Source organism: Jiangella rhizosphaerae, from assembly GCF_003579925.1.
GTDB classification, from domain to species: domain Bacteria; phylum Actinomycetota; class Actinomycetes; order Jiangellales; family Jiangellaceae; genus Jiangella; species Jiangella rhizosphaerae.
The window spans coordinates 1-82,695 of record NZ_QUAL01000152.1; the positions used below are offsets into that span (position 1 = coordinate 1).

At 71.5% G+C, this 82,695-nt stretch carries 85 protein-coding genes; 37 read left to right on the forward strand and 48 right to left on the reverse strand.

The annotated features are described in order from the left end of the window. Positions 1-415: 415 nt before the first annotated feature. Positions 416-835, reverse strand: coding sequence for a DUF6113 family protein (locus tag DY240_RS15410; protein WP_119660737.1), 420 nt, complete (start codon positions 833-835; stop codon positions 416-418). Next, positions 832-1,755 (reverse strand): N-acetyl-1-D-myo-inositol-2-amino-2-deoxy-alpha-D-glucopyranoside deacetylase, encoded by a 924-nt coding sequence (mshB, locus tag DY240_RS15415; protein WP_119660738.1) that lies wholly within the window; start codon positions 1,753-1,755, stop codon positions 832-834. The genes DY240_RS15410 and mshB overlap by 4 nt, the downstream gene beginning before the upstream one ends. A gap of 118 nt (positions 1,756-1,873) precedes the next feature. On the opposite strand from mshB, the gene DY240_RS15420 reads away from it, so the two are divergent. Next, complete coding sequence (locus DY240_RS15420) at positions 1,874-3,145, forward strand: GAF domain-containing protein (RefSeq protein ID WP_158602867.1); 1,272 nt, start codon at positions 1,874-1,876, stop codon at positions 3,143-3,145. A 626-nt stretch (positions 3,146-3,771) separates the two neighbouring features. Here the strand turns inward: DY240_RS15420 and DY240_RS15425 are convergent. The 9 genes from DY240_RS15425 to typA all read right to left on the reverse strand — a co-directional run bounded on the left by DY240_RS15425 (position 3,772) and on the right by typA (position 15,552). Beyond that, positions 3,772-4,800: an ABC transporter ATP-binding protein gene (locus tag DY240_RS15425; protein WP_119660740.1), complete on the reverse strand. Its 1,029-nt coding sequence runs from the start codon at positions 4,798-4,800 to the stop codon at positions 3,772-3,774. Then, positions 4,775-5,824, reverse strand: coding sequence for an ABC transporter ATP-binding protein (locus tag DY240_RS15430; protein ID WP_233552755.1), 1,050 nt, complete (start codon positions 5,822-5,824; stop codon positions 4,775-4,777). The genes DY240_RS15425 and DY240_RS15430 overlap by 26 nt, the downstream gene beginning before the upstream one ends. A 26-nt stretch (positions 5,825-5,850) precedes the next feature. After that, positions 5,851-6,777, reverse strand: a complete 927-nt coding sequence (locus DY240_RS15435; RefSeq protein ID WP_119660741.1) for an ABC transporter permease — start codon at positions 6,775-6,777, stop codon at positions 5,851-5,853. Continuing rightward, the gene (locus DY240_RS15440; RefSeq protein WP_119660742.1) at positions 6,770-7,696 is read right to left on the reverse strand and encodes an ABC transporter permease; all 927 of its coding nucleotides are present in this window, start codon (positions 7,694-7,696) and stop codon (positions 6,770-6,772) included. Before DY240_RS15440 ends, DY240_RS15435 begins: the two co-directional genes overlap by 8 nt. Before the next feature lie 109 nt (positions 7,697-7,805). Then, positions 7,806-9,467 (reverse strand): peptide ABC transporter substrate-binding protein, encoded by a 1,662-nt coding sequence (locus DY240_RS15445; RefSeq protein ID WP_147375339.1) that lies wholly within the window; start codon positions 9,465-9,467, stop codon positions 7,806-7,808. A 329-nt stretch (positions 9,468-9,796) separates the two neighbouring features. Beyond that, a complete protein-coding gene (locus DY240_RS15450; protein WP_119660744.1) occupies positions 9,797-10,783 on the reverse strand; it encodes an ABC transporter permease in 987 nt (328 codons plus the stop codon). Beyond that, positions 10,776-11,696 (reverse strand): ABC transporter permease, encoded by a 921-nt coding sequence (locus DY240_RS15455; RefSeq protein ID WP_119660745.1) that lies wholly within the window; start codon positions 11,694-11,696, stop codon positions 10,776-10,778. Before DY240_RS15455 ends, DY240_RS15450 begins: the two co-directional genes overlap by 8 nt. Positions 11,697-11,811: 115 nt before the next feature. Further along, positions 11,812-13,458, reverse strand: coding sequence for a peptide ABC transporter substrate-binding protein (locus tag DY240_RS15460; protein ID WP_119660746.1), 1,647 nt, complete (start codon positions 13,456-13,458; stop codon positions 11,812-11,814). A 228-nt stretch (positions 13,459-13,686) separates the two neighbouring features. After that, positions 13,687-15,552, reverse strand: a complete 1,866-nt coding sequence (gene typA / locus DY240_RS15465) for a translational GTPase TypA (RefSeq protein ID WP_119660747.1) — start codon at positions 15,550-15,552, stop codon at positions 13,687-13,689. Between the two features lie 278 nt (positions 15,553-15,830). Here typA and DY240_RS15470 point away from each other — a divergent pair, with 278 nt between their 5' ends. Continuing rightward, positions 15,831-16,649, forward strand: a complete 819-nt coding sequence (locus DY240_RS15470; RefSeq protein ID WP_147375340.1) for a hypothetical protein — start codon at positions 15,831-15,833, stop codon at positions 16,647-16,649. A 76-nt stretch (positions 16,650-16,725) separates the two neighbouring features. On the opposite strand, the gene DY240_RS15475 is transcribed toward DY240_RS15470, so the two are convergent. The 7 genes from DY240_RS15475 to DY240_RS15505 all read right to left on the reverse strand — a co-directional run bounded on the left by DY240_RS15475 (position 16,726) and on the right by DY240_RS15505 (position 25,426). Further along, positions 16,726-17,766, reverse strand: coding sequence for an ABC transporter ATP-binding protein (locus DY240_RS15475; protein ID WP_119660749.1), 1,041 nt, complete (start codon positions 17,764-17,766; stop codon positions 16,726-16,728). Between the two features lies 1 nt (position 17,767). Beyond that, positions 17,768-18,931, reverse strand: coding sequence for an ABC transporter ATP-binding protein (locus DY240_RS15480; protein ID WP_119660750.1), 1,164 nt, complete (start codon positions 18,929-18,931; stop codon positions 17,768-17,770). Further along, the gene (locus DY240_RS15485) at positions 18,931-19,932 is read right to left on the reverse strand and encodes an ABC transporter permease (RefSeq protein ID WP_119660751.1); all 1,002 of its coding nucleotides are present in this window, start codon (positions 19,930-19,932) and stop codon (positions 18,931-18,933) included. Before DY240_RS15485 ends, DY240_RS15480 begins: the two co-directional genes overlap by 1 nt. 13 nt (positions 19,933-19,945) lie before the next feature. Further along, positions 19,946-21,478 (reverse strand): ABC transporter permease, encoded by a 1,533-nt coding sequence (locus DY240_RS15490; RefSeq protein WP_119660752.1) that lies wholly within the window; start codon positions 21,476-21,478, stop codon positions 19,946-19,948. A gap of 178 nt (positions 21,479-21,656) precedes the next feature. Further along, positions 21,657-23,414 (reverse strand): ABC transporter family substrate-binding protein, encoded by a 1,758-nt coding sequence (locus tag DY240_RS15495; protein WP_199701562.1) that lies wholly within the window; start codon positions 23,412-23,414, stop codon positions 21,657-21,659. 183 nt (positions 23,415-23,597) lie between these two features. Next, on the reverse strand, positions 23,598-24,827 hold the full coding sequence (locus DY240_RS15500) for an MFS transporter (RefSeq protein WP_158602868.1): 1,230 nt from the start codon (positions 24,825-24,827) through the stop codon (positions 23,598-23,600). Next, on the reverse strand, positions 24,824-25,426 hold the full coding sequence (locus DY240_RS15505; RefSeq protein ID WP_119660755.1) for an ArsR/SmtB family transcription factor: 603 nt from the start codon (positions 25,424-25,426) through the stop codon (positions 24,824-24,826). The genes DY240_RS15500 and DY240_RS15505 overlap by 4 nt, the downstream gene beginning before the upstream one ends. A 201-nt stretch (positions 25,427-25,627) precedes the next feature. On the opposite strand from DY240_RS15505, the gene DY240_RS15510 reads away from it, so the two are divergent. The 5 genes from DY240_RS15510 (at position 25,628) to DY240_RS15530 (ending at position 29,731) form a co-directional block, all read left to right on the forward strand. Continuing rightward, the gene (locus DY240_RS15510; protein WP_119660756.1) at positions 25,628-25,915 is read left to right on the forward strand and encodes a hypothetical protein; all 288 of its coding nucleotides are present in this window, start codon (positions 25,628-25,630) and stop codon (positions 25,913-25,915) included. Positions 25,916-25,989: 74 nt separating this feature from the next. Then, positions 25,990-26,787 carry a hypothetical protein gene (locus DY240_RS15515; RefSeq protein ID WP_119660757.1) on the forward strand — a complete coding sequence of 266 codons (798 nt, stop codon included), beginning with the start codon at positions 25,990-25,992 and terminating at the stop codon, positions 26,785-26,787. 16 nt (positions 26,788-26,803) lie between these two features. After that, positions 26,804-28,591, forward strand: a complete 1,788-nt coding sequence (locus tag DY240_RS15520; RefSeq protein WP_119660758.1) for a fumarate reductase/succinate dehydrogenase flavoprotein subunit — start codon at positions 26,804-26,806, stop codon at positions 28,589-28,591. Between the two features lie 12 nt (positions 28,592-28,603). Further along, positions 28,604-29,392, forward strand: coding sequence for a succinate dehydrogenase/fumarate reductase iron-sulfur subunit (locus tag DY240_RS15525; RefSeq protein WP_119660814.1), 789 nt, complete (start codon positions 28,604-28,606; stop codon positions 29,390-29,392). Between the two features lie 42 nt (positions 29,393-29,434). Then, a complete protein-coding gene (locus DY240_RS15530; protein ID WP_119660759.1) occupies positions 29,435-29,731 on the forward strand; it encodes a 4a-hydroxytetrahydrobiopterin dehydratase in 297 nt (98 codons plus the stop codon). A 152-nt stretch (positions 29,732-29,883) separates the two neighbouring features. On the opposite strand, the gene DY240_RS15535 is transcribed toward DY240_RS15530, so the two are convergent. From DY240_RS15535 to DY240_RS15585, 11 genes are read right to left on the reverse strand one after another with little or no spacing between them, the layout of a single operon-like run. Next, positions 29,884-30,468, reverse strand: a complete 585-nt coding sequence (locus DY240_RS15535; protein WP_119660760.1) for a class I SAM-dependent methyltransferase — start codon at positions 30,466-30,468, stop codon at positions 29,884-29,886. Positions 30,469-30,476: 8 nt separating this feature from the next. After that, positions 30,477-32,126: a sialidase family protein gene (locus tag DY240_RS15540; RefSeq protein WP_119660761.1), complete on the reverse strand. Its 1,650-nt coding sequence runs from the start codon at positions 32,124-32,126 to the stop codon at positions 30,477-30,479. Positions 32,127-32,148: 22 nt separating this feature from the next. Continuing rightward, positions 32,149-33,075 (reverse strand): dihydrodipicolinate synthase family protein, encoded by a 927-nt coding sequence (locus DY240_RS15545; protein WP_119660762.1) that lies wholly within the window; start codon positions 33,073-33,075, stop codon positions 32,149-32,151. Then, positions 33,075-34,688 carry an FAD-dependent oxidoreductase gene (locus tag DY240_RS15550; protein WP_119660763.1) on the reverse strand — a complete coding sequence of 538 codons (1,614 nt, stop codon included), beginning with the start codon at positions 34,686-34,688 and terminating at the stop codon, positions 33,075-33,077. The genes DY240_RS15545 and DY240_RS15550 overlap by 1 nt, the downstream gene beginning before the upstream one ends. Beyond that, entirely contained in the window at positions 34,685-36,670 is a 1,986-nt protein-coding gene (locus DY240_RS15555; RefSeq protein WP_119660764.1) for an MGH1-like glycoside hydrolase domain-containing protein, read from the reverse strand. Before DY240_RS15555 ends, DY240_RS15550 begins: the two co-directional genes overlap by 4 nt. Continuing rightward, positions 36,667-37,452 carry an ABC transporter ATP-binding protein gene (locus DY240_RS15560; protein WP_233552756.1) on the reverse strand — a complete coding sequence of 262 codons (786 nt, stop codon included), beginning with the start codon at positions 37,450-37,452 and terminating at the stop codon, positions 36,667-36,669. The genes DY240_RS15555 and DY240_RS15560 overlap by 4 nt, the downstream gene beginning before the upstream one ends. Then, positions 37,449-38,468 (reverse strand): ABC transporter ATP-binding protein, encoded by a 1,020-nt coding sequence (locus tag DY240_RS15565; RefSeq protein WP_199701566.1) that lies wholly within the window; start codon positions 38,466-38,468, stop codon positions 37,449-37,451. Before DY240_RS15565 ends, DY240_RS15560 begins: the two co-directional genes overlap by 4 nt. After that, positions 38,465-40,009: an ABC transporter substrate-binding protein gene (locus DY240_RS15570; RefSeq protein WP_119660766.1), complete on the reverse strand. Its 1,545-nt coding sequence runs from the start codon at positions 40,007-40,009 to the stop codon at positions 38,465-38,467. The genes DY240_RS15565 and DY240_RS15570 overlap by 4 nt, the downstream gene beginning before the upstream one ends. Positions 40,010-40,026: 17 nt before the next feature. Then, positions 40,027-40,905: an ABC transporter permease gene (locus tag DY240_RS15575; RefSeq protein WP_119660767.1), complete on the reverse strand. Its 879-nt coding sequence runs from the start codon at positions 40,903-40,905 to the stop codon at positions 40,027-40,029. After that, positions 40,902-41,831 carry an ABC transporter permease gene (locus DY240_RS15580; RefSeq protein WP_119660768.1) on the reverse strand — a complete coding sequence of 310 codons (930 nt, stop codon included), beginning with the start codon at positions 41,829-41,831 and terminating at the stop codon, positions 40,902-40,904. The genes DY240_RS15575 and DY240_RS15580 overlap by 4 nt, the downstream gene beginning before the upstream one ends. Continuing rightward, positions 41,828-42,904 (reverse strand): LacI family DNA-binding transcriptional regulator, encoded by a 1,077-nt coding sequence (locus tag DY240_RS15585; protein ID WP_199701568.1) that lies wholly within the window; start codon positions 42,902-42,904, stop codon positions 41,828-41,830. The genes DY240_RS15580 and DY240_RS15585 overlap by 4 nt, the downstream gene beginning before the upstream one ends. Positions 42,905-43,329: 425 nt before the next feature. Here DY240_RS15585 and DY240_RS15590 point away from each other — a divergent pair, with 425 nt between their 5' ends. The 4 genes from DY240_RS15590 to DY240_RS15605 all read left to right on the forward strand — a co-directional run bounded on the left by DY240_RS15590 (position 43,330) and on the right by DY240_RS15605 (position 49,372). Continuing rightward, complete coding sequence (locus DY240_RS15590; RefSeq protein ID WP_147375341.1) at positions 43,330-45,930, forward strand: FG-GAP-like repeat-containing protein; 2,601 nt, start codon at positions 43,330-43,332, stop codon at positions 45,928-45,930. Continuing rightward, positions 45,927-47,444: an MGH1-like glycoside hydrolase domain-containing protein gene (locus DY240_RS15595; RefSeq protein WP_119660771.1), complete on the forward strand. Its 1,518-nt coding sequence runs from the start codon at positions 45,927-45,929 to the stop codon at positions 47,442-47,444. The genes DY240_RS15590 and DY240_RS15595 overlap by 4 nt, the downstream gene beginning before the upstream one ends. Positions 47,445-47,586: 142 nt before the next feature. Then, positions 47,587-48,486 carry a phytanoyl-CoA dioxygenase family protein gene (locus DY240_RS15600; RefSeq protein ID WP_119660772.1) on the forward strand — a complete coding sequence of 300 codons (900 nt, stop codon included), beginning with the start codon at positions 47,587-47,589 and terminating at the stop codon, positions 48,484-48,486. A 37-nt stretch (positions 48,487-48,523) separates the two neighbouring features. Further along, entirely contained in the window at positions 48,524-49,372 is an 849-nt protein-coding gene (locus DY240_RS15605) for a helix-turn-helix transcriptional regulator (protein WP_147375342.1), read from the forward strand. Positions 49,373-49,382: 10 nt separating this feature from the next. Here DY240_RS15605 and DY240_RS15610 read toward each other — a convergent pair whose 3' ends face one another. Next, positions 49,383-49,607 carry a KTSC domain-containing protein gene (locus tag DY240_RS15610; RefSeq protein WP_199701569.1) on the reverse strand — a complete coding sequence of 75 codons (225 nt, stop codon included), beginning with the start codon at positions 49,605-49,607 and terminating at the stop codon, positions 49,383-49,385. Between the two features lie 95 nt (positions 49,608-49,702). On the opposite strand from DY240_RS15610, the gene DY240_RS15615 reads away from it, so the two are divergent. Both DY240_RS15615 and DY240_RS15620 read left to right on the forward strand, forming a co-directional pair. Continuing rightward, positions 49,703-51,409, forward strand: a complete 1,707-nt coding sequence (locus tag DY240_RS15615; RefSeq protein ID WP_119660774.1) for an ABC transporter ATP-binding protein — start codon at positions 49,703-49,705, stop codon at positions 51,407-51,409. Continuing rightward, entirely contained in the window at positions 51,406-53,163 is a 1,758-nt protein-coding gene (locus DY240_RS15620; RefSeq protein ID WP_119660775.1) for an ABC transporter ATP-binding protein, read from the forward strand. The genes DY240_RS15615 and DY240_RS15620 overlap by 4 nt, the downstream gene beginning before the upstream one ends. Here the strand turns inward: DY240_RS15620 and DY240_RS15625 are convergent. Together DY240_RS15625 and DY240_RS15630 are read right to left on the reverse strand one after the other, a co-directional pair. Then, a complete protein-coding gene (locus DY240_RS15625) occupies positions 53,160-53,735 on the reverse strand; it encodes a DinB family protein (RefSeq protein WP_119660776.1) in 576 nt (191 codons plus the stop codon). The two genes, DY240_RS15620 and DY240_RS15625, sit on opposite strands and share 4 nt — an antisense overlap. Before the next feature lie 10 nt (positions 53,736-53,745). Beyond that, positions 53,746-54,159, reverse strand: a complete 414-nt coding sequence (locus tag DY240_RS15630; RefSeq protein WP_199701570.1) for a RidA family protein — start codon at positions 54,157-54,159, stop codon at positions 53,746-53,748. Between the two features lie 21 nt (positions 54,160-54,180). Here DY240_RS15630 and DY240_RS15635 point away from each other — a divergent pair, with 21 nt between their 5' ends. The 5 genes from DY240_RS15635 (at position 54,181) to DY240_RS15660 (ending at position 57,001) form a co-directional block, all read left to right on the forward strand. Continuing rightward, positions 54,181-54,753: a CGNR zinc finger domain-containing protein gene (locus DY240_RS15635; protein ID WP_119660778.1), complete on the forward strand. Its 573-nt coding sequence runs from the start codon at positions 54,181-54,183 to the stop codon at positions 54,751-54,753. Between the two features lie 198 nt (positions 54,754-54,951). Beyond that, positions 54,952-55,251, forward strand: a complete 300-nt coding sequence (locus DY240_RS15640) for an HNH endonuclease (RefSeq protein WP_119660779.1) — start codon at positions 54,952-54,954, stop codon at positions 55,249-55,251. Positions 55,252-55,386: 135 nt separating this feature from the next. Continuing rightward, complete coding sequence (locus DY240_RS15645; protein ID WP_119660780.1) at positions 55,387-55,590, forward strand: hypothetical protein; 204 nt, start codon at positions 55,387-55,389, stop codon at positions 55,588-55,590. A gap of 156 nt (positions 55,591-55,746) precedes the next feature. Beyond that, a complete protein-coding gene (locus DY240_RS15650; RefSeq protein ID WP_199701571.1) occupies positions 55,747-56,193 on the forward strand; it encodes a hypothetical protein in 447 nt (148 codons plus the stop codon). A 265-nt stretch (positions 56,194-56,458) separates the two neighbouring features. Next, positions 56,459-57,001: a hypothetical protein gene (locus tag DY240_RS15660; protein WP_119660781.1), complete on the forward strand. Its 543-nt coding sequence runs from the start codon at positions 56,459-56,461 to the stop codon at positions 56,999-57,001. 21 nt (positions 57,002-57,022) lie between these two features. Here DY240_RS15660 and DY240_RS15665 read toward each other — a convergent pair whose 3' ends face one another. Then, on the reverse strand, positions 57,023-57,316 hold the full coding sequence (locus tag DY240_RS15665) for a hypothetical protein (RefSeq protein ID WP_119660782.1): 294 nt from the start codon (positions 57,314-57,316) through the stop codon (positions 57,023-57,025). A gap of 175 nt (positions 57,317-57,491) precedes the next feature. On the opposite strand from DY240_RS15665, the gene DY240_RS15670 reads away from it, so the two are divergent. From DY240_RS15670 to DY240_RS15740, 15 genes are all read left to right on the forward strand, one after another. Continuing rightward, complete coding sequence (locus DY240_RS15670; protein ID WP_119660783.1) at positions 57,492-58,868, forward strand: recombinase family protein; 1,377 nt, start codon at positions 57,492-57,494, stop codon at positions 58,866-58,868. Then, positions 58,865-59,209 (forward strand): hypothetical protein, encoded by a 345-nt coding sequence (locus DY240_RS15675; protein ID WP_147375343.1) that lies wholly within the window; start codon positions 58,865-58,867, stop codon positions 59,207-59,209. The genes DY240_RS15670 and DY240_RS15675 overlap by 4 nt, the downstream gene beginning before the upstream one ends. A 100-nt stretch (positions 59,210-59,309) precedes the next feature. Next, positions 59,310-59,558 (forward strand): hypothetical protein, encoded by a 249-nt coding sequence (locus DY240_RS15680; protein WP_119660785.1) that lies wholly within the window; start codon positions 59,310-59,312, stop codon positions 59,556-59,558. A gap of 231 nt (positions 59,559-59,789) precedes the next feature. Continuing rightward, positions 59,790-59,942, forward strand: a complete 153-nt coding sequence (locus DY240_RS32035) for a hypothetical protein (RefSeq protein ID WP_158602869.1) — start codon at positions 59,790-59,792, stop codon at positions 59,940-59,942. Further along, positions 59,935-61,161 (forward strand): AAA family ATPase, encoded by a 1,227-nt coding sequence (locus DY240_RS15690; RefSeq protein ID WP_147375344.1) that lies wholly within the window; start codon positions 59,935-59,937, stop codon positions 61,159-61,161. Before DY240_RS32035 ends, DY240_RS15690 begins: the two co-directional genes overlap by 8 nt. Positions 61,162-61,285: 124 nt before the next feature. Beyond that, positions 61,286-61,477, forward strand: coding sequence for a hypothetical protein (locus DY240_RS15695; protein WP_119660788.1), 192 nt, complete (start codon positions 61,286-61,288; stop codon positions 61,475-61,477). A 166-nt stretch (positions 61,478-61,643) separates the two neighbouring features. Further along, entirely contained in the window at positions 61,644-62,033 is a 390-nt protein-coding gene (locus tag DY240_RS15700) for a hypothetical protein (RefSeq protein WP_119660789.1), read from the forward strand. A 29-nt stretch (positions 62,034-62,062) separates the two neighbouring features. Then, positions 62,063-62,557, forward strand: a complete 495-nt coding sequence (locus tag DY240_RS15705) for a helix-turn-helix domain-containing protein (protein WP_147375345.1) — start codon at positions 62,063-62,065, stop codon at positions 62,555-62,557. Beyond that, entirely contained in the window at positions 62,557-62,754 is a 198-nt protein-coding gene (locus tag DY240_RS15710; protein WP_119660791.1) for a hypothetical protein, read from the forward strand. Before DY240_RS15705 ends, DY240_RS15710 begins: the two co-directional genes overlap by 1 nt. 30 nt (positions 62,755-62,784) lie before the next feature. Further along, on the forward strand, positions 62,785-63,051 hold the full coding sequence (locus tag DY240_RS15715) for a hypothetical protein (RefSeq protein ID WP_119660792.1): 267 nt from the start codon (positions 62,785-62,787) through the stop codon (positions 63,049-63,051). Further along, positions 63,048-63,395: a helix-turn-helix domain-containing protein gene (locus DY240_RS15720; protein ID WP_119660793.1), complete on the forward strand. Its 348-nt coding sequence runs from the start codon at positions 63,048-63,050 to the stop codon at positions 63,393-63,395. The genes DY240_RS15715 and DY240_RS15720 overlap by 4 nt, the downstream gene beginning before the upstream one ends. Beyond that, positions 63,392-63,607: a hypothetical protein gene (locus DY240_RS15725; protein ID WP_119660794.1), complete on the forward strand. Its 216-nt coding sequence runs from the start codon at positions 63,392-63,394 to the stop codon at positions 63,605-63,607. Before DY240_RS15720 ends, DY240_RS15725 begins: the two co-directional genes overlap by 4 nt. Next, on the forward strand, positions 63,604-64,302 hold the full coding sequence (locus tag DY240_RS15730; RefSeq protein ID WP_119660795.1) for a hypothetical protein: 699 nt from the start codon (positions 63,604-63,606) through the stop codon (positions 64,300-64,302). Before DY240_RS15725 ends, DY240_RS15730 begins: the two co-directional genes overlap by 4 nt. 361 nt (positions 64,303-64,663) lie before the next feature. Next, on the forward strand, positions 64,664-65,113 hold the full coding sequence (locus DY240_RS15735) for a Panacea domain-containing protein (protein WP_119660796.1): 450 nt from the start codon (positions 64,664-64,666) through the stop codon (positions 65,111-65,113). 13 nt (positions 65,114-65,126) lie between these two features. After that, complete coding sequence (locus DY240_RS15740; RefSeq protein WP_147375346.1) at positions 65,127-65,603, forward strand: hypothetical protein; 477 nt, start codon at positions 65,127-65,129, stop codon at positions 65,601-65,603. Positions 65,604-65,740: 137 nt separating this feature from the next. Here DY240_RS15740 and DY240_RS15745 read toward each other — a convergent pair whose 3' ends face one another. The 6 genes from DY240_RS15745 to ychF all read right to left on the reverse strand — a co-directional run bounded on the left by DY240_RS15745 (position 65,741) and on the right by ychF (position 69,133). Beyond that, entirely contained in the window at positions 65,741-66,352 is a 612-nt protein-coding gene (locus DY240_RS15745; RefSeq protein ID WP_147375347.1) for a hypothetical protein, read from the reverse strand. 183 nt (positions 66,353-66,535) lie between these two features. Then, positions 66,536-67,042: a hypothetical protein gene (locus DY240_RS31390; RefSeq protein WP_147375348.1), complete on the reverse strand. Its 507-nt coding sequence runs from the start codon at positions 67,040-67,042 to the stop codon at positions 66,536-66,538. Beyond that, entirely contained in the window at positions 67,039-67,437 is a 399-nt protein-coding gene (locus DY240_RS15755) for a hypothetical protein (protein WP_119660800.1), read from the reverse strand. The genes DY240_RS31390 and DY240_RS15755 overlap by 4 nt, the downstream gene beginning before the upstream one ends. Beyond that, positions 67,434-67,637 (reverse strand): hypothetical protein, encoded by a 204-nt coding sequence (locus DY240_RS15760; protein WP_119660801.1) that lies wholly within the window; start codon positions 67,635-67,637, stop codon positions 67,434-67,436. Before DY240_RS15760 ends, DY240_RS15755 begins: the two co-directional genes overlap by 4 nt. Continuing rightward, on the reverse strand, positions 67,638-67,958 hold the full coding sequence (locus tag DY240_RS15765) for a hypothetical protein (protein ID WP_147375349.1): 321 nt from the start codon (positions 67,956-67,958) through the stop codon (positions 67,638-67,640). A gap of 92 nt (positions 67,959-68,050) precedes the next feature. Beyond that, complete coding sequence (gene ychF, locus DY240_RS15770; protein ID WP_119660803.1) at positions 68,051-69,133, reverse strand: redox-regulated ATPase YchF; 1,083 nt, start codon at positions 69,131-69,133, stop codon at positions 68,051-68,053. A gap of 130 nt (positions 69,134-69,263) precedes the next feature. Between ychF and rmuC the strand changes: the two genes are divergently transcribed. After that, positions 69,264-70,742 (forward strand): DNA recombination protein RmuC, encoded by a 1,479-nt coding sequence (gene rmuC / locus DY240_RS15775; protein ID WP_119660804.1) that lies wholly within the window; start codon positions 69,264-69,266, stop codon positions 70,740-70,742. A gap of 432 nt (positions 70,743-71,174) precedes the next feature. On the opposite strand, the gene DY240_RS32040 is transcribed toward rmuC, so the two are convergent. The 3 genes from DY240_RS32040 to DY240_RS15795 all read right to left on the reverse strand — a co-directional run bounded on the left by DY240_RS32040 (position 71,175) and on the right by DY240_RS15795 (position 75,761). Continuing rightward, positions 71,175-73,877 carry a glycosyl hydrolase family 18 protein gene (locus tag DY240_RS32040; protein WP_158602870.1) on the reverse strand — a complete coding sequence of 901 codons (2,703 nt, stop codon included), beginning with the start codon at positions 73,875-73,877 and terminating at the stop codon, positions 71,175-71,177. A 738-nt stretch (positions 73,878-74,615) separates the two neighbouring features. After that, entirely contained in the window at positions 74,616-75,197 is a 582-nt protein-coding gene (locus DY240_RS15790) for a DoxX family protein (protein ID WP_119660805.1), read from the reverse strand. A 132-nt stretch (positions 75,198-75,329) separates the two neighbouring features. Continuing rightward, the gene (locus DY240_RS15795; RefSeq protein WP_119660806.1) at positions 75,330-75,761 is read right to left on the reverse strand and encodes a pyridoxamine 5'-phosphate oxidase family protein; all 432 of its coding nucleotides are present in this window, start codon (positions 75,759-75,761) and stop codon (positions 75,330-75,332) included. A gap of 134 nt (positions 75,762-75,895) precedes the next feature. On the opposite strand from DY240_RS15795, the gene DY240_RS15800 reads away from it, so the two are divergent. Continuing rightward, entirely contained in the window at positions 75,896-76,354 is a 459-nt protein-coding gene (locus tag DY240_RS15800; protein ID WP_119660807.1) for a DUF1707 SHOCT-like domain-containing protein, read from the forward strand. 7 nt (positions 76,355-76,361) lie between these two features. Here DY240_RS15800 and DY240_RS15805 read toward each other — a convergent pair whose 3' ends face one another. Beyond that, on the reverse strand, positions 76,362-77,336 hold the full coding sequence (locus DY240_RS15805) for a 4-hydroxy-3-methylbut-2-enyl diphosphate reductase (protein WP_119660808.1): 975 nt from the start codon (positions 77,334-77,336) through the stop codon (positions 76,362-76,364). Positions 77,337-77,380: 44 nt separating this feature from the next. Here DY240_RS15805 and xseA point away from each other — a divergent pair, with 44 nt between their 5' ends. Next, positions 77,381-78,622, forward strand: coding sequence for an exodeoxyribonuclease VII large subunit (gene xseA, locus DY240_RS15810; RefSeq protein ID WP_119660818.1), 1,242 nt, complete (start codon positions 77,381-77,383; stop codon positions 78,620-78,622). 20 nt (positions 78,623-78,642) lie between these two features. Then, positions 78,643-78,855, forward strand: coding sequence for an exodeoxyribonuclease VII small subunit (locus DY240_RS15815; protein ID WP_119660809.1), 213 nt, complete (start codon positions 78,643-78,645; stop codon positions 78,853-78,855). Positions 78,856-78,871: 16 nt separating this feature from the next. Here DY240_RS15815 and DY240_RS15820 read toward each other — a convergent pair whose 3' ends face one another. The 5 genes from DY240_RS15820 to DY240_RS15840 are packed head-to-tail and all read right to left on the reverse strand — an operon-like array spanning position 78,872 to position 82,489. Beyond that, on the reverse strand, positions 78,872-79,402 hold the full coding sequence (locus DY240_RS15820) for a DUF4245 domain-containing protein (RefSeq protein ID WP_158602871.1): 531 nt from the start codon (positions 79,400-79,402) through the stop codon (positions 78,872-78,874). A 33-nt stretch (positions 79,403-79,435) separates the two neighbouring features. After that, positions 79,436-80,488, reverse strand: a complete 1,053-nt coding sequence (locus DY240_RS15825) for an ABC transporter ATP-binding protein (protein ID WP_119660811.1) — start codon at positions 80,486-80,488, stop codon at positions 79,436-79,438. Then, positions 80,485-81,285, reverse strand: coding sequence for an ABC transporter permease (locus tag DY240_RS15830; RefSeq protein WP_199701580.1), 801 nt, complete (start codon positions 81,283-81,285; stop codon positions 80,485-80,487). Before DY240_RS15830 ends, DY240_RS15825 begins: the two co-directional genes overlap by 4 nt. Continuing rightward, positions 81,282-82,076, reverse strand: a complete 795-nt coding sequence (modA, locus tag DY240_RS15835) for a molybdate ABC transporter substrate-binding protein (protein WP_119660812.1) — start codon at positions 82,074-82,076, stop codon at positions 81,282-81,284. Before modA ends, DY240_RS15830 begins: the two co-directional genes overlap by 4 nt. Continuing rightward, positions 82,073-82,489, reverse strand: coding sequence for a TOBE domain-containing protein (locus DY240_RS15840; RefSeq protein ID WP_407659329.1), 417 nt, complete (start codon positions 82,487-82,489; stop codon positions 82,073-82,075). The genes modA and DY240_RS15840 overlap by 4 nt, the downstream gene beginning before the upstream one ends. Positions 82,490-82,695 lie beyond the last annotated feature (206 nt).

An 82,695-nucleotide genomic window follows, 5' to 3' on the forward strand; every position in this document is an offset into this window, starting at 1 on the left:
CTCCGCCGCGGCCTGTGCCTCCGCCGCCGCGCGGGCCCTGGCCGCCCGCTTGGCGGCGAGCGTGGCCGCGGAGGCCGCGATGGTGGTGCGCCGCACCGGCGCGCTTCCGGCGCCAGGGGCGGCCCCGGCGCTCAGGTCGGAACGCCCGCCGTCCGCGAAGGCCGGTCGGCCGGGTGTGCCGTACGTCTCAGTGGCGGGGTCGGCGGATGCGTTTCCGGCCGGCCCGGTAGGGTCAGCGGAAGACGTCACCGCCGGGCCGTCGGCGGGTCGGCCGGGCTCGACGCCGACCGCGTCGCCACGGTCAGTGGAACCGGCCGCGGCATCGCCTCGGCCAGATGGATTGTCGGTCACGCTAGGGCACCTATCGGTTTGAATATGCGCAATTCGTCAGCAGTCAGGTCTTGCCCCGCGCATCTTACGTCACTCGTCGAGTTGACCTCGCCTCGACGCCGAGACCCAGAACGACGGCCAGGCCGGTGGTGCCGCCGAAGAGAAAGACCAGGCCGGCTTCGTCGCCGAGGATGACGCGGTCCTCGCCCGGCGGCTCCTGGCCCAGCCAGAGGACCGGCACCAACCACAGCACCGCCACCACCGCGATGCCCGCCCGGCTGCGCGCGCAGGACCGCGCGAGCACACCCAGCGCGACGGCGCCGCCGACGGCCAGCATGATGCCGGCCGGGTTGTTCCAGCGGTGCACGAAGGCCCCCGCGACCGCCACCACGACAGCCACGACCCCGAGGCCGGCGACCGCCAGCGCGGACAGGACCCGACCCCGCCGCGACGGCTCAGGCGCCGGTCCGGGCCGCGCCGGCGCCGCCCCGGGCGCGACGGTCACGGCGCGACGCCGGCGAACAGGTCGGTCTCGACGCCGGTCGCGGGATCGGCCGGCCCGCGGCGACCGTGCGCCAGCCGGAAGTACTCCTGCGCCCAGATGGGCTGCCCGACGTTGTCGGACAGCGTGAAATAGGGCCATTGGACGTCGATCTGCGTGGCGTGCGCCCGCATGGCCGCCAGCTTGGCGTCGAGGTGGTCCGAACCGTCGACGACGGCGTCGACGTCGGCGAGGTCGACGACGTAGCCGAAGTCGTCGGCCGAGGCGATGTTCTCGAATCCGGTGCCGCCGCGCTCGCGCAGTGCCGTCAGCGCCTCCTGCAGCACCTGCCGCGGCGTCGCGGTCCAGTACACCTTGGCGACGTCCCACGCGGGGCCGAGGTCGGTGCGGTAGGAGCGGACGGCGGCGAGGTCGCGCGCATAGGTGGCGACGCGGTGCGCCTGGATGTGGTCGGGATGCCCGTAGCCGCCGTGCTCGTCGTAGGTGACCAGCACCTGCGGCCGGACCTCGCGGATGACGGCGACCAGGTGGTCGGCGGCCTCGCGGAGGTCGGCGGCCCAGAACGACCGCGGGTCGAGCTGTTCGGGCGCCGCCGCGCGGCGGCCGTCGGGCCCCCACACCATGCCGGAGTCGCGGTACCGGCCCGGACCGCCGAGGAACCGGTGGTCGGTGACCTTCAGCTGCGCCATGGCGTCGGCCAGCTCACCGGCCCGGTGCGGCCCGAGGGCGTCGTCGTGCTCGGGCGCGAGGTGCGCCAGCTCGGGCAGCACGATCTCGCCCTGCTCGCCCTGCGTGCAGGTGACGAGCGTGACGTGGGCGCCCTCGGCGGCGTAGCGGGCCATGGTGGCACCGGTGCCGATGGACTCGTCGTCGGGGTGGGCGTGCACCAGCAGCAGCCGGCGTTCGGGAAGGTCGACGGGCATGAGTCCAGCCTATGCAGCGGGTCCGACAGCCGGCCGATCGCGGAGGTTCGGCCGTCCGGACGTCCCAGGACGCCCTACTCTAGGCGTGTCCGCGGACCACCTCCCGAGGAGGAGTGACGTGCCCAGCCTCTCGCTCGCCCTCCCGAACGGCGTCGACCCGGTCAGCCGCTGGCGCGTCACCGCCCGCGCCCACGAGAACTTCCTGCGGTCCGACTCCCGCGGCCACGCCGAGGTCCGGCCGGTCGTGCTGGAGTCGTGGCGGCGGTCGGCCGCCCTGCGCGTCGATCCCGACCGGCGCGACTCCCCGATGACGCTGGTCGACGACGCGCTCGAGGAGGCCCGCGCCACCCACCCGCTGCGGTACGCGATGCCGGTGATCCGGCGGCTGCTGATCGACGACGCCGCCGACGCCGGCGTGCTGGTCATCGTCGGCGACGCCCGCGGCCGCATCCTCTGGGCGGAGGGCGACGAGATCCTGAGCCGCCGGGCCGAGCGACTGCACCTGCAGGCCGGCGCCGACTGGTGTGAGGACGCCATGGGGACCAACGCCATCGGCACCGCTCTGGCGGTCGGCGACACCGTGCAGGTCTTCGGCAGCGAGCATTACGCGCGCAGCGTCCAGCCGTGGAGCTGCACCGCGGCCCCGATCCGCGACCCGCGTACCGGTCACGTCATCGGCGTGCTCGACATCACCGGCGGTGCGTCCGTCGTCACCCCGCAGTCGGCGTTCCTGGTCCGGTCCGCCGTCGCGGCCGTCGAGGCGGAGCTGCGGCTGCTCGGCGGCGCCGTCGCGGCCACGGCCGGCAGCCGGCTGGAGGTCCTCGGCCGCGCCCGCGGGCTGCTGGTGCACCTCGGCCGGAGCATCGAGCTCAGCCTCCGTCACACCGAACTGCTGCTCCTGCTCGCCGAGCACCCCGACGGCCTGTCGGCCAGCGAGCTGGCGTGGGAGCTGTACGAGCACGACGCCGCCGAGGTCACCGTCCGCGCGGAGATGTCGCGGCTGCGCAAGGCCGTGCCCGACCTCGTGTCGCCGGCGGGCCAGTACCGCCTGCGTACCGAGCTGCGCACCGACGCCATGGACGTCGCCGACCGGCTCACCCGCGGCGACCACCGCGGCGCCGTCGAGCTGTACCGGGGCGACCTGCTGCCGCGGTCGGCGGCGCCCGGGGTCGTCACGCTGCGCTACCGGCTGCACGGCTGGCTGCGCAACGTGCTGCTGCAGTCGGGCGACGGCGAGGCGCTGCGGCGCTACGCGATGTCGCCGTCCGGACGCGACGACGCGCAGATCTGGCGGGCCTGCCTCGATCGCCTGGAGCCGGGTTCGCCGCAACGTGCCGAGGCCGCGGCCGTCCTGGCCGGCCTGGACGGCGAGCTCGGCCACACCGGCTGAGCGGGTTCCAGGATCACCTACATCACGAGGATTCCGCGAGCTTCACCATGCCTGTAGGGGTGTTGACGCTGGGGCAATCCTCGTGATGGCCCCCGAATCACGGTGAAATCTCACCAAGTGGACGCTCCACGACACCAACGCCACACAGAAGCCGGCCAGACGCCCCAGGCAGCCGTCACCACACTCCCCCGTNGACGCCCCAGGCAGCCGTCACCACACTCCCCCGTCCCCCTGATAGCTGCCCGTTCTGAGCCGCGGGCGCGCGGGTCAAGTCCAAGCGCCCCAACCACAGCAGAGCCGAACCACAACCCGCGCGGACTTGAGGCGCGCGCCCACGGCCAAGACAATCAGGCAGCAGGGGGACGGCCCACGCGGCGAACACCGTTCGACCGGGCGGGCGCCATGAGACCAGCCGGGCTCGTCCGGGACGTGGAGGAAGTTCGACCGGGCGGGCGCCATGAGACCAGCCGGGCTCGTCCGGGACGAGCGGATGGAGTTCGACCGGGCGGGCGATGGGCGGGCTGGGTTTATGGGCGGCCCGCCCGGTCGTGAGACGAGGGTAGGCGACGACACGTTGCAGACGCGTTGCGAGCGCGTCCGCGCAGGTCAAACCCTCAGAGCAGCCCTCAGTGCTGGACGACGACGTCCTCGCGGACGGCGGCGTAGTGGCACGCGGACTCGTGGTTGCTGCCCGGCCGGACGATCAGCGCGGGGTCCTCTTCGGCGCACTTGTCCGTGGCCTTCCAGCATCGGGTCCGGAACCGGCAGCCACTGGGCGGGTTGGCCGGGCTGGGGACGTCGCCGGAGAGGATGATCTGCTGCCGCTGCCCGCGGACGGACGGGTCGGGGACGGGGACGGCGGAGAGCAGCGCCTGGGTGTAGGGGTGCGTCGGCTGCTCGTAGATCTCGGCGTCGGTGCCGGTCTCGACGATGCGGCCGAGGTACATGACGGCGACGCGGTCGGAGATGTGCCGGACCACCGAGAGGTCGTGCGCGATGAAGATGTAGGACAACCCGAACTCGTCCTGCAGCTGCTCGAGCAGGTTGACCACCTGCGCCTGCACCGACACGTCGAGCGCCGACACCGGCTCGTCGCAGATGATGATCTCGGGACGCAGCGCCAGCCCGCGGGCGATGCCGATGCGCTGCCGCTGCCCGCCGGAGAACTGGTGGGGGTAGCGGTTGATGTGCTCGGGGTTGAGGCCGACGACCTCGAGCAGCTCCTGGACCCGCTTGCGTCGCTGGCCGCGCGGCGCCACCTCGGGGTGGATGTCGAACGGCTCGCCGACGATGTCGCCGACGGTCATGCGCGGGTTCAGCGACGAGTAAGGGTCCTGGAACACGATCTGGATGTTCCGGCGCAGCTCGCGCAGCGCCTTGCCCTGCAGGTCGTAGATGTTCTGGCCCTTGAAGTACGCCTTGCCGCTGGTCGGCTCTTCCAGCCGCATGAGCAGCTTGGCCAGCGTCGACTTGCCGCAGCCGGACTCGCCCACGACGCCGAGGGTCTCGCCCCGGCGCAGCTGCAGCGACACACCGTCGACCGCCTTGACGGCGCCGACCTGCCGCTTGACCAGGACGCCGGTGGTCAGCGGGAAGTGCTTGACGAGGTTGTCGACGTCGAGGACGACCTCACTGCTGGACGGGTTCGATGTCACCCTCGAGCACCTCCTGTGCGAAGTGGCACGCGCTGAACCGGCCGGGAACGACCTCGGCCAACGGCGGCCGCTGCTCCTTGCAGATCTCGCGTGCGTAGGGGCAGCGCGGCCGGAACTCGCATCCGGCCGGGATGTTCGTGAGGTTCGGCGGCAGCCCCTTGATCGCCGAGAGCTCCTGGCCCTTGAGGTCGACCCGCGGGATCGACTCGAGCAGCCCCTTGGTGTACGGGTGGGCCGGCGCCGCGTAGATGTCGTGCACCGGCGCCTGCTCCATGATGCGCCCGGAGTACATGACCTCGATCTTGTCCGCGACGTCGGCGACGACGCCGAGGTCGTGGGCGATGAGGATGAGGCCCATGTTGCGGTCGCGCTGGAGGTCGGCCAGCAGCTGCATGATCTGCGCCTGGACGGTGACGTCGAGCGCCGTCGTGGGCTCGTCGGCGATGAGGACGTCGGGGTCGAGCGCGATGGCCATGGCGATCATGATGCGCTGGCGCATGCCGCCGGAGAACTGGTGCGGGTAGTCGCCGACGCGCTCCCTGGCGGCCGGGATGCGCACCTGCTCCATCAGCTCGATGGCACGCTTGCGGGCGTCCTTCTTCGACAGGCCCTCGTGGACGCGGAACATCTCGGCGATCTGCCAGCCGACCGGGAACACCGGGTTCAGCGCCGACAGCGCGTCCTGGAAGATCATCGAGATGCTGCGGCCGCGGTAGGCGCGCCGCTCGTCGTCGGGCAGCGCCAGCAGGTCCTGGCCGCGGAAGCGCACCGCGCCGCCCGTGACGAACCCGGGCGGGCTGTCGAGGATGCCCATGATGGCCTGAGCCGTGACGCTCTTGCCCGAGCCGGACTCACCCAGCACGGCCAGGGTCTCGCCCTCGTGCAGCGTGTAGGACACGCCGTTGACCGCCTTGGCCACACCGTCGCGCGTGCGGAACTCCACGTGGAGGTCCTCGACCTCCAGCAGCGGAGTCACCCCCGCCTGGTCGGGCCGCGGCACGATGCCGGCTTGCGTGGTCGCCACTCGTCACCCTCCTCCTGTGATGTCGCTCAACGCAGCTTCGGATCGAGCGCGTCACGTATGGCATCACCGAGCATGATGAAGGCCAGCACGCACAACGACAGCGCTGACGCTGGGAACAACAGCATATGCGGCGACGTGCGGACGTAGTCCTGCGCCCGGCTGATGGCCAGCCCCCACGAGACCACGGGCGGCTGCAGACCGACGCCGAGGAACGACAGCGTGGCCTCGGCCGCGATGTACCCGCCGATGGCGATCGTCGCGACGACGATGACCGGCGCGATCGAGTTCGGCACGATGTGCTTGAGGATCATCCTGACGCCGCCGGCGCCGAGCGCGCGAGCCGCCTGGACGTAGTCGGCCGAGCGCACCTGCAGCACGGACGAGCGGGTGATGCGCATGATCTGCGGCCAGCCCAGCGCGGCCAGCGCCAGCACCACCTTCGAGATGGTGACCAGCTCCGGCGTGTCGGCGCCGCCCGGGAACGAGACCAGCACGATCAGCGCGCCGAGCAGGAGCGGGATGCCGAAGAAGATGTCGCCGAGGCGCGACACGACGGTGTCCGTCGCGCGGCCGTAGAAGCCGGCGATCGTGCCGGTGATACCGCCGATCAGCAGCACGCCGATGGCCGTCAGCACGCCCACCATGATCGAGGCGCGGGCGCCGTAGATGGTGTGCGTGTAGACGTCGCAGCCGTTGTTGTCGTAGCCGAACCAGGCGGCGCTGCTGGGGCCCTGACGGCTCAGAGCCAGGTCGCAGTCGGTCGGGCTCAGCGACGTGAACAGGCCCGGTGCGATGGCGATGGTCACGAAGAACACGAACAGCACGGCCGAGACGACGAACGTCGGCTTGCGGACCAGATCGTGCCAGGCGTCGCGGCCCAGCGTCCGGACGGTCGTCTCCGTCGTCTCGGGCGCCTCGGCCTGGGCGACGACGGGCGGTGTGGGGTCAGCCATGACTGATCCTCGGGTCGAGCCAGCCGTACACGAGGTCGACCAGCAGGTTCACCAGCAGGAAGACGAGCACGAGCACGGTCACCGCGCCGGTGACCATGACGCCGTCCCTGGCGGTGATGGAGCGGAAGATGAGATTGCCCACGCCGGGGACGTTGAAGATGCCCTCGGTGACGATGGCGCCACCGAGCAGGGCGCCGAAGTCGGCGCCGATGAACGTGATGACCGGGATCAGCGAGTTGCGCATCGCATGGATGCCGATGACCCGGCGCTGCGGCATGCCCTTCGCGACGGCGGTGCGGACGTAGTCGGCCCGGCGGTTCTCCGCCAGGCTGGTCCGCGTCAGTCGTGCGACGTAGGCCAGCGAGAGTGCGGCGAGCACGAAGCCCGGCAGGATCAGGTTGTACAGGCTGGCGTCGCCGCCGACGGTCGCCGGGAAGATCCCCCACCGCATGCCGAGGAACAGCTGCAGCACCGACCCGATGACGAACACCGGGATCGAGACGACGACCAGTGTGGAGACCAGCACCAGGTTGTCGAGGAAGCTGCCGCGCCGCAGGCCGGCCAGGATGCCGGCGCCGATGCCGATGAGGATCTCGAAGGCGATCGCGACCAGCGCGAGCCGCACCGTCGTCGGGTAGGCCCGCAGCAGTTCCTCGCCGACCGAGAGACCCTGGAACGTCTCGCCGAAGTCGCCGGTCAGCAGGTTGCCGAAGTACTGGAGGTAGGCGATGGGCAGCGGGTCGTCGAGGTTGTACTTGTCCGTCATCTCCGCGACGTACGCGGCCGGACACGGCCGGGCGCCACAGCGGCCCGCGAACGGATCGCCCGGCAGCGCCCAGACCAAGGCATAGATGATGAACGTCGTGCCGATGACCACCGGGATCATCTGGAGCAGGCGGCGCGCGACGTACCGACCCATGGGTCAACCTTTCCGCAACGGTTTACGCCAGCGTGCGGGGCGTCCATCTCGCACGTGACGAGATGAACGCCCCGCAACCGACCGCTGCGACTCTAGCTCTCCGATGTCGTCAGCTCTTCACCGAGATCGACAGCGGGTCGACGTAGCCCTTCCAGGTGAACTGCGGCTCGTTGACGTTCTCGGACCATCCGCGCTGGCCGTTGTCGTACCAGAGCGGGATGATCGCCATGTCCTCGGCGAGCAGTTCCTCGGCCTGGTTGTACAGGTCGAGCGCCTCCTGGCCCTCCAGGCCGGCGGCCTGCTGGATCAGCTCGTCGAACTGCGGGTTGGAGTACCCGCCGTCGTTGGCCGAGCCGTTCGTGGTGTAGAGCGGCGCCAGGAAGTTCTGGATCGACGGGTAGTCGGCGACCCAGCCGGTGCGGAACGGGTTGGTGATCTCGTTCGCGTTGACCCGGGCCCGGAACGAGCCGAAGTCGGGGTTGAAGTCGCCCTGGCAGTCGATGCCCAGGGTGTCGCGGATCGAGGTGCAGGCCGCCTCGACCCACTCCCGGTGACCGCCGTCGGCGTTGCTGGAGATCAGCAGCGTGCCCTGGACGCCGGGCGACTGCGCGTACAGCTCCTGCGCCCGCTCGGGGTTGTACTCGCACCATTCGCCGCAGGTGCCCTCGACGTAGCCGTCGTTGCCCGGCGGGACCCAGCTGTTGGCCGGGACGTAGTTGCCCGGGCCGTAGGCGGCGGCGATGACGGCCTCACGGTCGATGGCCAGCGAGATGGCCTTGCGCAGGTTCGGGTCGGCCCACGCCTGCGTGTTCGTCAGCGGGAACGTGAGGCTGGTGAACCGCGTGGTCAGCGGCTCCGACGCGGAGCGGCCCTCGAGGTCGGTCTTCCAGACGTCGCCGGCCAGACCCACCGGCGGGATCTTGTCGAGGATGTCGAGCTGGTTGGCCACGACGTCGGCGTAGGCGGCGTCGAGGTCGGCGTAGATGCGGTACTCGATGTTCTCGACCTGCGGCTTCGGGTCGCCGGGGTAGTCCTCCCAGGCCCGCAGGTTGATCGAGGTGTTCGGGACCTCCTCGACGAACTCGAACGGGCCGTTGCCGATCGGGTGCTCGATGAACGCGGCCTGGTCGGTGAAGAAGCTCTCCGGCATCGGGTAGAACGCCGAGTAGCCGATGATCGTCTCGAACAGCGAGTTCGGCGAGCCGAGCGTCACGGTGAACGTGCGCTCGTCGACGACCTCGAGGCCGCTCATGGTCTCGGACGTGGCCGAGCCCTCGATGAAGGCGCCGGTGTCGTCGGTCTGGCCGGCCACCGCGTCGTACCCGGCGATGTTGGCGCCGTCGGGCCCGAAGAAGTACTGGTTCAGCTGCGCGTTGGGACCGTACGCACCGAAGTTCCAGGCGTCGACGAAGCTCTGCGCCGTGACCGGCGTGTCGTCGTGGAACGTCCAGCCGTCCTTGATCGTGATGGTGAACTGGGTGAAGTCCTCGTTCGGCTCGATCGACTCGGCCATGGCGAGCTGGGGCTCACCGGTCTCGGAGTCGTACGAGACCAGACCGGTCCACATGGCGTCGACGATGTTGCCGCCGCCGACCTCGTTGGTGGTGGTCGGGATGAGCGGGTTCTCGGGCTGCGTGCTGTTGATCGACACCGAGCCGGTGGGGCCTTCGGCGGAGCCGCCGTCGCCGCCGCCGCCCGAGCCGTTGTCGCCGCCGTCGTCGTCGCCGCCGCACGCGGCGAGCACGAGCGCCAGGCCGACGGCTGTCGCCACCACGGCTCCTCTGCGAGCAGAGCCTCGCATGGAATCCTCCTCAAACGGGCCTGCGCCCGGTGGTTTAACGGGCGTGGCCGATCGGCCTCGCCACCAAATGGCGCGGATCTGCGCACAGCCGGGTACGGTCGCGACCCGATCCGCGCCCTCATTTCTAAACCCGCGTATCCCTGCGGGCAAGTCCGACCGGACTGCCGTCACACAACGCAACCGGACTGTGACCATACCGGCTGATTGCTGTGATCCAGCCGCATGAGCTGCGAATTCTTCGGCGGAATCGGCCCGAAGGCGCCGCGTTTGCGGCACTTCGCGTGGTGACGATCACACCCTCAGCGCAGCCTGGGGTCGAAGGCGTCGCGCACGGCGTCGCCCAGCATGATGAAGGCGAGCACCGTCACCGACAGGAAAGCGCCGGGAAAGAGCAGCATGTGCGGCGACTGGCGAATGTAGGAGCGCGCCTCACTGATGGCGATGCCCCAGGAGATGACCGGCGCCTGCAGGCCGATGCCGAGGAACGACAGCGTCGCCTCGAGGACGACGAACACGCCGAGAATGATCGTGGAGTACACGACGACCGGGGCGAGGGCGTTCGGCAGGACGTGCCGCAGCAGGATGCGCCTGGTGCCGGCGCCCAGACCGCGGGCGGCCTGTACGTAGTCGGCCTGCTTGACCTGGATCACCGTCGACCGCATCAGGCGGGCCACCGTCGTCCAGCCCAGTACACCGAGCGCCAGGACGACCTTGCCGATGGTCTGCCAGGCGGGGGTGTCGACCCTCGACGGGAACGTCGCCAGCACGATGATCGCGCCCAGCAGCATCGGGACGGCGAAGAACATGTCGGTGAGCCGCGACAGCAGCGCGTCGACGCGGCCGCCGTGGTAGCCGGCGACCATCCCGACCACGCTGCCGACGACCGCGATGCCGAGCGTTGTCAGCACCCCCACCAGGATCGACGCGCGCGCGCCGTGGATGGTCCGCGCATACATGTCGCAGCCCTGCAGGTCGTAGCCGAACCAGGCGCTGCCGCTGGGCGGCAGCCGGGAGTTGGCGAGGTCGCACGCGCGCGGGTCGGCGTCGGTGAACAGGCCCGGAACGGCGGCCATCGCGACCAGCACGACGATGATCGCGGCCGAGATCAGGAAGAGCGGGTTGCGGCGCAGGTCGCGCCAGGCGTCGCCGGCCAGCGAACGCGGGACGGCCGCCGCGTGACCTCCGCCGCGCCGGCGGCCGCGCCGTCTGCCGTTCCGCCCGGCCGGTCGCTCGGGCACCCGCGCCGGCGGCGGCGCGAGCTGGTCGGGAGCCACACTGCTAGACATGGCGGATCCTCGGGTCGATCACCGCGTACAACAGGTCGACGAGCAGGTTCACGATCAGGAAGACGAGGACGAGCACGGTGACGGCGGCCGTCACGGTGGCGCCCTCGTGCGCGTTGATGCCGCGGAAGATCATGTTCCCCACGCCCGGGATGTTGAAGATGCCCTCGACGACGACGGCGCCGCCGAGCAGGCCGCCGAAGTCCGCACCGACGAACGTCACGACCGGAATCAGCGAGTTGCGCAGCGCGTGCACCCCGATGACCCGCTGCCGCGTCAGTCCCTTGGCGATCGCGGTGCGGACGTAGTCGGTGCGGAGGTTCTCGACCAGGTTGGCCCGCACCAGCCGGGCGACGAACGCCAGCGACAGGCTGCCGAGCACGATCGCCGGGAGTACCAGCGAGTAGAGCGTGCCGTCGGACGTCACCGGGAACCAGCCGAGCCGCACGCCGAAGAAGGTCTGTGCCAGCAGCCCGAGGACGAACACCGGGATCGACACGACCACCAGCGTGCTGACCAGCACGAGGTTGTCGAGGAAGCCGCCGCGGCGGATTCCGGCCAGCACACCGGCGGCGATGCCGATGACCACCTCGACGACGATCGCGAGCACCGTCAGCTGCAGCGTGATCGGGTACCGCTGCAGCAGCTCGCCGGCCACCGACGCGCCGCTGAACGTCTGCCCGAAGTCGCCGGTGACCAGGTTGCCCATGTACTGCAGGTAGGCGAGCGGCAGCGGGTCGTCGAGGTTGTACTCGGCCGTCATGCGGTCGACGTAGGCCTGCGGGCACGGGCGGTCGCCGCACTTGGCCGCGAACGGATCGCCGGGCAGCGCCCAGACCAGGGCGTAGATGAGGAACGTGGTCCCGATGACCACGGGCACCATCTGGCCGAGGCGCTGGACGACGTACCGACCCATAACCTTCCCTCAGCGATCAGCGGCGCTCCGGTGCGCGCCGTCGTCAGACTGTACGGCGCGCGCCCCGGCCCGCCGCACCCGAGGTGCGCGGCGGCGGGCCGGACCGGCGCCGGCCTCAGCCGGTCGTGGTGACGCTGAGCAGGTCGACGGTCTGGAACACGGTGAGCTGGACGTTCTCGACGTGGCTGGAGTAGCCGGCGATGTTCACGCGGTGCCACAGCGGAATGGCCGGCATGTCGTTGCGCAACAGCGCCTCGGCCTGACGGTAGAGCTCGGCACCCGCCTCGCCCTCGGTCCTTGCCGCCTCCTCGACCAGCTGGTCGAACTCGGCGTTGCTGTAGTCGCCGTCGTTCGCCGAGGCGCCGGTGGCGAAGATCGGCACCAGGAAGTTCTCCAGCGACGGGTAGTCCATCTGCCAGCCGGTGCGGAACATGCCGGTCAACTCGCGGTTGGTGATCTCGTTGCGGAAGGTGGCGAGGTCGACGAACGGCGTGGGCACGCAGTCGACCGGGAGCGTCGCGTCGATCTGGTTGCAGACGGCCTCGACCCACGCCTTGTGGTCGGAGTCGGCGTTGTACGAGAGGGGGAACGGGCCGTCGATGCCGTCGGTCTGGGCGTACAGGTCCTGCGCGGCCCCGGGGTCGTACGTGCAGAACTCGCCGCACGCGCCCTCGACGTAGCCGTTGACCACCACGGGCGAGACCCAGCCGGTGGCCGGGGTCCGGGCCCCGGAGAAGATCTGCTCGACGATCTCCTCGCGGTTGATCGCCATCGAGATGGCCTGCCGGATGCGCGGGTCGGCGAACCGTTCGTCGACGCTCGCCGGCGCGAACGTGATGGTCTCGAAGACGCCGGTCTCGCGCGAGATGAACCGGTCGCCGAGGTCGATGCGGTAGGTGTCGCCCGCCAGCGCCGACGTCGGCAGCAGCGGCATGATGTCGAGCTGGTCGGCTTGGAGGTCGTTGTAGGCGGCGTCGTCGTTCTCGTAGATGCGGTAGATCGCACCGTCGATGCTGGGCTTGACGTCGCCGTTGTAGTCCGGGTAGGCGGTGAGCCGGACGTCGATGTTCGGCTCCCACGACTCGAACTGGAACGGGCCGGTGCCGATGGGGTGCTGACCGAACGCCTCCGGGTCCTCGTAGAACGACTCCGGCAGCGGCGCGAACGCGGTGTAGCCCAGGCGCATCGGGAACTGCGACTCGGCCTGGGTGAGCGTGACGTTGAACGTCAGGTCGTCGACGACCTCCAGGCCGGACATCGTCTCGGCCTGCGCGGTCCCCTCGATCGGGTTGCCGTCGGCGTCGACCTGGTTCTGCACCTCCGCGTAGCCCTGGATCGGCTCGAAGAAGTAGCTGTTCAGCGTGGCGTTGTCGCCGTATGCGGCCCAGTTCCAGGCGTCGACGAAGCTCTGCGCGGTGACCGGGGAGCCGTCGTGGAACGTCCACCCGTCCTCGAGCGTGATGGTCCAGGTCAGCCCGTTGTCGGGGGTGGTGATGTCGGCCGCGATCTCGTTCGTGGGCTCCCCGGTCTCGGCGTCGTACCGGATGAGGAACGAGAAGACCTGGTCGAGGATGTCACCGCTGCACACCTCGTTGCTGTTGGCGGGGACGAACGCGGACTGCGGGTTGCAGCCGCGGACCGTGACGACATTGTCGCCCTCGCCGGCCGCTTCGCCGCCGTCGTCACCCCCGCCGCAGGCGCCCAGCGCGAGCGCGATCGCGACGGTCCCCAGCACCACCGACCTGCGTGGCGAGACGGGCATCGGATTCCTCCTGGGTTCTGCCTGAGGCGAGGCTGCGGAGTTCCGTCGCCAGCGCCACCCACGGCCGTTTGAGCCGATTTGGGCACAAACGTGCCCGTCACTTTCTATGTGCCGACCTCGTCCCGGGGCAAGTCCTGCTCGTCGTCGCCCTCGTACTCGCAACAAGAATGTGACCTCCCCCGGACGAGCGACATCATCGCTCACCTGCGCCGACGACGCCAGGGTCGGCTACTGGGCGGCGTGTTTGCGACGGGCGGCCGCGCGGCCGCGGGTGGCGGCGTCGAGCACGACCTTGCGCAGCCGGACGGCCTTGGGCGTCACCTCGACGCACTCGTCGTCGCGGCAGAACTCCAGCGCCTGCTCGAGCGAGAGCTTGCGCGGCGGGATGAGCCGCTCGAGCTCGTCGGCCGTGGAGGAGCGCACGTTCGTGAGCTTCTTCTCCTTGGTGATGTTGACGTCCATGTCGTCGGCGCGCGAGTTCTCGCCGACGATCATGCCCTCGTACACCTCGGTGGCCGGCTCGACGAAGAGCGTGCCGCGTTCCTGCAGGTTGAACATGGCATACGAGGTGGCGACGCCGGCGCGGTCGGCGACCAGCGAGCCCGTCGGGCGGGTGCGGAGGTCGCCGGCCCAGGGCTCGTAGCTCTCGAACACGTGGTGGGCGAGGCCGGTGCCGCGGGTCTCGGTGAGGAAGTCGGTGCGGAACCCGATGAGCCCGCGGGCCGGCACGACGAACTCCATGCGGATCCAGCCGGTGCCGTGGTTGGTCATCTGTTCCATGCGGCCCTTGCGGACGGCGAGCAGCTGGGTGACGGCGCCGAGGTACTCCTCGGGGCAGTCGACGGTGAGCCGCTCGAACGGCTCCTGCACCTTGCCGTCGACCTCGCGGGTGACCACCTGCGGCTTGCCGACGGTGAGCTCGTAGCCCTCGCGGCGCATGGTCTCGACGAGGACGGCGAGGGCCAGCTCGCCGCGGCCCTGCACCTCCCACGCGTCGGGCCGCTCGGTGGGCAGCACCCGCAGCGAGACGTTGCCGATCAGCTCGGACTCGAGGCGGTCCTTGACCAGCCGCGCCGTCACCTTCGACCCGCCGGACCGGCCGGCCAGCGGCGACGTGTTCGCGCCGATGGTCATCGACAGCGCCGGCTCGTCGACGGTGATCAGCGGCAGCGGCCGCGGGTCGTCGACGTCGGCCAGCGTCTCGCCGATGGTGATCTCGGGGATGCCGGCGACGGCGATGATGTCACCCGGACCGGCCTTCTCGGCCGGCACCCGCTCGAGCGCCTCGGTCATGAGCAGCTCGGTGACCTTGACCCGCTCGATGCTGCCGTCCTTGCGGCACCACGCGACCTGCGAGCCCTTGGCGATCTCGCCCTCGCGGACCCGGCACAGCGCCAGGCGGCCCAGGAACGGCGAGGCGTCGAGGTTGGTGACGTGCGCCTGCAGCGGCGCGCCCTCGGTGTACGTCGGCGCCGGAATGGTGTCGAGGATGGTGGTGACCAGGGCGCTGAGATCGTCGGACGCCGGCACCGCACCGTCGGCCGGCCGCTCCAGCGACGCCTTGCCGTCGCGGGCGCAGGCGTAGACGATCGGAAAGTCGAGCGCGCTCTGGTCGCTGGAGTCGTCGAGCAGGTCGAGGAACAGCTCGTACGTCTCGTCGACCACCTCGGCGATGCGCGCGTCGGGCCGGTCGGTCTTGTTGACCACCACGACGATCGGCAGCCGGCCCTGCAGCGCCTTCCGCAGCACGAACCGGGTCTGCGGCAGCGGCCCCTCACTGGCGTCGACCAGCAGCACCACGCCGTCGACCATGGACAGTCCCCGCTCGACCTCACCGCCGAAGTCGGCGTGCCCCGGCGTGTCGATGATGTTGATGGTGGTGTCGCCCCAGCGGACCGCGGTGTTCTTGGCGAGAATGGTGATGCCCTTCTCCCGCTCCAGATCACCGGAGTCCATCACCCGGTCGGCGACGTCCTGGTTGGCGCGGAAGACCCCTGACTGCCACAGCAGCGCATCGACGAGGGTGGTCTTGCCGTGGTCGACATGGGCCACGATGGCGACGTTGCGGAGGTCGTCGCGGCTGCGCACGGACATGCGGAGAACTCGTTCCTGGATGGGGGAGATGACGCCCCAGTCTACGGCCTGCCCGCTCACCGGCCGCACTCTCGACCTGTGCGTCGTCCACAGCCCCGGCGAGTGCAGCGTGTCTTCCACAATCCGCCGATTCGCCATGGCGGGCGCCCGGCAGCAGGACCAGGCTGAGACCCATGACGGTTCCCGAGGAACTGCTGCGGCTGGCCGCGGCGCAGGACGGTCTGGTCACCAGGCGACAGGCGCTGAGCAGCGGTATGACACCTGCGAGCATCCGTCACGTGCTCGGCCCCGGCCGGCGCTGGCAACGGCTCGCGAGAGGCGTGTACGCGACCTTCACCGGGGCTCTCGGTCTGCGTCACCAGACCCGCGCGGCGTTGCTGCATGCCGGCCCATCGGCGATGGTCACCGGTGGTCATGCCTGCAGGGCGTACGGCATGCGCTACGTGTCGAGCGACGCGCCGCTCGTGGTGCTCGTCCCGTGGACCACTCAGCCCGGGCCCTTGCGGTTCGCGCTGATGCGGCGCGTGCGGAAGCCGCCGACGCCGCGGATCGTCGGAGGATTCCCGGTGGCACCGCCCGAGCGGTCGGTCCTCGACGCCTGCGTCGGCGCGCGATCGTTGCGGACCGTCCGCGCCCTGCTGTGCGAGGCCGTACAGACGGGCCTCACGACGCCCGAACGGCTGGCGGCGGAGCTGGCTGGGGCGCAATGGGACGCGGCCCGTCTGGCCCGGCGTGCGCTCGACGACGTCCGAGCGGGATGCCGCTCGGCGCCGGAGTGCGAGCTTCGGGACGTGGTCGCCGCCTCGTCGGTGATCGAGGAGCCGGCCTGGAACCGGCCGCTCCACGACACCGGCGGCCGCCCGCTGATCCCGGACGCCTGCTGGCACGAGGCGCGGGTCGTCGTCGAGATCGATTCGGCCGAGTGGCACCGCCTCGGCGATCTCGTCGAGCGGACCGAACAGCGTCGTGCACGCTACGCGGCGTCGGGGTGGGTGGTGGTGCCGGTGTCGCCGCGACGCCTGCGAGAGGAGCCCGCCGTGGTGCTGGCCGAGATCGAAGCCGCTGTTCTTGCCGGGCGGCGACGGCGTGCCGGGTGACGTTGCTGCAGCGCCTGGGTGGCGTTGCTGTCGTTGGGACGACAGCAACGCCACCCACCGGCACGCATTCGCACCGTCAGACGACGGCGGTGTTGACCTCGGCGAAGTGGCAGGCGACCGGGTGACCGTTGCCGCGGTCGACCAGGGCCGGCTCCTGGGCGGCGCAGATGTCCTGGGCCTTCCAGCAGCGGGTGCGGAACCGGCAGCCGCTGGGCGGGTCGAGCGGGCTGGGGACGTCGCCGGCGAGGATGATGCGTTCGCGGCGGCGTTCCTCGACCGGGTCGGCGGTCGGCGCGGCCGACAGCAGGGCCTGGGTGTACGGGTGCGCCGGCCGGTCGTACACGTCGTCGCGGGTGCCGGTCTCGACGATCTTGCCGAGGTACATGACGGCCACGCGGTCGGAGATGTGCCGGACCACGGACAGGTCGTGGGCGATGAAGATGTAGGCCAGCCCGAGCTCGTCCTGCAGGTCCTCGAGCAGGTTCACGACGCCGGCCTGCACCGACACGTCGAGCGCCGACACCGGCTCGTCGAGCACCAGCAGCCGCGGCTCCAGCGCCAGCGCCCGGGCGATGCCGATGCGCTGCCGCTGGCCGCCGGAGAACTCGTGCGGGTAGCGGTTGCCGTGCTCGGGGTTGAGACCGACCAGCTCGAGCAGCTCGGCGACCCGCTTCTTGCCGCCGCCGCGCCACTTGCCGTGCACCTTGAGCGGCTCGGCGATGATGTCGTTGACCGGCATCTTCGGGTTCAGCGAGGCGTAGGGGTCCTGGAAGACGATCTGCAGGTCGCGGCGGACCTCGTTCATGCCGCGGGCGTCCAGCCCGGTGAGCTCGCGACCCTGGAACACCACCGACCCCGACGTCGGCTTGTGCAGCTGCAGGATCGCCCGGCCGGTGGTCGACTTGCCGCAACCGGACTCGCCGACGACGCCCAGGGTCTCGCGGGCGTCGACGTGCAGGGAGACGCCCGTGACGGCCTGGACGTGGCCGACCACGCGGCGCAGCAGGCCGCCGCCGTAGACCGGGAAGTGCATGACGAGGTCGGTGACGTCGAGCAGGTGCTGCCCGCTGCCGGCCTCGGACGCCGCCTGCGGCGAGGTCTCGGTAGAGGTCACCATGTCAGACCGCCTCGCTCTCCGTGCGGAAGTACACCGTCGGGTCGTCGACCTCGGCCAGCTTGTCCCAATGGTGGCACGCCGCCACATGGCCGAGCTCGTCGGTGGCGGCCAGCGGCGGCTCGACCTCGCGGCAGACGTCGGTGGCCAGCGGGCAGCGCGGCGAGAACGGGCAGCCCTTCGGCAGGTTGATCAGCGAGGGCGGGGTGCCGACGATGGGCCGCAGCCGCGAACCGGCGCCGCTGCCCTCCAGCGACGGGATCGAGCCCAGCAGGCCGGCGGTGTACGGCATGCGCGGGTGGTAGAAGACGCGGTCGGTCTCAGCGATCTCGACCGGCTTGCCCGCGTACATGACGAGCACCCGGTGCGCCATGCCGGCCACCACGCCGAGGTCGTGCGTGATGAGCACGATGGCCGCGTTGACCTCGTCCTTCACCTGCACCAGCGTCTCGAGGATCTGCGCCTGGACGGTGACGTCGAGCGCCGTGGTGGGCTCGTCGGCGATGATGACGTCAGGATTGTTGATGACCGCCATCGCGATCATGGCGCGCTGCCGCATGCCGCCGGAGAACTCGTGCGGGTAGTTGTCCAGCCGCTTCTTCGGCTGCGGGATGCCGACCAGCGCCAGCATCTCCTCAGCCCGGGCCAGCGCCTTCTTCCGCGGCATGATCTCGTGCGAGAGCACCGCCTCGGCCAGCTGGTCGCCGATGGAGTACACCGGGTTCAGCGCCGTCATCGGGTCCTGGAAGATCATCGCGATCTTCTTGCCACGCAGGGTGCGCTGCTGCTTCGGCGACTTCTTCAGCAGGTCGTCGCCGCGGTAGAGGATCTTGCCGGCGATGCGGGCGGACTTGGGCAGCAGGCCCATGACCGCCATCGACGACACCGACTTGCCCGACCCCGACTCCCCCACGATGCCCAGCACCTCGCGCTCGTGGACGGCGTACGACACGCCGCGCACGGCCCGGACCAGGCCGTCGTCGGTGGGGAAGGAGACGGTGAGGTCCTCGACGCGCAGGACCTCCGTCTGGCCGGGACCGGAGGTCTCCTCCAGCTTGGTCGCGACGTGCACCTCGGCGGCGGACTCGGTGACGGCGGGCTGGTCCACGCTCCCGCCCGCGGCGGGGTCGGGCAGCGGTGCGCCGATCGGCATGCTCGGATTCGTCATCAGTCACGCACCCGGTTCTGTCGAGGGTCGAAGGCGTCGCGCAGCCCGTCGCCGATGAAGTTCACCGACAGGGCGATCGCGATGATGAACACGCCCGGGAACCAGAACAGCCACGGCCTGGTCGAGAACGCCGTCTGGTAGGTGCTGATCAGCTTCCCCAGGGACGTGTCGGGGTCCTGCACGCCGAAGCCCAGGAACGACAGCGCCGCCTCGAGCAGGATCGCCGCCGCGATGGCCAGCGTGGCCGCGACGATGATGACCCCGACGATGTTCGGCAGCATGTGCTTGACGATGATCCGCCGGGCCGACGTTCCGGCGGCACGTGCGGCCTCGACGAACTCCTTCTCGCGCAGCGACAGGAACTCGCCGCGGACCAGCCGGGCCAGCCCGGTCCACGTCACCAGGCCGATGACCAGGCCCAGCACGACGATGCCGGAGTCGCCGTAGCGGCGGCCGAGGACGGCGGCGATGACCAGCAGCGGGATGGTGATCATGACGTCGGTGAACCGCATGAGCACGGCCTCGACCCGGCCGCGGAAGTACCCGGCGGTGGCGCCGATCAGCGTGCCGATGAAGGTGCCGACGAGGCCGACGATGAACGCGATGGTGAGGGACTGCTGCACGCCGCGCATGGTCAGCGCGAAGTAGTCCTTGCCGACGTTGTCCTGGCCGAACGGGTGCTCGCCGAGGTGCATGCCGTCGCCGCCCAGCCAGGTGGGCACGACGCTGAGCGTCGGCCGGCCGCCGTTCTCGACGGTGGCGATGGACCAGTAGTCCTTGTCCCACCAGCCGGGGACGTTGGCGAAGCCGATCGAGCTGAACGCCAGCAGGACGATCAGCACGAGCATCGTCAGGCCGGCCAGGGCGGCGCGGTGCCGGAAGAACCGGCGGCGCACCATCTGCGCCTGGGTGCGGGCGACGACCGTCATGCCCTGGGCGTCGTCCGGCGCCGCGGTGGCGGCGGGGGTCGGGCCCGGGTCGGGAGTCGTGGGGTTGCTCATCGTTTCGTCCTCCTCACGACAACCGGATGCGCGGGTCGAGGAACGCGTAGGCGATGTCGGCCAGCATGTTGAAGACGACGGCCGCGGTGCCGGCGATCAGGAAGAAGCCCATGACCGGGTTCGGGTCGACGCGATTCAGCGCGTCGGTGAAGAGTCTGCCGAGGCCGGTCCAGCCGAAGACGTTCTCGGTGATGACGGCGCCGCTGAGCACGCCGGCGAAGTCGAAGGCCATGAGCGTCGTGATGGGGATCATCGCGTTGCGGAACGCGTGTTTGACGATGACGCCGCGTTCGGCGAGGCCCTTCGACCGCGCGGTGCGCACGTAGTCCTGGTTCAGCACCTCGAGCATGCTCGAGCGCGTGTACCGGGTGTAGGTGGCGAACGAGATCAGCACGATCGCGATGGTGGGCAGGATGAGGTGGGTGGCGCGGTCCAGGCCCTCCTCCCAGAACGTGCCCTCGAAGTTCGGGGTGCGTGCGCCGATGGTGGCGATGACGCGGCCGCCGACCCGGTCGGAGTAGCTGTCCCAGGCGCCGAGCAGCCGGTCGACGAAGAGCAGTGCGCCGGTGCCGAGGCCGGTGAGCACGGCGGCCTGCATGGCCTGCCGGCGTTGCAGCCCGCCCAGGCCGTAGCCGAGGCCGAGTCCGACGGCGACGGTGAGCAGGGCGAGCAGGATGATGGTCAGCCCGCTGGGGTCGTCGAGGACGGAGTCCAGCGCGAAGTGGCAGACGATGCCGATGCCGGCCGAGGCGAGGGCGGCGTAGAGCACGTTGCGATACGTGAAGCCGGCCACGACGGCGGTGGTCAGGAACGCCAGGCCGGCGGCCGTGACGGCGATGACGACGACGCCGAGCCCGGGGTCGGCGAACCACTGGGTCTCCGACAGCAGCCACAGCGCGCCGGCCGAGGCGACGAACGCCGCGGCGAACGTGGTGAGCCGTCGGTTGCGGTCGCCGGCGATGACGACCATCCAGAACAGTCCGCTGATGACGCCGAGGACGACTGCCACCCCGATGGGGACGGTCGGGTCGGCCAGCCAGTCGTTGAACCGGATGGCGCCGTACTCCTTGAGCAGCACCGCGACCCAGAAGATCGGCAGCGAGAAGAAGAGGAAGGCGCTGAACGTGACGGTGTAGTCCAGGCCGCTGTACTGGCGCAGGGCGGTGACGATGCCGACGGTGATGCCCAGCACCATCGCCAGCACGGTGGCGGCGACCACCAGCTGCAGCGTCTGGGTGAACGCCACGCTGAGCAGCGCGCTGACGTCCTGGCCCTGGATGCTCTGGCCGAGGTCGCACTCGAGCGCGAAGGGCACCAGGCAGCCAGCGGCACCCTTGAGCCAGATGAAGTACCGCAGCGGCGCCGGCGTGTCGAGGTTGAGCAGCCGGATGCGGGCCTCGATGAGGGCGTCGCGGTTGGGTGCGCGCGACTCCTGCAGATCCTGCAGCGGATTGCCGGCGTTCGCGGTGAGCAGGTACATCACGAACGTCGCGGCCAGCAGGATGAAGAACGAGATGATCACCCTGCGCACGATGAAGACCAGCATGGTTACACCAGCCCGTCGACAGTCATCAGATCAGTCCAACCCTCGTCAGGTCTGCACCCCCGCCCGTCAGGGTATGACGAGTTCACGGTGCAAGGGTCGGGCCAGGGGCCATGAAGCCCCTGGCCCGAACCATCGGGCCGGATCCGGCCGGGGTGCCCGGCCGGACCGGCGGAAACGGTCAGGACGTGCGCGACCACTCTTCCATGTTGAACGACACCTGGGTCTGGGCGGCGTTCTGCTGGACACCCTCGATGGCAGGGTTGTGGGCCGTGACGCCCGGGTGCGCGTACAGCGGGATGCTGAACAGGTCGGCCCAGAGCTGGGTCTCGATCGTGGTCAGCAGCTCGACCTGGCGGTCCGGGTCGACGGTGATGAGCAGCTCGCCCCAGGCGTCGTCGACGGTCTGGTTCGAGTAGCCGTACGGGTTCTGGCCCTCGTTGGTGCGGTAGAGCGAGGCACCGGAGGTCATGACGCCCGAGCCGGCCCACGCGAACAGGGCGACCTCGTAGCTGGTGACGTCGACGATGCCGGCGCCGAGGTCCTGGGTCGGGGTGTCGACGATCTCGAAGCCCGCCTGGTCGCAGGAGGCCTTGATGGCCGCGACCGTGTCAGCGCGCCGCGGGTTCGGGTCGGAGCGCAGGATGCGGATCTGGGTGCCGGTGGCACCGGCCGCCTCGACCAGCGCCCGCGCGCCCTCGATGTCGGGCTCGTCGTACTCGCCGCCGTAGGCCTCACCGACCACCTGGTCGTACTCGGGGTCCCACGGGAAGAACTCGCGCAGGTTCATGACGACGGCCTCGGGGTTCGCCGGCTTGATGAGGTTGTCGACGATCTGCTGGCGCGGGACGCACATCGCGAACGCCTGGCGCAGGTTCGGGTCGGAGAAGACCGCGCCCTGGGTCTGGTTGAAGTCGAGGTGCTCCCACGTCATCTCGTCACCGGTGATGACCGTGACCTGGTCGCCCAGCTGCTCCAACGACGCCACGAGGTCGACGCTCACCTGCGGGGCGATGATGTCGACCTCACCGTTGGCCAGCGCCTGGACCTGCTGGTCCTGCGGGATGAACCGGATGACGATGGTGTCGGTGGCCGGCGCGTCGCCGTAGTAGCTCTCGTTGGCGACCAGCGTCATCGACTGACCGGCCTCCCAGCTGTCGATGACGTACGGACCCGACGACGGGATCAGCGCCTGGTCGAGCAGCGCGCCCGGCTCCATGTCCCAGCCGCTGTTCCAGAACTCCGCGACCGGGGCCAGCGCCGCCATGTCGTCGTTCTGGATGGCCGTGACGAGCTCCTCCGGCGTCATGCCGGCCTGCTCGGCCGCGACGTGCGCGGGCAGGTAGGAGCTGGTGACGACCTCCCAGTCGGCGAACGGCTCGGAGTAGACGAAGTCGAACTCCTTGTCGCCCGGCTGGCACTGGGGCTTGGCCACCAGGTCGTAACCGGTGGTGCCCGGGACCGCGAACAGCGGAATGGGCTGGCCGTCCTCGCCGACCTCGTCGGTGATGTACTGACCGGACTGGGTCGCCCACTCGAGCAGGGCGTCGTCGCAGTCGATCGGCGTGCCGTCGGACCACACGGCGTTCTCGGCGAACGTGTAGTGCACCGTGAGCGGGTCCTCGGAGGTCACCTCATAGGTGCCGAATGCCTCGTTGCGGACGATCTCGCCCTGCGGGCCGAAGTCCCACCAGCCGTCGAGCACGCCGTTGAGAACGAACGTGTTCCACGTGCCGTTGCCGGTCTCGGAGTTGCCGTTGTAGGAGGTGAACTCCGCGTCGGACGCGACCGTGATGGGGCCGCCGGACGAGCCGGCGGGGGACTCGGTGTCGCCGCTCCCGGAGCCGTTGCTGTCGTCGTCGCCGCCACATGCAGAGAGCGCCAGCGCCCCTGCCGTGAGCACGGCGAAGACCGCCATACCCCTGCGCTTGGTGGTCAAGGTCTGACTCCTCGTGTGTCGGATCGCAAGGATCGCAGAATGAGAGTGTGGCTAACACCATCACCGCTACTGACGTACACACAAGGTGGCGGGGCGCGCTGTTACTGACCTGAAACCCAACCAGGGCCGCAGGCTACGAAATCACAACGGATCGGACACGAACGTTCCCGGAAATTCTCCTGTCTAATCGTTCCTGGACAGGACGGAAAGCGACCGGGCCACCACGAATCCCGCGGCGGCGATTCCGATTCCGCCGACGACGAATGGCAGTCGCAGGTCGACGGCGCCGAGCAGGCCGCCGGCGAACGTGCCGACCGGCATCAGCCCCCAGCCGAAGGTCCGCCACGCGCCGTGCACCCGTCCGAGCAACCGGCCGGGCACGAGCTCCTGCCGCACGGTGACGCTGACGATGTTCCACGCCGACACGCTGGCACCCACTACGACGAGTCCGGCGCTCGCCGTCACGACGTGGGGGACGAACCCGCACAAGGCGTATGACGCCCCCGTGACCAGCACCGACCCGGCCATCATGCGGGCGCGCCCGAACCGCCGGACCAGCCGGGGCGCGGCCAGCGCCCCGAGCACGGCGCCGACGGCCGCCGTCATGACGAACACGCCGTAGACGGCCTCCGGCAGCCCGAGCACCTCGAGGGCGTAGAGGACGAACACCGCCTGGGCCAGCGAGTTGAGCAGCGCGAGCACGACGTTGACGCCCCACAGCCGCCGCAGCAGCGGGTGCCCGGCGAGGAACCGGAGCCCCTCGGCGAGGGAATGGCGGGTGACCCGCTGCGGCGGGGTCTGCGCATGGGCCTCGGCCGAGCGCGCGGCGCTGAGCGGCAGGGTGAGGACGAGGACGGCGGCCAGCGCGTAGCTGGCCGAATGGAACACGAACGGCAGCGCCGCGGCGACGGCGAAGAACACGCCGGCCAGCGGGGCGGCGACGAAGCTCTGGGCGACGACCTCGGTGCCCTGGAAGCGGCTGTTGGCGCGGACCAGGCCGTCACGGTCGACCACCGACGGCACCATGGCCTGCAGTGCGCCGTCGGCCACCGTCTCGAACGCCCCGAACACGAACACGGCCGCGATGAGGGCGGCGATCACCATGTCGCCGGTGGCCACCAGCAGGCACACGACGCCCGCGACCACGGCGCGGATGCCGCACGCCACGGCCGCGACCCGGCGCCGGTCGAACCGGTCGACGACCGACCCGGACAGCACGCCGAACAGCAGCCACGGCAGGAACTGCGCCACGCCGAGCAAGGAGATGAGGACGGGGTCGCGGGTCAGCGTCGCCGCCAGCAGCGGCGCGGCCGTCGACGCGAACCCGTCGGCGAGATTGCCGCCGAGGGTCGCGCCCCAGAGCCGCGTGAACGCCGGGCCCAGCGGGCGCGACGAGCGCACGGTCGCGGTCACGGCACGTCCTGCGCGGCGACCGGGAACGTCCGCACCTGCACCTCGACGATGCGGGCGCCGGCGTCGTCGTCCGGGGCGTCCGCGTCGTCGCGTCCCGCGACCCGCTCGTGCCAGGCGTCGACGACGGCGGTGAGCTCGGCGCCGAGCCGGGCCAGCTCCTCGGGCAGCAGCCGCAGGTGCGAGGTCGAGTTGACCGTCGCCTGCCCCCATTCGCGCGGCACCTGCAGGTAGCCGGTGGTGAGCCAGTGCTCGAGCCGCGCGGTCTGGGCGCGCTGGAACTCGTCGACGACCAGCCGCGCGGCCTCGCCGCTGGCTCCGCCGGCGAGCTCGTAGCTGTCGAGCTCGCTGCCGCCGGGATAGGCGCGCCAGTACCGCTCGCGACCGGCGCCGCGCTGGGGGTCCTCCTCGACGAAGCCGTGCTTGGCGAGTTGGCGCAGGTGGTAGCTGGTCGACCCGGTGCTCTCGCCGAACCGCGCGGCCAGCATGGTCGCCGTGGCCGGGCCGTACGTCACCAGTGCGTCGTACAGCTGGACCCGCAGCGGGTGCGCCAGACCACGCAGCGTGGTCGCGTCGATGCGGCGTCGCGGAGCCTCGGGCACGGGTGAACGCTAGCGCTTGCCAACACTTCTTTGCAAGCATTCCTTTGCATTGCGGCGGCGATTTTACAAAACATGATCGTCCGGAAAATCAAGGGCAAGACCGTGTGATGTACGTCCCATCGCCGACAACCTCTGGATTCGTGGCCCCACCCGTGCCAGGCTGCGGCCTATCGCGACCGCCGACGCTCGCGGGAGGCAGTGATGGGAGTGTCCGAGAGCCGGGCCGCAGTGGCCGAGGCCGTGTCCGCACTCGACGCGGCGGTGGCCACCCTGCGCCTCCATTACGGCGATACGCTCGGCGTCCGCCGGCTGGTCAGCGACGTGGCCCGGCTCGGCGACGACCTCGCCGAACTCGGCGACCCCCAGCCAGGCCATCGGCCGCATCAGGCCCGGCAGCTGGAGATCGTGCCCGACGAGCCGTACGACCCTAGCATGTGGGCCGGCGCCGAGGACGAGGGCCTGGGCGCCCCCGACCGGCGCGCTCCATGACCGGTCCCTCCGCCCCCGCGCGAGGCCGCCCCCGTCCCCGTCCCCCGCTTCTCTGAAAAGAGCGCACAAGAGATATGGCCGCCCCTACCGGAATCAAGTCTCCGACCCGGGCCCGCATCGCCGCCCGCACCCTGCGCACCGACCGCTGGTGGCTCTATCCCACGTTCACCGCGCTGGTGCTGCTCGCCTTCGTGGTCTACGCCACCTACCGGGCCTTCGTCGGCGAGCACTACTTCGCCGAGCCGTACCTGACGCCGTTCTACTCGCCGTGCGTCACCACCGAGTGCGTCGAGGGCTCCAGCCACCTGGGCACCTGGGTGGGCGACTGGTGGCCGCTGTCGCCGGCGGTGCTGATCCTGGTCATCCCGCTGAGCCTGCGGCTGACCTGCTACTACTACCGCAAGGCCTACTACCGCTCGTTCTGGATGTCGCCGCCGGCCTGCGCCGTCGGCGAGCCGCACCGCCGCTACACCGGTGAGACCCGGTTCCCGCTGATCCTGCAGAACATCCACCGCTACGCGCTGTACCTGGCGCTGGCGTACAACGTGCTGCTGACCTACGACGCGGTGATGGCGTTCAAGTCGCCCGAGGGCGAATGGGGTCACATGGGTCTGGGCACGCTGATCCTCGTGGTCAACGCGGTCCTGCTGGGGCTGTACAGCCTGTCGTGCCACTCGTGCCGGCACATCATCGGCGGCCGGCTGCGCAACTTCTCCAAGCACCCGGTGCGCTACCGCGCATGGGGCATGGTGTCGGTGCTCAACGGCCGGCACGCGCAGCTGGCGTGGGCCTCCCTCGTCTGGGTCGCCTTCACCGACTTCTACATCTGGATGGTCGCGTCCGGCACCTGGTCCGACCCGCGGTTCTTCTGAGGAGCAGAGCGACACCATGGCTGAAATCGAACGCCACAGCTTCGACGTGCTCGTGGTCGGCGCCGGCGGCGCCGGTCTGCGGGCGGCCATCGCGGCCCACGACGCGGGCGCGAAAGTCGGCATCGTCTGCAAGTCGCTGCTGGGCAAGGCGCACACCGTCATGGCCGAGGGCGGCATCGCCGCCGCCATGGCGAACGTGTGGAAAGAGGACAACTGGAAGGTGCACTTCCGCGACACCATGCGTGGCGGGAAGATGCTCAACCACTGGCGCATGGCCCAGCTGCACGCGCAGGAGGCGCCCGATCGCGTCCGCGAGCTCGAGGAGTGGGGCGCGCTGTTCGACCGCACCCCCGACGGCCTGATCTCGCAGCGCGACTTCGGCGGCCACCGCTACGCCCGGCTGGCACACGTCGGCGACCGCACGGGCCTCGAGCTCATCCGCACCCTGCAGCAGCGCGCCGTGGCCCTCGGCATCGAGGTGTTCATGGAGTGCACCGTCACGCGCCTGTTCAAGGACGGCGGCCGCATCGCCGGCGCGTTCGGCTACTGGCGCGAGTCCGGCCGGTTCGTCGCCTTCGAGGCGCCGTCGGTCGTGCTGGCCACCGGCGGCATCGGCAAGTCGTACAAGGTGACATCGAACTCGTGGGAGTACACCGGTGACGGCCACGCGCTGGCGCTGGAGGCCGGCGCGAGCCTGGTGAACATGGAGTTCGTCCAGTTCCACCCGACCGGCATGGTCTGGCCGCCGTCGGTGAAGGGGATCCTGGTCACCGAGTCGGTCCGCGGCGACGGCGGCGTGCTGCGCAACAGCGAGGGCCGCCGGTTCATGTTCGACTACATCCCCGAGTTCTTCAAGGCCGAGACGGCGGACTCCGAGGAGGAGGCCGACCGCTGGTACGAGGACAAGACGAACAACCGCCGGCCGCCGGAGCTGCTCCCCCGCGACGAGGTCGCCCGGGCCATCAACGCCGAGGTCAAGGCCGGTCGCGGGTCGCCGCACGGCGGCGTGTTCCTCGACATCGCCTCGCGCCGCACGCCCGAGTACATCCGCCGCCGGCTCCCGTCGATGTACCACCAGTTCAAGGAGCTGGCCGACGTCGACATCACGGCCGAGCCGATGGAGGTCGGCCCGACGTGCCACTACGTCATGGGCGGCGTCGCGGTCGACCCCGACACCGGCGAGTCGGCGGTGCCGGGCCTGTACGCCGCGGGCGAGGTGGCCGGCGGCATGCACGGCGCCAACCGCCTGGGCGGCAATTCGCTCTCCGACCTGCTGGTCTTCGGCCGGCGGACGGGGCTCAACGCGGCCTACGCGGCGGCTCGGCTGAAGCGGCGGCCCGAGATCGGCGACGACGACGTCCGCGCGGCCTCGGAGCACGCGCTGGCGCCGTTCGGCATCGAGGGCGGCGAGAACCCGTACGCCGTCCAGCACGACCTGCAGGAGGTCATGCACAACCTCGTCGGCATCATCCGGACCGCCGACGAGATGGAGCAGGCGCTGACCGACCTGGCCGCGCTGCGCGAGCGGATCACCCGGCTCAGCGTCGAGGGGCACCGGCAGTACAACCCGGGCTGGCACCTGGCGCTGGACCTGCACAACATGCTGCGGGTTTCCGAATGCATCGCGAAGGCCGCGCTGGAGCGGACGGAGAGCCGCGGCGGCCACACCCGCGACGACTACCCCGCGACCGACGACTCCTGGGGCAAGGTCAACCTGCACTGCCGCCTCGACGGCGACGGCGTCGCCATCGCGCGCGAGCCGCTCCCCCAGATGCCCGACGACCTGCGCGAGCTGTTCAACTAGGAGAGTGTGATCGTGGGATACGACCTGAAGATGAAGGTGTGGCGGGGCGACGCCACCGGCGGCGACCTGGTGGACTACACCGTCCCCGTCGAAGAGGGCGAGGTGGTCCTCGACGCGCTGCGCCGCATCCAGGCGACGCAGTCGGGCGACCTCGCTGTGCGGTGGAACTGCAAGGCCGGCAAGTGCGGCTCGTGCAGCACCGAGATCAACGGCAAGCCCCGGCTGGCCTGCATGACCCGGCTCTCGACGTTCGAGCCGGGCGAGACGGTGACCGTGACGCCGCTGCGCACCTTCCCGGTGGTCCGCGACCTCGTCACCGACGTCTCGTACAACTACCGCGTCGCCGAGACCGTCCCGGCGTTCGCGCCGGAGCCGCGGCCCGCCGACGGCCAGTACCGCATGCAGCAGGTCGACGTCGAGCGCGGACAGGAGTTCCGCAAGTGCATCGAGTGCTTCCTGTGCCAGAACGTGTGCCACGTCATCCGTGACCACGAGGAGAACAAGCAGGCCTTCTCCGGCCCGCGGTTCTTCCTGCGCTACGCCGAGCTCGAGATGCACCCGCTGGACACCAACGACCGCCGCGCGCTGGCCCGCGAGCAGGCCGGCATCGGGCTGTGCAACATCACCAAGTGCTGCACGGAGGTGTGCCCCGAGGGCATCCACATCACCGACAACGCGATCATCCCGATGAAGGAGCGCGTGGTCGACCGGTCCTTCGACCCGGTCACCTGGCTGGGCCGGAAGATCTTCCGCCGCGACCAGCTGCCGGAGGCGCAGGTCCCCCAGGGCCGGGCGGAATGATCCCGGCCGCCGCCGGGTACGCCCGGTAGCGGAGGTGCACCGATGACCCTGCTCGACGACGACGGCGTCCGGGCGGCCCTGGAGGGGCTGCCCGGCTGGTCCGGCGACACGTCGGCCATCACCCGCGGCGTCGAGGCGCCGGACTTCCCCACCGGGATCCGGATCGTCGACGACGTCGCGGAGGCGGCCGAGGCGGCCGACCACCACCCGGACATCGACATCCGCTGGCGCACGCTGACGTTCACGCTGGCCACCCACTCCGAGGGCGGCGTCACCCAGAAGGACGTCGACCTCGCCGGCCGCATCGACGAGATCGCCGCCCGCCACGGCGCGAGGTGACCACGCGACCCACTGTCGATCGTGGAGTTGTGCGGCCATCTATCGGACATTTCACCCCACAATCGCCGAAGAACTCCAAGATCAACTTGGTGGTCGGCCCGCACGGCGGCGGCGCCGGCCGGCGAACCGCAAGCCGGGCCCGGTCGTCGCGATCAGCGGTGCCGCAGCACGCTGACGGCGAAGTCGGCGTCGTCGTGCCAGGCGCGCAGGTCCCAGGTGGCGAACCGGTGCTCCAGCCGCAGCCCGGCGTCGTCGACGTAGCGGTCGAAGTCGGCCAGCGCGAGGTTGCGGTTCACGTGGAAGCCGGCGACGACGAAGCCGTCCGGCACCACATGGGCACCCACCCGCCGCAGCACGTCGGTCTCCGTCCCCGGCGCCACGAACACCATGACGTTGCCGGCCAGCACCGCGGCGTCGAACGTCTCGCCGAGGTCCAGTTCGCTCAGGTCGCCGACGAGGTAGCGCGGCCCCGGGTAGTCCGTCCGTGCCGCCTCGATCAGCGCCGGGTCGACGTCGACGCCGACGACGGTGTGGCCGCGCTCGTGCAGCGCAGCGGCGATGCGCCCGGTGCCGCAGCCGGCGTCGAGTACCCGGGCATCGCGCGGCAGCATGGCGTCGACCAGCCGGGCCTCACCGGCGAGGTCGGCACCCTCGGCCGCGAGCTGCCGGAACCGCTCGATGTACCACTGCGAGTGGCCCTCTTTCGTCTCGGACATCCACCGCGTCGGCTTCGCCACATCCCCCATCACATCACGCGAGGACCAGCCCCAAGAGGTCGGGACTGAAGCGGACGCCGGACGAGTCGACGTGCTTGTCGACGACGGTGAACCGGACGGTGTGCCGGCCACGGCCCAGCTCGACCCGGCCGACCCGCTCGGTCCGGAACGAGCGCACCGACACCGTCGATGTGTCGATGGGGCCGCCGACCCGCGACCCGTCGACGTCGAGCACCACCACGCCGCCGTTCGCCTGGTGCCGGAACCGCGCGTAGAGGTCGTACTCCCCGCCGCGGGTGATCTCGAGCGTCGCCTCGAGGTACTGGCCGTAGTCGGTGGCGCACCTCGACCACGTGGCCGCCGCTGGCCGCCGGGTCCGCCGTCCGCACCACGGTGAGGCCGGGCGACGTCGTCGCCGGGAGGTCCTCCACCTCGAACGAGAGCCGCGTCGCCGGTCCGCGGCGGCCGGTGTCGGCGCCGCCGGTCAGCCAGGCGAGGTCGAACGTCGCGAACACGACGTCGCGCGAAAAGCTCGTGGTCACGCCCGGCTGGTGCTCGCGGCCGTAGAGCACGCCGACCCGGGCGCCGGGCAGCGCGACGGTGTCGGAGTACGACGCCGGGCCTTCGGTGAGCACGCGGCTGTACGGCCAGGTCATGCCCTCGTCGTAGGAGATCGAGACGGTCATGTTGCGGCGGGTCGGCGAGTCGGTGCGCGAGAAGACGATGCGACTCGGTTCGCGGTCACCGTCCAGGCCGCTGAGTCGGACGATGCCGGTGTCGATCGCGTTGACCGGCCGGGCCGACGCGTCCAGCACCGGCGGCGACCAGGTGGCGCCGCGGTCGGTGCTGACGGAGACGATCCGCGGGTGGGTGCCGCCGGACGCGTACCGGCCGAGCACGACCAGCGCGCCGTCGGGCCGCTCGATCAGCCGGGCCTCGTTCAGCGGGTACGCGCCGTCCAGCGGCACGCCGCCGCCGGCCTGCCAGGTCGCGCCGCCGTCGTCGCTGACGATCACGGTGACGCCGTAGCGCCGATCGGCGACGGGGAAGGCGATGGCCCTGCGGTGCCAGACCTGCAGCACCAGCCGGCCGTCGGTGAGCTGCAGGCCGTGCCCGGGGCCGGGCATGTGCAGCGTCTGCCCGTTCGGGTCGCCGTCGAACAGGTGGGTCAGCTCCGTCGGGGACGACCACGTCTCGCCGTCGTCGTCGCTGGTCACGACGTAGAGGCGGGAGCTGTCCGGCGAGCCGCCGGTGTTGCCCGCGTCGCGGAAGCACTCGGCGTGGAACAGGAAGATCCGGCCGGAGTCGCGGTCGACCAGCGGCGTCGGGTTGACCAAGGACTGGACGCCGTCGGAGCGGCGTACGTAGCGCAGCGGCTCCCAGGTGCGGCCGCCGTCGCGGCTGCGGCGGACGGCGAGGTGGTGCGGGTCGGCGTCGTGCTGGGTGAGGCGGGCCTCGGCGAACGCGAGCACCGAGCCGGCCACCGTCGTCGTCAGGCCGAAGACGTGGAAGACGGCCAGGCCGTCGTCGCCGGCGCGGAACACCAGCGACTCGTGGAAGTCGCCGGCAGCCGTGCCGGCAGCCGCGGCCGGTGCGGCCGCCGCCAGCGCGCCGATGGCGGCGGTACCGGCGGCGGCGCCGAGGACGAGGGTGCGGCGGCTGATCGAGGGGTGTTCCACGGCGCTCTCCTTCGAGGCGGTGTCAACGGGGCGTGATCAGGTGCGCGTCGAGCGGGGCGAGCAGGTCGAGCAGCGCGGCCCGCTCGTCCGGGTTGACCGGGACGAACGGCGCGGCGACGTGCGGCGGGCAGAGCCCGCGGGAGTCGAGGACGGCCTTGACGGCGGGCACGCCGGGCCGGACGGTGTGCAGCGCGATCAGCCGGTCGACGGTCTCCTGGGCGGCGTCGGCCTCGGTCAGCCGGCCGGACCGGAAGGCGTCGTACAGCTCCACGCTCGGCACCGGCGCGATGTTCGCGATGCCCGGCACGATGCCGTCGGCACCCGCCTCCAGCCCGGCGACCAGCTGCGACTCCGAACCCTGGCTGACGCCGACGTCGTCGCGGCGGCGGGCGGCGGCGACGACGTGGCCGAACAGCGCGAGATCGCCGGAGCTGTCCTTGATGCCGGCGACGTGCGGCAGCGCCAGCACCTCGTCGAGCACCGCCGGCGTCATCGGCACGCTGTAGCGCGGGATGTTGTAGGCGACCACCGGCACGCCGAGCTCCGCGAGCGCGGCGAAGTGCGCGACCACCTCGTCGTCGCGGTGCCGGTAGTAGATCGGCGGGCTGGCGACGACGGCATCGGGCTCGGCCAGGCGGACGGCCGCGGCCCGCTCCAGCGCCTCCGCGGTGCCGGCCGCCGTGACGTTGACCAGTACTGGCCCGTCGCCGGTGAGCTCGCGCCACCGTGCCGCGACACCGGCCGCGAACTCCGTCAACGCGCCCGCCGGCAGCAGCGGGCCCTCGCCGTTGCTGCCGAACAGCATGAGACTGCGCGCGCCGGCCCGGGCCAGCGCGTCCAGCAGGTCGTAGGCCGCGGCTGCCGAGGGCTCGCCGGGCGCGCTCATCGGCGTCACCAGTGGGACCATCACCCCGCTGAGCAGCGCGCGACCGTCGGTCGGAACGGCCATCAGTACCCCTTGATCTCCGGCCAGGCCAGCTCGACGCCGTCCGCGGCCAGCTCGTCCTGGAAGGCGGCGAGGCGGGCGCCGTCCTCGTGCACCTGGCCCGGCTCCAGCCCGCCGGCCAGGCAGTGCGCGGCCAGCGCGCCGGCGACCTCGCCGACGTTCCACTCCACCGGGTGCAGCCGGTAGCAGCCGTTGGTGATGTGGGTCGTGCCGATGTTCTTGCCGGCCGGGAGCAGGTTGCGCAGCCGCACCGGCAGCAGCGCGCCCAGCGGGATCTGGAACGGGCAGCTGGCGACGTCGATATAGGTGTCGCCGCCGGTCGAGGGGTGCAGGTCGATGCGGTACATGCCGACGCCGACGGAGTCGGGGTACCGGACCGCTCCGGCCGCGCCGCGCACGGCCAGCGACAGGTCCTGCTCGACGACCCGGCGGCGGGCCACGATGCGCCGCGACTCACGGATGTACGGCGCCTTCGCCAGCCCGTCGGTGGTGCCCATGACGTCGCCGCGCAGCCGCAGCCCGGGCCAGCCGGTGCCGCCGTCGGGCCGGGGCGCCTCGGTCTGCAGCCAGTACAGCATCGACATGGACAGCTCGCGGGCGCCGGCGAGGTGCTTCTCGCGCTCCTCGTCGCTGACCCCGATGAGCGGGCCCGGCAGGTAGTCGATCATCGGCCAGTTGACGACGGTGACGTCGCTCTCGGCGAAGCCGGGCCGGAAGACGGACCGTGCGACGATGCGCCGGAACGCCCACAGCTCGCGGTCGCCGGGGTCCTTGCTCTGGTCCGCCACGACCGGGCCGGTGTCGCCGTTGGGCAGGAACGCCCGCTCGAACGTCTCGAGTGTCCGCGGGTCCGGCCCGCTGAGGCTGATCAGCGGGTTCGGCCACTTCGGCGGCTGGTAGGCGCGCCAGGCGGCGTACCCGGCCGGCCGGTCGATCGTGTGGTCCTCGCCCTCGCGGTGGTCGACCGCGAACACCCACGAGAACGCCTGCATGTTGTCCGGCTGCGCCTCGTCCGGCGCGCTCGGCTCGCCGGTGTCGTGCCGCGACTCGAACCCGGTGACGTGCTCGGTGCCGGTGAGCGGCAGCAGGTCGCCGAGCTCGGTGGCGTCCAGGACGTACGGCGCGTGCACCTCCAGCCGGTCGCCGCCGGGGCCCTCCAGCAGCACGGCGGTGACGCGGTCGCCGTCGACGTTCGCGGCCACGGGGCGGTGCCGGTACAGGATGCGCAGCCGGCCGGCCGCGATCCACGGTCCGACCGTCGCCTCCAGGACGGCGGCGCCCACCCGCGGCTCGTGGCAGAGCCGGCTGACCTTCCCCTGGCCCGGGTTGAGGTCGCGCGCTTCGCGGGCCCAGTCGGCCAGCGGGTACCAGGTGCGGTAGTAGGCACGGATGTTCTCACGGAGCTCGCGGTAGGTGCGCGTGCTGCCGAACTGCTCGATCCAGGCGTGCTCGTCCGGCGGGACGCCCTGGCTGGTCAGCTGGCCGCCGATCCAGTCGGTCTCCTCGGTGAGCACGACCGACCGGCCGCGCCGCAGTGCCGCGAGGGCCGCGGCGACGCCGCCCAGCCCGCCGCCCACCACGAGGATGTCGGTCGTCGTTGCCGTCTCACTGCTCACGCGGGGGATCCCTCTCTGACGAACTGGACGTGCCGGGTGCCGCCGTCGACGGTGACGGCTTCCGGCTCGCCGTGGTTGCTGTCCGGCGGTGCGACGCGGACGTCGCCGGTGCCGGTGACGGTCGCGACGACGGCGTCGGCGGTGCGCCGGTAGCCGGTGACGACGACGCCCGGCGCGGCGTCGAGCAGGACGGCGCCGTCGAGCGTCACGACCAGCCGCTCGCCGGCCGTGACCGTGAGGCGTCCGTCGCCGAGCGGGAGGTTGTGCAGCTGCGCCGGTGCGCCGGGGTGGGCGAACCGCCAGCCGTCGGGGCGCGCCTCGGCCAGCTCGCCGAACGCGAGGTGCGCCAGCAGCCCGCCCCACGCCATCAGCCCGTCGGAGCGCTGCTGGAACCCGGTGAGGTCCTCGCCGTCGAAGGCCGGGTAGTTCTCGCGGACCGCGCTGTGCGTCTCCCACTCGGCGAGGAACAGCTCCAGCAGCGCGCCGCAGACCGCACGGCTGTGGTCGCGCAGGTCGTAGCGGCGCAGCCCCTGCACCGCGAGGTAGGCCATCGGCGCCCAGATGCGGCCGCGCCAGTAGGTGGCCGCGAACCCGGGGTCGTTGCGGGCGACGCTGGGCAGCGGCCGGTCACCGCCGAGGACGCCCGGCGCGAGGAGCGCGTCGGCGACGTCGCGGGCGGTCTCGGCCGTCGGGAAACCGCCGAGCAGCGGGTAGAGCAGGGTCGGCGAGACGTGCGGGTCGTGGCTGCCGTCGGCGCGCAGGTTGCGGTACCCCTGGGCGTTGTCGTCCCAGAAGACCTGCGCCGCGGCGGTGCGGGCGTCCTCGGCCTCGGCCGTGAGCCGGGCGGCGGTGGCGTCGTCGCCGAGGATCGTCGCGATGGCGGCCAGGGCCTCGCCGTCGGCGACGTGCAGCGCGTTGAGGCCGGCGTCGGCGAGATCCATCGTGTGCGTCGCCGGGTCGTAGGCGGCCTCGTCGTACATCGGCGAGTCGTCGAGCCCGGACTCGCGCTTGGTGCGGTCGAGCGTGGCCGACTCGGGGTCGCCGTCGACGGGATCGGAGCCCCACGCCAGCAGGCCGTGTGGCCCTCGGCGGTGCGCCGGCCACCAGTCGTGCCAGGCGAGCAGGCCGGGGAAGGTCTCCTCCAGGAGGCGGCGGTCGCGGGTGTCGTCGGACAGCCCGCCGGCGAGGTACGCCGACAGCACGGTGAGCGCGCCCACCGGCGGCTGCGAGCGGTCCCAGGTGGTGCCGCGCTCGTCGCTGACCCGGTTCGGGATCATCCCGGCGGCGTCGGCGAACGGCAGGATCTGGCCCAGGATGCCGCGCGCGTAGTCGCGGTCGACGACGCTCGCGACCAGCCCGGTGAAGAAGGTGTCCCACGCGTGCAGGGCCCAGCTGCCGTAGAACCCCTGTCGTTCGACGGAGACGAAGTCGCGCGATGTCGGGGTGAGGACGCGGCCGAGGTCCGGCGCGTAGATGGTGTTCCAGGTGACGGCGCGGGTCAGCGCGTCGGCGGCGTCGCGGTACCAGCCGCCTGACCGGGGCCGGACGGCGTCCGCCGCGGCCCGGCGCTCCTCGACGACGGCGCCGACGTCGGTCACCCGCGCCGCCGAGCCGGCTGGAGCGACGAGGAAGTCGTCGCCGTCGCGCTCGAACCGCCAGCCGGGCTCCTCCGGCCGGTCGACGACGACGGTGCCGGCGGACTCCGCGCGCACGTAGAGCTCGTCGCCGGGGCCGCCGGCCATGACCAGCCGCAGCTCGACGCCGTCGACCTCGACCGTGACCTCGGCGAACGATCCGTCGACGGTGTGGTGGCCGAGCCGGACCAGCCCGTGCCGCCAGGTGAACCCGTCGAGCACGGGGCGGCCGGCGGCGTCGAGCAGGCCGAACCGGACCCGCAGGCCCGACGGCAGGTGCGTCATGCCGGTGTGGGTGCGGACGTCCCAGGTGTTCCAACCGATGGGGGCCGGCGTGGTCGCCGTCATGCGGTCACCGATCCGGCGTCGTCGAGGTCCAGAGCGGCGTCGAGCAGCGCCCGCGTGTACTCGTGCTGCGGCGCACCGAGCACGTCGGAGGCGGGTCCTTCCTCGACCACCTCGCCGCGGCGCATGACGGCGACGCGGTCGGCGATCTGGTGCACGACGCCGAGGTCGTGCGAGATGAACAGCATGGCCAGGTGGTGGGTGCGCCGAAGGTCGACCAGCAGCCGCAGGATCTGCGCCTGCACGCTCACGTCCAGCGCGGACACCGCCTCGTCGCAGACCAGCAGCCGCGGCCGCACGGCCAGCGCGCGGGCGATGCTGACCCGCTGGCACTGCCCGCCGGAGAGGTCGCCCGGCCGGCGCGTCGCGACGTCGGGGTCGAGGCCGACGTCGGCGAGCAGCGCGTGCAGTGCGGCGGTCCGGTCGCCGGACGGCGCGGCCGACGGGTGCGTGCGCCAGGCCTCGCCGATGATCGACGCGACGTTCATCCGCGGGTTCAGCGACGACCGCGGGTCCTGGAACACCATCTGCACGGCCCGCTGCAGTTCGGCCGGGCGGCGGCCCACCCGCTCCAGCGGCCGGCCCTCGAACGTGACGGTGCCGGCGTCGGGCCGCTGCAGGCCGGCGACGCATCGCGCGACGGTCGTCTTGCCCGACCCGGACTCACCCACCAGCCCCAGCGTCTCCTCCGCGCCCACGGACAGGCTCACGCCGTCGACGGCGACGAACGGGTCCCGCCGCCGGCCGAACGTCACTCGCAGGTCGCGGATCTCCAGCAGGGTCACGAGGTGAGCACCTCCTCGGCGAAGTGGCAGGCGCTGAACCGGCCCGGCGCGACCTCGCGGACCGGCGGGACCTCGGTCCGGCAGCGGTCGCGCGCGATCGGGCAGCGCGGGTGGAACGGGCACCCGGCCGGCCGGTTCGCCGGGGTGGCCGGCGCGCCGGGCAGCGGGTCGGCAAGCGCGGTCTTCGTCCGGACCGCCGGCACGCTGCGGACCAGCGCCTTCGTGTACGGGTGCGCCGGACGCCGCAGCACCTGCGGCGCCGGGCCGCGCTCGGCGACCCGGCCGGCGTACATGACCACGACCTGCGACGCGACGTTCGCCACCACCCGAAGGTCGTGGCTGACCAGCAGGACCGAGAGACCGTCGGTCTCCTGGATCGACCTCAGCAGCCGCAGGATCCGGGCCTGGACGGTGACGTCGAGCGCCGTCGTCGGCTCGTCGGCGAGGAGCAGCGACGGGCTGCCGGCCAGCGCCAGCGCGATCATCGCGCGCTGCCGCAGCCCGCCGGAGAACTCGTGCGGGTAGCGGTTCGCCCGCTCGGCCGGATCCGGGATGCCGGCGCGGTCCAGCAGCTCGACCACGCGACGGCGCACCTCGCCACGGCCGACGCCGTCGCGGCGGAGGATCTCGCCGACCTGGCGGCCGATGCGCTGCGTCGGGTTCAGCGCGGCCAGCGGATCCTGGAAGATCATCGAGATCTCGTGGCCGCGGGCCTTCCGGCGGCGGGCGCCGTCGGCGTGCAGCAGGTCCTCGCCCCGCCACGACAGCCGCCCACCGGTGCGGGCGCCGTCCGGCAGCAGCCCGATGATCGCGTTGGCGGTCATCGTCTTGCCGCTGCCGGACTCGCCGATCAGGCCGACCGTGGTGCCGGCCGGCACGTCGAACGACACGCCGTCGACGACCCGGACGTCCCCTCGTGTTCCCGGCAGGTCGACGGTCAGCCCGTCGACCCGCAGCAACGCGTCGTGCTGGGCCACCGGGGAGCCGCCGGCTCGCGCCGTCCGTACCTCGCTCACGAGCCCGAGACCGTCACCGTCGAGAAGTCCGGCAGGCCGCTCGGGTCGGGGGTGAAGCCCTCGAGGTCGCTGTTCCAGGCGTAGGCCAGGCTCACGGCCATGGGGTACATGCCGACGGCGTCGCGCCAGATGATCTCGCTGGCCTGCCCGTACAGGTCGGTCCGCTCGGCCTCGTCGCTGGTGGCGCTGGCGGCGGCGAGCAGCGCGTCGAGCTCGGGGTTGCAGTAGCCGTTGCGGCCGGCGGCGCAGGTGTAGAGGCGGCCGAGGTTGCTGGCCGCGTCGTACGTCGGGGTGGCCAGTTGCTGGAAGTTGATGTCCCAGTTCAGCGCCAGCAGGTCCTCGGTGAAGACGGCCTGCTCCTTCTCCAGCGGCTCGACGGTGACGCCGATCTCGGCGAGGTCGGAGACGACGGCCTGGACGAACGGGCGGAACTCGGCGTTGGCGAACTGCAGCCGCAGCGTCTGCGAGAAGTCGAAGCCGGCCGCCGTCAGCGCCGCCTGAGCGGCCTCGGGGTCGTACCCGACCGGCTCCTGCGGCGAGTAGCCGAGGACGAGCGGCGAGACGGGCGCCTCGGACAGCGTCCCGGTCTCGGGGTACAGCGTGGAGATGATCGTCTCGAAGTCGACGGCCTGCCACAGCGCCCGCCGCACCTCCGGCGTCGACAGTGCGGGAATCGACGAGTTGAACCACATCGTGTAGACCGCCGTGCTGGGCACCGCCTCGACGGTCAGCGCGTCGTCGCCCTGCAGCGCGCCGAGCTGGTCGTCGGGGATGCCCCAGACGACGTCGACCTCGCCGGTGCGCAGCGCGGTCAGCCGGGCGGACAGCTCGGGGATGTTGCGGACCGTGACGCTGTCGAGCTGCGGCACGTCGCGCCAGTAGTCCTCGTTCGGCACCAGCTCGAGCGAGTCGCCCGGGGTGAACGAGCCGACGGTGAACGGGCCGGAGCCGACCGGCTCGGCGAAGAACGCGGTGTCCTCGGGCGCGACGCCGGCCGGGATCACGAAGAAGATGAGCAGCTTGCCCGGTACGGCGGCGTCCGGCGCGGGCGAGGTGATGGTCACCTCCGTGTCCGAGGCCGCGGTCATCGTGTACTCGGGGAAGTTGCCCGCGTTCGGGCCGTCCAGCGCGATCATCCGGTCGAACGAGGCGACGACGTCCTCGGCGGTCACCGGCTCGCCGTCGCTGAACGTGGCGTCGTCGCGCAGTGTGAACGTCCACTGGGTGACGTCGGCGTTCGCCTCCCACGAGTCGGCGAGGTCGCCGACCAGCGAGCCGTCGGGAGCCGGGCGGACGAGGCGGCTGTAGATCGCCTGGCTGGCGAACACCGTCCCGGACGCGGCGCCCTGGGCGCCGTGCGGGTCGAGGCTCTCGATCGGGTACGTGCCGGCCGCCACGACGTCGCCGCCGGCGGCGGTCTCGCCGGAGCCGGCCTGAGGTTCGTCGTCACCGCCGCCGGAGGTCGTCGAGCAGGCCGCGAGCAGCAGCGCGGCGGCCGCGGCGACGGTGGTCGCCAGGCGGCGGCCCCTGAATCGGGTCATGGATGGCTCCTTCAGGTCTAGGGGTCGCGGCGGCCGCGCCCGTACCGGGCGGTCAGCTGGTCGCCGAGGATCCCGACGTTGATGATCAGCAGCGACAGCGCGATGCCGGGGAGGGTGGAGATCCACCACGCCGTCTCGAGATAGGTCTTGCCGTTGGCGATGGTCTGCCCCCACGACACCGTCGAGGACGGCAGCCCGATGCCGAGGAAGCTCAGGCCGGCCTCGCCGAGGACGACCAGCGCGAACTCGAGCGTCGCCAGCGCGACGACCGGGCCGGCGGTGAACGGGAGGATGTGCCGCCACAGGATGGATCGCTGCGGCACGCCGAGCACCCGGGACGCGTCGACCCAGGCGCGTTCCCGCAACGACAGGGCCACGCTGCGGGTGACCCGGGCGAACGAGATCCAGGCGGTCGCGGACAGTGCGACCACCACCAGGAGGATGCTGCGCTGGAACGCCCCGGCGATGACGATCGCGAGCAGGATCGCGGGGAACGCCAGCAGCACGTCGAAGATGCGGGCCAGGACGGCGTCCAGCCAGCCGCGCGCGTAGCCGGCGACGGCGCCGAGCAGCAGCCCGACGATGCTGGCCACGCCCACGGTCGCGATGCCGATGAGCACCGACGTGCGGGCGCCGTAGACGATCTGGGCCAGGATGTCGCGGCCGAGGTCGTCGGTGCCGAGCCAGGCGGTGCCGCCGTCGGCCGTCGTCGACCCCGGCGACAGCAGCCGGTCCTCCAGCGGCGTGTGCACCGGGTCGTAGTCGATGAGCAGCGGGCCGATCAACGCGACCAGGAGGTAGAGCCCGACGACGACGTACGGGACCTTGCCGAGCCAGCCGGTGCGGCGGCGCCGGGCGGTCGCCAGCGGCGCGTCCAGGGTGACGGCGGCGGTCACGACGCCCCCTCCAGCCGGATGCGCGGATCGAGCTGGGTGTACAGCAGGTCCGCGATGAGGTTGAGCACCATGACGATGCCGGCGATCAGCAGCGTCACGGCCTGGACGACGGCGTAGTCGCGGTTGGCGACGGCGTCGACCACGAGCGACCCGAGTCCGGGCCAGGCGAACACGTTCTCGACGATGACCGCGCCGCCCATGAGCGCGCCCATCTGCAGGCCGACCACCGTCACGACCGGGATCAGCGAGTTGCGCAACGCGTGGCCGAGCAGCACCTGCGGCTCCGTCAACCCCTTCGACCGCGCGGTCTGCACGTACGGCTCGCGCATCGCCTCGGCGACGGAGCTGCGGGTCAGCCGGGCGACGATCGCGGTGAACGGCAGCGCCAGCGTCACGGCCGGGAGCACCATGTGCTGCGGTGTGCCGACCCCGGCGCTGGGCAGCAGCCGCAGGCCCAGCGCGAACACCAGGATCAGCATGATGCCGACCCAGAACGTCGGAAACGACTGCAGCGCGATGGTCGCCGCGGAGACGACGCGGTCGACGACGCCGCCGGGCCGGCCGCCGGCGACCAGGCCGAGCGTCAGGCCGACGGCGACGGCGATCGCGGTGGCCGCGAGAGTCAGCTCGATGGTGGCCGGCAGCCGGTCGAACACCGCTTCCATCGCCGGCCGGCCGAGCCGGTGGGAGTCGCCGAAGTCGAGCCGGAGCGCGTCGCCGAGGAAGCTCAGGTACTGCGCGACCATCGAGCGGTCCAGGCCGAGCGTCTCGTGCAGCCGGGCGATCTGCTCGGGGTCGGCGTCGGGTCCGAGCATGACGGTGGCCGGGTCGCCCGGCGCGACGCGCACGATGACGAAGATCAGCGAGGCGGCGCCCCACATGACGAACACGCCGATGAGCAGGCGGCGGAGGATGACCTTGATCATGCCCGGTCACCTCGCGGCGCCGGCCCGATCGAGTCGCCGGGGACGAACGCGCACGGGATGGTGACCTGCCGCGAGGTGGGCTGGGCGTCGCCGAGCAGGCCGACCAGCATCCGCACCGCCTCGCGGCCCATCTCGGCGCGCGGCAGCGAGAACCGGGTCCAGTCGCGCAGCTCCGGCGTCCACGACGGCGGCTCACCGAGCACCGCGATGGAGCAGTCCTCCGGGAACCGGACCCGCGCGCCGTCGGTCATCGCCGTCAGCGCGTCGACCAGCCGGTTGTCCTCGGTCGGCTCGACCAGGATCGCGGTGACGCCGTAGCTGCCGATCCAGTGCTGGACGTGCTCGGCGGACAGGTCGGCGGGGTCGGCGAGGCCCTGGATCAGCCGCTCGTCGACTTCGAGCCCGGCGGCGGCCAGCCCTTCGCGGTAGCCCCGTTCGCGGTCGCGGGTCGGCTCGGTGTCCTCGATGGCCCGCAGGTAGAGGATGCGCTCGTGGCCCAGCCGGTGCAGCTCGGCGACCATGGCGCTGGTGGCGGCGACGTAGTCGGCGCCGACGTAGCTGACCTCGCCCTCTTCGACCTCGCGGCGGCCGATGAAGACGAACGGGAAGTCCTCCTGGACCAGGGCGTTCAGCTCTTCGCGGCGGACGTTGCGACCGAGCAGGACGCAGCCGTCGGCGAGCTTGAGCCGGTTGGCGCCGCCGGCGTAGATGGACCGGTCGGCCGCCGAGGTGACCGAGCTGAACAACAGCAGGTCGTAGCCCTGGGCCGCGGTCTCCTCCTCGACGCCAAGCAGGAACGGGTAGTAGAAGTCGCGCTGGTCGGTCGGGAACACCGGCTCGAACGTGTAGAGACCGAGCAGGTGGTTGCGGCCGCCCTTGAGGCTGCGCGCCGCCACGTTGGCCGAGTAGCCCAGCTCCGCGGCCGCGGCGAGGACGGCCTGCCGCGTCGACTCGGCGATCTGGTCGCTGGCCGCGCCGCCGCTGATGACCAGCGAGACGGTGGCCTGCGACACGCCCGCCGCGCGTGCGATGTCGACCTGCGTCGGCCGGCGTCGTCGCCCCTGGGGTGGCACGTCCATCTCCATTCATACGTATTAAGTAGCGTGCCGCCGAGATTACGCGCACATTTCCTGGGCCGTCAAGCGTTGCTTCGCCGACCGGTGGGTCGCCGCCATCGGCGCCCTGTTCGCGGCCTTGACGCTTCGAGGCATCCGTTCGTAACGTAGTCGTCCCAGCTGTCTTATACGTATTAGACACCGATGAGCCGCTCCCAGATCTCTGTCCGTCCGAGAGGATCTGCATGATGTTCCGGCTACTCGTTCGCCGTAGCGTGGGCTGTGTCGCAGCAGTCGCCGTCGCCGTGGGGCTGTCGACGGTCTGTCAACCGTCGCCAGACGTCGCGGCCGCGGTGCCGCCGCCACGAACGCCACTGCAGTACGTGGGCGGCGCTGCCACCTGGTACAACCCGGCCGAGTCGAGCGTGCCGATGCCTCAGTTCGTGGATTGGGACGGAGACGCGATCCGCGACGTCGTCGACGGGGGCCTGCTGTTCCGCAACTCCGGAACCGAGGAGACGCCGGTCCTCGGCGCCACCGGAGTCTCGCTGCCGGTGCCCGAGCCCGAGGGCGTCCTGGTCGACTGGGACGCCGACGGCGACCACGACTATCTCGGCCGGTACACGCTGCGCCTGTACCGGAATCTCGGCAGCGACACGGCGCCCGACTGGCAGAACGAGGGGGAGCTCCTCGCGGGCGACGACCCGATCACGGCCACGTTCGCGGAATTCAACCGCTGGAACCTGAACCACTCGCCGTCGCTCGCGTACGACGACTGGGATGCCGACGGCGACCGGGATCTGCTGATCGGGGCCGCGGATCGGGTCGTCGACGGCAGCAGCACCATCGTGTACACCGAGGGCGCCATCGTCCTCTTCGAGAACGTCGGGACCGAGACCGCGCCGACCCTCGCGACGGGACGGGCGATCTCGACCGCAGCCGGTGAGCTCAACGCGCCGTTCAAGCCGATGATCGCGACCGCGGACTGGAACGGCGACGGTCAGCTCGATGTCCTCTACGGCGACTATCGCGGCGACGTCTGGTTCGCCGAGCGCGACGGCGCCGAGGTCCTGCCGCCCGTCCGGATCCTCGACACCGGCGACATCGGGGCGTGGCTCGATGTGGCCGACCGGGACGGCGATGGTGACCTCGACCTCATCGTGACCAGCACCTACGGGGCGCTCCTGGTCGAGAACACCGGGACGGTGTCGTCGGCGATCCTCGAGGAGGCCGGAGTGATCCGGATGGAGGCCGCCGGCGCCGACATCCGCGTGGGCCTGTTCGAGTCGCCCTACGTGGTCGACTGGGACGGTGACGACGACCACGATCTGGTGGTCGGCGACGAGAACGGACGCGTGAGCGTCTTCGAGAACGTCTCATCCGGCCCTGTTCCGGAACTCATCGACGCCGTTCCTGTGCTCGCCGGTGGACGGCCCCTCAACCTCGACGCCGACGACGCGGCCGGCTCCTGGGAGTGGGGAGCGTCCGAAGCCGCCGCCGGGTACACCAACCCGGTCGTGGTCGACTGGGACGACGACGGCGACCTCGACATCATCACGCAGGACGCACAGGAGGCGACCCTCTGGTACTTCGAGAACGCCGGCACTCGAACCGCGCCGCGGTACCGGGAAGCCGAGGCGTTCACGCTCGGCGGCCAGCCGTTCACCAACGCGTGGCGGTGCCGGGTCGCGGTCCTGGACTGGGACGACGACGGCGACCTCGACCTCGTTCAGGCCGGCGAGGACAACGTGCTGAACGTCTACACCCGCGACGGCGGCGACCTCTCGCTCGCCGTCCTCGGCGTCGCCCAGGACAGCGCCGGCCGGCCGGTCTCGATCCCCTCCTCCCGGGCGGGCCGCACCAATCTGCAGTCGGTCGACTGGGACGGTGACGGCCTGACGGACCTGATTCAGGCGGGCTACGGCAGCACGGCGCTGATCTGGCTGCGCAACGTCGGCAGCCCGGGAGCGCCGGTGTTCGAGATCGACTACGTCCGCAACGCCGACCGCACCCTGTACGAGTCGGTCTCCAACCACACCCCGAAGACGTTCGCGGTCGACTGGGACCACGACGGCCACCTCGACCTCATCGACACGGTGGTCTGGGGTTCGATCATGCTCGTCGACGGCGCCGGCCTCGCCCACGAGCCGGTGGAGCGTGCCCTGCGCCGCTTCGAGGCCGAGGACCTGCCCGTGACGGCCAGCTCCGGCGATGCGTCGGAGATCTTCACCAACCCCGTCGCGAGCGGCGGGGGCGTGCTGCACTACCAGGCGAACGCCGTCGGCGACCATGTCGTGCTCGGCGCCGAGGTGCCGGCTTCCGGGAGCTACCGCGTCATCGCCGGCATGCGCGTAGCGCCGAACCGGGCGATCGTGCAGGCATCGGTGGACGGAACGCCGGTCGGCGACCCGGTCGACGCGTACAGCCCGACCCCCGGCTATCAGGAGTTCGACCTGGGCGTCGCGACCATCACCGGCCTGCACACGCACGAGATCGGCTTCACCGTCACTGGCAGGAACCCGGCGAGCTCCACCTACGCGGTCTACCTCGACCACATCGAGCTGGTGCCCGTCGGCGAACACCTCGAGGCCGAGGTGCTACCGAGGGCGAGTACGTCGGGCGACCGGCTGGGCGTGTTCGTCGATGCCGCCGCCAGCGGTGGAGCAACTGCGAACTTCCAGGCCAACGGTGTGGGTGACGACATCGACTATCTCGTCGACGTGCCCGAGGCGGGCCGTTACGACATCCAGCTCGGCATGCGGGTGGCCCGGAACCGTGGAATCGTGCAGGTGTCGATCGACGGTGTCGCGGTCGGCGATCCGATCGACCCGAGCCGTGCCGCGGCAGGAAACGTCGCCTTCCCGGTCGGCACCCACACGTTCACCGCCGCCGGCACCCACCGGCTCCGCCTCGAGGTGGTCGGGCGGAACCCGGCGAGTACCTCCTTCGCGGTCTATCCGGACTACGTCTCGCTGCTCCGCCCGGGTCATGACCACACAGTCGGGCCCGGAGGCGGCCATCCCGCCGACGGGGACGCTCGATGAGCGGTCGCGGTCCGGCGGCCGGCGCGGCCGACTCCCACGTCGCCGACATCATTGCGGCGGCACCGCGGTTCACCTGCGGGGACGAGGTCCTGTCCCGGGTCTACCGGCACCGGTGGGAGTCCTTCGCGCACAACGTCGCGCGGTCGCCACGCGGCTGGGTGGTGACCGAGTTCCGCCAGCCGGGTCCGGGGCGGGCGCACGGAACAGTGAACGCCGCGGCCGGGCACCACATCCTGGAGGGGCGGTGGCTCCGCCGGACGGACGTCATCGAGGACTACATCCGGTTCTGGTACACGGCGCCGGAGGCCGAACCGAACCGCTACACCGAGTGGATCGGCTGGGCGACCCGGGAGTTCGCGCGTCTTCGGGCGGCCTGGGAGGTCGCCGTCGACGTGCTGCCGGGGATGGTTCGGGTCTTCGACACCTGGGACACGGTGGCGTTGCACCCGTCGGGGCTGTACTGGGTGCACGACCTGGCCGACGCGATGGAGTTCTCGATCAGCGGCGACGGCCTGCGCCCGTCGATCAACAGCTACCAGTACGGCAACGCCGACGCGATCGCCGACCTCGCCGGACGCGCCGGGAACGACGAGACGGCCGAGCGCTTTCGCGCCGTCCGCGACCGGCTGCGCAGGGCCGTCATCGACCGGTTGTACGACCGGCGCCGGCAGTTCTTCACGACCCTGCCGATGTCGCCGAGCGGTAGCGCTGCCTACCTGGCGACCGCCGGCGTGGAGCGGCGTATGCCCGCCGGGTACCGGGACCGGGACCTGCCGTCCCGGGCCGACGTCCCCGCGGACCGGGACGTGCGGGAGCTGATCGGTTTCCTCCCGTGGTACGTCGATCTTCCCGGCGACGAGGTCGACCCCGCCGCGCCGGTCGGGCAGCTGACCGATCCGGACGGTTTCGCCGCGCCGTTCGGGCTGCGGACCGCCGAACGCCGCCACCCGCGGTACGGGTACGCGGTGCCGGACGCGCCGCTTCCGCGCTTCCTGTGCCGGTGGAACGGCCCTACGTGGCCGTTCGCCACGAGCCAGACGTTGACGGCGCTCGCCCGCATCGCCCGCCGGCACGGGGACGACGGATCCCGAGGAACGGTCTTCCTCACCGCGCTCCGGCAGTACGCGCAGAGCCACCTCGCGGCGGACGGCGGCTATCTCCTGGACGAGTTCCTCGACCCGGACACGGGAGCGTGGATCGCCCGCGACTGGCGCCGCCGGCACGACCCCGAGCGTGCCGCGATCGGAACGGACTACAACCACTCGACGTTCGCGGACCTGATCCTGTCCGGGCTGCTCGGCCTGGACGTGCGCGACGACAGCATCGTCGTCGAACCACTGACCTGTGCGACCGGCCTGGGCTGGTTCGACGTTCGAGGTGTCTCCATGGCCGGCGTGGACGTCGACGTGACGTGGAGCCCGAAGGCGGGACTCTCGCTCACAGCCGGCGCGGTGTCGGCCGGGCGCCCGGACCTCGGCATCCTGCGGGTTCCGATTCGAGCAGCACGCGGATGACCCGCTCAGGCCGGCGACGTCAGTGCGCGGCCCGGCCTGACGTGACAGGATTCGCCATCATGCCGCACCACGGAGCCATGGCGCGACGACGTGGGCGGCCGCACGCTGGTGGGTGTTCACCCGTCGTCGTCAGGAGGTTCCCATGACCGTCGTCCCACCCGCGCCCGTCGCGCCGTCCGCCACCGATGTCACCACCCCCGGAGTCCTGGAGGAAAGCTACGAACAGGACGGATTCGCGATCCTGAAGGACGTCCTGAGCCGGGCGGAGCTCGACGCGCTGCTGGCCGAGACGGCCCGGATCTGCCGCGGCGAGCTGGGCGAGATCGACGGCGCCGTCGCGACGTCGCCGGACGAGACCGACGACGAGGTCATCCGCCGGTTCCTCTGCATCCACTACCCGCACAAGCTGTCGTCGCTGGTGCTCGACACGATGCGCCATCCCGCGATCGTCGACGCGCTCACCCGGGTCATCGGGCCGAACGTCAAGGCGATGCAGTCGATGCTGTTCGTCAAGGCCGAGGGGAAGCCCGGCCAGGCCTGGCACCAGGACGAGATGTTCATCCCGACCCGCGACCGCTCGCTCACCGCCGCGTGGATCGCCCTCGACGACGCCACCGTCGAGAACGGCTGCCTCTGGGTGCTGCCCGGCTCGCACCGCGACGGCGTCATCTACCCCAACCGCGAGCACGACGACCCGCGCTACGACTGCACCGTCGAGTCCTACGACTTCCCCTGGTCCGACGACGACGCCATCCCCGTCGAGCTGACCGCCGGGTCGGTGCTGCTGTTCAACGGCTACCTGCTGCACAAGTCGCTGCCGAACACCGGCAGGCACGGCTACCGGCGGGCGCTGGCCAACCACTACATGAGCGCCGAGTCGCTGCTGCCGTGGGCGCTGCCCTACGAGGGCCAGAGCATGGCGCAGGCCGACTTCCGCGACGTCGTCCTGGTGGCCGGCCGCGACCCGTACGCCTACAAGGGCGTCGAGCAGCTGCGCCGGCCGCGCATCCGGCCCGATCGCGACGGCGGTTGTGACCGCTGACGTGCCGAGCTCGGCGGCCGGGCTCGAGGTGGGGCTGGTGCCCCGCCTCGGGCCGGCCGTCGCCGACTATCCGCCGGGCTCCACGTTCGGGCCGCGCGACGCCCGCACCTACGAGTTCGTCTGGCTGCTGTCCGGCAGCGCGACCTGGCACTGGGACGACATGCGGGTGCCGCTCGCGCCGGGCACCCTGCTGCTGGTCCGCCCGGGGATGCGCGACTCCTTCCGCTGGGATCCGCGCCGCCCCACCCGGCACGCGTACGTGCACTTCACGCTGTCCGGCCCCGCCGTGGACGGCGCGATGTGGCCGGTGGTGCGCGACCTCGGCGGCCGGCCCGACCCGATGGGCGCGCTGTGCCAGTACCTGCTCTGGCTCGGCGCGACCTGCCCGCCTGGCTGGCGCCGGCAGGCGGCCGAGACGCTGCGGCTGCTGGTGCTGACGTTCCTCGCCCCGCCGCCGGCGGCGTCCGACGACGCGTCAGGCGGGCTGCCCGAGCCGATCGTCGCCGCGATGTCCGCCGTCCGCTCCGCCTGGTCCGACGGCGTCGCTCGTCCGGTCGGCCTGGAACAGCTGGCCGCCGCGGCCGGGGTGTCGGTGTCGACGCTGTGCCGCGCGTTCCAGCGCCGGTTCGGGCTCGGGCCGGTGGCCGCGCTGGAGCGGCTGCGGCTGGCCCGCGCCGAGCCGCTGCTGTGGATGAGCAACCTGTCGCTGCAGGCCATCGCCGTCCAGTGCGGCTTCGCCGACGCCTACCACTTCTCGCGGCGCTTCCGCGCGGTCTATGGCGTCGCGCCGAGCGTCTTCCGCACCACCCCGCCTCAGGCCGCTCCCCCGTCGCCGCTGGACGCCGCCGGCCTCGCGGCGCTGGAGCCGCTGACTCCCCAGGCCTGACGCCTGGAGCTCACGGTTGCACGGGTACGGCCTCGTGGTTCGGCTTGATCTCCTCGTTGAGGTAGGCGCCGATGCTGTCGGAGCGCATCATCGCCTCGACGGCCGGCTGGCCGACGCCGAGGTAGCGGTAGACCGCACCGGAGCTCCACTCGACCTCGAGCGTCGACGTCAGCGCGTCGTACCCGACCGAGCGCACGGCGGACGACGACACCGGCCACCGTCTGATCCTGCCCATCCCGTCGATCGTCGGCGGCGCGGCCGGATGGGTCAAGGCGCGGCCGCGAAAAGGCGTTGCGACAGTATGCGGGGCGGACTAAGGTCCCGGGTCTTGTGCGGCACTTTCCCGATCCGGATCCCGGTCGCCCCAGCCGCCTGAGTCCCGGCCACTACCTGCTGTGGCTGGCCCGCACCCAGCTGGCCGTCGTCCTGCTCGGAGCGTTCTACGGCGTCATCTGGCCGACCGCGCAGGCGCTGATGCCGTACGCCGTCGGGCGGGCCATCGACGATGGTCTGACCGCGCGCGACCGCGGCGACCTGCTGGTGTGGGCCGGCGTCGTGCTGGCGCTCGGCGTGGTCCAGGCCGCCACCGGGATCCTGCAGGACCGGTGCGCGCTGACCAACGCGCTCGGGGCGCGGTACCGGACGCTGCAGCTGGTCACCCGGCAGGCGACCCGGCTCGGCGCGACGCTGCCGCGGAAGACCTCGGCCGGCGAGGTGATGAGCGTGGGCGTCGCCGACGTCATGCAGATCGGACGGGCGCTGGACGTCAGCTCGCGCACGATCGGCTCCGTCGCCTCGATCGTCGTGGTCGCGGCGATCATGCTGGCGACGTCGTGGCGGCTCGGGCTGGTCGTGCTGGTGGGCGTGCCGCTCATGGTGTGGGCGGTCGCGCTGCTGCTGCGGCCGCTGCACGACCGTCAGGCGCGGCTGCGCGACCAGCAGGCGGAGCTGACCGCTCACGCCGTCGACATCGTCGGCGGGCTGCGGGTGCTGCGCGGGATCGGCGGCGAGGAGCTGTTCGGGCGCCGCTACCACGCCGAGTCGCAGCGGGTCCGGCACGCGGGCGTCCACGTCGCCCGCGCCGAGGCCGCCCTGGAGGCGGCCCGGATGCTGCTCCCCGGGCTGCTGGTCGCGCTGATCGTCTTCCTCGGCGCGCGGCAGGTGCTGGCCGGCGACCTCACCGGCGGCCAGCTGGTCGCGTTCTACGGGTACGCGGTGTTCCTGGCCACGCCGGTGCGGCGGCTGAGCATCGGCGCGAGCGCGATCATGAAGGCCTACGTCGCCGCGCGGCGCGTGGTGGCCCTGCTCGCTCTGGAACCGGAGATCGCGCCGGGCGGGCCGGCGCTGTCCGGCACCGAGGACGCCCGCGACCTCGCCGACCCGGAGTCCGGGCTGGCCGTCGGCGGCGGCCGCTTCACCGCCGTGGCCTGCACGGATCCGGCCGAGGCGGCCGCGCTGGCCGACCGGCTGGGCCGGTACGCGGAGTCGGACGTGACGTACGGCGGGATGCCGCTGCGTTCCGCGGACGTCGAGGACGTGCGGCGGCGGATCCTCGTGGCGGGCAACGAGGCGCGGGTGTTCGCGGGACCGCTGCGTGCGGAGCTGGCGGCCGCCGGACCGGCCGACGACGCGCGGGTGCTCGCGGCGCTGGAGGTCGCGTCGGCCGGCGACGTCCTGGAGGCGTTGCCCGACGGCCTGGACACCGTCGTCAGCTCGGGCGGGAAGGAGTTCTCCGGCGGCCAGCTGCAGCGACTCCGGCTGGCCCGGGCGGTGCTGGCCGAACCCGACGTGCTCGTGCTGGTCGAGCCGACCAGCGCCGTCGACGCGCACACCGAGGCCCGCATCGCCGCCCGGCTGGCCGCGGCCCGGGCCGGCCGGACCACGGTCGTCTTCGCGACCAGTCCGATCCTGCTCGACCACGCCGACGCCGTCGCCCTCGTCGACGGCGGCACCGTCGTCGCGACCGGCACGCATGCCTCGTTGCTGGACGATCCGCGCTACCGGGCGCTGGTCGCCCGCGAGGAGGGGGCGGCATGAGCGCGTCGTCCGCCGGCCTGCCGGTCGCGTCGCTGCGGGAGGTGCGCCGGCACGCCCGGCGCCTGGCGCTGCGGCATCGCCGCGAGGTCGCCGGCGCCGTCGCGCTGCACGCGCTCGGCGCGGCGTCCGGACTGGCCGGCCCCTGGCTGCTCGGCCGGCTGGTCGAGGACGTCAACGACGGCGTCGACCACGTCACCCGCATGACGCTGCTGATCTGCCTGTTCGTCGTGCTGCAGGCCGCGCTGACCGCGCTGGCGATGTTCGTGTCGGCGCGCCTCGGCGAGAAGGTGCTGGCCCAGCTGCGCGAGGAGTTCGTCGACGGCGTGCTGGCGCTGCCGATCGGGACGGTCGAGGAGGCCGGCTCCGGCGACCTCATCACCCGCACCACCCGCGACGTGGACCTGCTGGCGCGCGCGGTGCGGTACGCGATCCCGGACACGCTGATCAGCTCGGTCACCATCGTGCTGACGCTCGGCGGGCTGGTGCTGCTCGGGCCGCTGCTGGCGTTGCCGGCGCTGGTCGGGGTGCCGGTGCTGTGGGTGGCGTCGCGCTGGTACCGGCGCCGCGCCCGCACCGCCTACCTGCGCGAGAACGCCTCGTACTCGCAGCTCGCCGAGGGCCTCGCCGAGACCGTCGACGGCGCGCGGACCGTGGAGGCGCTCCGGCTGGGCGACCGGCGCTTCGAGCGGGTGAACCGCGACATCGCGGCGTCGTACGCGGCGGAGCGGGCGACGCTGCGGCTGCGCACGGTGTACCTGCCGACGATCGACGTGGCGTTCGTGCTGCCGGTCTTCGCCACGCTGGTGATCGGCGGGCTCCTGTACCTGGACGGCATGGTGTCGCTGGCCGCGGTGACGGCAGCGACCCTGTACACCCAGCAGCTGCTGGTGCCGGTCGACACCCTGCTGTTCTGGCTGAACGAACTGCAGATCGGCGGGGCGGCGATGGCCCGGCTGCGGGGGGTCCGGCGCGATCTCGCCGTCGTCGAGCGAGAGCGGGCGGCGCCTGCCACCGAGAGCGTCGACGCCGGCGGGTTCGAGGTGCGCGGGGTGAGCCACGCCTACCGGCCCGGCCACGACGTCCTCCACGACGTCGACCTCACCATCGCGCCGGGTGAGCGGCTGGCCGTCGTCGGTCCGTCCGGCGCCGGGAAGTCGACGCTCGGGAAGCTGCTCGCCGGCATCCACCAGCCGCGGACCGGCACGATCACCGTCGGCGGCGTCCCGGTGTCCGAGCTGCCGCTGGACCGGCTGCGCACCGAGGTCGCGCTGGTGACGCAGGAGCACCACGTCTTCCGCGGCACGCTCCGCGACAACGTCGTCCTCGGCCGCCCCTCGGCCGACGACGCCGCGGTGGAGGCCGCACTGCGCGCCGTCGACGCATGGGACTGGGCGTCAGCTGCCGGGTTGTCCGCCGCCGTCGGCTCCGGCGGCGCGGAGCTGTCGCCGGCGCAGGCGCAGCAGCTCGCGCTGGCCCGGCTCGTGCTGGCCGACCCGCACACGCTGATCCTCGACGAGGCCACCTCGCTGCTCGACCCGAGCGCTGCCCGGCACCTCGAGCGGTCACTGGCCGCGGTGCTGGCCGGCCGGACCGTCGTCGCGATCGCCCATCGGCTGCACACCGCCCACGACGCCGACCGGATCGCCGTCATGGAGTCCGGTCGCATCGTCGAGCTCGGCTCGCATGACGAGCTGGTCGCGGCCGGCGGCGCCTATGCGGAGCTGTGGCGCTCCTGGCACGGCGGGGCGGGCTAGAACAGCTCGGCGGTGCGCTTGAGCTTCGCGACGTAGTCGGCCCACTCCTGCGCGTTCTGGTCGGGCAGGTTACTGACGTCCTTGCGCAGCCCGATCTCGCCGTCGATGGTCTCGCGGAGGATGTCGGCGTGGCCCGCGTGCCGGGCGGTCTCGGCGATCATGTGCACGAGGATCCAGTGCAGCGTGACGGGGTTGCGGTCCGCGGGCCACCACGGCACCGTGCCGGTGTCGTCCAGCGCCAAGGCGTCGATGGTCGCGTCGGAGTGCGCGATGGTCCGCCGGTAGAAGTCCGTCACCCACTCCATCGTCTGGTCCGGCGTCGCCCAGAAGTCGGCGTTCGGCTCGGCGTCGTCGTCCAGCCACGGCATCGGATCGGGCGCCGGCCGGCCGAAGACCTCGCCGAAGTAGCCGGCCTCCATGCTCGCGACGTGCTTGACCAGGCCGAGCAGGTTGGTGCCCGTCGGCGTCATCGGCCAGCGAGCATCGCGCTCGCTCAGCCCGTCGAGCTTCCACAGCAGGGCGTCGCGGTGGCTCTGGAGGTAGCGCTTGAGGGTGTCCTTCTCGTCCGGCATGCGGGCGAGGCTACCCGGCGGCCGGCACCGCCGCGACGGCCTCGATCTCGACGAGAGCGCCCGGGACGGCGAGGCCGGCGACGAACGCCGACGTGATGGCCGGCGGGTTCGGACGCTGACCCCAGACCTCGTTGAACGCGGCGAAGCCGTCCATCAGCGACTCGCCCTCGCGGATGAGGATCGTCCACTTCACGACGTCCTCGGGCCGGGCGCCGGCCGCGTCGAGGCAGGTCAGGAGGTTCTTGAGGGCCTGCCGCGTCTGGCTGGCGATGTCCGGCCCGACGACCTGCCCGGTCTGGTCGACGCCGTTCTGGCCGCCGATGAAGACGAGGTCGGCGCCGGCCGGGACGCGCACGGCCCAGGTGAACGCCGGGTTGGAGTGCATGGACTCGGGGTTGATGTGCGTGATGGTCATGGAGGGCATGTAACCAGTTATAGTGGTGTCATGCAACGCCGTGAGGAACTCCCGCTCGGTGTCCGGGTGCGGTTCCTCACCGGACGGGTGTCGCTCGACTTCACGCACACCGGCGGCGAGGGCGAGTACGCGCGGTGGGAGATCGTCCACACGCCCGACGACTTGTCCCGCTGGCTCGGCGTCATCCTGTCCGTCGACGGGCTGACGGCCGGGCCGGCCGACCTGGAGGCGATGCGCCCGCTGCGCGCCGCGATCACGGACGCTGCCCGGTCACTGTCGGCGGGCGGCTCGGTGCGGGCCTCCGACGTCGCGACGATCAACGCCGCGGCCGCGGTGCCGCCGCTGGTGCCGCGGCTGGTCGCCGTCGGCGCCGGGGTCGAGTACCCCGCACCGACGACGGCCGGGGCGCTCTCGACGATCGCCCGTGACGCGATCGACCTGTTCGGCGGCCCGCTGGCCGAGCGGATCCGGGTCTGCGCCTCCGAGACCTGCGGCCTGCTGCTGGTCGACACCTCACGGCCGGGCACGCGGCGGTGGTGCTCGATGCAGCGCTGCGGCAACCTCGCCAAGGTCCGCGGCCACCGGGAGCGGTCGGCGCGATAGGCACAACCGACCGCCTTGGCAAGCCTGATCGTCGCGCAACATCGGACATATTGGGCACGCCGACGACGGTCAGCCTTGCCAAGACGCGCGCCGGGGGCGAGCGCGCACTTCCGTGATCGAACAGGCCTTCGCCCGTAGGCTCGGAGCGTGCCGCCCCGCCGTCGAGCCGCGATCTACGCCCGTCGTCGTCAGCGCCGGATGGCGAAGGTCGAGCACGACCTGACCGACGACCAGTGGGCAGCGCTGATCGCGGCCTGGGGCGGCTGCGCCTACTGCGGCGCGGACGACGCCCGGTTGCAGAAGGACTGCATGCTGCCCATCTCCCGCGGCGGCCGCTACACGCTGGTGAACGTGGTGCCCGCCTGCCGCTCGTGCAACGCCAGCAAGTGCAACGCCGAGGTCACGACCTGGATGCGCCGCAAGAAGCTGGACGAGCAGGCCTTCCTCGTCCGACAGGCCGAGATCGTCCGCTCCGCCGACATGGAGCCACGGATCTGAATCCGTTCGAGCCGGCCGCCACCGGGGCAGCGGGGACAGGTCGTGAAACGCCACCGCGTTCCTGATCGGCGCTCTTCGCCGGCCCGGCGGCGGTCACTCAGGCAGCCGGCGCAACGTCGTCGGTAGAATCGTGTCGTGTCCGGCCGATCGTCTTCGCAGACTCTGACTGTCGAGCTCGATCCCGAACGGGCGCGGGCGCTGCACGCCCTTGCGGAGCTCTATCACGCGACGCCGGAGCGGATGGTCGCGTCGTGGGCCGCCTACCACATCGATCGCCTGGTCGCCGGTCAGACGCCGGACACGGTGCCATCCGGATGGCAGCCCGACACGGACGCCTGAGATGCCAGGCGTTCACGTCCCTTCCTCCGTCGAGGACTGCACCCGGCACCGCCGCGGGCTGCGGTCGAGCTCGCGGACGGGTCGCTCCCGGAGGTTCCTGCTCGATCCGCGGTCGCCAGGTTCCGCCGTGCACGCCAGCCGCGTGCGAGGAAGGGCATGATCGGGAAGCGCTCCGGCGCGCACTCCGCGGCGCGAACCCGCCGGATCCGGGCCGCCCGGCGATGGATGGGGATCGACATCACGTTCGACGACGACGGACGCGTCCTCATCGCCGACACGGACGCCGAGCACGACGGTGCGTTCGAGGACTACGACCGAACCATCGCGATGGAAGCGCGCGGTCACGTACTCTCCAACGGCTGGACATGGAACCAGCGATGGCTGAACACGTTCCGCAACATCCGATCCAGCAGCGAGAACCCCGAACCGCGCATCGACTACATCGTCGTGCGTCGACGAGAGGCCGGCCTGCCCGACCTGGTGGACGGCGATTCGGAAGTCCATTGGCGGCCCGCGGGCGCAGGACCGGACGAGCGCCGACTGGCGGGTGCGGCCCGACGCCGCCGACGCCGTGCTCGGCGCGCCCGAGGACGCAGGCTCTGAGTCGGCAACCGAGCACGGACATCCCCTGGCGTCGCTGATCTGGGACGCAGAGGTCCGCCTCATCGATGCGCGCACCGACGAGCCATACACGGGCGTCTCCCCGGAGACCTTCGGCCGGCTCCCCGTCGACGGCTACGGCCGGCTGCTCGGCGCGTCCGGAGTGCGGCCTCGATCGGCGCCCTCGCCGCTCACCGGCTGAGCGAGGCCGAGCCGTCGCATCTGCCAGAATCTGGACCTGCATCGACGGAGGTTCACGGGGGGAGGCTTGATCGGTGGGACGGTACTCGAGCTGCTGCATCCGACCCCGTTGGGCGAGTTCTCGATCACGATGCGCGGTGAGGACGCGTTCGGCAGCACCATGTTCGTCGACGATCCGGCGGCGACCGTCGACGTCCACAGCGTGCACGTCGACGTCGACCTCGATGCCGGGCGGTTCGACCTGGTCGGGCCGGACTACCTCCAGACCACCAAGGGCGTCCCGATCTTCTCGGAGCGGTTCGTGGCCGCGATGCCCGAATCCTTCACCCGGGACGTTGTCACCGTCCCAGCCGTCCTGCACCTGCGCGCGGCGACGCGGCACTTCCTGGCCGGCAGGATCGAACGCGACCTCGAACTGATCGACCCCGAGGCCTCGTCGTTCTCCGACATCCGCGGCATCAGAATCCTCAGCCGCCCCGCCTTCAAGCCCGTCGGCACGAGTTTCCTCCTCGCACGCGACCGCCTGTTCCGGACCTACATGGACGCCTCGGTGGAGCTGATCAGCCAGGTGGACGCGAACCAGCTGAACCTCGAGTACGTGCCGTACTGAGCACTCGGCCGGGCGCGAGGCTCACGGTTCCGCGTGCAGTTCTTCGAGCAGTAGGTGGGCGCGCTCGAACTCGAACCCCAGCAGGTCGTCCGCATCCTCGAGCTCCCGCGCCAAGGACAACGCCTCGGTCAGCACCCACCGGGCGCCAGGGTCGCCACGACCGGTGAGCAGGTCGCCGAGCACGACGAGCGCCCGGACCCGGGTGACATCCGAGGCCTCCCCGTCGAGGAGCCGCCGCAAGGTCGCCTCGGCACCGGGCAGATCGCCCCGATCTGCCTGCATCAGCGCCTTCCGCAGCGCCCCCTCGCCATTCATGTCCGCTCCCGCTCCACGATGCCGGACCCCCTCACAGCCCCGAAGACGCCTTGTATGGCACCTCGTGCGACCTCGCGGTCGCCGACGACGGCGAGTGATCCGCGGCACGAGTCCAGGGCCGTCACACGTTGAATCTGAACTCCACCTGATGCCGTAACTATGCAACACTTCCGACGTGAGCACAAGACCCGGAACGACCCGATGCGCCGTTTATCTGCGCATCTCTTTGGACGCGAACGGTGACGGCCTCGCCATCGACCGCCAGCGAGAGGACTGTCTGCGTATCGCGGCCGAGCGTGGCTGGACAGTCATCACCCCGTTGTTCATCGACAAGGTCAGCGCCAGCAGTGCCAGCAAGGTCCGGCCCGGTTATGACGCGCTGGTGGCCGCGTACGAACGCGGCGAGTTCGAGGCCCTCGTCTGCTGGGACCTCGACCGTCTCACCCGCCAGCCGCGGCAGCTCGAGGACTGGATCGACGCCGCGACCGACCGCGGCCTGATCCTCGTCACTGCCAACGGCGAAGCCGACCTGTCCACCGACGCTGGACGGCTCTTCGCGCGCATCAAGGCATCGGTCGCACGCGCTGAGGTCGAGAGGAAAGGTGCCCGGCAGCGGCGCGCGGCCCTGCAGCGCTCAGAGCGTGGCCGGCCGCCGTTGGGTGTACGACTCACTGGGTACGAGGTGGGCGGCGCGGTTATCCCGTCCGAGGCGGCCGTCGTGCGGGAGATGTTCGAGATGTTCGCCGCGGGCGAGTCACTTCGCGGCTTGGCTGCCCAGCTGACTGAGGCCGGCGTCTCGACCCGCAGCGGCGGGCCATGGAACCCGTCGACCGTCCGCACGACGCTGACGAATCCGCGCTACGCCGGACGCGCCGTCTACCAGGGCAAGGAGACCGGGCAGCGCGGCGGATGGGAAGCCATCGTTGATGATGACTTGTTCGATGTCGTGCAGGCGCGCCTCGCCGACCCCCGTCGCCGGACCCAGATCGGGACTGATCGAAAGCACCTCGGCAGCGGCATGTTTCTGTGCCAGTGCGGGCGACGCGTCGTCTCCTGGAGTGGCGACAGATACCGGTGCCCAAGCGGCTGCCTCACACGGGCACGGGGCCCGATCGACGACTTCGTCCTCAAGGTCATTCGTGAGCGGCTGGGCCGGCCCGACTTAGCCCAGCTCCTCGTTTCGCCAAAGGACGACGCCGAGGCAGAACGACTCAGCAAGGAGGCAGCTGGGCTCCGGCGCCGTATCGCGCAGACCGACGACGACTATGACGCCGACCTCATCGACGCGCGTCGGCACAAGGTCAAGGTCGAGAAGCTGCGAGCCGACCTGGACCATGTCAACGCGCGACGGGCGCGGCTCACAGCCGCCACCGGCCCCGCCGCGGCTGTGCTCACCGCACCAGACCCCGTCGCGGCATTCGACACGTTGACGTCACTGATGATCCGCCGCGCGGTCATCGACCTGTTCGCCGAGTTCACCCTTCACCCGGCGCCACGTGGGCGACGTACGTTCGACCCCGAGACAGTGCGTGTCGAGTGGAGGCAGCCGTGAAGCTGTCTGAGGCGTTCCGACGGATGACCCCGAGGCGTCACCGCCGCAAACTGCGTCGCGAACTGCTAGATGCGGCTGCTGCTGCCATTTCCGATGACGCGCGGCGGGCCATTCGCGAGTTCGGAGCTGCCTTGTTGGACGGGCTGCCAACGACGATCTTTCGGTGCGCGGTGTGCGGCACGAAGGTTGGCACCTACGACCCGGACGGGACGAACTTCCGGGCTCCTGAATGCCCACAGCACGGTGATCTGGATCTGAGTTTGCGCACCTGGCGCGACAAGGCGGCGCAGCGGCACGACGCCGAGAAGAAGCTCACTCTCAAGCTGCGTCCGGTAAGCTAGTTCTCAACCTCGCCGGAATCTGGGCGCGTCGAGCCCGGTACCCCGCGCAGTTCGACGCGAGAGAGGGCTCGCGAATCACCGCTACTGGCGGAGGTTCGCTGTGCCCACGCGCACACCAAAGGACCCTAGGGTCCGTAAGCTCAGATCCCAGGCCGGCGGCTTCAAGCGCCGCGGCAACCTCGCGAAGGCCGAAGAGTGCCAGCGTGAGCTGAAGGCGATCACGGCCGAGGACTACATCAAGCGGCTAGTCGACTCGGCGCCACCTTTGACGCTGGCACAACGTGACCGGCTCGCCTCCCTGTTGCGTCCCGCCGCGTCGAACGGCGGTGGCGCTGATGCTGCGGCCTGAAAGCGGGCGCGCCCCCCGTGGTGGCGAGGGGCGCGTGATGCAGGATCACGACCGGGCTGGGACGGACGCTGCTGTTCCCAGCGTAGCGGACGGCTGGGACACTCCGGAGCCGAAGCGCTGCCGCTACTCCGGCATCTGGTGCTACGCCAAGCCGCTCCTAGAGCTCGAGGTCACGCCCGAGGCTGAGCCGTGCTGCCGACACCTCCTCACCGACGCCGAGGCGGTGTCGCGATGACAGCTGCCATCGAGGAGTACGCAGAGCGCATCGAGGCGTTCTGGCGCCGCCCCGTCCGTGGCCGCGACTTCGGCTATTGGATGCGGGTCTACGCCGAGAACGCCGCCAGGCCAACGCCGGCCGCCACGGCGGTGGTCGCCCGTGCGTAGCGAGATCGCGAAGACGGGGCTCTGCCCGCAGTGCCAGACACCCTCGACGTACTTTCCGGACGAGGACCGCTGGTACCACCACGGGAATGTGGACAACCGCGCGTGCTGGGCCGCGCTGGGCGCCGCCGAGTCGAACGGCCACCGCCCAGCGGCCGACACGCCGTCACCCGTAGACGGGCCGGTCGGCACAACCTGGCGGCCCGTCGACCTCGGGCCGTTCCTCCGAGGCGAGGTCGAGCGGCCTGAGCCAACTGTCGGCATCTCACGCGCCGACGGGCTCCGGCTGCTGTACCCGGCGCGCGAACACATGGTCATCGGCGAGATGGAGTCTGGGAAGTCCTGGCTGGCGCTGGCGTCGGTCTCGGCCGAGCTCACGGCCGGCAACCGGGTGCTCTACATCCACGGCGAGGAAGCAGACCCGACCGACACCATCGAGCGGCTGCAGGCCCTCGGCGTGTCCGACGACGACATTCTCGCCCGGTTCACGTTCGTCGGCCCCAATGAGCCGGTCGACCCGTTCTCGCTCGCCGTTTTGCTGGACCCACCACCGTCGCTGGTCGTGCTCGACGGCACCAACGAGCTGATGTCGATGAATCGGCTGGGCATCCGTGACGAGGACGGCGCAGCGGCCTACCGACGCCTGCTCGTGAAGCCATGCACCGCCGTCGGCGCGGCCGTCCTGTCGTGTGACCACGTCGTCAAGGACCGCGAGAAGCGCGACCGCGGGCCGCTCGGCAGCATCCATAAAGGGAACGGGCTGACGGGGTCGCTCATCCTGCTCGAGAACGCCTCACCGTTCGGCCGCGGCGAGCGCGGCTGCTCGCACGTCTTCGTCACGAAGGACCGCCCCGGACACCTGCGCCGGCACGGCCGTCCGAGCAAACTCCCGGGGAAGACGTTCATGGGCTCGCTCATCGTGGACGACACGCGCACCACAGTCGGCTACCTCGACCTGTCGTTCATCGAGCCGCCCGAGGACCAGCCCCGCGAGTCGGTCCGCTCGCGCGACCAGCTCGACGACGACCGAGTGCTCGAGGTGGTCGAGGCCATCGCCGGCACGGGCCGACAGCCCACGCTGCGCGGCGTCCGATCCAAGGCCGGCCTCGGCAAGGACCGCGTCGACAACGCGCTCACCCGCCTGGTCCTCGACAGCCGCCTCATCGAGAAGCCAGGGCCCAACCGTTCCCGACTGTTCAGTGTGGCTGAGGTGATCCCATGACCGCGCGACCCGCAGGTGTGGCGTGGCGGTGTGGCTCTAAAGAGCGAGCCACACGCGCACACACCCACACGGTGTGGCTCAGCCGCACCCAGCCACACACAGCCACACCGACCGGGAGACCCTGATGAAGATCACCATCCGCCACGTCGTCGTGCAGCACCGCATCGCCGACAGCGTCGTCATCGACGACCAGGAGAAGTACCACCGCGTCGGCCACCACCCAGCCGACGGCTGGCACTGCCACACCTGCAACAGCTCCCGCTGCCCGACCATCGCAGCCGTACACGACGTCGTTACTCCCATGGAGGACGCATGACCGACCGACACCTCCTCGCCGCGCCCGAGGTCCCTGACCCCAAGCACCGGTGGGACTGTCCACGGCCCGGCTGGGTCAGCCAAGGCGCCCGCGTGGCCGGGCAGCACGTGCAGCGGTGCGCGGGCTGCGGCGCCCCGCGGCTCGTGCCAGCGGCGGAGGGTGCGCGATGACCACCGCCCGCAATGCGGTCCTGCTCGCTGCGTTCCTCAAGCGCGTCGCCGAGCTGGGCCTCGTGCCCGGCGAGCTCGAGCGCGACGACAAACGCCCGGTCAGCGACTACCCGACCATGCCGCCGGCCACCTGTCACCTGAGCAGCCGGTACCTCGCTGGCGTGTACCCCGAGCTCGACCTCGTTGAGGGCGTCATCACGTTCCGGCGCAGCACACGCGTTGCCGCGATTCGCCACTCGTGGAACACCACGCCGGACGGGCAGATCGTCGACTCAACGTTCCGCGCCGACGTCGACGACCTCACGTACTGGCCGCTCGGTCGCGCTCCAGAAAATCCCGACCCCCGGGGCCCGCTGACCCACGCGGCCAGTCCGATCTATCCGTGATGCATGGAGCTACAGGTTAGGGGTTGATCATGCCGACGAAGCGACCCGAGGCACGTCGGGAGCAGGTCCGGGACCTACGTGACCAGGGCCTTTCGTTCCGCGAGATCGGTCGGCGGCTGGGCATCAGTCATGAGATGGCCCGCCGTGATGCCCGTGACGCCGGGTTGACGGCGTTGACGCCGGTGCCGTCCGGTCTGAGTGCTCGCGGTGAGGCGTTCTGGGCGCATGCGATCGCCGTGTTCGAGCTTGACGCGCACGAGCAGGAGCTGCTGACGCAGGTGTGCCGGCTGCTCGACCGGGCCGACGCGCTGCGTGACGCGGTCGAGCAGGACGGCGTGATCGTGACGACGCCGCGCGGTGACCGCAGGCCGAATCCGGCGATCGCTGAGGAGCGTCAAGTGTCGCTGGCGATCGGGCGGCTGTTGGTGCTGCTGGAGATCCCGGCCGACGACGGTGCGGTAAGCACGCCGACGCGGACCCGGGCACGCCGCGCGGCCGAGGCCCGCTGGCAAGGGGGTGCCTGATGGTCCGCCGCAGACAGGAGGCCTCCTCGATGCCGCCGGAGCTGTCGACCCCGGCCTACATCGACCCGGACAGCGGCTGGCGCTGGATGTCCCCGGAGGCGTGGGCGTACGGCCGCGCGGCGTGGGAGGCCGGCGACCCTGCTTGGGATGGCGGCTTCAGCGCACCCGACGAGCCGTACAGCGCGGCTGACCTCTGACGGTCGAGCACTCACCAGGAAGGCAATGACATGACTGCTGCTCGCATCGCCCGCGTCCGCTGCTGGGCGCGCGGCCACGAGCTCGTGAGCTTCGCCGTCTCGCCCACGGCCGCGCTGCTGGTGTGCCTCCGCTGTGGCGACACCCGCCGGATACCGCACTCGCCGCTGGCGGCGCCGACGTTGCTGGAGTCGGCAGCCGCGCGCGGGGTCGCCCTCGTCGACGAGCAGACGCTCGCCGACCTGCAGACCGCGCACGCGGTCGAGCAGGCGCTCGCGAACCGTGGCGGCGAGCCGTGATCAGCGCGCGGACGGCCGAGCTCGCGCTCCAGGCGCTCGCGTCAGCCTGGCGCCGGGCCAAGCTCAACGGCACACCGCCGCCGCAGGCCTGGCAGGTCGCGATCGCTGAGTTGTCGGCGGTGGCGGAGGGTTCGCCCGAGCGAACACTTCCAGCAGCGTTCCAGCGCCTCATGACACCGTCGGAAGCGGTCGAGGAGATCGCGGTTCAGGAGGCAGCGGCGCGGCTCGGGATCACACCCCGGGCCGTGCAGCGCAGGATCGGTCGCGGGTCGCTCTCGGCACGACGGATCGGACGGGAGTGGCTGGTCAGGTGGCCGCCCATCGAGCGGAAGGAAGCAGCGTGACGAAGGTCGAGGAAGCACAACCGAAGCGCTACCGCGTGACGGCGCCGTACGTCACCGTGAAGGCCGAGGTCGGCGGGTTCCTGGCGGGCGCCGGCAGCAACGGATACGGCGTCGTCGGCGTGTACAAGGACGGCATCTTGCCGCCCAGCGCCGTGCCAGAGGCGGTCGAGAGCCTGCTCGCGCGCGGCCTGGTCGAGGAGGTGGCGCCGTGAGCCGGCTCAAGCTCCGCGTCCGCGCCGACGCCGCTGACGACGTGCGTTGGCTCCGCGAGGAGTGCGGCATCCCCGACGCGACGCTGATGGAGGCTGCAGGGCCTGACGGCTGGATCGCGGGCGCCGGCCTGACTGCGTGGGCAGAGAGCGCCCTCGACGACATCGAGCAGCGCAGCACTGGCTCGCTGCCAGGCCGCGACGGCACACACCCGATCGACACCATCGGCGCGCTGGCGAAGCGGGCATCCACGCACCGGCCAGAGACCTCGACGACGGGCCGCATGACGCCGGATGCCGCGTACGAGTCCGGCCGGATCACCGCAGCGTCGCTGCCGACCTGGCAGGCCCGCTACGACGCCGACCCGGCCGCTACGGGCGCCCAACTCGCCGAGCTCGCACCGGTGCTGGCCGACGGCAAGCGCCCGGCCGGCACCTCCCCGTGGGCACTCGGCGAGGACGGCCGGTACGTGCTCGCCAGCACGCCCACGCGGCCGTCGGCCACGCCGCTGCTCGACGAGATGGACCGCTCGATCTTTGGGCCGACGCAGGAGGACCGGTACCGCGAGCAGGATCTCGCCGCGGAGCGTGAAGCCCGGGAGATCCTCGAGCAGGAGCAGCAGGCCGCAGCGTCCTCCGTGGTCACCCCCGCCGAGCTCAAGACGCTGTTCCCCAAGAACTCCGACGACGCGGGCTGAGAGAGGCCCTCGGTGGAGCCGACCCCGCTACGGCGTCAACGCCACCCGGTCGCTGCTGCTTCACGCTGCCGGCAGCGTCGCACGCGGGAACGAAGGCGAGAGAGTGGCCCGTCCTTTCGGCTGCAGAGACCTCGCCTGCGCCTGCGGTGTCGGCTCCACCAACTGACCGCGCCGTGGAGCACGACACATCGCCAAGGGGCATCAGCTAGTGGAGGGTTTCGTCCGACCCTCCGTGTACGCTCCGAGCGTTCGACGGCTCGCCTGTTCTCGGCACGTCGTTGATGACAGATCCAAGTCGGTGTGGGAACGTTGCGTACAGCGGCCACGTTCCTCGATCGGTAGCTCGGGAGGGGAGGCTCGAATGGCTACTAATGTCCACGACGTCGCTGCTTACATCCTTGAGAAGCGCGGCCCGATGACGGCGATGAAGCTTCAGAAGCTCGTCTACTACTCGCAGGCATGGCACCTCGTCTGGGACACCGAACGATTGTTCCCCGAGGAGATCCAGGCCTGGGCCAACGGGCCGGTTGTGTACGAGCTCTACCAGAAGCACCGCGGGCAGTTCCAGGTGACTCAGTGGCCCGCAGGTAACAGCGCGAATCTCACTAACGCCGAACGTGAGTCGATCGACGCTGTGCTGCAGGTCTATGGGGGGATGCCGGCGCACGAGCTCAGCGAGCTCACACACCGTGAACGCCCATGGCGGGATGCGCGCGGCGGTCTGCCCGCCGGCGCGATGAGTAGCGCCACGATCACCGTGGAGTCGATGTACGAGTACTACGACGGCCTCGTCGGTACTGCAGATCAGTAGGGGGGCCCGCCGCGTGAGGAACAAGCAGGCGCGTATCTCGAAGGCAACGCGTGGTGGCAAGAACCCCCAGAAGGGCAGAGTCCGCGGCGACAAGGCTCCCGTCATTGCCGCGCCCACGGGCCCGGACATGAACCAGCCGCTACGGTTCAGGTTCGACCAGGTCGACGTCGGCGGCCCATGGTGCCTGACCTCGATCGATCAGCCGCACCACGCCGACCTTCTCCTGAAGATGCGCGACTACGAGTCCATGACCGCACGGGAGATCTTCCACGGCAATGATCCACGAGGCATTCGGTACGACATGGCTGAGTGTCCGAACCCAGAGCCGATCAGGCGCCTCACGGAGGCGTTTGGCGGCCGCGACAGCATCTGCCGCCTTCGGATCAACGGACGACGACGACTCTACGGCTTCCTTACGGGCAACGACTTCTCAATCGTCTGGTGGGACCCCGAGCACGTGATCTGGCCTAGCACCAAGAAGCACACCTAGACCGCCGCCCCCGTGCCTCCCCCGCCCATCAGTGACCAGCTCGGCTGGTGGGTGACGCCGAACCCCGGGACAGCATCACCGCCGCTGAGCGGCTGAGGTTCGAACGCCGTGCCGGGGGTCGTTCACACTCGACTCGGTCATTCCCAGAATGACTCGGCGCGCGCCTTCGAGAGATCCCGCTCGGCTTTGCTGAGCGCGCTCCTCGCCTGGGTCCACTCGTCGAGGCTCGCCCCGTAGCGCTTGAGCGCCTCCCTGGATTCAGCGTCCAACTGGCCCTCATGACCCACGCCAGTGTCTGCCTTTAGCCGAGCGGTCGGCTCGCGGCCGTAGGCATCCCACCGTGACGCATACAGCGAGAACCCATACTTCACCAGCAGTTGGCCCAAGGGACTCGTGACCTTGGCAACCTTCGACTCATCCCAGTAGAGCCGTCCCGAGTGCGCATCGCGTTCCAGGTGTGGGAAGGCCTCGGCGCTGTCCGCTATCGCGTCGCGGACGAGTTCGTCAGCTTGGGCCGCCATGCGCTCGACCTCGGCCCTGAGTTCCTGGACCTTCTCTTTGCCGAGTTCCTCGGACTTGCGCGACTGCTCGACAACCACCCGCCGCGCTTCCTCTGGCATCCACCGAGTAGCCCAGACCGCCAGTGTCCTGAGCACCTCCGCCCGCGCAGCCTCAGCGCTCTCGGTTGCTGCCTGGAAGCCGTCTTGCGCTGCTGCGACCGCGACCTCGGCATCTCCTACGGCGTTCAATACGGGCCCCCCTTCTCGTGTCTTGGCCCACTGCAACGTACTCCCGCCCCCGGACAGACTCTGCGACGACAAGCGGGCGCGGACCCCCGGCAGGCGGGGTGCTCGTCGGCAGCTACGAGGTCGAGGACGTGACGAACCCCCCGCCAGCGGTTGGGCTTGGCGGGGGGTTCGTTGTCGTTCGGGCTATGGTCTTGTCAGCCGACGGTGCCGCGGCCGACGACGTCGGCGCGGCTTGCCACCGCCAGGGGTACGCGCTGAGCGAGTACCCTCCTCGTCCTTGTCGAGGTTCTCCAGCATCCGTTCCAGCGCAGCCCTCATCTCGGCCGCACTCATGTCCCCACCCCGTGCCGACGCACGCGTGTGGCCGTGAACCGAGTTCTCCGCCTGGTTCCGCCACTCTGGCTTGGCGTGGTCGCGCAGGACCGCATGACGCGTCACCGTGCCGCACGTGGCGCACTTGAGGTCACAGGTCATCCGCTCCCAGGGACGCGCCCGACCCCACACTTTCTGCGCGTACTCGCGGCCCTTCCGGGCCTCGGTGCGCGCCTTCATCGCGGCGATCTCCTCGGGTGTCTGCATCCGCTCGCCCTGCAGGTTCCGAAGCCGGTTGTGCTTGGGCGTGCACGTCCGCACAGTGCCGCACTGGCAGCACAGCGCCCGGTCCTTGCCGGGGATGATGGAGTAGCTCACCGCGCCACCCCCTCGACGCCGCCGTCGGCGATGGCGTACAGCAGCGACGCCGCCGCCTCGAGCACCCCGGCGAGCTCGCGGACGTCGTCAGGGTCGGTCACGTCGGCCTCGGCCTCGGATGCGAACCCGATCTCCGGGCCGAGGGTGCGCCGGCCGTCCGGCCAGACGTCCTCGTACACGTCGATGCGGGCCAGCTCGGAGCCGTCGTCGGCGTGACGGACCCACCGGTGCGCCCGGTAGCGGCGCCCCGTCGGGTCGACCTTGTCGGTCTCCCAGGCGTCCACCTCCGTCGCCCACCACAGCGGGATCGGCGTCTCGCCCGGCGTCCGGCGCGGCAGCGTCTCGGGGGTCTCGCTGCCAAACAGGAACGTCGGGATCGGTCGCAGGGCGCTCATGGGGTCACCGCCGGTTGCGTCCAGCCGACAAGGCCAGCGACGAACGTGTTCAGCTCGTCGTGAGCCTCAGCGGGCCGACGCCGCTTCAACGGCAGGCCGCTGCACAGTCGCGCCTCGCCGTCGGCGTACTCGCGAGCCAGCCGCATGATCGTGTCGTACTGCTCACGCGTGATGCCCGCACCGGTCGTCATGGCGGCCATTCAGACCACCGCCACGGCGAGGGCGAGCACGATGATGACGGCGACGGCGAACGCAACACGGATGCGCCGACGGCGCTCGGACGGTTCCGCCAACTTGGCGGAACCGTCGGCCGGCCTCGGCGCCACGAGGTTCACCTCGTCGGGGTGATCGGTGAGCTCGACCGAGTTGGTCGCCTGGCGCAGCTGCAGGAGCAGCTGCTCCGTCGCGAGCGCGTGGTGCATGCCGTCGCCGGCCGCGTTGCGGATGACCCGCAGGTGCTCGGTCACCTCGGCCAATTCGTCGAGCGCATGCTCGACGGTTTCAGGGATACTTGGGGACACGGTCGCCTCCTGGATAGGCGGTCGAGGGACCGTCCGGAGGTCGCAACTCCTGGCGGTCCCGCCTTTGGTCGGAACCGCTAGTGCCCTACGTTCTACTTAGATGTTGGACTGAAGCGGAACTCGACGACGTCGCCGTCGGCCATGACGTAGTCCTTGCCCTCCATGCGGACCAGGCCCTTGGCGCGCGCCTCCGCCATCGAGCCGGTCGCGACGAGGTCGTCGAAGGACACCACCTCGGCCTTGATGAAGCCCTTCTGGAAGTCGGTGTGGATGACGCCGGCGGCCTCGGGTGCCGTGGCGCCCTTGCGGATGGTCCAGGCGCGGGCTTCCTTCGGGCCGGCCGTGAGGTAGGTCTGCAGGCCGAGCGTGTCGAAGCCGACCCGGGCGAGCATGTCGAGGCCGGACTCCTCCTGGCCCATCGACTGCAGCAGCTCCAGCGCCTCGGCGTCGTCCAGCTCGGACAGCTCCGCCTCGATCTGGGCGTCGAGGAAGATCGCCTCGGCCGGGGCCACCAGCGCTCGCAGCTCGGCCTTGAGCGCCTCGTCGGACAGTTCCTCGTCGTCCATGTTGAAGACGTAGAGGAACGGCTTCGCGGTGAGGAGGTGCAGGTCGCGCAGCGGCTCGGGGTCGAGGCGCGCGGCGAAGACGGTCTGGCCGCCGTCGAGGACCTCCTTGGCCCGCTCGACGGCGGCGACGATCTCCTGCTTCTCCTTGGCCATGCGCGCCTCCTTGACCAGACGCGGCAGGGCGTTCTCGATGGTCTGCAGGTCGGCGAGGATGAGCTCCGTGTTGATGGTCTCGATGTCGGCCTTGGGCTCGACGCGGCCGTCGACGTGGACGACGTCGGGGTCGTTGAAGACGCGGATGACCTGGCAGATCGCGTCGGCCTCGCGGATGTTGGCGAGGAACTTGTTGCCCAGCCCCTGCCCCTCGGAGGCGCCCTTCACGATGCCGGCGATGTCGACGAAGCTGACGGTGGCCGGCACCTGCCGGGCGGAGTCGAAGATCTCGGCCAGCTTCCCGAGCCGCGGATCGGGCACGCCGACGACGCCGACGTTGGGCTCGATGGTGGCGAACGGGTAGTTCGCGGCCAGCACGTCGTTCTTCGTCAGGGCGTTGAACAGCGTGGACTTGCCGACGTTGGGCAGGCCGACGATGCCGATGGTGAGACTCACAGGTGCCAAGGGTACGTGGCCCGGACGCCGGCGACGAAGCAGATCTTGAACTGGCGCGAAACGCCTGTTCCGGACCGGTTCCCGCCGCGCCTCCCCGACTTTGTCGGAGGTCCCCGGCAAAGTAGCCCCCATGAACGTCTCCAGCCTCCTCGTCGCCCTCGTCGCCCTCCTCCTCGGCGGCGTCGTGGGCGCGCTCCTCGTCCGTGTCCGCACGGCCGGCGCCGCCGCCACGGTCGCCGCCGAGCGCGACGCCGCGCGTGCCGAGCTCGACACCGTCCGGCGCGAGAAGCAGGAGCTGCAGGCCGAGCGCGAGGTCGACCGCGAGCGCATGCTCGACGCCCAGGCCGAGCAGACCCGGCTCGAGACCGAGCTCGCCCACGCCCGCGCCAGCGGCGAGGAGAAGCTGGCCATGCTCCGCGCCGAGCAGGAGCGGCTGACGCAGGAGTTCCAGCGGCTGTCCGCCGACGCGCTGCGGCAGAACCGCGCCGAGTTCCTCGAGCTGGCCACCGAGCAGTTCAAGGGCTCCGAAGAGCGGGTCAAGACCGAGCTCGAGCACCGCCGCCTGGCCGTCGAGGCCATGGTCAAGCCGCTGAACGACCAGCTGCAGAAGGTCACCGACCACGCTCACCAGCTCGAGAAGGCGCGCGCCGCCGCCTACGGCGAGCTGCGCACCCAACTCGAGACCATGGGCAAGAGCTCCGAGCAGCTGCGGCTCGAGACCCAGCAGCTGGTGACGGCGTTGCGTGCGCCCCAGGTGCGCGGCCGGTGGGGCGAGCTGCAGCTGCGCCGGGTGGTCGAGGCCGCCGGCATGGTCGAGCACGTCGACTTCGCCGAGCAGGCCAGCGCCGACACCGCCGACGGCAAGCTCCGCCCCGACCTCGTGGTCAACCTCGCCGGCGGCAAGAAGGTCGTCGTCGACGCGAAGGTGTCGTTCAACGGCTACCTCGAGGCGCAGGAGGCCCGCGACGAGGCGACGCGCGACAAGCGGCTGGCGGCGCACGCCCGGCACCTGAAGACGCACATCGAGTCGCTGGCCGGCAAGCAGTACTGGGAGCAGTTCACGCCCACGCCCGAGTTCGTGGTCATGTTCGTGCCGTCCGACGTGTTCCTCAACGCCGCCATGGAGCAGGACCCCACGCTGTACGAGCACGCCTTCGAGCGCAACGTCGTCATCGCGACGCCGTCGACGCTGGTCGCGCTGCTGCGGACGGTCGGCTACACGTGGCGGCAGGAGGCGCTGGCGCAGAACGCGCAGGAGGTGCTGAGCCTCGGCCGCGAGCTGCACTCCCGCCTCGCCACCATGGGCGCTCACCTCGCCCGCCTCGGCCGCCAGCTCGACGGCGCGGTCAAGGCCTACAACGACGGCGTCAGCTCGCTGGAGAGCCGGGTGCTGGTCACGGCGCGCAAGATGGCCGACCTCAAGGTGGTCGACGAAGAGCTCGAGGCGCCGCCGCAGGTCGAGCGGGCCGCGCGGCAGCTCCAGGCCCCCGAGATGGTCGACGACGCGCTGATCGCCCTCGAGGACATCCAGATCGACCCGCGGTTCGGCCTCGGCCCCGCCACGGGCAAGGGGTCCCGGTCCCGCCGCCGCAGCGGCACCGACGGCTGACCCACCGGCCCACGTGCGGCACCCCGGCGTCGGGGACCAGCACGGCCGGCACAGACCGGCCTCTCTCACGGGCGCGCCACTCCGCATGCGGACGGCTCGGCCCGCGGCCCGGCGCCGTCACCCTCGCCCGGGGGCCGGCTCCCGTCGCCCCTCCCCCGGCCCGCGAAACCGGCGGATACTCGCGAAATCAACGAACCGAGCCCGGATCGGCCCGGCATACGGCCGTTTCGCGAGTATCCGCCGGTTCCCAAGCACGAGCACGCCGTCGTCACCCGCTGTCCGGACACCTCACCCGTGTGAAGGCCGTATGGCGCGGCCACGGGTCCCGTTCATGGCCCTCACGTGGGTGAGGTGTCATCCGGGCGCGTGCCCAGGGCACGCCGGTGCACGCCTGGGCCATCGAGCCGACGCCGCCACGCCCCGGGTCGTCTCTCAGCCGGTGCCGAGGTAAGCGCCCAGCGTGTTCGCGAACTGGTAGCCGTTCGTCGCGTCCCAGTTGACCGACCACGTCATCGCCCCGCCGATCGGACCCCACGGGTCCGACGGGACGAAGCTTCCGCAGCGCGTCGCGGTCGCCAGGCAGTCGAGGGCGGCCGTGACGTTGGCCGGTGACTGGTAGCCGCCGCCCGCGGCCTGCGGCGTCGCCGGGAGGCCGAGCCCGACCTGGTGCGGGGCCAGCCCGGCCTGGAGCTGGATGCAGGCGAGCGCGGTCAGGAAGTCGACCGTGCCCTGGGCGTAGACCTGCTGGTTGCAGCCCAGCATCGTGCCGGAGTTGTAGTACTGCATGTTGACGATCGTCAGGATGTCCCTGATCGCCAGCGCCAGCTTGTAGTACTCGAACGTCGGCGCCTGGAAGTCGATCGTCTGCGGCGCCATGGTGATGACCAAGTCCGGCCCCGCCAGGTTCCGCAGCTGGCGCAGCGCCTGCTCCATGTACGTCGCGTTGATCCCGTGCTCCAGGTCGATGTCGACGCCGTCGAAGCCGTACTCCTGCATCAGCGCGTAGGTGGTCTGGGCGAAGTTGGCGGCCTCGGTCGCGTTGGTGACGTTGACGTGGCCGTTCTGGCCACCGACCGAGATGACGACGGTGCCGCCGGCGGCCTGCCGGGCGGCGACGTCGGCCTTGAACTGGTCGACGGTGTAGCCGCCGAGCCCGCCGGTGTCGAGGGTGAACGTGATCCCGCCCGGCGTGCCCGCCAGGTTGTCGGCGAACGCGATGGCCAGCAGGTTGTACGCCGCCAGCACCTGCGACACGCGGAGCACCGTCGAGCCGTTGTCGAAGTTGTGCCAGTAGCCGGTCAGCCACCGGTGCCCGGGATCGCCTGGGTCGCCGGGATCGCCGCCGTCCTCGGTGCCCGTCTCCGAACCCGTTTCGGAGCCGGTTTCGCTGCCCGTCTCCGTCCCGGTGTCCGAACCGGTCTCGGTACCGGCGTCGGTGCCACCCGAGCAGGGGCCGTCGTCGCGCCACGGGCCCCACTCGCTTGGGGCGGGGGTGTCGCCCTGGGTCCAGTGCCGCGCCGTCCAGTGGTGTCCGTTGTACGACACGCGGTCGCCGCCGACGTAGACGGCCGTCCGGTCCCAGGCCGGCGCGGTACAGGCCTGCGGCCCGCCGTCGTCGCCGCCCGAGACGTCACCGCCCGACACGTCACCGCCCGACGCGTCGCCACCGGTCTCGTCGCCGCCGCCCGGATCGCCCGGCCCGCCGGTCGCCAGCCGCGAGCCCATCAGGCCCACGAGCTCGTTCTGGTGGTCGCCGGCGAGGTCCCACCACATCGCGCCGCCGAAGCCGCCGGCCGTGATGTAGTCGGCCTTCTTGTCGACCAGCCACGGGTCGTCGAAGGACCAGAACTCGGTGCCGTCGTACGACCACGACGCCAGCACCTCCTCGTCGTGGAAGATCTGGCCCGACCGCAGGTTGCGGTAGCGGTCGGTCCCGGGCTCCTCGGGGAACTCGCCCGGCGCGGCACCCGTGGCGGGCTGCCACGCGCCGTGCGTGCCGCCGTCCGTGACCCCGGTCCAGCCGCGGCCGTAGAGCGGGATGCCGACGGTGAGCTGCGAGGGCGGGACCCCGCGGTCGACGTAATAGCGCATCGCCGCGTCGACACTGAACCGCTGCCCGTCCGCCAGCGGGTTCTCCGGGTCGTCGTAGGTGTTGGCCTGGTGACCGGCGAGGTCGGGCCGCCAGGTGCCGTGCAGGTCGTAGCCCTGCACGTTGCCGAAGTCGAGGTAGTCGAAGATCCGCGTGACGTCCCAGCCCGCGTCGATGAGGACGGGGTTCGCCGGCAGGAACGCGCTGAGCTCGTACGTCTCGCCGGTCTGGGCACCCAGCGCGTCGAGCTGACGGCGGAACTCCGCCAGCAGCGCGGTGAAGTTCTCCTTGTCGTTCTCCGACCAGTGGTTGCCGGGGTGCTGGAACTCCTCCGGGACGCCCGGCCACTCCCAGTCGATGTCGAACCCGTCGAAGACGCCCGCCGCGGCGCCCGGTCCGCCCCGGCCGTCGATCACCGGCAGGTTGCCGCGCAGGAACAGGTCGATGCAGGACGACACGAACCGTTCACGGGTCTCGGGCGTGGCGGCGGCCCGGGAGAAGTGCCGCGACCACGTCCAGCCGCCGATCGAGACCAGCGCCTTCAGGTGCGGGTTCTTCGCCTTGAGTTCCTTGATCTGGTTGAAGTTCCCGGCCAGCGGCTGATCCCAGGTGTCGCCGACACCGTCGACCGAGTCGCCGGCGGCGAAGCCGCGGCCGTAGTCGGCCCAGGCGTCACCGGCGTAGTCGCCCTCCGCCGGCGAGTCCTTGGGCCCGTTCGGCCGGTTGGCCTCGAAGCAGGTGAGCGAGTCGGGGTGGATGTTCGCGAACGCGTAGTTGAGGTGGGTGAGGTCGGCGGCCGCGCCGGTGAGATCGAGATCCTGGACCAGGAAGTCGCGGCCGTAGATGCCCCACTGGGTGAAGTAGCCGACGTTGCGGTAGCCGTTCTCGGCCGCCGCGGCGGCCCGCACCTGCGGCGCCGGCTCCGACTCCGCGACCGGGGCGCCGTCCGGCTGCGGTGCCTGGTCGGCGAACGCCGCTGCGACGCTCGTGACCAGCAGACCTGCGGCGGCGCCGTACGCCACCGCTGTGCGCCATCGAGTCTTCATGGCTGACTCCTTGCGAGAGGTCGTTCGTGGCAGGGGGTCGGATCACGGGATCCGATCGCGGTGCGCATCACCTCCATGCGGGCGCGCGGCCGGCGCGCGTCAGTGACTGAGGGCATGACTTGTCGGCGCGGCCGGTGAATCGGCTGATTCGCCGACCATCGGAGAATTGCGCCGGAATGGCCTGAATTTGAATTGGAAAGAAAGTTAGCAGAAGGCTGGTGGTCTGCCAAGGGGTCTGTGACCGGTTGTCAGGACCACGTCACGGGCACACCGGCTCGACGCGGCGCCACGGGGTCGCCGTGCGTCCGACCCGCGTCCGAGCCGCCACCGGCCCGCCTACGACCAACGTCGCAGATCGGGAGCCCACCTCAGACAGATGCTTCCTGACCTGCACGTTCGTAGGTTGATCGACATGATCGACAGCGACGTGGACGGTTCCTGCTGGCGGCCGGCGCGGGCGCGGACGCGGCGCTCGCCTATGGGGCCAGCGGGCTGCTCAAGACGCTGGTCGCCGAGGAACGGCCGTGCCGAGCCGCGGCGATAGCGCTCGTCCGCGTGCTGGGTGGCGTGCACTACCCGTACGACGTGCTGGCGGGGGCCGCGCTGGGTGTCGGCGTCACCGCGCTCGCGGGGCTGGTCACGGCGACGGCCGCGGCGCGGCGGACACGACGAGCCGGCGACGACATGCGTCCGCGCCGAGCCCGGCTGCGGGACTCGGCGCGGAAGGGGTGGATCGGCTCAGATGAGCCAGCGGTTCCTCCGCACGAGCGGGATGCGCTCCCAGAGGCGGCCCAGTCCGAGGTAACGGCCCGAGTAGGTCAGCGCCAGCGCCACGATCATCAGGGCCTCGGTGAGGTGCTCGTCCAGGAACGGGTTGGTGTCCAGCGGCAGCGATGCCAGGTACATCATGCCCAGCATGAGCACACCGGCGACGGCGGCGATGCGCATGCCGATGCCCAGGACCAGTGCCAGCCCGATCCCGAGCAGGCCGGCCATGAACAGCCAGTCCACCCAGGTGTTGCCGGCCAGGTCGTGGAAGACGTCGCCGAACGGGCCCTCGACGCCCGACAGGTAACCGGTGGTGGGGCTGCCGCCGTCGATCCACGCGTTCTCGCTCGGGGTGGCGTAACCCAGCCCGAACGTCTTGTCGAGGAACGCCCAGAGGAAGGTCCATCCCAGCGCCAGCCGCAGCAGCCCCAGGACGTACTGCAGCGCGACGGGACGAACGTCGGGGTGGTCGGCGCCGGCCGCGGTGACCGGCTCGGTACGGTGCGGCCGGAGGTTCCGGACCGGCACGTCGTGGCTGCTGGACGTGGTCATCGTCCTGCCCCTTCTCGATGTCGCCGGCTTCTCCGGCGCTGGTTCCAGTCCATCGCGGCGGGGGCGTCCGGCGCTGCCGGCCAAGGTCGCCAACCGGTGGGACGATGGTCCCTTCTCTGGCGAACGGGCAGGTCAGAGTGCGGCCGGGCGGCGGATGCGGCGCCCGCGGACGATCTCGGGCCGGATCCGGATGTAGTGCGGCCGGTCGCCCAGCGCCCACGGCGTCAGCCCGAGCGTCGACAGCCGCGCCCGCTCGGCCTCGGCGCCGACCGCCTCGGCCCGCCCGACCAGCACCACCGACCAGCCGGTCAGCGCGTCCTCGTCGTATTGATCGGCTTCGAACGCGACGACGGCGGACCGGGTCGCGGCCGCGAGCTTCGATCCCCAGCCGGTCCGGATGATCACGTCGTCGCCGTCGAGGACGAAGTTCACCGGCTGGATCGCCGGCAGCGCGGCCTCGGTGAACACGATGCGCCCGATCGGCACCGTCCGCAGCAGCGCGAAGCAGTCGGCCCGGCCGAGGTTCTCGAGGCCGGCGGAGTCGGCAGGGGCGAGGGCGTCCACACCATCAGGTTCCACGCCGGGCGGCGCGAGGACCAGGGACCAAGGTCCCGCCGCACGGGCCGGAAGTCCGCCGGACCGCGGCGGCGCGGCGCCGGTCGTATCCTTGCTCGCACATGCGAAGGGAGAAGGCCGGGATGAGCGATCTGCCCGCGCGGCGGCCGGAGCAGAGGGCGAGCGACGCCGACCGGGAGCTCGTCGCCGAGGATCTGCGCGACGCCTTCAGTGAAGGGCGGCTCGACAACGACGAGTACGAGCGCCGCATCCAGGCGGTGTGGGAGTCGCGCACCTACGGCGAGCTGGACCGCCTCACCGCCGACCTTCCGCAGCCGCTGCAGCGTGAGCGGCGCCGGGCCGAGGAGGAGCAGCAGAAGGCCGTCGCCGAGCGGAGGAAGCGCGAGCTGCGCGAGTACCTCGACGAGTGGCAGGCGTGGGCCGGCGCCGCCGTCATCATGATCGCCATCTGGGGCATCAGCAGCATCGCGTCGGGCGAGCTGCGCAACTTCTGGCCGATCTGGCCGATCGGCATCTGGGGCGTCATCCTGCTGGTCAGCGGCCTCGGCGGGCGCGACAAGGACAAGGGCAAGGGCGTCTGACGGAGGGTCAGCCCGACGCCGCCGACGTCTTGAGGTCGCGCCGCAGCTCGCGCGGCAGCGAGAAGATCAGCGACTCCTCGGTGGTGCGGTGCTCCTCGACGGTGGGGAAGCCGCGCTCGCCGAGGTAGGCGACGACGCCGTCGACGAGGTCTTCGGGCACCGACGCGCCGCTGGTCAGGCCGACCGTGGTGACGCCTTCGAGCCAGGCGTCGTCGATCTCGGAGGCGTTGTCGATGCGGTACGCGGCGTCGGCGCCGGCGTCGAGGGCGACCTCGACCAGCCGTACCGAGTTGGAGGAGTTGGCCGAGCCGACCACGAGCACCAGCTCGCACTCGGCGGCGATCTCCTTCACCGCGACCTGGCGGTTCTGCGTGGCGTAGCAGATGTCGTCGCTGGGCGGGCTGATGAGCGCCGGGAACCGCTCGCGCAGCCGGCCGACGGTCTCGTACGTCTCGTCGACGGACAGCGTGGTCTGCGACAGCCAGACGACGCGGGAGGGGTCGCGGACCTCGACCTTGTCGACGTCGTCCGGGCTCTCGACCAGCTGGATGTGCTCGGGCGCCTCGCCGGAGGTGCCCTCGACCTCCTCGTGCCCGGCGTGGCCGATCAGGACGATGTCGAGGTCGTCCTTGGCGAACCGGCGCGCCTCGTTGTGCACCTTGGTGACCAGCGGGCAGGTGGCGTCGATGGTGCGCAGCCCGCGGTCGGCCGCCTCGGCGTGCACCATGGGCGACACACCGTGCGCGGAGAACACGACCAGCGCGCCCTCGGGCACCTCGGACAGTTCCTCGACGAAGATGGCGCCGCGCCGCTCGAGCGTCTCGACGACGTGCTTGTTGTGCACGATCTGCTTGCGGACGTAGACCGGCGGGCCGTAGTGGTCCAGCGCCTTCTCGACGGTGACCACGGCGCGGTCGACGCCCGCGCAGTAGCCCCGGGGGGCGGCCAGGAGGACTCGGCCCGAATCAGTCATGTCTCCCATGGTAGGTGCCGTCGCCGTCGGTCCCAGCAGGTACCGTGCCCATCGTGGCCCTCGACACATCCCCGGAGAAGCCCGCACCGGTCCGCGTCATCTCGCAGCTGATCGGCCAGTGGGTGGCCCGGCTCGGCCCGGTCTGGGTCGAGGGTCAGGTGGCCCAGTACTCCCGCCGTCCGGGCACGTCGACGGCGTTCCTCACGCTGCGCGACCCGCACGCCGAGGTGTCGCTGACGGTCACCTGCCCGGTCGGGCTGCTCGACGCGCTGGAGGCGCCGCTGGCCGACGGCGCCCGCGTCGTCGTGCACGCGAAGCCGTCCTGGTACTTCACCCGCGGGACGCTGTCGTTGGCCGCCGACCAGCTGCGCACCGTCGGGCTGGGCGACCTGCTGGCCCGCATCGAGCGGCTGCGCAAGATCCTGGCGACCGAGGGTGTCTTCGCCGACGCGCGCAAGCGGCCGCTGCCGTTCCTGCCGCGGGTGGTCGGACTGATCTGCGGCCGCGACTCCAAGGCCGAGCACGACGTGCTCGAGAACGCCCGGCGGCGCTGGCCCGGCGTGCGGTTCCGGGTCGAGCCGGTCGCGGTGCAGGGACTCAACGCCGTCAGCCAGGTCATGGATGCGCTGCGGGTGCTCGACCGCGACCCCGAGGTCGACGTCGTCATCATCGCTCGGGGCGGCGGGTCGGTCGAGGACCTGCTGCCGTTCTCCGACGAGGCACTGGTGCGCGCCGTCGCCGCCGCCACGACGCCGGTGGTCAGCGCCATCGGGCACGAGGCCGACACCCCGCTGCTCGACCTCGTGGCCGACGTCAGGGCCTCGACGCCGACGGACGCGGCCAAGCGCGTGGTGCCCGACGTCGCCGAGGAGGCCGAGCGCGTGGCCCGGGCCCGCGAACGCATCCGGTCCGCCGTCCGGCATCGGCTCGACCGCGAGCGGCACGGCCTGGAGTCGCTGCGCTCCCGCCCGGCGCTGGCCGATCCGCACCACGGCCTGCGGCTTCGGGCGTCCGAGGTGGACGCGCTGGTGCAGCGGGCCCGGCGTACGGTGCGGCACGCGCTGGACCGCGCGGCCGTCGAGGTCGACCACACCCGGGCCCGCATCCGGGCGCTCTCCCCCGCCGCGACGCTGGAGCGCGGCTACGCCGTCGTGCAGAAGGACGACGGCACCGTCGTGCGGCAGCCCGGCGACGTCGTGGCCGGCGACCACGTGCGGCTCCTGGTCGCGGGCGGCGAGATCGGCGCGACGGTCGATGCCGGCGGCGCCGGCGCCGGCGAGCGGCCGGCGTCGTAGCGCTGGTAGGTTGACTGCCCATGTCCGCCGAACCCACCTACGAACAGGCCCGCGACGAGCTCATCCAGATCGTCGCGAAGCTCGAGGCCGGCGGCAGCACGCTGGAGGAGTCGCTGGCGCTGTGGCAGCGCGGCGAGGAGCTGGCCGCACTGTGCGAGCGCTACCTCGACGGCGCGCGCGCCAAGCTCGACGCCGCGAGCGGCGTGGACCGCGTGGCCGACGCCGACGGCTGACGGCCGCGCCGCGACATCAGCGCAGCATCGTCACGAACTCCTCGAGCCGCTCGTACGAGACGGTGCCGCGGACGATCGTCAGCGCGCCGCCGTCGACCCGGACGAGGACGCGGTCGGGCTGGTCGTCGTCCTCGACGAGGCGTTCCCAGGTGACGCCGTCGATGGTGCTCTCACCGTCGGGATGGAAGTTCGCCAGCCGGTCGTCGCGGTAGCTCTCGATCTCGCCGTCGGTCTGCTCCAGGCCGATGAACTGCTCGCCGTCGATGAGGAAGCCCAGCCGCCAGCGGTCGCCGCTGGCCTCCTGCGCGAAGTCGACGCTGGTGGCACGCCACCCGTCCGGAACCGGCTCGGGCGCGAGCACGTCGTAGCCGTACTCGGCGCGGGCCACCTCGAGCGCGGGCTGGTAGTCGACGGGGTCGGGCAGCCGCGGCTCGGGGTCGTTGAGCAGGTTGAACACGATCGCGATCGCCGCGATGACGCCGGCCAGGACGCCGACGCTGCGCAGGATGTCACCCAGCGAGGGGTTGCCGCGGGTCGAGGTTGCCACGCACAGCATCGTCGCAGCCGCGCGGCGGAGGCGTCACGCCGGGTACACGCTGATCTCGCTGGCCTTCACCGACGCCCACACCTGCCCGCCCGGTTCGAGGCCGAGGTCGGCGACGGCGAGCGGGGTGACGTCCGCGAGCACCGGCACGGCGCCGTCCGCCGTCACCCGGACGAGGTCGCCGTGCGCCTCCAGGTCGGCGATGACGAGCGGCCAGGCGTTGCGGGCGGAGCCCTCGGGCCGGCGCGGGCTCAGCGTGACGGCGACCGGCGGGAACGCGATGTGCACCGGGCCCGTGGCGTCGTGGGCCAGCGCGACGACGGCGCCGGAGGGCAGCTCCGCGGTGCGGCCCGACGCCGTCCCCGTCAGCAGGTTCAGGCCGACCAGGCGGGCGACGTAGTCGGTGCGGGGCCGGCGCGCGACCTCGGCCGGCGGCCCGTGCTGGACGATGCGGCCGCGCTCGAGCACGACGACGCGGTCGCCGAGCACCATCGCCTCCAGCGGGTCGTGCGTGACGACGAGCGTGCAGCCGTCGTAGCCCGCGAGGTGCCGGCGCAGCTCGGCCCGGACCGCCGGGCGGGTCCCGGCGTCGAGCGCGGCCAGCGGCTCGTCGAGCAACAGCAGCCGCGGCTCGACGATCAGCGCGCGGGCCAGCGCGACCCGCTGCGCCTGCCCGCCGGAGAGCTCACGCGGACGCCGTCGTTCGTACCCGTCGAGCCCCATGCGCGCGAGCCACGCGCCGGCCTCGGCGCGGGCCCGCTCGCGGGGCATGCCGCGCGAGCGCAGCCCGAACGCGACGTTCTCCAGCACGCTCATCTTGGGGAACAGCAGGTAGTCCTGGACGACCATGCCGACGCGGCGGTCGCGCGGCGGGACGTGCACCCCGGCGGCGGGGTCGTCGAGGGCGACGCCGTCGAGCTCGATCCGGCCGGCGTCCAGCGGCAGGATGCCGGCGAGCAGCTGCAGCGCCGTCGACTTGCCCGCGCCGTTCGGCCCGAGCAGCGCCACGACCTCACCGGGGGCGACGGCGAGCGCGACCCGCAGCTCGAGGTCGCCGCGGCGCAGCCGGAGGTCGGCGTACAGGCTCATGTGGCGCCGATCCAGCGGTCGCGCAGCCCGACCAGGATGGTCACCGACACCGCGATCATCGACAGGCTGAGCACGACGGCGACGTCGCTGTCGCCGGCGTTGATCGCGACGTACGCCTCCAGCGGCAGCGTGCGGGTGGTGCCGGGGAAGCTGCCGGCGAACGTCACCGTCGCGCCGAACTCGCCGAGCGCCCGCGCCCAGCACAGCACGGCGCCGGCCAGCACACCCGGTGCGACGGCGGGCAGCGTGACGCGGCGGAACGTCGTCCAGGACGTGGCGCCGAGCGTGGCCGCGACGTCGTCGTACCGGCGGTCGGCGGTGCGCAGCGCCCCCTCGACGGCGACGATGAGGAACGGCATCGCGACGAACACCTGCGCCAGCACGACCGCCTCCGTGGTGAACGGCAGGCTGATGCCGAACGTGTCGTACAGCCAGCCGCCGACCAGCCCCCGCCGTCCGAACACCATGAGCAGCGCGACGCCGCCGACCACCGGCGGGAGCACCAGCGGCACCGTCACCAGCCCGCGCAGCACCGACCGGCCGGGCAGCGCCGTCCGGGCCAGCAGCCACGCGACCGGCACCCCGCACACCAGCGCGACCCCGGTCGCGACCGTCGCCGTGACCAGCGACAGCCGCAGCGCCGTCAGCACCTCGTCTGAGGCGAGGATGGCCGGGAGGTCGCGCCACGGCGCGCGCACCATCAGCCCGGCCATCGGCAGGACGAGGATCGCGACGCCGAGCGCCGCCGGGATCAGCAACCCCGCCGGGACCCGCAGGTCCGCGGTCCTGCGGCTCACCGTGTCAGGAAGCCGGCCGCGCCGAGGATCGTCCGCCCCAGCTCGCCGGTGATCGCGTCGACGACGGCCTGTGCGCCCTCCGGGTTCGGGGCGTCGGCGAGGACGGCGACCGGGTAGTCGTTGACGACCTCGTCCGCCTCGGGGACGTCGATGGTCTCGACGGCGTCGCCCTCGGCCGCGGCGTCGGTCCGGTAGATCAGTGCCGCGTCCGCCTCACCGAGCGCGACCAGCGACGCCGCCTCCTTCACGTCCGTGGTCAGGGTGTCCGGCGCGGCGGTGACGCCGGCGGCGTCGAGCAGGCGCTGGGCCGCGCCGCCGCACGGGACCTGCGGCTCGCAGATCGCGATGCGCAGGTCGTCGTTCGCGAGGTCGGCCAGGCCCCTGACGTCGCCGGGGTTGCCGGCCGGGACGGCGAGCGCGAGGGTGTTGCGGGCGAAGACGCGCGGCTCGCCGTCGACCATACCGCCGGCCACCGCCTCGTCCATCGTGCGCGCGTCGGCGGTGGCCAGGACGTCGGCGGGCGCTCCGGACAGCGCCTGCTCGACCAGCCCGGAACTGGGTCCGAACGAGTAGACGATCTCGAGGTCGGGGTGGGCGTCCCGGAGCTGGTCGGCCAGCTCCTCGAACGACTCCGTCAGGGACGCCGCCGCCAGCACCGTCACCGTTCCGCTCGGTGCCCGACCCGGCTCGCCGGCGTCCGCGGCCGCCGCGCTGTCGCCGTCGTCACCCCCGCAGGCAGCGGTGAGCAGCGCGGCCGCCGCGACGACTGCCGCCAGCCCGGCCGGCCTCATGCTCGGCCCGCCGGCAGGTCGACGACGACGTTGGTGGCCTTGACCGAGGCGATGGCCGCGACGCCGACCTCGAGACCGAGGTCGTCGGCGGCCTCCCGGCTCATCAGCGACACGACACGGTGCGGACCCGCCTGGATCTCGACCTGCGCCATCACGCCGTCCCTCTTCACCGAGATCACGATGCCGGGGAAGTGGTTGCGCGCGGACTCGCGCGGCACGGGCAGCGCCGCCTCGTCGGGGACGATCTCGCGCGCCACCCGCGCCAGCTCGACGCCGTCGACGACCATGCGCCCGGCGTCGTCGCGGTCGAGCCTGAGGCGGCCGCCGTCAGCCCACCGTCGCAACGAGTCGTCGCTCACCCCGAGGAGGCGAGCGGCCTCAGAAATCCGAAACTGCGGCACGGTAGTCAGCATAGACCCGCATGTGCGGAATGTGGAGGGCCGCTGCTCCCCCGCGCCCGAGCTGTCGGGTTGCGGGCGTGGACAGGTGTTCGATAAGATCATTTTCAGGAGATCGGGCCGTCACCGGGAGCGGCAGCAAGGGGTTCCCGGGCAGCGAAGCAGGACATCACGCCAGGTGTTCTCACCTCGTCCACGGTCGCAGTGCGCTGCGGTCGTCC

Excerpts from the sequence above, each read along its gene's own strand:
- DY240_RS15640 (WP_119660779.1), top strand. The coding sequence starts at position 54,952 with ATGGCGAAGGTCGAGCACGACCTGACCGACGACCAGTGGGCAGCGCTG.
- DY240_RS15460 (WP_119660746.1), bottom strand. The coding sequence starts at position 13,458 with ATGCCCGTCTCGCCACGCAGGTCGGTGGTGCTGGGGACCGTCGCGATC.
- DY240_RS32040 (WP_158602870.1), bottom strand. The coding sequence starts at position 73,877 with ATGAAGACTCGATGGCGCACAGCGGTGGCGTACGGCGCCGCCGCAGGT.
- mshB (WP_119660738.1), bottom strand. The coding sequence starts at position 1,755 with ATGCCCGTCGACCTTCCCGAACGCCGGCTGCTGCTGGTGCACGCCCAC.
- DY240_RS15480 (WP_119660750.1), bottom strand. The coding sequence starts at position 18,931 with ATGACGAATCCGAGCATGCCGATCGGCGCACCGCTGCCCGACCCCGCC.
- DY240_RS15800 (WP_119660807.1), top strand. The coding sequence starts at position 75,896 with ATGAGCGATCTGCCCGCGCGGCGGCCGGAGCAGAGGGCGAGCGACGCC.
- DY240_RS15760 (WP_119660801.1), bottom strand. The coding sequence starts at position 67,637 with ATGGCCGCCATGACGACCGGTGCGGGCATCACGCGTGAGCAGTACGAC.
- DY240_RS15450 (WP_119660744.1), bottom strand. The coding sequence starts at position 10,783 with ATGTCTAGCAGTGTGGCTCCCGACCAGCTCGCGCCGCCGCCGGCGCGG.
- DY240_RS15790 (WP_119660805.1), bottom strand. The coding sequence starts at position 75,197 with ATGACCACGTCCAGCAGCCACGACGTGCCGGTCCGGAACCTCCGGCCG.
- DY240_RS15570 (WP_119660766.1), bottom strand. The coding sequence starts at position 40,009 with ATGACCCGATTCAGGGGCCGCCGCCTGGCGACCACCGTCGCCGCGGCC.
- rmuC (WP_119660804.1), top strand. The coding sequence starts at position 69,264 with ATGAACGTCTCCAGCCTCCTCGTCGCCCTCGTCGCCCTCCTCCTCGGC.
- DY240_RS15635 (WP_119660778.1), top strand. The coding sequence starts at position 54,181 with ATGCAACGCCGTGAGGAACTCCCGCTCGGTGTCCGGGTGCGGTTCCTC.
- DY240_RS15475 (WP_119660749.1), bottom strand. The coding sequence starts at position 17,766 with ATGGTGACCTCTACCGAGACCTCGCCGCAGGCGGCGTCCGAGGCCGGC.
- DY240_RS15840 (WP_407659329.1), bottom strand. The coding sequence starts at position 82,489 with ATGCTGACTACCGTGCCGCAGTTTCGGATTTCTGAGGCCGCTCGCCTC.
- DY240_RS15515 (WP_119660757.1), top strand. The coding sequence starts at position 25,990 with ATGGCCGCCCCTACCGGAATCAAGTCTCCGACCCGGGCCCGCATCGCC.
- DY240_RS15715 (WP_119660792.1), top strand. The coding sequence starts at position 62,785 with ATGACTGCTGCTCGCATCGCCCGCGTCCGCTGCTGGGCGCGCGGCCAC.
- DY240_RS15735 (WP_119660796.1), top strand. The coding sequence starts at position 64,664 with ATGGCTACTAATGTCCACGACGTCGCTGCTTACATCCTTGAGAAGCGC.
- DY240_RS15710 (WP_119660791.1), top strand. The coding sequence starts at position 62,557 with ATGGTCCGCCGCAGACAGGAGGCCTCCTCGATGCCGCCGGAGCTGTCG.
- typA (WP_119660747.1), bottom strand. The coding sequence starts at position 15,552 with ATGTCCGTGCGCAGCCGCGACGACCTCCGCAACGTCGCCATCGTGGCC.
- DY240_RS15455 (WP_119660745.1), bottom strand. The coding sequence starts at position 11,696 with ATGGGTCGGTACGTCGTCCAGCGCCTCGGCCAGATGGTGCCCGTGGTC.
- DY240_RS15580 (WP_119660768.1), bottom strand. The coding sequence starts at position 41,831 with ATGATCAAGGTCATCCTCCGCCGCCTGCTCATCGGCGTGTTCGTCATG.
- DY240_RS15815 (WP_119660809.1), top strand. The coding sequence starts at position 78,643 with ATGTCCGCCGAACCCACCTACGAACAGGCCCGCGACGAGCTCATCCAG.
- DY240_RS15625 (WP_119660776.1), bottom strand. The coding sequence starts at position 53,735 with ATGCCGGACGAGAAGGACACCCTCAAGCGCTACCTCCAGAGCCACCGC.
- DY240_RS15545 (WP_119660762.1), bottom strand. The coding sequence starts at position 33,075 with ATGGCCGTTCCGACCGACGGTCGCGCGCTGCTCAGCGGGGTGATGGTC.
- DY240_RS15825 (WP_119660811.1), bottom strand. The coding sequence starts at position 80,488 with ATGAGCCTGTACGCCGACCTCCGGCTGCGCCGCGGCGACCTCGAGCTG.
- DY240_RS15595 (WP_119660771.1), top strand. The coding sequence starts at position 45,927 with ATGAGCGGTCGCGGTCCGGCGGCCGGCGCGGCCGACTCCCACGTCGCC.
- DY240_RS15520 (WP_119660758.1), top strand. The coding sequence starts at position 26,804 with ATGGCTGAAATCGAACGCCACAGCTTCGACGTGCTCGTGGTCGGCGCC.
- DY240_RS15755 (WP_119660800.1), bottom strand. The coding sequence starts at position 67,437 with ATGAGCGCCCTGCGACCGATCCCGACGTTCCTGTTTGGCAGCGAGACC.
- DY240_RS15530 (WP_119660759.1), top strand. The coding sequence starts at position 29,435 with ATGACCCTGCTCGACGACGACGGCGTCCGGGCGGCCCTGGAGGGGCTG.
- modA (WP_119660812.1), bottom strand. The coding sequence starts at position 82,076 with ATGAGGCCGGCCGGGCTGGCGGCAGTCGTCGCGGCGGCCGCGCTGCTC.
- DY240_RS15610 (WP_199701569.1), bottom strand. The coding sequence starts at position 49,607 with ATGGGCAGGATCAGACGGTGGCCGGTGTCGTCGTCCGCCGTGCGCTCG.
- DY240_RS15650 (WP_199701571.1), top strand. The coding sequence starts at position 55,747 with ATGATCGGGAAGCGCTCCGGCGCGCACTCCGCGGCGCGAACCCGCCGG.
- DY240_RS32035 (WP_158602869.1), top strand. The coding sequence starts at position 59,790 with ATGACAGCTGCCATCGAGGAGTACGCAGAGCGCATCGAGGCGTTCTGG.
- DY240_RS15620 (WP_119660775.1), top strand. The coding sequence starts at position 51,406 with ATGAGCGCGTCGTCCGCCGGCCTGCCGGTCGCGTCGCTGCGGGAGGTG.
- DY240_RS15805 (WP_119660808.1), bottom strand. The coding sequence starts at position 77,336 with ATGGGAGACATGACTGATTCGGGCCGAGTCCTCCTGGCCGCCCCCCGG.
- DY240_RS15440 (WP_119660742.1), bottom strand. The coding sequence starts at position 7,696 with ATGGGTCGGTACGTCGCGCGCCGCCTGCTCCAGATGATCCCGGTGGTC.
- DY240_RS15665 (WP_119660782.1), bottom strand. The coding sequence starts at position 57,316 with ATGAATGGCGAGGGGGCGCTGCGGAAGGCGCTGATGCAGGCAGATCGG.
- DY240_RS15630 (WP_199701570.1), bottom strand. The coding sequence starts at position 54,159 with ATGCCCTCCATGACCATCACGCACATCAACCCCGAGTCCATGCACTCC.
- DY240_RS15485 (WP_119660751.1), bottom strand. The coding sequence starts at position 19,932 with ATGAGCAACCCCACGACTCCCGACCCGGGCCCGACCCCCGCCGCCACC.
- DY240_RS15510 (WP_119660756.1), top strand. The coding sequence starts at position 25,628 with ATGGGAGTGTCCGAGAGCCGGGCCGCAGTGGCCGAGGCCGTGTCCGCA.
- DY240_RS15600 (WP_119660772.1), top strand. The coding sequence starts at position 47,587 with ATGACCGTCGTCCCACCCGCGCCCGTCGCGCCGTCCGCCACCGATGTC.
- DY240_RS15700 (WP_119660789.1), top strand. The coding sequence starts at position 61,644 with ATGACCACCGCCCGCAATGCGGTCCTGCTCGCTGCGTTCCTCAAGCGC.
- DY240_RS15435 (WP_119660741.1), bottom strand. The coding sequence starts at position 6,777 with ATGGCTGACCCCACACCGCCCGTCGTCGCCCAGGCCGAGGCGCCCGAG.
- DY240_RS15490 (WP_119660752.1), bottom strand. The coding sequence starts at position 21,478 with ATGCTGGTCTTCATCGTGCGCAGGGTGATCATCTCGTTCTTCATCCTG.
- DY240_RS15555 (WP_119660764.1), bottom strand. The coding sequence starts at position 36,670 with ATGACGGCGACCACGCCGGCCCCCATCGGTTGGAACACCTGGGACGTC.
- DY240_RS15695 (WP_119660788.1), top strand. The coding sequence starts at position 61,286 with ATGAAGATCACCATCCGCCACGTCGTCGTGCAGCACCGCATCGCCGAC.
- DY240_RS15705 (WP_147375345.1), top strand. The coding sequence starts at position 62,063 with ATGCCGACGAAGCGACCCGAGGCACGTCGGGAGCAGGTCCGGGACCTA.